This window comes from Acinetobacter sp. ACNIH2, from assembly GCF_002934965.1.
Lineage (GTDB): Bacteria > Pseudomonadota > Gammaproteobacteria > Pseudomonadales > Moraxellaceae > Acinetobacter > Acinetobacter tandoii.
Map to the genome: position 1 here is coordinate 1,495,059 of NZ_CP026412.1, position 115,343 is coordinate 1,610,401.

Here is a 115,343-nt window from a genome sequence, read left to right on the forward strand (position 1 = left end):
AAGTTGGAGGCACAGTCGAAGAATCGGCCCGCGGGCAAAAGTCAGTGAATGCGGGCATGCCACTGTTCTTGGCTGTGGTCATGACCTTACTGATGATTCAACTTAAAAGTATATCCCGCGCCACCATGGTCTTGCTCACGGCACCGCTTGGTTTAATTGGTGTAGTATTATTCTTGCTGTTGTTTAATAAGCCGTTTGGTTTTGTGGCGATGCTGGGCACAATTGCCCTTTCAGGCATGATCATGCGAAATTCCTTGATTTTGATTGATCAAATTGAACAAGATCGTGCCACAGGACAAGCCATCTGGGAGGCAATTATTGAAGCGACAGTACGCCGTTTCCGTCCAATCTTGTTAACTGCACTGGCCGCAGTTTTGGCCATGATTCCATTATCACGCAGTATTTTCTTTGGGCCGATGGCGGTGGCGATTATGGGTGGTCTAATAGTTGCGACTTTGCTCACACTATTCTTTTTACCCGCTTTATATGCACAATGGTTTAAGGTGAAAAAGACCGTTTAGTACAAAATATTTTAGTAATATCAGGTGCGAAAGTTTGAAAATTTCAATATAGTAGCACCTTATATTTTTATTAAATTTCAGTTTAGGAATTTTGCTACATATTAAAAAAAACAAAGATGTAGTAATGAGGTTTAATCGCACATGAAGCAAGACAGTTTAACCAAGTATCGCCGCTCTATCGCGATTTCTTATGTCTTCATGTTTTTGGCATTATTTACCGTCATCAGCGGTATTTTTGCTTATTGGTTTGCCCGTAAAGTAACCCAAGTGGACACTGAAGTCTGGTTACAAGCGCAAGCCCTTTGGGTTATGCGAAATATCATTATTTATACCGTACTCAGTTTATTTGCTGCATTGTGGTTTATTCCTTTATGTTTTTTCACTTGGAATAGCGCACTTTGGGTTACAGGTTGTACTGTTGCAGGTGTGGTATTCGCATTGATTGCCTTTTTATATTTGCTCAATGCTTGGATTAAAGGCCTTTCTAAGTTTATAAAAAATAAAGCAGTTTTCTAGAATTTGTAAATTTTTTAACATTTTGCCCTTGTAAAATCACGCTTCACCCCCAATTTCAGAGCATTATTCAGTATGAAATGAAATTCCGTGAGGAGCATCGCCAGCTATGGCTAAACGTGATTATTATGAGGTTTTAGGTGTCGCTAAAACCGCTAGTGATGATGAAATTAAAAAAGCCTACCGTAAGTTGGCGATGAAATATCATCCAGACCGTAACCCAGACAACCCTGAAGCAGAAGAGAAATTTAAAGAAGCCTCTGAAGCTTACGAAATTCTTTCCGACAGCGAAAAGCGCAGCATGTACGACCGTATGGGACATGGCGCATTTGAAGGCGGTTTTGGTGGTGGCGGTGGTGGCTTCGGCGGTTTTAGTGCAGAAGACATTTTCAGCCAGTTTGGTGATATCTTCGGTGGTGCTTTTGGTGGTGGCGGTCGTGGTCAACAGCGTCAGCGCCGTGGTTCTGACTTACGTTATGTTATGGAACTCACTTTAGAAGAAGCAGTAAAAGGGGTGAAAAAGACCATTACCTTTACTGCGCCAGCACCATGCGAGAGCTGTGACGGTAAAGGTTCTAAAAACCCGAATGATGTTGAAACGTGTAAAACCTGTCATGGTGCAGGTCAAGTGCGTATGCAGCAAGGCTTTTTCTCAGTACAGCAAACCTGCGGTACATGTCGTGGACAAGGTAAAATTATTAAGAACCCTTGTCAGAAATGTCATGGTTCGGGTGTTTCTGACCGTCAGCAAACCCTAGAAGTGACGATTCCAGCTGGGGTAGACAATGGCGATCGCGTGCGTTTAAGCGGTAAAGGTGAAGCCATTCGTGATGGTCAATCTGGCGACCTCTATGTAGAAGTTGTGGTACGTGAACACGAAATTTTCCAACGTGATGGTGCAGATCTGTATATGGATGTACCAGTAAGCATTGCTGATGCTGCTTTGGGTAAAGAGATTGAGATTCCAACGCTAGAAGGTCGTGTAAGTTTGAAAATTCCTGAAGGTACGCAAACTGGAAAAATGTTCCGTTTACGTGGCAAAGGGGTTAAACCTGTACGTACCAGCATGCAGGGTGATTTACTCTGCCGTATTGTGGTGGAAACACCTGTGAACTTGACGGCTCGTCAACGTGAACTGTTGAAAGAACTGCAAGTGACTTTAGATGGTGAAGACAATAACTCTTCACCAAAGAAAAAGTCATTCTTTGATCGTTTGTTTGACTAATTCAAAGTAATAAAAAAAGGGCGTGTAAAACATGCCCTTTTTTTATGTCTGTTTTATTGTGCGATAGGTGCATCAATCGCTTCAATACTCACCGTTTCTTCAACAGATTGTTGCGTTGCACTCGCGGATGTTTGAGTAGCATTCGTTGCCACACGTTCGGCAAGGCTTCCAGGTTGACCATTAACGGTGGTCATAATTTTAACCCCTGCCAAACTGTCAATGCTGTCGCCAGATTGGGCAGCAGGTTCAGCATACACATGAGCAGCAACAGTACACAGTAAAGCGAGTATTATTTTTTTCGAATGCATAGAAAGTCTCCTGACAATTTTTATCTTGATGATTCGTGATGGCTAGTCTGCGTAAGCAAGATGTAAATTGTGTGAAAAAAGAGAGGCTTCATTTTCATTTTTAAAGATTTTTTTCGATATAAACCTACGCCATGATCTAATTCTTCACTATCTCGATGCGTTGAGATTGGGCAATTTGAAGTTTAAATCGATTCAACCAAGATTTTTGCGAAAAAATTAGATTACAACTTAGTCGTGTTCCAGAGTTTTGCTATAGTAAAGGCAATTTTAAATTCGAGATTAGGAACGGATTATGTCTACAAGTCCACGTATTGGGGTATTGGGTGCAGGCGGTCGTATGGGTCGCATTCTGATTCAGGCGGTACAACAAGCGGGCTATCAACTGGCTGCTGCAGTTGAGCGACCAGAAAGCAGTTTAGTCGGTTCAGATGCAGGTGAGCTTGCAGGCATTGGCAACATTGGTGTGAAGATTGTGGGCAGTCTGCAAGAAATTTTACCTGTATGTGATGTGGTGATTGATTTTACTGCGCCTGTTGCCACCGAACAGCACTTGAAGCTTTGCCGTGAAGCGGGTGTCGCCATGGTCATTGGCACCACTGGCATGAATGATGAGCAAAAAGCACTTCTTGATGAAACATCAACTCATACGCCAGTCGTCTATGCAGCCAACTATTCTGTAGGCGTGAATGTATCGATTAAATTATTGGAACTGGCATCAAAAGTCTTTGGCGATACAGTTGATATTGAAATCATTGAAGCGCATCACCGCCATAAAGTTGATGCTCCATCAGGTACTGCTTTAATGATGGGTGAAGCCATTGCAGATGCATTAGGTCGCGACTTGAAACAAGATGCTGTGTATTGCCGTGAAGGCCATACTGGTCCACGTGAACGCCAAAGCATTGGTTTTCAAACCATTCGTGGCGGTGACATTGTGGGTGAACACACTGCAATGTTTATTGGTGAAGGTGAGCGTGTAGAAATTACTCACAAAGCCACCAACCGAATGAATTTTGCTTCGGGTGCAGTTCGTGCCGCAGCATGGGTGGTTGGGCGTGAAGCACGTAAATATGACATGAAAGATGTGCTTGGTTTTAACGATATTCAGGTGTAAAACACGGCCTGAATTTGCGAAAACATTTGCATAAAATTAAAATAAGAAGCTGAATTAAATGAAAATAAAACTGATCACTTGCTGTGCTGTAGCCTTATTGGCTACAGCACAGGCCAAGTCTATCGACAATGCCAAACTCAGTATTAACAAGCAGAATATTAAAGTTTGGACCTATCAAAATAGTACAAACCCTGTGGTGTTGTATAAAGCCGAAACTCATTTTGATGTGCCGATTGAAAAGGCCGCTGCCCTGATTTTGGATGTGGAACAAGCGCCAAGATGGGTGCCTTATATGGGCAGCGTCAAAGTCTTATCTCGCGATGACAGCAAAGGCGAGTTTCTGTTGTATATGGTGCTGGATTTTCCCTTTCCTTTAAAAGACCGAGACTTGGTGGTAAAGGGGAAAATGAGCAAAGATGCTCAAGGCATGATTCATATTCAAAACAAGGCTGTGAATCAAGGCTATCCGTTGAATCCAAATTATGTGCGTTTAACCCGTTATGAAGGTGATTGGACTTTTCAGAAACTGGGGAAACAGAAAGTGAAAGTCTCGACCTATGGCTATGCTGATCCTGACGGTTCTATTCCGCTAAGCGCTGTGAATTTATTTGTCGAGCAGCAGCCGTATCAAATGTTGTTAAAAATGAAGGATGAGTTGGCAAAACCGCGGAATTATGCAGCTTTGCCAATCGCATTGCGCTAGTCAATATGATGTTAAAATCGACATGGATTTAGTGTTCAAGACATTGAGGCTCTATTTTCTGTATTTGGCTTTGTACAAGCTGTTTGTTTAGTAACATTTTTTGTAAGCCGACCAACAGCAAGGCTAGACCACTTAATAGTGCACCGATCCATGCCACCGCCGTATAGCTGAGTCCAAAACTGAGTGCGCTGGCACCCGCCAGTGCACCCAAGGCATTGCCTAAATTAAAGGCGCCAATATTGACCGAAGAGGCAAGTCCAGAGGCTTCATGCGCAACTGACATGACGCGCATTTGTAAAGGGGGAACCACTGCAAATGCGGCTGCTCCCCAAAGGGTTAATGCAATCGCTGCCCCAATGGCGGTTTGCGCCAGTAGCGGAAACAGTAGCATCATGATGCTGAGTAGGCTGAGAAAACCCAATAGCGTCCGATCCAGTGAGTGATCTGCGAATTTGCCCCCCAGATGATTGCCAATTGAAAAGCCAATCCCAACCAGAACCAACATGAATGTGATCAGGCTGGGTGTAGCTTGAGTGAAGTTTTGCAAACTGGGTGCAATGTAGGTATACAGTGTGAACATTGCGCCTGAGCTCATGACTGTGGTCAATAATGCCAAAACCACAGGTAAACGACGGAGTACTTTGAGTTCCTGAGCAATATTAGGTCGAGCACTGGCTTGACCTTCGGGAAGTGCTTTCCAGAGAGACAGCATGGTGATCACCCCGAGTAGCGTGATTCCCAGAAAAGCAATGCGCCAACCAATATGTTGCCCGACCAAAGTGGCAAAGGGAACGCCGCCAATATTGGCCAGAGTCAGCCCCATAAACATGGCAGCAACGGCACTGGCTTGTTTTTCTTTGGGTACCACACTGGCGGCAACTACAGAACCAATGCCAAAGAAAGCACCATGATTTAAGCTGGTCAAGATACGTGCCAGCATTAAGCTCGAATAACTATTGGCAAAATAAGCCAGCAGGTTGCCTAGTGTGAAAATGACCATGAGCAGGATCAGGGCACGCCGTTTGGAATAGCGGCTAAACCACAGTGTCATCAGCGGGGCGCCCAACATCACCCCAATCGCATAGGCACTGATGAGCATACCTGCTTGTGGAATAGAAATACTCAGATCACGGGCAATTTCAGGTAAAAAGCCCATGGGGGAAAATTCAGTCGTCCCAATGGCAAAGGCGCCTATTGCCAACGCCAATAACGGGTAATTCATTTTCATTTGATAGCCCTAATCCCACTCGGGAGCGAGTTGTTCAGGGTTTACCTCACGTGAGTTTCGGTCGAGCTCAGTAATTGCCTGTATCTGTTCAGGAGTGAGCTGTAAATCTTGTGCTTTTAAATTTGCCAACAAATGTGCCCGTTGTGTAGAAGATGGAATGACGGCATAACCTTGTTGCAGCGCCCATGCCAATGCCACTTGCGCGGGACTGGCATTGATTTGCTGGGCAATAGTCTTTAAGACAGGATCTTGCAGCACTTTGCCATAGGCCAAAGTCATGTAAGAGGTCACATCAATCTGTTGCTGTTGCAGATAACTAACCAAGGGGCGATTTTGTAAATAAGGACTCAGTTCAATTTGATTGGTGGCAATATGCTCGAGTCCAATACTGTTAATTGCCTGTTGGGTTAGGGCGATATTAAAATTTGAGATACCGATATGTTCGGTCAGTCCTAATTGCTTGGCATGCAGCAAGGCTTGCATGACTTCCTCAATTTGAATGCCCAGTAGTGGGGCAGGCCAATGAATTAAAGTCAAATTCACAGCATCCGTGCCTAATTTTTGTAGGCTCTGTTTTAAGCTCAGAATCAATTGCTCTGGAGCGTAATTTTCAGTCCAAATTTTGGTGGTCAAAAATAATTCATGTTGTGGTACACCACTGTTGGCAATGGCTTGACCAATTTCAGCTTCATTGCCATAAATTTGTGCCGTATCAATGGCACGATAGCCGACCTCAAGTGCAGTCTGAACCGCGTCAATTACTGTTGCACCCGTCAAGCGAAAGGTACCCATTCCCATTTTTGGAACAATCATGTTTTTCTCAACCGAACTTTTTTAAAGATGGAGCTATTTTGCTGAAATAACTGTTGTGGAAAAATCTAGGAATTTGCAAAATATTGTTGACCAATAATCAATAAAATGACGATGAAATCGACCATTGAAGAATTAAATGCTTTTGTTCAGATTGTCGAAAGTGGCTCGATCGTGAAAGCTGCGGAGCAATTAGGACAAACCACATCGGGTGTTAGTCGTGCCTTGCAGCGCTTGGAAAGCAAACTCAATGTGACCCTGTTGGAACGGACTACGCGCAAGTTGAAACTGACGCAAGAAGGGCAGTTGTTTCTGGAAAAATCGCGTAAGATTTTGAATGATTTGACCGAAGCTGAAGATGCTTTATTAAAATCTGATCATGATATTTCAGGTCTCATTCGGGTCGATTCTGCGACGCCCTTTGTGCTGCATGTGATTGTGCCACTGATTCAAGAGTTTATGCAGCAATATCCGAAAATTGAAATTGAATTGAATAATCACGATCAGATTATTGATTTACTGGAACATAAAACCGATGTGGCGATTCGTTTTGGCGAGTTAAATGATTCCAGCTTACATGCCAAACTGTTGTGCCGTAGCCGCCTATATATTGTGGCCAGTCCTGATTATTTAGCCCAACATGGCACGCCCAACCAGCCTGAGCAGTTGTTGCAGCACCCCTTGATCGGTTTTACCCAGCCTACACATTTAAATACTTGGCCCTTAATGTTGCAGGGACAACCTCTTAATATTCATCCAAAAATCAAGGCATCGAATGGGGAAACCGTACGTCAGTTGGTGCTGAACGGTGTTGGGATTACCTGTTTGTCGCGTTTTTTGGTTCAAGATGATCTCCGTGCAGGACGTTTGGTGGCGCTGTTTGAAGATCAGATTGAACTGCAATATCAAAAAATCCATGCGGTGTACTATCAACAAGAACACTTACCTAAACGGGTTCGCTTGTTCATCGAGTTTTTGGCGCAGAAACTTGCAATTTATCTGTAGTTTTAGGCAAGTGAAGCTGTACAGTGAGCAAGGCTTGTCGTGGTGCTCGGTTCTGATCATGTTGAGCAATCGCAAAATGCTGTGCGTCGTTCCAACAGACAAAGCGTAACTCTTTTCGCTGTGTTTCACCAATTAAGGTGGTGCGTGTTGAGCCAGATTGATAGCTAAACAGGCGCTGCGGGATGACGCTGTCCACGACATCACTTTTCTGCGCGAGCTCAAAATTCTGCTGTCCAGACGCTTTTAAAAAACCTTCAATTAAAGACTGACAAATAAAATCACGTTGCTGTTGCCAAACGGAGGTATTCGGTTGGCAAGCGGAAAGACACAGTGCGAGTGCGACCAAGCTAAAACGATACATGTTGATTTTCCCCAAGTAAAAATGAACTGTACGCCTAGCATAGGGAAGGTGTATTCTTGGTTACAGATACAAAATATATTAAAAAATGAGTACAGTAATGGGCATTCAGTATCGTGATTTGGCACACCAGTTAGCACAGAAAATTTATGCAGGAGAGTTGGGAGCAGGGCAGCGTTTGAGTTCGTTGCGTCAGTTTGCCCAGTCGCAACAGGTCAGTCTCAATACGGCTAAAAGTTGTTATGAACTATTAGAGGCGCAAGGCTTAATTACGGCCAAGCCTCAAGCGGGCTACTTTGTGCAACCACAAGCTTTGGCAGTCGCTGTTCCACAGCATGTCGATTTTGCGGTGACTGCCCGAGAAGTGTCTAATTTACAACTACAAATAGAAATTCAAGAGGCCTCCATTCATGACCAAATGATTCATTTGGGATCTATTCAGCTTTCGCCAAATTTAGTGCCTGTAGAGGCACTCCGCCGTTCTATTCAACGTGCGCTGAAGCACAGTAAACCTGAAGATTTTTTGTATAGTGATAAACAGGGACATCGACGTTTAAGAGAAGCATTGTCGGCGCATTGGGCAGAAGATGGCATTTATATGGCAGCTGAAGATATTTATATCAGCAATGGTTGCATGCCAGCTTTGTCGGTGGTGATCCAAACTCTGACCCAAGAAGGCGATAGCATTATTGTACCGACACCCAACTTTAACGGGCAGTTGCAATTGTTGGCGAGTCTGAATCGTAAAATTGTTGAAGTTCCAGCGCATGCCAATGGCTTTGACCTGAACCGATTTGAACAGGCGATGCGTGATTCGGGGGCGAAAGCGTGCTTACTCACCGCCAATTTTCAGAACCCTTTGGGCTTTTGTTTAAGCCCTGCAGAAAAGGAAAAAATTGCTCAGTTGGCAGCTCAATATCAGTGCTATGTGATCGAGGATGATATTTATGCCGAATGCAGTTTTGATTTAAAACGTCCATTGCCGATTCAATACTGGGATCGACAGGGTTATGTCATTTACTGTGGTTCGGTTTCCAAATCCTTATCTACTGCTTATCGGGTGGGGTGGTTTTGCATGCCGTCACGTTTAAACCATTTACGTGCACAACTTCTGACTCGACATGTTGCGGTGAATACGCCCTTGCAATTGGGCTTGGCTGATCTGATTTATAGCCGCGCCTATCGAGAGCATTTAAACCGTTTAAAACCCTGTTTAATGCAACAGGTCGAGCAATATCGGCAATTTTTAATACAGGCTTTTTCAGGTATAGACATTCGCTTGAATCAACCCAAAGGCGGCTATGCGCTGTGGTTACAGTTGCCTGAAGCCATTCATAGTTTGGATTTGTATCGTTATGCCCAACAGCAAGGCATTAGCATTGTGCCAGGTATCGTTTTTGGAGAAGAGCAGCGTTATAAAAATTGCATACGCTTAAATGCAGGTCATGAATTATCCACCGAGATCCGCCAAGCAATTGAATGCTTGGCGAATTGGACTCGGCGACAATTGGATTATGTTGTGCTGGATTCGAAGTCGGCTTGAAGCACAATCCGATAACGGGCTTGGCCTGAGTGCAAACGCTCGATCGCCTGATTGAGTTGTGACATCGGGAACAATTCAATTTGTGGCGCAATGTTTTTACGTGCAGCGAACTTGAGCAGTTGACGTAATGCAGCAGGTGAACCTGTAGGTGAGCCTGTGATTGACTTTGCTCCGCCAATCAGACTACCCACATTAAACTTGATGGGTTCTAGTGGTAAACCTAACAGATGTATGGTGCCATTTGGTGCCAGTGTACTGATATAAGCAGGCCAATTCAGCGTGACATTAACCGTACTGAGCAACAGGTCAAATTTGCCTCGTTGGGTTTTCAGTGCATCTACATCGCGGCTATTTACGACATGGTCTGCGCCCATCGCTTTAAGTTCATCGGTCTTGTCCAGACTTGAAGTAAAGGCGGTAATTTCACAACCCCAAGCTTTAAGTAATTTAATTGCCATATGCCCCAAGCCACCAATGCCAATCACACCGACATGATGCGTGGCTTGAATATTGTGCTTGAGTAAAGGATCAAAAACGGTAATCCCGCCACAGAGCAGAGGCCCTGCGCTTTCAGGGTCTAAATCTTCAGGCAGTGGAATGACCCATTGCCATGCTGCTCGGACTTTATCGGCAAAGCCACCAGCATGACCTACAATGGTCGCAGTGCTGCCACTGCTGCATAATACAGGCTGTCCAGCCACGCATTGATCACAGTATTGACAGCTTTCCGCAGTCCAACCCAACCCTATGCGTTGACCTATTTGTAATCCTTTGGCTTCAGAACCCATTCTTAAGATGGTGCCAATCACTTCATGCCCTGCGATTACAGGATAAACAGCATTGCCCCACTGATTCTCAATCACCGAAACATCAGAATGACAGAGTCCACAATATTCCACTTTAATTTCAACTTGATGGGCTTGAAGTTCGCCTGCATCAAATTGAAAGGGGACCAGTGCCTCGCCTGCATGTAGGGCAGCATAGCTATTGATCAGATTATTACTCATGATGGCATCCTCTATTTTTATGGGGACTATTTTGTTGTATTTTTGGCGGGGCAATGATCTTCGTGATCATCGACCATACCCACGGCTTGCATAAAGGCATAACAGGTCGTTGGCCCCACAAATTTGAAGCCTTTTTTCTTTAAGGCCTTAGACATTTGTTGGCTAATGTCAGTTTGTGCAGGTGCCGTTTTATAGTTAGGTACAGCATTCAAAATAGGTTTGTGGCTGACAAAACTCCACAACCAATCCACGACATTTTCTTGTTGTTTTAGGCTTTGCCAAGCGCGTGCATTCTCTCGAATGGCTTGTAGTTTGCCAATGTGTCGAATGAGTCCAGCATCTTGTAATTTGGCTTCTAGGTCAGCATCGCTCAGCTCGGCAATCTGTTGAATCGGGTGCTGAAAAAAATGTTGGCGGTAGCTTTCCCGTTTTTTCAGTACGGTAATCCAAGAGAGACCCGCTTGCTGTCCTTCGAGACAAAGCATTTCAAATAAATGTTGTTCATCATGCACAGGTTGTCCCCATTCATGATCATGATAGGCAATGTAGAGAGGATCCTCGGTACACCAGCCACAGCGTTGTTTATTCATTGTTCCTCTCTATGTTGTTGTCGATTTATAAAGTGAAGTCTACCCATTGATCCGTCTTGTTATCCCAATAAGACAAGGACGCTTGTTGTAAGTCGTTAAACGAAATCCAGAAATCTTTGCCTGATTTGTCTGCAAAACCTGTACTAATCAACAGGGCATCTTCGGTAATTTCCATGACCCAGCCCTGATAGCTTTGTCCTGCAACCACAATTTTTTGTTGATTGCCTGATTCTGCAAATTCAACCAGACGATTTATCAACACTTCAGACATGTGTATTTCCTAAAAAAATTAACGTAAATATGGAAAAGGGTTGACCGCACCGCGGCCTTTGCCTTCTAAATAGATGCCATAATGCAAATGGGGTGCAGTATGTCGAGCATTTCCAGTGTTGCCTACATAGCCAATCAGATCGCCTTTTTTGACATAATCCCCAACGGCCAGTCCACGTTTGTGCTCATTTAAGTGTGCATAATAATGCCAAGAGCCACTTGGCCCCAACACCCAAATTACTTTACCACCCAAATTGTTATCGCGTAAGTCAGCAATTAATCCATCGGTAGTGCTATACACTTTGGTTCCACGTGGAGCCAAAATGTCGATACCTTCATGTCGACGCCCTTGGCTGCGTGAAGCACCCCATGTATCGGTCAATTGTTTGGTTTTAATATTTTGCACAGGAATGGGTAAGTTCGATTTAAGCGGTGTGCGTTGTAGGTCTTGAACGGTAGAAAGCGGCAGCCCAGAGCCTGTTTTCTTGGGTGTCGAAGTACAGGCGGTGAGTACCAAAAAACTGATTGTTAAACTGCTAATCGCAAACTGACGAAGCACAATTTTTCCTTTTGATTATTGTGATTTTCAAGAAGCTAAACTTTCAGTTCCTGACTATGTCATATCTATAAGGCAGAGATCAATTTTTTCATGGCTGTAGGTAGTCCCATTTGTGTAGCTTTTTGTGGCGTGTACCATGTGCCTGAGAGTTCAATTGCAATATGCTCTTTTTGTTCTGGTTCCACGTGGAAACAAATCGCATCAAGTAACCAAGTAAAATGCGTAAAACTATGTGAAATTTGCGCATTCTTACTGTTTGGTTTTAGACCTAACATTTGTGTGGTTCGAGTCAATTCAGCACAGTCGTCATAGATGGGTAGACTCCATAATCCACCCCACAACCCAGTATTGGGGCGCTGTAACCATAGCCATTGATCTTGGCACTGCAATACCATGACTTGCGCCGATTTCACAGGAACGGCTTTCTTGGGTTTCTTATATGGCAGTTCTGTTTCTAAGCCCTGTTGATGAGCTTTGCAATGTTGCTGCATGGGACAATACAGACATAGCGGTTTTTTGGGAGTACAGATGGTTGCCCCTAAGTCCATAATGGCTTGGGTATAGTCATGATTGCGTTGTTCTGGGCACAGTTGTTCCGCCAGTTGCCACAGGGCACGTTCATGGACAGGTTTGCTAAGATCATCTTCAATGGCAAAGAAACGGGCGAGTACGCGTTTGACGTTACCATCCATAATCACGCCATATTGTCGTAAACCTAAGGACATTAATGCACCCGCCGTGGAGCGTCCGATGCCTGGCAGTGCCATCCATTCTTCTAAACTGGTAGGGAAATGACCCTGCTGTGCCACAATTGCTGCGGCCTTATGCAGATTACGCGCACGCGCATAGTAGCCTAAACCTGCCCAGTAAGGAGCAACATCATCCCAAGATGCACGACCTAAATCTTCAACAGTAGGGAAGCGTTGCACAAAACGTGCAAAATATTGGAGTACGGTTTTGACTTGTGTCTGTTGTAGCATAATCTCGGAAACCCATACTTGGTAAGGATTATCTACCACTTGCCAAGGCAGGTCATGTCGACCATGTAGATCGAACCAAGCTAATAGGGCATCTGAGAAAGAAAACGAAGACATGTGAACTCTATACAATTTCAAGCGACTTAGTATAGCGGAGCCGTACTGATTTTTGCTGAGTCCTGACAGGAAATTTAGGCATAAAAAAATGATGCGATCGCATCATTTTTTTATGGTGGCAGATTAAGCTTCGCTTAACATTCCCCAACGCGCATCGAGTTTTAGCGGTTGGTCATCGTAACGAGGGATAATGTGGATGTGCAAATGTTCAGATGCTTCACCAAACACCGAGCCATCGTTAAAGCCGATGTGAAAACCTGTAGGTTGATGACGAAGTTGTAGTTCATTGCGAGCCAGTTCTAAAAGCGACATTAAACTTTTACGTTCTTTGTTTGTGACATCAAAGAAAGAGCTGACATGGCGTAGAGGGATAATGACGCAATGTCCTTTAGAGAGTGCATTTGGCTCAGGTAGAATTACACCAAACTCATTTTTATCAATGATATCAAACTCATCAAAATTGCAGTATGGGCAGTTGTTCTCAGTCATTATCTTGTCCTCTTAATAAAGCATTCAAATTCAAAAATGATGTTGGATAAAACCAACATCCACGTTTCTATTTTTTTATTCAGCTAAACGACGTTGTAGTAGTTCATACATGGCTTCAAGCCCTTGTCGTTCCGCTTCAGCATTATAGCCTAAGTCTACACCATTGGCTTTGGCTCTTTCATCTGCTTGTGGGTTACTGAAACCATGCTTTGCATCTTCAAAAACAATGACTTCATGTGGGACTTGAGCGGCATACATTTCTTCACGGAAATGTGCAACATCATCTAAGCTGACCATGCTGTCGAGTTCACCGTGTAAGACCAAAATTTCAGCTTTGACTTGACCTGCTTGGGCAGGCACTTGTGCTGACAGATTGGCGTGGAAGGTCACGACAGCTTTCAGTTCAGCACCCGAACGTGCTAAATCCAAAATAACTTTACCTCCATAACAGAAGCCAATTGCAGCCAGTTTATCTGCATTTACTTCGGTTTGTGCAGCCAAAGTTGCTAAACCTGCTGACGCACGAGTCACAATGGTGTCTGGCGCTTGGAAGGTTTGCATCATCCATTCGTTGGCTTGCGCCGCAGATGTAGTGACATTTTTATCGCCATACATATCAATGGCAAAGGCTGCATAGCCATGTTCGGCCAGTTCGCGTGCACGCTGTTCTGTATATTCATTGCGTCCCCACCATTCAGGTGCAACCAAAACACCTGCAACAGGTTCAGCCGTGCTTGGTGCAGCAAAATATCCAATTAAGCGCGTCCCATCTGCAGCAGTATATTCGATTTCACGCGTTTGAATTTTGGTGGTCATTCCTTAGTCCTTAGTATTATTGAGTATGAGAATTGAATGATTAAAGCATAAAATAATCCATGATTTTGAAAAAATCATGTCATGGTGCTGAAGAAGTGTAAAAAAACATCTATACATTTGGGTTGATTTATTTAAATTACTGAAAGTAAAACAAATGAATAAAAATCTTTGATTGGGTGAAAATAAAAAATATGACCAGAACGTGCGGTTTCTATGCTTAAACTAGCCGTTTAAACATAAAAAAGAAGGAAAAATCCTTCTTTTTTATGAAGTACATTTGATGGCCGTATTCTAAGCTTTCCCTCTAGAAATAAAGCCGATTATCGCCAAAATGACGGCAACGACCAATAAGATCACCGCAAAGTCTTTGGATAACCCTGCAACACCACCAAAGCCGAGTAAGCTCGCAATTAATGCAATCACTGCAAAAATAATCGCCCAACGGAACATAAGTCTTCTCCATGTTGTTGTTGTCTTGCACTCAGTATAGGTTTGGATAGCGCTTTAAAATGTTGATCTTTTGTCTAAAAAATGTTCGCATATTGGAGTAAGTCTATGATTTAACGTAAAAGAGATTGCTGCATTGTTGCAGGGATTTATTGATATAATGATCATGTTATTTTTAGTTTTTGCCCACCATGTCTAGTGAATTACGCCCGCAGTTCTGGAAAAAATATCCGCTTGAAGCTCTGAATACTCAAGAGTGGGAGGCTTTATGCGATGGTTGTGGCTTATGCTGTCTGGTGAAATTAGAAGATGAAGATACGCAAGAAGTTGCGTATACCAAAGTCGCGTGCAAACTACTGGATTGCACAACTGCACGTTGTAGTAACTATCCTGAACGCTTAGATTATGTCCCAGATTGTATTCAATTAACGCCAGAGAAATTAAGACAGATTCACTGGTTGCCTGCGAGTTGTGCATATCGGCGTTTAAATGAAGGGAAAAGTTTACCTTCATGGCATTATTTAAATACAGGTTCGCGGCAGAATGTCATTCAAGCCAGAAAGTCGGCAGCAGGTCGATGTATCTCTGAGACTGAAGTCGATGAAGAACAGATTGATGAATATATTGTGCGTTGGGTGCGTTAACCCACAGATAAAACAAGCTGTTTTAATTGATAATGATTCTTAATACAGATATTATTTGATCTCTTTTGTGGGTCTTTGAGGTCTGGTCGTGTTTCATTTCTCATGCAAGTCTGTACTGTTACTGATATGTGGCTTTAGCTTGCTGATCCATGTAGACGTACAGGCAAAACCGAATCTAGCCCCCTTAAAAGCCAATATTGCAGAACAGGGCTCCGCCTACTATCAGTTTCAGGTGAAGTATTTCCAATCTGCCGATCAGCAGCGTCGTTATAAAGTCTGGTTAGGGCTTCCGCGCCAACAAACAGCAAGAGTCTCTCCTGCATTATTCATGCTCGACGGTAATTCGGCGATGTCTTATTTGTCTGAAGATGTATTGCAGCATTTAGCAACGCGTGAAGCGCCTGTTTTGGTTGCAATCGGCTATGACACTGACTTGCCTTTTGATACAGCAGCACGCGCTTTGGATTATACTCCAACAGATGAAACTGGAAAAATTACAACAGATCCCCGTCGATCTGAGCGCTTAAGTGGGGGCAGCATACAGTTCCGTGAAGTCTTATTTAGCCAAATTCAACCTTGGGTGGCTGGACAGATTAAATTAGATCCTCAACGGCAAGCTTTATGGGGACATTCTTATGGCGGACTATTTGTATTAGATAGTTTGATACACGCTCAATACTTCAGTCATTATTTTGCTGCAAGTCCGTCTTTGTCGTGGGCGGATGGCCGTATTCTGAAAAATATGCAAACTAAGGCAGTGTCACATGATCAGGCCCAAGCCTTATGGATTATGGAAGGGGATTTAGCACAACATCATCCTGCGACAAAAAGCCCAAATTTTAATCCGAAAATGGTGCAAGATAATCGAGATGTGATTGCACATTTTCAACAACAAGGGGTACAAAGCAAACTGTTGCTTTATCCAAATTTAAGTCATGGACAAATGTTTGCAGCCTCTTTGTTGGATATTTTAAATTACCAGCTATTCTAGTGGGATCTTAAACATTCAGGTATTCAGTCTGCTTGGCATTCCAGTGTAGACTAGAATCACCTTCATTGGCTGAAATAACCGTATGTCAGACACCCAGATTCCGCTTCCAGAACGTCTTCGTCCTCGTGATTTATCTGAAATTATTGGGCAAGATCATTTGTTGGGCGAGCAGGCACCTTTACGCCAGATGATTGATCAAGGGCATTTACCTTCAATTATTTTCTGGGGACCGCCCGGTGTCGGTAAAACCACCATTGCCTTGCTGTTGGCACAAGCGGTAGACCGTCCTTTTGTTAGTCTGTCTGCATTAAATACGGGCGTGAAAGAATTACGTGAAATCATTGCAGAAAGTGGTGATTTGCTGACCCCTGTGGTATTTATTGACGAAATTCACCGTTTCAACAAATCACAGCAAGACGCTTTATTGAATGCGGTGGAAAAGGGCAAGATTACGCTGATTGGTGCGACGACAGAGAACCCTTCCTTTGAAGTTAATAGCGCCTTATTGTCGCGTTGTCAGGTTTATACCTTAAATGCACTCAGTAATGAGGCGATTCAGGAACTGATGCTACGAGCGATACAACAAGATCATTTTTTAAAACAACGCTTTATTCAAATTGAAGAATTTGATGCCTTGTTGCAGTTTGCCGCAGGAGATGCACGTAAGGCACTGAATTTACTCGATCTAATTGCCAGTACCTTTGAAGCAGATGTTGAAAATATCATCACCAATGCCATTGTCGTGCGTGTTGCACAGCAAAATATTGCGCGGTATGACAAATCAGGTGAACAGCATTATGACTTGGTTTCGGCCTTTATTAAGTCGATTCGCGGCAGTGATCCAGACGCGGCTTTATATTGGATGGCACGGATGCTAAAAGGCGGGGAAGACCCCGTATTTATTGCACGTCGCATGTTGATTGCCTCTTCGGAAGATATCGGCAATTCTAATCCGAATGCTTTGCTTTTGGCTGGAGAGTGTTTCCGTTCGGTTCAAGCCGTGGGTATGCCTGAAGCACGGATTATTTTAGGACAATGTGCCGTGTATTTGGCAACCAGTGCCAAAAGCAACAGCACTTATCTGGCAATTAACAAAGCCCTCGATTTGGCAGAAAGAACGGCGAATTTGCCAGTGCCGTTACATTTACGTAATGCCCCAACCAAACTGATGAAACAGCAAGGCTATGGGGTGGACTATTTATATCCGCATAACTACCCTGAACATTTTGTAATGCAAGAATATTTGCCTCCAGAATTGAAAGGTACCAAGTTGTACGAATCTGCGCGTAATAAACGTGAAGTGGAAGGTGAGCGTTTACAGCAACGCCGTTGGATGCAAGAACAACAGCAGCAATAAGGCTGTGTAGTCCAAATAAAAAAAGCCCGACATCCTGTCGGGCTTTTTCGTATGCGCTGCTTAGGTATAACTCCTGTCGTACCTCACATCCTGGTGGTGTCACTTATCATTATTGTTTTATGTTTTGGAACATCCTGTTCTCTATGTCTCCATCATATGAAAAAAATTCAACCTGATCTAGAAGACATCTTCCTGAATCTTTGTAAGCTGTAACTTACAAAGTGTTTATTTAAAATTGCCTTCAAGGAACTGTTTCAGTCGTTCACTTTTGGGATTGATCAGGACTTCTTTAGGGTCACCTTGTTCTTCAATTTTACCTTGATGCAAGAAAATCACATGGTTGGAGACATGCCGAGCAAAGCCCATTTCATGGGTCACCACAATCATGGTTCGGCCTTCTTCTGCCAGACTTTGCATGACCTTCAATACTTCTCCCACCAGTTCAGGGTCTAAAGCACTGGTCGGCTCATCAAACAACATGACTTCGGGTTCCATCGCCAATGCACGTGCAATCGCTACCCGCTGCTGTTGCCCACCCGATAAGAAGGATGGATATTTACCTTCTACACTTTCAGCCAGTCCCACTTTTCTTAAGTATTTGCGCGCACGCTCTTCAGCTTCCGCACGTTTTAAACCCAAAACATGAATTGGCCCTTCCACGATGTTTTCCAACACAGTCATATGTGACCATAAATTAAAATGCTGAAACACCATCATCAGTTGGGTGCGCATTTTCTGTAACTGTTTTGGGCTGGTCGCTTTTAAATTGCCTGATTTGTCCAGTACGGTATTGAGTTGCTCGCCATTCAGTTGAATGGAACCCTGACTAGGTTGTTCTAAGAAGTTGATACAGCGTAGGAATGTACTTTTTCCTGAACCCGAAGAACCAATGATACTAATGACATCGCCTGCGTTAGCATTTAGAGATACACCTTTTAGGACTTCATTGTCCCCGAAGGTTTTATGTAAATCACGAATCACCAGTTTTGCTGAGTTTTCCATCTATGTTTCTCCTAATGATTCGATGGTTTTAAAAATGCCAACCAGCGTTGTTCCAATTTACGAAAAATCCAAATCAAGATAAATGCCAAACATGCATATAAGATTGCCGCGATGCCAAAAGCATCAAACGTGGCATAGGTTGCCGCATTCACATCTCGTGCAATTTTCAAAATATCAGGCACGGTTGCGGTAAAGGCAATGGTGGTGGCATGCAGCATTAAAATGACTTCATTACCATAAAATGGCAATGCACGGCGTAACATGGATGGAATGATAATACGGGTATAACGTTTCCACGGAGACATGCCAAAGGCTTTGGCGGCTTCAATTTCGCCATAAGGAATAGAGCGAATCGCACCTGCAAAAATTTCCGTGGTATAAGCTGCGGTATTTAGTGCAAAAGCCAGAATGGTACAGTTGAGTCCCTCACGAAAGAATTCATCTAAACGTTCATGGGCATGAATATAATCCAGACTATAAATACCTGTGTAAATAATCAGTAGTTGCACATAAAGTGGCGTGCCACGAAATACATAGGTATAAAACCAAACAGGCAGGCGTAAAAATGGATTTTCTGATACACGCGCAATCGATAGCGGGACTGCCAGTACAAAGCCAATCGCAATTGAGAGTACCAAGAGCCATGCTGTCATGGCGACGCCTGTCATTTGAAAACCATCGGTCCAAAGGTATGACTGCCAATATTGTTGAAGAATTTCAATCATAGTTGTCCCTTTTTCACACCAACCGAGTAACGACGTTCTAACCACATCAAAATTAAATTCGAAATGGTAGTGATCGCCAGATAAATCACTGCGGCAATGACACTGAAGTAAAACACCTGCATGGTGCTACGACCTGCATCTTGAGTAATTTTGACGATGTCCGTCAAACCAATGAGTGAGACCAGTGCGGTAGCTTTAATCAGGACTTGCCAGTTATTGCCAATACCTGGTAAGGCAAAACGCATCATTTGTGGAAATAAAACACGACGAAAGACTTGAAATGAAGTCATACCATAGGCATAAGCAGCTTCAATTTGTCCCTTGGGTACCGCCTGAAATGCACCCCGAAACGTTTCGGTGAAATACGCGCCATAAATAAATGCCAAGGTAATCACGCCCGCAACAAATGGATTAATATCAATTTGTTCCATTTGCAGTGATTCAGTAATCGAGTTTAGTCCCAGTTGCAGGCTATAAAATAGCAGCAGCATGATGACCAGATCGGGAACACTTCGAATGAGTGTGGTGTAGGCAGTCGCAATATAGCGGACAAATTTAAGACTAGAGAGTTTAGAACTTGCACCAATCAATCCAATCATGATGGATAGTAACAGTGATAACAATGCAAGCTGTATGGTCATCCAAGTGCCTTCAAGCAACACGGGACCATAACCAGACAAAAACATACTCATCTACTCCGAACAAAAACTATAAATAGAATATTGATGAAATTCAGTCGTGTATAAAAAATGTCGGTTTAAAACCGACATTTTTGTCATCAATAAATACTGAAGGAGAAGTATTTTTTCTCGAGTTTTTTGTATGTTCCATCGGCAATAATGGCGGCTAAAGCACCATCAATGGCTTTTTTCAGATCAGCATCTTCTTTACGTAAGCCAATCGCGGCACCTACGCCAAGGGTTTTCGCATCGACTACGTTGCCACCTGCAAAGCCAAACGCTTTACCTTTTGGTGATTTAAGGAAGCCACCATCAACCATAATGGCATCTTGTAATGTTGCATCTAGACGTCCAGACACCATATCTTGATAAAGGACATCTTGGTTTGGATAAGGCACTACATTGACACCTTTAGGTGCCCAATAGGCTTTTGCATAACTCTCTTGAATGGTGCCCTGTTGTACACCCACACGTTTCCCTTTTAGGGATGCAGGGGTCGGCAATAACGGAGAACCTTTCTTCGCGACCATGCGGGTTGGAGTGTTGTAAATTTTATTACTGAAAGCAATCTGTTTTGAACGATCCGCAGTGACCGTCATTGAAGATAAAATGCCATCGAATTTTTTCGCTTTGAGCGCAGGAATCATCCCATCAAAAGAATTTTCCACCCAAACACATTTGGCTTTTAATTTGGCACAAATGGCATTACCTAGGTCGATGTCAAAACCAACCAATTTGTTGTCAGGGGTTTTATATTCAAAAGGGGCGTAAGCAGATTCCGTACCGAAACGAATGACTTTCCATTCTTTGGCTTGCACTGTGCTGCCAAGCGCTGTCAGCATTAACGTTGTTGAAAGTAATACTTTCTTTTGCCAGCTTTTCATCGTAAATATTAGCATCCGTAAAAAATCAAATTTCAAAAAATAAGACGAAGACAAATTTACTCCACCTTTTGCTTTGAAATAAAAGCAACATATATACCAAAATATCCATTTATTGGTGATTTATTCAGCTTTACGCCGTTGTAACGGTGGAAATTTGGGTATTTTCTACGGGCCAGAATAATTTTGTATTGCAATATCCTATTCACAATCCTTGATCATATTTAAAATATTCCATAGCACATAGTGGAAAAACTCGGGAAGCTTTGTGCGCTATGGCGTACACAGTTGCTGCTTTTTTTTACAGTTTTTCTTCACAATGGTTTTCGCTTAGAAATGTGTAGACCAAATATTAGGACTGTAATGTGATGAATTTAAAACATACAGGTAAAACTGCGATGAGTAATGCAATTGCCATGCTGAGATTAAAAATGAAGGCAAATTTAGCTTGTATTAACAATTGACGTAAAAATTTTCCTGCGATTGCCCAGATACCAACGCACGGAATCGAGATCAACATCAAAATTAAGGCGGCATAGGTAATGTCGATGAATTGTTGGCTGGCAGCAAAGTAGGTTGAGACGGTACTGATCGACATCATCCATGCTTTAGGATTTAGCCATTGGAAAACAGCGCCTTGTAAAAATCCCATAGCAGGTTTTTCATCTAGACGCGCGTTGAGTGGACCACTGGACGCAATTTTCCATGCCAGCCAGAGAATATAGGCGGACCCAATCAGACTTAAGATGGACTGGAATTGGGGAAAATGTAGAAATACTTGATGAAGTCCCAGACCAATTACCATAAGTTGGAAGGCAACACCAAAGGCAATCCCTAGAATTAAAGGTAGGGTTTTCTGGAGCCCAAAGCGCGCTCCTGAAATTAGCACAAGGGCATTATTCGGACCTGGGGTACTGGTCATGACCAAACAAAAAAGTAAATAAGAGATAAATAGAGAAGGAGACATGTGTTTTGCATCATAAATAAAAAACATTTTATTGTTCAGATTACGCAATTTGGTTGTATATTAATCTTAAAAATAGATAGTTTTGCAATAAATGATTGAGCTAGATAGATTAGACCGAAGAATATTGTGTGAGTTGGAAGCCGATGCGCATTTAACCAATCTTAAATTGGCTGAACGTGTCGGTTTATCCGCATCAGCATGTTTGCGTCGGGTACAGGAATTAGAAAAAATTGGGGTGATTAAGGGTTACAAAGCCATTATTGATCGATCACTTTTGGGTATTGGATTAATTGTCTATGTGACCATTGGCTTGTCTAGTCATTCCAAGGCATCTTTAAAGCATTTTGAGGAAGTGATTGAGGCTGCACCCGAAGTCACCGAGTGTCATACTATTACTGGGGCAGTGGAGTATTTACTTCGAGTCGAGGTGACTGATATAAAATCCTATAAAAAATTTCATACCGATGTCTTAGGCACGATTCCTTCAATTTCCTCCATCACCAGTTTATTGGTGATGGACACCACCAAAGATTTGCGTGTTCAAGTATGAACAACAGGAAAATTTACTTAAAGGATCCAATTTAATTCAAGGTATAGATATTGGAAAATCATTATTTCAGAGCATAAAAAACCGAGCCATCAGACTCGGTTTTTTTGTTTTGAAGTTTCAGAGCAAATTAGATGTCTGAAAGGTCGATGCCAATACGTGCAGCAACTTCTTCATAAGCTTCAACCACACCACCTAAACCTTGGCGGAAACGGTCTTTGTCTAATTTTTTCTTAGTGTCTTTATCCCATAGACGGCAACCGTCTGGAGAGAATTCGTCACCCAACACGATACGGTCATGGAATACGCCAAACTCAAGTTTGAAGTCAACCAAAATCATGTTGCCTTTGTCGAACAATGCTTTTAATACATCATTTACTTGATACGTGAGTTCTTTCATTTTTTCAAGTTGTGCAGCAGTTGCCCAACCTAAAGCAATGGCTTGAGATTCATTTACCATTGGATCGCCAAGCGCATCATCTTTGAAGAACAATTCGAAAGTAGGAGGAGTTAGTTCTTTACCTTCCTCAACCCCTAAGCGACGGCACAATGAACCAGCCGCGTAGTTACGAATCACGCATTCCACAGGAATCATGTCTAATTTCTTTACCAACACTTCGGTTGGAGAAAGTAATTTTTCAAAATGAGTTTCAATGCCAGCAGCAGCCAGTTGCTCCATGATAAAGGCGTTAAAACGGTTGTTCACCTTGCCTTTACGATCTAGTTGTTCGATTTTTTCGCCATTGAACGCAGAGGCATCATCACGAAATACTAAAATCAGGTGGTCTTGATTATCTGTTTCATACACAGATTTCGCTTTACCAGTATAGAGCAAGGTTTGTTTTAACATGGGGGAACCTTTTGCAAAAAAAAATGCCTAGTATGATCTAGGCCGGCCAGTTTTGGTAAATCTGGGTTAACAGTTCTGCAGCTTTTTGTTTATCTGCAAAGCTGTTATCGGCATTAAACACTGCCAAATTATGACTTGAACCTACTGATGTTAGTCGTAGTACGTAGATCTGCTGATCGATTTTAAGCGTTACTTCGTAACGGTTTTTACTTTGACCTACAATGTTCTGGTTCAGGCTGCTGAGCGTGGCAAGTGTATACTGCCAAATTGTATCAGAATTTCCGTCAATTTTGAGCAATGGATTTTGATTTCCATCAGTTAGTAATTGAGGACGACCTACCGCAGTGCTTTGTTCAGAAGCAGCAGTTGCTGCGCTGTTGGGTACAGCAACATCTGGGCGGGGTAAAGCAAAACGGTTGCCTTTGCTATTTTCGAGCTTTGGCGCGTGCTGAATTGCAAGGGGATCAACCGTTGGTGCTGGATACAGTGGCGTTGCTGGACGAACCATTGACCCTTCAGGATATTGTAGCGGTTCGAGGGTTGCTGTCTCTTTATAGTTCAAAGATTTGTTGCTAACTGCAAGTGAACTACAACCCGCTAAACTCAATACTGAAAGTGCAAGGGTTAAACCTAAACGTAACTGCATAATATAGTGCTCTTTATTTGATTATACCTGCCGCCACCAACGCTTCACGCAGTGGTGCGCGGTATTGTTCTGCAAGAGGTGTTAATGGTAAGCGAATGCCAGTACCAATTAAGCCCATTTCGTGTAGTGCCCATTTCACAGGAATTGGGTTCGATTCACAAAACAGAATATTGTGTAAATTTGCAACTTGAGCATTTAGTGCTTCTGCACGTGCAGCATCGCCTGCAATCGCAACCGCACATACTTCGCTCATTTGTTTAGGTGCAACATTCGCAGTTACCGAAATGTTGCCTTTCGCACCATGTTCGATTAACTGGTAAGCGGTTGCATCATCACCTGAATAAACCACCATGTCTTTACCACGTAAGCCTTCAATCAGTGCTTGACCGCGTGGAACATCGCCAGTTGCATCTTTAATGCCGATAATTTGCGGAATATCAGCCAGACGGATGACCGTTTCATTCGCCATGTCTACGCCTGTACGCCCCGGTACGTTATACAGAATTTGAGGTAAATCAACAGCTTCAGCAATCGCCTTGTAGTGTTGATATAAGCCTTCTTGTGTCGGTTTATTGTAATATGGTGTGACCAATAGGGCTGCATCAGCACCGAGTTTTTTTGCTTCTTTTGTGAGTTCAATTGCTTCGCGCGTTGAGTTTGCACCAGTACCAGCAATAATTGGAATACGTTTGTTGGCTACACGAACGACTTCTTTAATCACTTGTGTATGTTCAGCCATGCTTAATGTAGAAGCTTCACCAGTTGTTCCAACTGCAACAATACTGTTTGTTCCCTGTTCTATGTGCCACTCAACGAGCTTCTCAAGACCCTTCCAATCTACGCTGCCATCTTCAAACATTGGGGTGACGATTGCGACTATTGAGCCTTGAATGATCTGTGCTTGCTGAGTCATTTTGAAAAAATATCCTATTTGTCCATCCAGTGAAGTGAAAAAAATGAGGTTGGATGGGTGCGCATTTTGATTTATAGCAGTTCAATTAGAATCTGTCGAATTGAATAATGCTTACGCAAATTATGACTGAACAAGCGATGAAGAACAATATGCTTTAGTCAAAGCAATTCAAAACTTTAAAAAAGTGAAAATTAACTCGTAGTGAGGGGACGTATCTTGCACTTCAGAAGGTCAAAAAAAGACGTAGATTTACATAATTGAGTAGGAAAGATAAATAAGATTAAGAGCTTATAAAACTTACTAAAGAGCTTATAACTCTAGGTAACGTGCAAGAAAATATGAGGCTTCATAATAAAAGCCGCTGTCAATTATTGATCTGAACAATAACTGATTGAGCATCGCTTAATTTGAGCTATGGCTAAGTATTTAAAGTTTAACTGAATTGTTGACTATTTTAGTCAAATTTCGTTCGGATTAATTGTTTTTAAGACTATCGGTCAGATGTATTGAAAATGTGATTTATCTCATAATTTATAAAAAATTATCAAAAATCTTCAACTTAAGGTGGGTTAATTAAAATTTCTGCTTCACAGATGATGGGCTTCATTTTGGACGATGTTTAAACAAGGAGTTGAAATGAAGGCATCTTCTTCAGCGCGTAAGCACTCCGTGATTACGGTGGCAATTTGCTTTTTAATCGCCGTGATTGAAGGCTTGGATATTCAAGCTGCGGGTATCGCTGCGGCAGGAATTCGGGAACATTTTGCACTGGACAGTTCACAACTGGGTGTATTTTTTAGCGCAGGAATTTTAGGATTATTACCTGGCGCATTGGTGGGTGGACGTTTTGCAGACCGCATAGGACGTAAAACAGTCTTGGTCTGGTCTGTCGCTATATTTGCGATATTCACTTTATGTACCGTCTGGGTAAATAGTTTTTACAGTTTATTACTGGTTCGCTTTTTGGCTGGCGCGGGCTTAGGTGCTGCGATGCCGTTGTTAATTACGCTAGCATCGGAAGCGGTTACTCCTGCAAAGCGTGGGCAAGCGGTGGGGTTAATGTATTGTGGTATGCCTGTCGGAGCTGCGATTCTGTCCTACATTGCCAGTTTAGATTTCGGTTCGAACTGGAAAAATATTTTTTATCTGGGTGGCTTGTTACCTATTATTGTGCTGCCGATAATGATCAAGTTTTTGCCTGAATCGCGTGAATTCTTAAAGGCCCAAACACGTGTTGAAACCGCAGAGGTCGAGCAGAATGTCTCTTTTCAGGATTTGTTTAATCGCCATAATTTAATGCGTACTGGATTGATTTAGTTTAGTTATTTCTTCACCTTAATGGTGGTTTATATCATGCTGAGCTGGTTACCTTCGTTATTTATGGAGCTTGGTTTCTCGCGTAAGGAAGGCAGTACAGCGCAATTCTACTTCATGCTCAGTGCAACCGTAGGAACGGTGATTTTGGGTATGCTGACAGACCGCTGGAAAAAGGCTTATGTGATTGTGTTGATGTATGGCGGAATTTTGGCAGGCTTATTTGCTTTAAATGCTGCAGCTTCACTCACACAAATGTATTTGGCATCAGCACTGGTTGGGGCTTTTGTGATTGGTTGTCAGGGTGTGCTCTATGCGTTTGGGAGTATTGTTTATCCCACTGAGCTACGTGGCACGGGTGTAGGGATGGCTTCGGCTGTTGGGCGTATTGGGGCGATGTTGGGCCCGACCATTGCGGGACAGCTTTTGGCAGCAGGTTTTGGCGCGACAGGTGTTGTTTCAGCAGCGATTCCTTGTATTGTGATTTCTGCCGTATTGATGTTAATTCTGGTACAACGTCTACAGAAAGTCACCGTTTAAACAGCCTATAGTCTATGAGTAGCCCGTTAATACGGGCTATTTTTATGGGCAATAAATAATCGGTAACAGCAGGAATTGTTGTAGATCAAGTCAGTGAGACTGACGCGCTCACTACATCCTTGAACTTTTGTTATATGCTAGCGAACAATTAAAAAGAACAGTGAATGAAACGGACATGCAACAGATACAAAACAAAAAAGCGTTGATTGTGGTGGATGTACAAAATGGTTTTACCCCAGGAGGAAATCTTGCGGTTGCCCATGCCGACCAAATTATCCCCAAAATAAATCAATTGGGGAATTATTTTGAACAAATTATTCTGACCCAAGACTGGCATCCTGCGCAGCATATTTCTTTTGCCGACAATCATGTGGGTAAACAAGCCTTCGATCAGATTGAACTGCCTTATGGCACACAGGTGCTTTGGCCTGTGCATTGTGTACAAGGTAGCCATGATGCCGATTTTCATCCTGATTTAGCCTTACCCCAAGCCCAATTGATTATCCGTAAAGGCATGCATGTAAATATCGACAGTTATTCGGCATTTATGGAAGCAGACCGAAAAACCACGACAGGTTTGGCAGGTTATTTAAATGCACGCGGCATAGATACGGTGTATATCGTGGGTATTGCAACGGACTTCTGTGTGGCATGGACAGCGATAGATGCCTGCCGTTTAGGTTTTAAAACCTATGTGATTGCCGATGCAACCAAAGCAATTGATTTAAATGGTTCGTTGCAACATGCTTGGCAAGATATGCTAGCTGCAGGTGTACGACGGGTTTATATCAAAGATATTGTTACAGCCACGCCTGCATAACTCTCTTACCTCGCTTCACCTTCTCTAGTTTGCCGACCCATTGAGGACTGACGATGTCTGCATTATTGCAATTGAGCCGTTTGATTCAGAAAACTTTTGCTTTGTGGGTGGTGCTGTTTGCAGCCATTGCATTAATTGTGCCTGAAGCCTTTGTCTGGTTAAAAGCTTATATCCCATGGATGTTGGGAATTATTATGTTGGGCATGGGGATGACCATGCAACTGGAGGACTTTAAAGCGATAGCACAAACGCCGAAAGCGGTCTGTATTGGGGTAATCGCACAATTTGTGGTGATGCCGTCCTTGGCTTATGTCCTATGTTTGATTTTTCAATTGCCTGCAGAGCTGGCAGTTGGGGTGATTTTAGTGGGCTGTTGTCCCGGGGGAACCGCTTCAAATGTCATTACTTATATGGCAAAGGGCAATACGGCGTTGTCTGTCGCTTGCACTGCGGTTTCGACTTTATTGGCTCCAATACTGACCCCATTTATTTTCTATCTGCTTGCGAGTCAATGGATTGAAATTAATGCATGGTCGATGCTGAGTTCAATTTTACAGGTGGTGCTGTTGCCGATAGTGGTGGGCTTAATTTTAAGACGTTTATTGAAACAACGGATTCAGCAGTATATTACTGTGATGCCGCTGATTTCGGTGTTGGCTATCGTGTTGATTGTGGCGGCCATTATTGGTGGCAGCAAAGCACAGTTGTTACATTCAGGTTTACTGATTTTTCTGGTGGTGGCATTACACAATGGCCTAGGATATCTGTTGGGATTTGGGTGCAGCCGTTTATTCCATTTAAATTATGCAGATAGTAAGGCTGTGGCGATTGAGGTCGGGATGCAAAACTCAGGTCTGGGTGTGGCATTAGCCGCAGTTCATTTTGCAACAGCGCCATTAACTGCCTTACCCAGTGCAATTTTTAGTTTATGGCATAATATTTCTGGGCCGATTTTGGCGACCTATTGGGCAAGTCGACAGCATAAATCGGTTGCTGCACCAGAGTTGGATGCTCGAAAATCTGAATGAAATCAGTGTGATTTTTAATAAAAATTTGACCAAGTGTTTATAAAGTAAACAGTGAGTTCGCATATTCAAGCTGAGTTCAAGCGTGTAATAAAAATGTCATAAACACTACATAACATGCAGGCACAGAGGGTAAAGAGTTGATTAAAAAATCAACCATATTGAGTCAAAATGAAAAATTTTCAGCATTCATCAGCAACGTATTTCAATCGTGAATTGGCGCTCATTGAATTTAATCGGCGTGTTCTAGCTCAAGCGAGAAATCCTGATTTACCCATTTTAGAGCGCCTTAACTTCCTGATTATTTTCTCCCGCAATCTGGATGAATTTTTTGAAATTCGAGTTGCGGGGCTAATGAAGCAACAGGATTTAAACGCCATTACCCGAATGCCTGACGGTATTCCAACCGATGTAGTTTTGTCTGAACTTTCGACTATTGTGCATCAGGCGGTACAAGAGCAGTACGAGATTTTCAATCATTCCATTTTGCCGCAGCTACAAGACTTTGGGATTCATTTCATTCAATATCAAGATATTTTAGAAAAGCATAAGCCGTGGATTGCCCACTATTTTGCTAAACAAGTGCAGCCTGTGTTGACTCCAATCAGTTTGGATCCATCACATCCTTTTCCGCGTTTGGTGAATAAAAGCCTGAATTTCATTGTCAGCCTAGAAGGTAAAGATGCTTTTGGACGTGAAATCGAAATGGCGATTGTGCCTGCACCGCGTTCTTTACCACGTTTGATTCATTTGCCTGAGAGTGTGGTAGGGAACCATCAAGAACAGATTTTCCTGACCGCTATTATTCAACAACATATCAGCGATTTATTTCCTGGCATGAGAGCGACAGGTTGTTATGCTTTCCGCGTCACACGCAATGCGGATTTAATTTTATCTGAAGATGTCGATGATCTGGCGGTGGCATTAAAAGATGAGCTGTCTTCTCGGCGTTTTGGTCGCGCGGTGCGTTTAGAAATTGAAGATGATTGTCCTCGTGAAATTACGGATTATTTGCTGAATCAATTCGATTTAGATCAAGAGCATTTGTATTCGATTTCGGGGCCCATCAATTTATCGCGCTTAACCACCAGTTTTGATCGCCCAGATTTAAAATATCCAGTGTTTAATCCTGTTATTCCGAAGCCCTTTCGCAAGCAACAGTCCATCTTTGAAATTTTGAAAAAAGAAGATGTGTTACTGCATCATCCTTTTGACTCATTTCAACCAGTGATCAGTTTATTACGTGAAGCGGCAAAAGATCCAAATGTGTTGGCCATTAAACAAACGCTATATCGTAGTGGAGCCGATTCGGAAATTGTGCAAGTTTTAGCAGAAGCAGCGCGTAATGGCAAAGAAGTCACCGCGGTGATTGAACTGCGGGCACGTTTTGATGAAGAATCGAATATTACCGTAGCCAATGTCTTGCAAGAAGCGGGGGCGGTAGTGGTGTACGGCATTGTGGGTTATAAAACCCATGCCAAAATGATTTTAATCGTGCGTCGTGAAGATCGGCAATTGGTGCGTTATGCGCATTTAGGCACAGGCAATTATCATGCAGGTAATGCCAGAATATATACCGATTATGGCTTGATGACCACACAACCCGACATCTGTGAAGATGTACACCTTATGTTCCAAGAACTGACGGGCATGGGCAAGATGGCAAAATTAAAGACTTTGCTACATGCGCCTTTTACTTTGCATACAGAATTGCTGAAGTTGATTGATCAAGAAATTGCATACGCACAAGCGGGAAAAAACGCGCGCATTATCATTAAGGTCAATGCACTGACCGAGCCACAACTGATTGCTGCTTTGTATCGCGCCTCACAGGCAGGGGTGAACATTGACCTGATTATTCGTTCAATTTGCTGTTTGGTTCCACAACTGGAGGGCTTGTCCGAAAATATTCGAGTGCGATCGATTGTGGGACGTTTCTTGGAGCATACCCGAGTCTATTATTTTGAACAGGGCGGAGAAAAGAAACTGTACTGTGCCAGTGCAGACTGGATGGGACGTAATTTATTTTCACGTGTCGAAACCTGCTTTCCTATTTTAGACCCGAAGATCAAAAAGCGTATTCTGCAAGATGGTTTACTCAATTATTTGTCGGATCAAAAAGGCACGTGGGAGCTACAACCCACAGGAGAATGGATTCAAGCCTACGTTGCTCCAGATGAAGTACCCCATTCCGCGCAAGAGTTCTTAATCAGCAAGAGCTTACAAAAAATTTAATCTTTTAAAACAGCAATAAAAAAGCCTGACAGGAGTCAGGCTTTTTTATTACAGCAAGCTTATGAGGCTTTAGATTGTTTGCCTTTCAAAATCTCAGTTCTTAAACTTTGTGCCAATTCGGCTGTACTGCTATCCATCCCATTGACCATAAAGGCATGACGAGTCAATACATTGGTCGGATTCGGTAAGGACACCAAGTCATAGTGTTCGCTGATATCCTTTAACAATTCATTGTTTAGATGAACCGCACTTTCTTTGGCAGAAAGTTGATGAACCAGACGTTCAGCCGCTTGAACCGCAGACAACTGCATTGCTTCTACAGACGAAGAAATAGCACTGCGTGTTTGTAACACGAAACGTTTTTCTTCACGGTAGCGTTTATATAAAACTTCCGACAATAATTGGAACACTGAGCTAATCATCACTAGACAAGGCACGGCATTAGGCATGTCTGCCGTTAAGGTGATGGTTGCCCCTTGCGCACTGAATTGTTGTACCGTGGTAATGTCGGAGCGATTTAATTTATAGTGCTGAACAGCGAGTTCAATACTTTTATTTAAGAAAATCTGGCACAAATTGAAATAGGGTACAGATACGGTCTGATTGACGGAATCGAGGAGTTGCTTCGGATCATAATATTGAATGTTCAATGCGACTGAGCAATCATCCAAAACCACAGGCTTGATTTCTTTGGCTTTATTTTTATTTTGAAACTGCTGTTGGGCTTGCGCAATCGTTAATGCAGCATTATGTTTCTCTTGCTCCAGTGCTTGAGTTAAGGCCTGAATTTCGTGTTTTAAGCGTGATTCATTATTAATGCGTGCTAAATATTCTGTACGGCTTGGGCGAGCAATCGCACGGTAACCTAACCATAATAGACCATGAATAAAGAACGAGAACAAAATCGCTAACCATTGAGTCCGTAAAATTTCCCCAATACTAGGTTTGATCAGGGTAATTTCAATGGTGCCGACTTTTTTCTCATTTTGTAGGGCATCACGAACAAAAACTTCACCATCACGTGTTTTGGATAAACCACCTGTTGCCAAAACCTGATTGGCGCCGTCCAAAATTCGAATAGAGGCGACACTTGGATTGGTGGCATAACGATTCACCAACAAAGCCAGTGATACCGTATTGGCAGGATCGAGCTCAGATAAGCTGTCTGTGACCAATTGGCTGGTCATCAACTGTCCCTGATTCGCACGGTTCTCATTCAGTTGGTGAGTGGTTGCAATCACCAATAAAAAGGTATGAAGTGCAAAACTTATTATCAGTAGGCTAGCAAATAGCCCTTGTCTAGGCGCATTCAACGTAAACTTCCAAGGCAATTCTATTCAAATTCGATTATGATTCTCACAATAGTTGTAGCTCAGACCCGAGTCAATTCATGCGAGAAATCATTCTTATATCATTTTTGGGACCCGACCAGCCTAATCAATTCACTCGATTAATGCGGGTTTTGTCCACTCATTCCTTACAAATTCTAGATGTTGGACAAGCCGTCATCCATAATCAACTGACTTTAGGTATTGTTGTTTCGTCAGATGACCAGACTGCAACAGCATTAGCCATGAAGGAAATTCTGATTCTAGCACATGATATCGGCTTAACAGTGCGCTTTAAACCGATCTCTGCAACAGAATATGATCAATGGGTAAGTGAAGGTGGACGGACACGCTATATTGTTACGGCTTTGGCACCAGAACTGACGGCTGCACATTTACAAGCTGTTACCAATATTGTGTCGAACCAAGGTTTTAATATCGAAACAGTGACCCGTTTATCAGGTCGTCCGCAACTACAAAATCAGTTGGAAGGGCCAAAACGCTCTTGCGTACAGTTTGGTCTAAGTGGGCAAATGTTAGATGCAACCGCAATGCGTGCAGCTTGTTTACGTTTATCTTCTGAACTCAGTATTGATATTGCGGTGCAAGAAGACAATGCTTATCGTCGCAACAGCCGTTTAGTCTGTTTTGACATGGATTCGACCCTCATTGAACAAGAGGTGATTGATGAATTGGCGATTGAAGCGGGTGTGGGTGAGCAAGTTGCAGAAATTACTGAACGTGCTATGCAAGGGGAACTAGATTTCCAACAAAGTTTCCGTGCGCGTGTGGCGTTATTGAAAGGTTTGGATGCTTCGGTATTGCCTAAAATTGCGGAACGTTTGACCATTACAGAAGGTGCTGAACGCTTAATTACAACCTTAAAATCATTAGGTTATAGAACAGCAATTTTATCGGGTGGCTTCCAGTACTTTGCAGAGTATTTACAAGCCAAACTCGGGATTGATGAAGTGCATGCCAATGTACTAGATGTACAAGATGGTTACGTCACAGGTGAAGTCAAAGGGCATATTGTTGATGGTGCACGTAAGGCATTTTTGTTAAGTGAACTGGCAGATAATATGGGTATTTCACCAGAGCAAACCATTGCGGTGGGAGATGGTGCCAATGATTTACCCATGTTGTCTTTGGCAGGTTTAGGGGTTGCTTTCCGTGCGAAACCTTTAGTTCGTCAGAATGCCAATCAGGCGATTTCAAGCGTGGGACTGGATGGTGTTTTATACCTGTTGGGTGTGCATGATAAAGATCTTAACTGCGTGTAACCATTACGGTTTCATGAAAAAAACGCAATCTTAGGATTGCGTTTTTTGTTTTCTTCTGCGTGACTTTTGTATTAAAAAATCATCTAACGATTGGTCACAATCTGCTTCATATCGGGTATCTAAAAAATATTTTTTTCAGTGAAAAAACCCGTTGTTTTTTTGTAATGACACGCCAACTCATGGCATATCTTGCTTCCATTCAAGTCGAAATGACAGAAAATGTAATGACAAAATAATATTGCGACAATGTATGTCGTTTAATAAAAAAGCATGCCTTTTTTTCTGTTTAAAACTGCTCATAATGCTTGCATAGAGATGCAGATAAACAAATTTCACAAAATTAATATAGGTCGTGAGAATTAAGGGTTGAGTATCTGCCCAGACACGATTCCCATTGAAGACGGAGGTTTTTATGGTCACAGCGAATTTAGCAACCATAATTGGCTTGAGTTGTGTGGCTGTTGCATTGATTGCTGTTTTCTTCTCGCCTTATCGCCGTTGGCTGAGCTTTATGTTCGCAGGTATGATGTTCTGGGGCTTGTTAGAAATGATTCGACTCAGCATTCAGGTCGTATTTGATGTACCCATGGCGTATAGCTATTTGGCAGCGGTGAGTTTAGCCATGACGATGGTGACGCTATTATTGTTTCGAGAAGACCGTCGTGCTGAACGTGCTTTATCTAAACGTCGCTATATTGAACATACTCCTGTGTATGAGGATGATCAGCAGTACAGTAGTCGTTAAGTGTTTATTGCTCCTTTTCAGCCAAGGTGGGAAGGAGCTCAGTTTCGGTGAAGCTGAAAGCATAAGAAAATATCCATACAACCAGCTTATCTATATTCTTATGGTTGATACCAGAGTCGGCTTATCGCTTCATATGAATTTTTATTTTTAATGTTATGGCTGTGATTGAATCCATTTCACTTATACAGGCTGTAATTGCTGATTTAAGTATTAGTAAAAAGACAGCCTTTTTATGATGAGAATAAAAATTTTGTTTGTGACTTTGGTGGTCGGATCAGGATTGTTATACAAAGCCTAGCTTCCATCAGAATTAAGTTATGGTAGGATGGAGCAGTCAATTTTTCTACAATTACAATAGGCTTCAAACGTCATGAAACTGTCTTCAATTCCAGTTGTCAAACTACCATTGGTCGATGTGAGCACGGATCCACTTGATCTTTTAGTGGCAAGTTTAGTATTGCGCATGAAACAACTGGCTCGTACCAGTCCAAAATTTATCGAGTTAATTCATGAGCGTCAGTTCCGTATTCAAATTGGGACAGATCAAGGCGTAGCGCGTCAAATTATTGTCGACAATGGACAAATTGATACAGTTTCAGGCGATGCAGAGAAAGCTGATTTTATCTTGCAATTTGCAGACAGCGAGCAAGGGGTGAAAACCTTGTTGAAAGGAGACCCTTCTGCATTTATGACTGGGATGCAAAATGGCAGCATCAAAATGGAAGGTGACTTCAGCTTGTTGGTTTGGTTTAACAAAGTTGCAAAATTGATTCCACCAAAATTACCAAAACCAGTGAAAGAGAAAATTCAATTGGCACGTCAATTCTTAAAAGAAAAGACAGGCCGATAAGTCTTTCACTGCGAAGCAATAAAAAGCCTACAATTCACTGTAGGCTTTTTTATTGCGGAATATTTTATTCAACTTCAAGTTGAAAAGTCACAGGACCATCATTAATTAAATGGACTTTCATGTCTGCTGCAAAAATGCCTGTTTGTACCTGTTCAAATTGGGATTTGGTATAGTCCACCAATTGTTCATACAAAACTTTGGCAGCATCAGGCGGCATTGCAGGGCCAAAATCTGGGCGTAAGCCTTTTTGCGTTTGCGCCATGAGGGTAAATTGCGACACCAACAACAAACCACCTTGAGCTTGTGCCACGTTCCAGCCCATTTTACCTTGTTCATCATCAAAAATGCGGTACTTGAGGATTTTATCAATCAACTTTTTGCCTTTTTCCAGTTGATCTTCTTTCCCTAGCCCTAAAAAGACCAGCAACCCATGTTGAATTTCACCCGTGACTTGACCGTCGACGATCACTTTGGCTTCAAGTACTCGTTGTAATAATGCACGCATATAAAAAACTGATATCAAAACACTCAAAATCAGTTTATCAAAAGCAGATAACCGATTTCATATATTATGCTGAGAAAGATTAAAATAAGTGATCATTAAAACCTTAAAAGTAATATGGTTTTATTTTGCAGATTAAGTTATGCTAAATCACTATTCAATTTAAAGAAAGGCATGGATGAATTTAAATCTTGCCTTACAATAATGAAATGATAATGATATTATCATTTTATGTTAATAATATGATAGAAAATGGCTATGGAAAATAAAACTGCAAGATTGACAATTTTGATTGACCCTATAAAAAAAGAAGCTTTTGAAGTGTTATGTAGTCAGCAAGATTTAAAACCCTCACAAGTGGTTCGACAGCTTATTCGTGAATATTTAAATACGCATGGTGTAGATTACGCAACAAAATTGAAAAATAATGTGCAAAATTCATCGGAAAAATGATACCAAAAAAGCCATCTATGAAAGATGGCTTTTTTTTTTGCTCATCGCAAAAATTATGAGAAATCTAATTCTTTTTCAAACGCTTTTAATTCATGGCGAGCCATCGCAAGATTTGATTTGTGACGGTCTAAGACTAGATAGAGAAACAGTTCATCATTGCGGTCTAATGGGCGTAAAATGTGATATTGCTTACCTAAACTAATCAATACATCTTCAATATTATCTTTTAAATTTAAAGCACTCGCGACCTTTCGCTTTGCACGAATAACCTCTGTATTTCCCGCAGCTGCAAGTTCTAAATCTATTCCAGAACCTACCCCAGATAAAGATAAGCCACTTGAACTATCAACGAGTGCAGCAGCAACAAAACCGTCGATTTCAACTAACGGTTTTAAATCTAACTTAGCCATTGTTATTCTCCATACCAGCATGATTTATTGGGTAATATTATTAATTTTAATGGTGAATAATATTACTTTTTATTTGAAATTTGATGTTAATTTAAAGCAAATATAATTGCAATGAATGTTAATATAAATTTATTAAAAATGTATTTTATTATAACATTATGATAATAATATGCACATGTGGTCACGGCGATCTATTGGCCTTCCATAACTGGAATCATTATTTTTTTGTTAAAAGGATAAGAAAAAAGAATAAATGACACTGGATGTTATGTAACAATGGATTCTGTGATTTATCGTGAATGAAGAACATTCCGAACGGATAGGCTATGCAACCAATAATTCAATCCTTGCTGGATACTGATTTATATAAATTTACGATGCTACAAGTGGTGTTACACAAGTTCCCACAAACGCACAGTGTTTACCATTTTCGTTGCCGCAATTTGGACGAGACGGTCTATCCCTTGGTGGATATCCTGCAAGATTTGAATGAGCAGTTAGATTATTTGTGTCAGCTTCGATTTAAAGAAGATGAATTGCAATATTTGCGTGGCTTACGTTTTATTAAAAGTGACTTTGTTGATTATTTGGAATTATTTCAACTCAAACGCCGTTTCATTCATACAGGCATAGACAGTGAAGGCCGTTTGGATATTTGGGTCGAAGGTCCAATGGTTCAAGCGATGATGTTCGAGATTTTTGTCTTGGCGATTGTCAACGAACTGTATTTTCAACGCATTCGTACACCAGAAGTACTTGAAGAAGGTAAGCGTCGTCTTAAAGCCAAAATTGAATTCATTCAACAGTGTGAACAGCAGCAACAACCAGAAGATCCCCCGTTTCTGGTGTCTGACTTTGGTACCCGTCGTCGCTATAGTTTGACTTGGCAAAGACAGGTCATTCAGGCATTTCACCAAGCAGTACCGAATGTTTTCCGAGGGACCAGTAATGTGCTGTTGGCAAAAGAATTAGGAATTTCACCAATTGGCACCATGGCACATGAGTTTTTACAGGCCTTTCAGGCTTTAGATGTGCGTCTGCGCGATTTCCAAAAAGCCGCATTAGAGACTTGGGTACAGGAATATCGAGGTGATTTGGGTATTGCCCTGACTGATGTAGTGGGAATGGATGCTTTCCTGCGTGATTTTGATTTGTATTTTGCCAAATTGTTCGATGGCTTAAGACACGACAGTGGTGACCCTTTTGTTTGGGGAGACAAAGCCTATGAACATTACAAAACCTTAAAAATTGACAGCAGAACCAAAATGCTGACTTTCAGTGACGGTTTGAATTTACAAAAAGCGTGGGCATTACATCAATATTTCAAAGACCGTTTCAAAGTGAGCTTCGGTATAGGCACCAATCTGACCAATGATATGGGGCAGACTCCATTGAATATTGTATTGAAGTTGGTGGAATGTAATGGACAATCGGTGGCGAAAATTTCAGATAGTCCGGGTAAAACCATGACCGATAACGATACCTTCTTGGCCTACTTACGTCAGGTTTTTCAAATTACAGAGCTTGAGCATTAATTGATTTATATTGTTGATTTTCTGCAATGATCTCTAGGAAAATCGGCAGTTGGTAGACATGGGCTTATGCTAAGATCAAGCTGTTGCCAGAACAAAACGTGTAAAAAAGATGACGGAATCTACGCTAAATTTGGGTTTATTAATCGAGGTGGAAGAGCTACTTCCACATTTAGACAATGAAAAATTACGTATTGTGGATTTAAGTCGAAGTTCAGTCTATGAGCAGTTGCATATTCCACATGCGATTCCGCTTAAACCCGCGCAGTTGTTGCGTCAAGAAGAAAATGCAACGGGCTTGTTACCTCATGCTGAAGGTTTGCAGGCACTGATTCAGTATTTAAATATTAGTCCTGAACATCATGTGGTGGTTTATGACGATGAAGGTGGCGCTTGGGCTGGGCGATTGATCTGGAATTTGCATTGCTTGGGTTTTTATAATACCTCGCTGCTCAATGGCGGTATTCATGCATGGTTAGGGCAAGGTTTGCCCACGACTTCAGAACAGGAGCAATTCGCTCCTGTAGAATCCTTAGTGCAAGTCAATTTGGCTGCACAAGATCAAGTCCGTATTGAATATCCCGAGTTGTTGTCTTTGGTACAGCAACAGGCCATTCAGCTTTGGGATTGTCGAACTGAAGATGAATATACGGGTTTAAGATTAGCAGCACGACGCGGTGGTCATATTCCAAATGCGCGCCATTTTGAATGGAGTACTGCACTTAACCGTGAAAATCATTTAAAATTGCATGCTTTAGAACGCACACAACAACGCTTAGAACAACAAGGTTTCAATTTACAAGAACCTGTCGTGGTGTACTGTCAGTCACATCATCGTTCAGGTTTGGCTTATATTTTGGGTCGTGTATTGGGTTGGAATATTCGAGCTTATGATGGTGCGTGGAGTGAATGGGGCAATCGCCTCGATAGTCCAATCGTTACTGGAGAGTTACCGTCTTGAGCCTCACCTCGCGTTTAACAAAACAATTCTTTATTCAGGCGCAACGTGTTGTGCCACAACATCAACTCTCGCGTGTGGTAGGTAAGATTGCTGCCAGTGAACATCCATTGATTAAAAACACGGCAATTTCTGCATTTAAAGCGCAATATGGCATTGATATGTCAATTGCAGAGCAAAAAAATGCGTTGAAATACAAGTCATTCAATGAATTTTTTACCCGAGCTTTGCAAGAGGGTGTACGTGAGATTGATGCCGATGAGACAAGCATCGTGTCTCCTGCCGATGGGGCAATTTCACAATTGGGGCATATTGAGTCTGGTGAAGTGTTTCAAGCCAAAGGGCAAAGTTTTTCGGTTGAAAAACTGATTGCGGATCCTCAATTAGCAGAGCCATTCAAACACGGTGAATTTGCTACGGTATATTTATCTCCGCGTGATTATCACCGTGTACATATGCCGTTTGCAGGTACGCTCACAGAAACCTTATACGTACCTGGTGAATTGTTCTCTGTGAACCAGACAACGGCTGAAAATATTCCAGGTTTGTTCGCACGTAATGAGCGTATGGTGTGCCTGTTCGATACCGAATTGGGGCGTATGGCAGTGGTGTTAGTCGGTGCGATGATTGTGGCAGGCATCGAAACGGTTGCGACAGGCAAAGTGAAACCGACGGGGCGTTTAGAGTTGAACCAGCACAATCTATTCCTTGAAAAAGGTGCAGAGCTAGGACGTTTTTACTTAGGTTCGACGGCAATTGTCTTGTTTGAACAAAATAAAATGCAGTGGGATGCCCAGTTTAAAGCCAATTCGACAGTAGTGATGGGCGAAGCATTGGGGCATACCCTGTAATGATGGCTTTGAGATGGTTGTTAGATGCAACCATCTCAATCCTTATTTTTTAAATCATATAATAATCATTGCTGAGTAAAACAATTTTTAGCTCAAGTGGTACAGGCGTTCTTTGGGAAATACAACTTTAAAAGTCGAGCCTTGATTTTCTTTGGATTCAATTTCTAAATGTGCATTGTGCTGCATCAGTACGTGTTTCACAATTGCCAGTCCTAAACCCGTTCCACCTGTTTGACGACTACGTGCGCTATCTACACGATAAAAGCGTTCGGTTAAGCGTGGCAAATGTTTCGGATCAATACCAATACCCGTATCTTCAACCGTGAAATAACCATGTTCGCCATCATCATGCCAACCCATGGTAATGGTACCGCCTTTTGGGGTGTATTTAATCGCATTGGTAATGAGGTTGCTAAACGCACTGGCCAACTCGGTATCTGAACCAATGAGGTCGCAATGACTGTCGATGTCCAAATTCAGGGTATGGCCATAATCCACGTTATAGGCCTGCGCATCATCGAATAACTGATTCATCAGGCTTGGCATTTCAATAATCTGGTTTTTGGCAATTTGCTTATTATTTTCCAAACGGGATAACAGCAAGAGGTCATTGACCAAGGCATTCATACGTTTAGTCTGTGCCTGCATTTGCTCAAACGCACGCTTCCAACGTGGGTTTAAATCTTCTTGATCGGTAAAGGTTTCAATATAACCACTTAGTACTGTTAAAGGCGTACGTAATTCATGTGAAATATTATCGACAAAATCTTTACGCATTTGCTCCAAGTTATGCATCCGAGTCACATCATATGCTACTAAAAGACGGCTTTCACCGCCAAAGCGAGTCATTTTGATTTGTACGTAATGATCTTCAAACACTGAGGATTTCATTTTAATCCCATCAGGGATTTGATCGCTTTGTTTGAAATATTCAATAAAACTCGGCTGGCGTAGAATGGTCATAATATTGCGACCACGATCTAGCGCCTGAATGCCCAATAATTTTTCTGCCGCGGGATTCCACCATTCAATTTGATGTGACTCATCAATTAACACCACGGCTTCTGCCAGTGCCACCAAAGAGGATTGTGCACGGTCAATCAAGCCAACCATTTCGGCTTGAACAATACGTTCTTGGCGCTGTGCACGATAGACATTAAATAATAATGCTCCCCAGATGCCATTTAAATTGGGCGGAACATCATAAGGACGGTTAGAAATCCATTCATTGACCAAGTACAAAGAGCGCAGTTGGAAACCGAAGAAAATGGTAAAAGCAGTAAAAATACAAACCCAAAAATACCCGATGCCAAACCCGATCAAGCTTGCAATCAGCAATAGAAAAACCAGTAAACGTAAATCTTGTTTGGCAAATATCCATAAACTGCTGTAACGGAATTTTTGATGCTCACGCGCCAGTTCGGGGACAGGGTAGGGTTCATACATAAAACTAAAATTAACCTAAAGCTACATCAGCACGAGTGGAGAAGCGGTAACCCGTTCCACGCACGGTTTGAACAAAACGGTCTGCACCATAGGGTTCTAAGACTTTGCGTAAACGGCGAATATGGACATCAATAGTACGGTCTTCAATATAGACATTTCCACCCCAAACTTGATCAAGCAGTTGCGCACGGGTATAAGCACGCTCAGGATGTGTCATGAAGAAGGCCAATAAACGATATTCAGTTGGACCCATTTCTAGAATATTATTGCCAAAACTCACGCGTTGGCTGACTGGGTCAAGCAATAAACCATTGGCATCAATGGTTTTTTCTCCACTCAGAGCATTGGCGCGACGCAGAACAGCTTTAATGCGCGATACCAATTCGCGTGTCGAAAAAGGTTTGGTCATGTAGTCATCTGCACCTGCATCGAGACCTTGGACTTTATGGTCTTCTTCTCCGCGTGCAGTGAGCATAATCACAGGAATTTCAGATAAATTTTCATCGCGTTTAAGGCGACGACAGAGATCGACACCGCTGACACCACCAGGCATCATCCAGTCGAGCAGAATTAACGCTGGGCGTTGATCGACAATCATTTGATGCGCCTGTTTTGCATCTTCTGCCTGTAAGCATTGAAAGCCTGCCATATCCAAAGAGGTATGAATCATCTCTCGAATTGGAAGTTCGTCATCGACGATTAGTATGTAGTCATCTTTCACAACGCAATATCCTATTGATGATAACGGTAGGCCGTTTTTTATTTATGACAGGCTTATTACAAAGATTAATTATGACAGTATCATTGCAGAATAGGGCAGAATCCCAATTTTCGCAAAGTTTTGTGACAATTTTTAGTCGAATTCGTGAACAATTTTAGACAAACTTAATGGCTGCCTTAAAATCTGGTTCAATTCTTTTGTAAAAATTAAATTGCTGTAATTTAATTTTTTTTCTCAGAAAATGATTCGAGTAGAGCTAAAAAAACCACTCGACATGATGCCAATACATCTTCCATAGACTGTTTAAAGCCACTGATGACCCAACGAATCGCAATCTGGGTAACATAACCATTTAAGCCTGTAGAAACCCATGAAATTTCACGTTCTGAATGCGGGATATTCGGCATCATTAACATGACAAAAGCATGAATCATACGGTCAAAACGCAACATGGTTTCGTGAATGGTGGCTTGGTTATGCAGTTCTTGTACCAGCATAGCATCGATATAAATAATACGTGCCATACGTGGGTTATCTTTAAGCGTGGTAAGTAGGGCGGTTAAGCCAGCATCGACCATTTTTTCATGACTGTTTGAGGCTTGCATAATCGCTTGCATGACATTTTGTTGCAGTTCATCAATCAGTTTTAAAAAGATGGTTTGGAAGAGTTGATCACTCTTTTTAAAGGATTCATAAAAATAGCGTTCGGTCAGTTTGGCTTCATTGCAAATATCTTTGACCGTGACGGCAAAAAAACCATGGGTGCCATAAACTTCAATACCTGCCTCGATGAGTTTTTCACGGCGTGCCTGCTGACGTTCAGTCAAAGACAACCCTTTAAACTGGCGTTCTTTATTTTTTAACGGTTGGTTATTTTTTCCTGCATCGTTGGTATTGGAATAAGTCATAAAGATAAAACGTAGCAAAGACCGCTTATAGTTTAACAACAATTGTTGCAAATGCCTAAATTAAACGCAGGATTCGGCTCAAAGGAGATTCGTCAGACATTTATTGACAATGATTATTGTCAAATTTATATTGAGAGAGTCTTTCGCATTATGCATAAAAGAATGGGGGTAGCTTTGTCATACCGCCTTAGGAACCAATAAGGAAAGAAAATGAAAACATTTAACAATAAAGTCGCCGCTGTAACAGGTGCGGGTTCAGGGATTGGTCAACAGTTGGCATTGCTTTTAGCTCAACAAGGTTGTCACCTTTCTTTAAGTGATATTAATGAGCAAGGTTTGGCAAAAACCGTAGAATTACTCAAAGACAGCAATGTACGAGTGACCACCAAAAAACTAGATGTATCTGACCGTGAAGCCATGCGTACTTGGGCAGAAGAAACGGTACAAAATCATGGTTCAGTCAATATGATTTTTAACAATGCTGGGGTGGCGTTGGGCTCGACAGTAGAAGGTGCGAGTTATGATGAACTGGAATGGATTGTGGGGATTAATTTCTGGGGCGTCGTTTACGGAACCAAAGAGTTTTTACCATTGATTAAGCAAACAGGCGATGGTCATATCATCAACATTTCTAGCTTATTCGGTTTAACGGCTCAACCCACCCAATCGGCTTATAATGCCACCAAATTTGCGGTTCGTGGTTTTACTGAATCCCTACGTCAGGAACTGGATATTGAAAATTGTGGCGTTAGTGCGTTGTGTGTACATCCAGGTGGTATTCGCACCAATATTGCCAATGATGCGCGTATGAATGACAGCTTGCGTAGCTTGGGGATGAATCCAGAAAAATCGGCACGTGCATTTAACAAGTTATTACGTATTCCACCAGAAGAAGCTGCACGTCAAATTTTAGCTGCGGTACAAAAGGATAAGCGTCGTGTTTTGATTGGTAATGATGCAAAATCTTTAGATCTGATTCAGCGTATTTTGCCAACAGGCTATCAAAAAGTGACGGCTATGGCGACGTCATTCAGCAAGCGTTTTAAATAACAAGCAGAGTAAATAAAAAGCAGGTGTCGATCTTCAGATCAACACCTGCTTTTTTATGTATGGTTTATCAAATTAAACTTTCTACGGTTTTCTTTTTCCAGACGAATTGGTAATACAGACCTTGCATCACACATAAGCACACAAAGGCAAGCGCATAGGCATACCATATACCTTGCAGTCCCCACCAGTCACTAAATAAATAAGCGCAGGGAACTTCAATAGCAATAATGGCAACAATGTTGATGATCATCGGAACGGTGACGGTACCACTGGCACGCATAATCGAAGCGAAAATTGCGCTGGCACCAAAGAATAAAATGGACCATAACACAATAAATAAAAGCTGTTGACCCAGTTCGACTACAGCATGATCTGTAATAAAAAGTGCCATCAGATATTTTGAAAATAAATAGCCCAAGACCACCAATAATCCTGTAATCGCAATATTCATCCCGAGTGCGGTACGTGTAACTTTGGAGAGTAATTCTGACTTTCCAGCGCCAATCGCTTGAGCGGCAAAAATCGATGCAGCAATCGCAATCGAAAGTGCAGGAAACTGAATATAATTCAGAACCTGATTCACAGCTCCATAGGCAGCAGTCGCATCAGCACCATGACGATTGACTAATCCTACAATCACCAAACCAGCAACCGAAGTCGTGACCATTTGTATCCCAGTTGGAATACCGAGGCGTAAAATAATTTGACACAGTTGGCGGTCAAAACGAATATGACGCAGCATCTGCACGTCGAGTCGAAGTGGATGTCGTTTATAGCCCAGATAAAAATATAAGAAAATGAGAACAGAAACAAAACCTAGGGTAGATGCAATCGCAGGTGCAACAATTCCCAGTCGAGGAAAGCCCCAATAGCCTGCAATCAAGACAGGAGTCACGCAAAGGCCTACTAAAATGGTCATGCCTGAAGCGATTAAAGGGGTAGTGCTATCGCCCACACCGCGTAAAATGGAGGTATAAATAATATAGATAAATAATAAAGGGCTACCTGCGAGCATCCACTGCACATAAGGCAAGGACAAATGCATGACGGCTTCATCCGTACCCAATGCCAATAACACATGGCGGGAAAATACTACCCCTAATAAGGCAATCATGCTTCCACCAATCAGGGTCATAAATAGGGTCGAGCCAACCACCGCCCGCACTTTTTCTATATTCTGTGCACCCCATGCCTGTCCGATCAGTACGGTTGAACCTGCGGACAAACCAATCACAAAGGCCATTAAAAAGAACAAAATCGGAAAAAATACCGCCACTGCGGCAATCGCTTGTACCCCCATCATCTGCCCGACAAAGACCGTATTAATTGTCCCTGATAGATTTTGCAGAATATTGGTGGCAATCAACGGCATCAGGAAAATAAAAAATGCTTTCCATAGCTTTTGATGTTGCACCAAAGGGTTGTGTGCCGACATAGATGATCCTGTGCTCTTTTTTATCGTATTGTTTCAGCTTACCCTAGCACAGTTAGCATAGAAAAAATGGATGTATTTCAGTAAGCAAAGCCATATTTCATCAGTTGTTTTTTACGCTTGGATTGGCTTTATACCGTACTGAGAATTTGGGTGGCTTGGGTCAAGGTCTGTTCGGTTTTGGCAAAGCAGAAGCGAATTAGTTTTAAATCTTCAGGTGGTTGCTGGTAAAACACGGAAATGGGAATCGCCACAATGCCATGCTGTTCTGCAAGGAAGTGGCACATGTCAACATCATTCAAATCGGGGCGAATTGCACGATAATCCAAATTTTGGAAATAGGTGCCTTGAGATGGCGTCAATGTAAATCGGGAAGCTGCTAAACTCGCATTGAATAAATCACGTTTCTGCTGATAAAAATAAGCAAGCTGCTGAATATGTTCAGGATGTTCTTGCATGTACTGTGCTAAAGCGGCTTGAACTGGAGTGACCCCACAAAAATTGGCAAATTGATAAACTTGACGAAAGACCCGCATCAACTCAGGGGCAGCTACACAATACCCTGTTTTCCAACCCGTCACATGGAAGGTTTTTCCGAATGAACCGACGACAAAACACCGTTCACGTAGCTCTGGAAAAGACAAGGCCGAGTAGTGCTGTTGTCCATCGTATACCAAGTGTTCATAGACTTCGTCTGAGAGCACCACAATATTGCGATTTTGGATCAGTTGAATCAGCTGTTGCCAATCTTGCTTGGACCAAATCGCCCCCGTTGGATTATGTGGTGTATTGACAATAATCATGCGGGTTTTGGCATTAATTACGTTGGCAACTCGGTTCCAGTCCACATGGAAATGCGGTGCAACTAAAGGAATATGAATTGCTTTAGCGCCGACCAAGGCAATACTTGGCGCATAGCTGTCATAGCTCGGATCAAACACAATGACTTCATCACCCGCATTCACAATGGCTTGAATGGCACTAAATAAGGCGATGGTCGCCCCAGGTGTAATGGTGATTTCATGGATGGGATCGATCTGTAGTTGATCGCGCTGTAGAAATTGTTGCGCGACTTGTTGGCGTAGGCTGAGTAAACCATCGCCTGCTGCATATTGATTGGAACCGTGTAAGGTCGCATGGCTTAAGGCTTCAACCAAGGCTTGCGGGGGAGCAAAGTCTGGAAAGCCCTGTGATAAATTGAGTGCATTCAGCCGTTGTGCCATGGCAGTCATCTGGCTAAAAATCGTGACTCCTTGGGCAGGAAGTTTGGAATGAATTTTAAGCATGACCGCAGACTCAAGGAAGAATAAACCGATTTAATTTAGCATGTTGCAAGGTTTGTACAAGTTTAAATCTATTTTTTCTTTGTCTGAACCGTGTCGTAAACTAGAGCAAATAATCGACCACAGCACGAATAATCCCCAGTGCGAGACCAATAAAGGCACCCACCACCACGCCATTCACGCGAATCATATGCAGGTCGCCACCGACCTCATTTTCAATTTTACCAATCATCTCGCGTGAGTCCCATTCATGAATGCGTTCGCTAATAAAACGAATCACTTTTTCACTGTATTGATCACTCAAATTAACCGCCAAACCGCTCATGCGATCATTTAATAACTGGCGAACAGCCTGATTGGCAATGATATTCTCTCCAACCTGTTGAATTGCCACGCGTAGGTTGGCTGCAATACCTGAATCAGGCTGCATCAAATCTGCTTTGATGGCATCACATAAAATCACTACCGCACCGCGAATAAAATTCAGCACTTGAGGGCTATCTAGTGAGGCATCTTTACCTTGATTTAAGCGTTGGCTTGCAACACTGTTCCGATCGGTCAATTGCAGCATCAGTTCTTGGGCCGTTTCTTCAATCTGTTGTCGCCAAGGATGCTCTGGATTGGCGAGCATGGATTCGACTCGTTCAATCAGTGAGTCAATGGTGCGTTGTTGTACATCAATGCCAATCCAACTGGCGCCTTTGGCGAGTTTGGAGACGCCCAGTTCTTTAAACAGCTTTTGCGTGAGTTCGCGGGTTTGCTCTGGATGGTTAATCATCCAGTCATGTACGATATCGAGGCCACGTTGTAATACATCTTGATGGAAGTCATTTTCAATCACCGCACGCAGCATTTCACTGGCCAGCATGTTGATATTGGTATTGCGCACCCATTGCACACTATTGTTTTGGATAAAGCGACCAATCTGCTCTTGCCCAACAAAGTCAAAGATTTTCGGGACGGTTTGCTGAATCACTTGCGTGACTTGCGTGTTGTTGTGAGGATTGGCTAACCATTGACCCACTGCCAGACTCAAGTCGATATTCTTGAGACTGCGTTCGACCACTTGAGGGGAAAGAAAATTCTCTTGGACAAAACGCCCCATAGACTCGGCAATACGCGCCTTGTTACGTGGAATAATTTCGGTATGGTCACGCAAAAAATTGGGAATTGGCATTTTGCCAAAAGGATTGCGGAACAATACGGTGATGGCATACCAGTCTGCCAACCCACCGACAACACCAGCTTCTGCAGACAACATGAAAATATGAATCAGCCATGCATACTCGGGCATGAATTTGGCGAGCACCATGAGCACAATCCATGTCATGACCGCCAGCAATAAAGCAATATTTGCGAAGCGTTTACTTCGTTGCAAGCTTTCAGAACTGGTGGTCGCTACATGCATAGAATTGTCCTAATCTTATTTTTGGGTTGGAGCAGATACTTCGGGTTGTGGTTGAATGACCTCGCCTGTAGAGGTCAGTCCATATTTTTTTCCCAAAGACTGTAAGATGAGTGTGGCATCAAAAGCATCGCTAGGTACTTTGTCTTTTTCTTTAAAACACTCAATGGTATACGAGACTTGCACAGGGTCAATATTCACCACCTGTGGTGTGTCGTAGAATGGGTCAGGCCAATATCCTGGATAGTGGCGGTAATAGCCACGTGGATGGTAACCATAAGGGTAAAAAGACGGTGAGCGATACACCACCGCTTGACGAGGTGGTTTATTGGTCAAATTACTGGGGTCATCTAGGACTTTAAAATAACGAAAGCCATTTTTGACTGTAGTTTGAGCTGCCTTGACCAAGGTAATTTCTTCCGCGACCCCATAGTTCATATTAGGGTCGGCTTCAAAACTGATCCGATAGGTCTGCGTATTCATGGGATAGGTATTAAACCGTCCCAACTGATCAAAGGTTCGAGGTTTGGATGGTGTAGAAGCACAACCCGCCAGTGCAAGTGTGAGAAGTGTCAGGGCAATAAGCTTAGTTTTCATGTTTATACTCCGCAGACTGCTGATGAAATAGGGGAGAAAGAAGACACGCCACTCAGGGTTAAAAATGACTATTCGGTTGTGTCAAAAATTCTAATTCTTCAGCGCTAGATGATCGTCCTAGAATGTGATTTCGGTGTGGATAGCGTCCAAATCGGTCAATAATAACTTTATGTTGTCGTTCAAATTCTAAGGCAATCGGATGTCCTAATTGTTCAAATAATTTTAACCCAAATTCATGTACACGTTGCGACTCACTGTGCATAAAAGGCATATATAAGAAATAACGGTGTTCTGGGCTAAGTTTTAAGTCATGTTGACCTAAAATGGCTTCTTGTGCCAACCCTAACGCAAGTCCATCTTGCGCAAAGGCCTGTGCTTGATCACGAAATAAATTGCGGGAAAATTGATCTAGAATAATCACTTCGGCAAGACGCCCTTCAGGCTGTTGACGCCATTCCCACAGTTCAGCTAAAGCAGCTTGCTGATGTATCTGGCCAAACTTTTCTGCTAACATTCGATCAAATTCGCTGCTTTTGGCAAACCAGTGCGGTTGGGTTTCGGGGGCAAACCAAAAGTTTAAAATATCCTGATAATTCATTTTTATTACAGATCCTTAGCACTTATTCTTCCATAAAATCATATTTTTTGGGTGTCTTATAGAGTAACTTTGTGATAAAAAATTGCCGCAATAGGTGCACTTTTTCAGAAATTTTTATATTGACCCGTTGAACATAAGCGATGTTACCCATATTAATGCTACTGATCTGATTTAGTGGATCTTTTTGACAGAAGCAGCAAATGTTGCGAATCTGTTTGAAAAATAGACAGCGTGTCATGTGGTGGCATCAAATCACAGTAGACTGATATAAACTGATGATTTTATTCTAGTAGTTCTTCCAAAAAGCGAGATGATAATGAATCAACCCGAATCGACCTCTCAAGCTGTACTTCCGACTTGGGTGGATTCTTCGCTGTTACAAGGGATGTTGCGTGGTATAGAACGTGAAAGTTTGCGTATGCAAAGTAATGGTTTTTTATCGCAGGCCGATCATCCTAAAGCTTTAGGATCGGCATTGACCCATCCGCATATCACCACCGATTATTCAGAAGCCTTGATGGAGTTTATTACCCCTCCACAAGACAGTATTGCCAAAACCTTGTCTTATTTGACCGATATTCATGCTGTGGTGCATCGTCACTTAGAGAACGAAGAAAGACTTTGGCCTTTGTCGATGCCTTGTATGTTGGACAACGAGGAAGACAACATTCGTTTGGCACAATATGGCAGCTCCAATATTGGCCGTTTCAAGACCTTATACCGTCATGGTTTAGGCATTCGTTATGGTCGCCGTATGCAGACCATTTCTGGGGTACATTATAATTTATCCTTCCCAGACAGCTTATTTGCCGCCTTACAACAACAAGAAACCGATCCTCATTTACGCCAACTCTCTGCACAAGATTACCGTAGCCATCGTTATTTTGGCTTAATTCGCAATTTTATTCGTTTAACGCCGTTGGTGATGTTTTTGCTGGGTGCGAGCCCGTCAGTGTGTAAATGCTTTATGACGGGGCGTGAGCATCATTTGCTGCCGTTGTTAAAAGGGACCTTATATTTGCCTTATGCCACTGCTTTGCGCATGGGACGTTTTGGTTATCAGAATTCAGCGCAGAAGCAACTTGGCATTCACTATAATGACATTCAGGGCTATTTAGACGGTTTACAAAAAGCGGTCAAAACTCCGTATGCAGACTTTAGCCGTTTAGGGTTAAATGATGCGCAAGGTGAGCCAACCCAAATTAATGACCATGTCCTGCAAATTGAAAATGAGTACTACAGTCTAGTGCGACCAAAGCAGGTGCCTCAGGCAGGTGAAACGCCTTCGGAAGCTTTAGCGAATCGTGGTGTGGGCTATGTCGAGCTGCGTGCGGTGGATGTGAATCCGTATAGTCCGATTGGGATTGATGAAAGCAGCGCTGGTTTTCTGGAAGTCTTGGCATTGTATTGTTTATTACAAGACAGTCCTGCGTTGTTAGATGCTGAGCAAGAGCAGATTGAACAGAATCAGGCTGAAGTGGTCAATCGGGGGCGTGCACCGAATGCACACATTGTGGAAGATGGACAGGATTACCAGATTGAAGCTTGGTGTCAAAAACATCTGGATGCGATGCAACCCTTCGCAGAATTGCTAGATCAAGCCAATACCACGCAGTTGTATGTTCAAGCTTTACAACTGATGCAACAACGTATTGATGAGGTTGATCATACCCTTTCAGCACAGGTGATCGCAGATACTTTGACCCATGGTGGAACGTGGAATTTTGGTAGCGTGATGGCTCAACAACATGCGGCAGTGTATGAACAGCATCAATTAAACCCTGAAACACAGGCCTATTTTGATGAACTGGCACAGACATCGCTACAACAGCAACAACAACTTGAACAAGATACTGACATCAGTTTTGACGAATATCTTGCACATTATCGATAAAAATTAAGAGGTTTGACCATGCAATGGAGTTTTCGCTTCGTGAGCGGGTTTTTAGTGATTGCCAGTATTGTGGGTATGGCGTTTGCGCTGTATCTCGAACATGTCCAAGGTTTGTCTCCATGCCCATTGTGCGTCTTTCAGCGTGTGGGTTTAATTGGGTTAGGTTTTATTTCCCTGATTGCGTTGATTCATAATCCAAAGTCTACGGTGGGAAAACGCATTTATGCCTTACTCGGTAGCTTGTCTATTTTATGGTCGGCAGGTGTTGCAGCACGCCATGTTTGGTTACAGAATTTGCCGCCCGATCAGGTGCCGAGCTGTGGTCCAGGACTAAATTATCTGATTGATGCCTTGCCGCTGAAAAGCGTCTTGGCGCAAGTGCTGACGGGTTCAGGTGAGTGTGCAGTGATTGACTGGACATTCTTGGGTCAGTCCTTACCTGTATGGTCATTGTTATTTTTCGTGGTATTGACCGTGGTGAGTCTGTGGCAATTGGTGCGTCGTTATCCAACCGCAGCGAAAGCGAAAAAATAATAGCGACTTTGTCCAATAGAGATAAAAAAGCCAACAGTTGTTGGCTTTTTTTATGTGGTTCAGGTCAGGGCAATGCCTTCAAAATCATCTAAACCAATTATATGTTCATGTGCATGCAGTTGGTGATGTTGTGCTTTTTCAGGATAGAACCAATGCACAATTTGTTCTGCCACGCTGGAGTGATATTGAATTTCTAAATGATTCAGACCGTAAAAAATGGCTTTATGTGATTCGGGCAATTTCAATTGAAAACGCGGATTGGGATGTTCACCTAAGGCACTTTTTACACTGACTAAATAATCGCCAATTACTTTTAGGGTTTTGTTTTTACGGTGTTCAAATTCGAGTGTGCCCGCGACCAAATAGGTATTGATATGTGAAGGTAGGGGAGCAGGTTTACGGTTATCGTCAAAGAAACCAATCCGTGCTTCATTATGCTCCCAATCGTCATCGCGTACACTGCCATAACGTAAATCTAAAATACCATTACTGCGAATATTCACCAGATGCCCGACCAATTTCACAATCGGAAAGCGCCCCAATTTTTCTTGAACTGCAAAACCAAATCGCTCCAGTACCGCACCATGATGTGGAGAGCCTAGACAAACTAAATTTTCGACCATGTGCAGCCATTGATGCATATTTTGTTTGCCATAGAACAAAGCACTGCGAGCAACCAGTCCGCCCATACTATGTCCAATAATATCAAGACTGGTAATGCGCGGGTTACGCTGAATCAGATCTTCTAAGGTATTGGCGAGGCTGCGTCCATTGGCTGAAATACGACGTCCTGTGTTGTAGTTTAAATACAACATGGTGTTGTGGTCCCGTTGTGCTAGCAGTTTTTCTCCAAAACCGCCATTATTGCGGTTGGTCCAGTCAAGATGGTTCATACACAAACCATGCACAAAAAGGACCACCCGACCCGATAAATCTCCACGTTGGATTTCACCGTAGTGATCATAGAGCACCATCGGTAGTGCCATCGGATTATGATATTTCAGCAAATAGTCACCCAAGACGCCATTCACCGCACCGACTAAAAAATGCAGCGTCGGAGTAAGTGGTTTTTCATGTAGTTTTGGGTATTTTTCAATAATTTGGCGTAGGCCTGGCGCTAAAAGATAATGTCCATAATTTTCCAACAAACTCATGCTTAAGCGGTTAAACCGAGCAATTTGTGGTCGATTTTGCAAATTTTTGAATTCTTGTTCATCAAGACCAAAAATACTTGAGAAGATTTCCCGCTGAATAGTACGCATAAAATCTTGCACCACATTGTTAAGTGGCGTACTGAGTAATTGGGCTAGACCTTCCAGTAAGTCGGCTTGGCTGGGTGGCGTGCGGTCCCATTTACAATAAGTTTCATGCAGCGGTGTTAAACTCGGCATTTGTTGTTATCCTTGATGCTTTGTTTGTCTCATCTCAACGCTTTCATTTTGATTAAGATAGAGGTATAACTTTTTTCAGTTTTCATCATATCGAGTACCACTCGAATAATTTTAAAATACCGATGAATATCATGAAATAGGGCTTATTTTGTCTAACAATTCGAGGCTTTCGACGAATTTAGAATAATCCTGCGTCAGAAAGATGAAAAATGGATGACGGGAATAACCTACGTAACCAGAAAATATGAATATTATTTATATCCATGGCTTTCAAAGTAGTCCAAAATCAATCAAAGCACAGCAGTTACAACAGTATTGTGCGCAAGATGATGAATTGACTGTCCATGTGCCCGACTTAAATATGCCGCCTGAGCAAGCCCTGCAAGTGTTACAGGATTTGGTGCAGAACTATCCAGATGTCGCTTTGATCGGCAGTAGTCTGGGGGGCTTTTATGCGACACAATTGGTCGCAAGGCATGCTCTGCCCGCTGTTTTGATTAACCCCGCTATGCGACCATGGCAACTGTTCCGTGATTTATTTGGGCAACAACAGTTACCTTATCAGGTTCATCCTGAATGGATCTTAGATGAGGCACAATTGGACTATTTAGAACAGATTGCTGTGCCAAATGTTCAGCAAGCAGACAAAGTGTTGGTGTTATTACAACAAGGCGACGATGTTTTAGATTATCGTGAAGCGGAACGTTATTATGCGTCGCAGCAGCCTCGCGCATGGGTCATGACCGAAGCGCATGGCAACCATGCCATGGATGATTTTGCTGCTAAAATCCCCATGATTTTACAATTTTTTTCGTCTTCCAGATTATAAGGAAATCGTACAACGTGTCTCAATATACCGCTCAATCGCTTGAAGTTTTATCTGGTTTGGACCCTGTCCGTCGTCGTCCGGGGATGTATACCGATACATCTCGTCCGAACCATTTGGCTCAGGAAGTCATTGATAATGCGGTGGACGAAGCGCTGGCGGGGCACGCCAATAAAATTACGGTGACAGTATATAAAGATGGCTCCTTGGCTGTTGCGGACAATGGTCGCGGAATGCCCGTGGATATTCATCCTGAATATGGGCAAAGCGGGATTGAAATTATTTTAACCAAACTGCATGCGGGCGGAAAATTTAGTACCGATAACTATCAGTTTTCGGGTGGTTTGCATGGTGTGGGTATCTCGGTAGTAAATGCTTTATCGACCCGTGTAGAAGTAGAAGTACAGCGTCAGGGTAACCTTTACCAAATGGCATTTGCGCAGGGTGAACCTGTTGCACCTTTAAACGTTTTAGAGGGTAAAGCACCTAAACGTGCTACAGGGACTTTGGTGCGTTTTTGGCCAGAAGCGAAATATTTCGATTCACCTAAATTTGCCCTAAAAGCGCTCAAACATAATTTAAAAGCCAAGGCAGTTTTAGCAGCAGGGCTACAAATTATCTACGTTGATGAAATCAACGACGAGAAAATTGAATGGCAATTTGAAAATGGTCTGGTCGATTACTTAATGGACGAGCTGGAAGACCGTGAGATAGTGCCTGCACCTGCATTTGTCGCTACAGGAGATGCTGAACGTGCCAGTGCAGAATTTGCCATTTGCTGGAATGCAGAAGGTGGTGAGCAAATTCAAGAAAGTTACGTTAACCTGATTCCGACTGCGCAAGGCGGAACGCATGTCAATGGCTTGCGTTCAGGGGTCACGGATGCTTTACGTGAGTTCTGTGAGCTACGTAACTTATTGCCACGTAACTTGAAACTGTCTGCGGAAGATGTTTGGGATGGCGTCAACTATATTTTGTCGCTGAAATTCCAAGAACCACAATTTTCAGGACAAACTAAAGAGCGACTTTCCAGTCGTGAAGCTGCGGGTATTGTACAAAATATTGCCAAAGATGCTTTTGCATTGTGGTTGAACCAGCATTCTGAAATTGCCATGCAACTGGCAGAAATGGCGATTTCCAAAGCAGGTCGTCGTTTAAAAGCTGCGAAAAAAGTAGAGCGTAAGAAAATCGTGTCGGGACCTGCTTTACCGGGGAAATTGGCGGATTGTGTCGGGCAAACCCGAGAAGATTCAGAACTGTTTATTGTGGAAGGCGATTCTGCGGGTGGTTCAGCCAAACAGGCACGTGATAAAAATTTCCAAGCCATCATGCCAATTCGCGGTAAGATTTTAAATACTTGGGAAGTCTCTTCCGATGAAGTATTGGCCTCTCAGGAAGTACATGATATTGCGATCGCGATTGGGGTCGATCCAGGCAGTGATGATTTATCTGAACTGCGTTATGGCAAGATTTGTATTTTGGCGGATGCCGATTCGGATGGTTTACATATTGCCACGTTGTTGTGCGCGCTATTTGTGAAGCATTTTCCAACTTTGGTGGAAGAAGGGCATTTATATGTAGCCATGCCACCGCTGTTCCGTATTGACGATGGTAAAGACGTGCATTATGCATTAGATGAAGATGAGCTTGAGTCGATTCTGAAAAAAGCCAAAACCAAGAATCCGCAAATTACCCGCTTTAAAGGCTTGGGTGAAATGAATGCCAGCCAATTACGTGAAACCACGATGGACCCGAATACCCGTCGTCTAGTGCAATTGGATTTAGACGATAGTCATTTCACTGCGAGCTTATTGGATAAATTGTTGGCCAAGAAGCGTTCAGGTGACCGTAAACATTGGTTAGAGCAAAAAGGCAATCTGGCAGATATTGCGGTCTGATGAGAAAGTATCCTTCACCTGATGATATTCAGGAAATGCGTAAAAATGGCTATGATCTGATCACAATTATAGAGGCTGAAGAACTCTTGCCACGCTGGCAAGAGTTAGAGCAAGTGAAACAAAAGATTTGTAGTGCTTTTGCTGGAGTCACCTTACAAGAGGGTGTTGGCTTATATCAGGCACAAGGGATAGATGATTATGCCAGCCAAGCACAGTGCTTGGCTTATCGTGCTAAAGATGAAAAATTAAATTGGAAAAATATTTCGATTGATGATTTGAATCGCTGTAACAGTAGCCTATCTTTTTTTGATGCTCAGGGTATGTTGTTTCATTTGCCTGCCTTTTTATTGGCAAGTTTAAATGATGAGTATCGATTTGACTTAATTTTTACGCTAACACAACTAGATCCTCATACGGACAGAAAATTTAGCTTATTCAACGCTGAGCAGCGCTCTGCTGTCAGATCTTATCTTTTATTCTTACTGGATGAACCAGATGAGGTTTATCACTATCCAGACATCTTGGAAGCTTTAGCGCAATATTGGCAAGGAGAGTAAAGCTATTTTTAAGAATCAAAAGCATTTCTTTATCAATAAATCCTATGAGGGAAAGCTGAATACATTTGCATCATTTTAGGTCGGCAAGCATTTTTTGTATGCAATGATGTATACAAGATTAACAAAATAAATCAAATTTTATAATTTAATATAATAAAAACAATATGTTATTCAATTGGCATGGAAATTGAATACTCAGGGCAGACATAACCAAAAAACATAAAATGCTTGGAGAACTGAAGATGTTCCAACAAAAATTATTGACTCAAACCCTTCTGGCGGCGGCGATAGCAGGGAGTATGGCATTAACAGGTTGTTCAAAACCCGCAGAAAAAAGCGAACCAGCCGCATCTGAAACCAAAGCACCCGTAGCCAGTGGCGATACCATTAAAGTGGGAATTTTACATTCTTTGTCAGGCACTATGGCCATTTCTGAAACTTCGCTGAAAGATACGGCATTGATGGCGATTAACGAAATTAATGCCAATGGCGGGGTATTGGGTAAAAAATTAGAACCTGTGGTGGTTGACCCTGCTTCAGACTGGCCGCTGTTTGCAGAGAAAGCCCGTCAGTTAATGACTCAGGATAAAGTGGCGGTGATTTTTGGCTGTTGGACATCGGTATCGCGTAAATCCGTCTTGCCTGTGGTTGAAGAGCTAAATGGTCTGTTGTTCTACCCCGTACAGTATGAGGGACAAGAGCAGTCGAAAAATATTTTCTATACAGGTGCAGCGCCGAATCAGCAAGCGATTCCAGCCGTGGAATACTTGATGAGTGAGGAGGGGGGCAAAGCGGAGCGCTTTGTATTGTTAGGCACCGATTATGTTTACCCACGTACCACCAACAAAATTTTACGTGCCTTCTTAAAGTCGAAAGGGATTGCCGACGCCAACATTATGGAAGAGTACACACCATTTGGTCATAGCAACTATCAAACCATTGTAGGCAATATCAAGAAATTTGCCGCGGGCAAGAAAACCGCGGTGATTTCCACCATTAATGGTGACTCGAATGTGCCGTTCTACCGTGAATTGGGCAATCAGGGCATTAAAGCCTCGGATATTCCAGTCATGGCGTTCTCGGTGGGTGAAGAAGAATTACGTGGTATCGACACCAAGCCATTGGTGGGTCATTTGGCGGCATGGAATTACTTCATGTCGGTGAAAAATCCGAAAAATACTGAATTCGTGAACAAAATGAAGCAGTATGCAGTGGAATATAAACTACCAAATGCAAATAAATTGGTGACCAATGACCCAATGGAAGCGACTTATGTCGGGATTAACATGTGGAAGCAGGCGGTAGAAAAAGCAGGTACAACCGACGTTGATAAAGTTCGGAATGCCATGGCAGGTCAAACCTTTGCTGCACCATCGGGCTACACCCTAAAAATGGATGAAAGCAATCATCATTTACATAAGCCTGTGATGATTGGTGAGATTCGTGGCGATGGGCAGTTTGATGTGGTGTATAAAACGGCCAGTACCATTAAAGCGGAGCCTTGGAGCCCGTACATTCCAAAATAATTCCCCTCAACCTGCTGTGATGGCAGCAGGTTTTTTCGTTTTATTTATCCCGATAACCGACCATTGGCCTTGTGAGGGGGAGTTTTTTCATGTCGATTAAGAGCTATTTTCTGGCGCTATTTTGCGCATGCCTACAAGTATTCTTCCATCCTGTTTGGGCCGAAACTTCTGTACAGGATGCACAACTGCAAGTTCAGCAGGCTGATCCGATTCAGCGTTTTGTTAAAGCTGATTTTGCTCAACGTCGTGCCATGTTAAACCAATGGCCTGCCAGTATTGAAAGCCTCGATCAGTTGGTGGCGTATATTGATCAAAATGAACTGTATCGAGATAGTGCAGGTCAAACTTATATCTTAAAAAATGATGAGAAGTTGTATCAATATCCTGCCATGCAAGAGCTGAGTACGTGGCCTGCCGATTTGTCTCAAGTTACTTTGGTGAATACGTTACGTAAAGCACTCAGTTTTGGGCAAGCCAAAATGAAATTGAAGTCGGATGAAACGAAACAACGTTTAGACGCCATTGATATTTTAGAAAATAATTTAGACGAACTTGATCCAGTCTGGATTCGTCAACTCTATCTGCAAGAACAAAACAATAAAGTCAAAGCACGTTTGCAACAGTTGAAAGCGCGTATGGATTTCAGCAGCCCTGATGCTTTGGTCAAGCTACAGGCTGTGCAGACTTTATCTGCATCGGATCGTCCCGGTGTCTTAGCCGTGATTGAACAAGAACTCAGTCAAGCAAACTTAAATCCTGAACTTGAAGCAGCTTTGCAGGCTGCAAAGAGCAGTATTAAAACTCGATTACAAGCCAGTGAGTGGGCGGGGCATGTCTTTTCAGGACTCAGTACCGCCAGTATTTTGCTGTTGGCGGCATTGGGTCTAGCCATTACTTATGGTCTGTTGGGCGTGATCAACATGGCGCATGGCGAGTTGATCATGATTGGTGCCTATACCACTTATGTGGTGCAAAGCCTCTTTAAAACCCATTTAGGTCAATATGTGGATTGGTACTTACTGGTCGCGATTCCCGCTGCCTTTTTGGTGAGTGCCTTAATTGGTATGTTGATTGAACGCACCGTGATTCGTCCCTTATATGGCAGACAACTGGAAACTTTGCTGGCGACCTTTGGGGTCAGCCTGATTTTAATGCAACTGGTGCGGATGATTTTTGGTGCACAAAATGTCGAAGTTTCCAATATTGCATGGCTTTCAGGTGGTATTTCCTTAACGCCAAGTTTAATGCTGCCATATAACCGCATTGCCATCATTGTCTTTACCGTCGCAGTACTCTTGCTGTTGGTCTATCTCTTGAATAAAACCCGCTTTGGTTTATTTGTTCGTGCTGTGACGCAAAACCGCCAGATGGCGCGTGCGGTGGGCATTCGTTCGGCACGCATTGATATGTTGGCGTTTGGTTTAGGTTCTGGTTTAGCTGGTTTGGCCGGCTGTGCTTTGGCACAAGTGGGCAATGTCGGTCCAGATTTGGGGCAAAATTATATTATTGATGCCTTCTTGGTGGTTGTGGTTGGCGGTGTTGGACAAGTGTGGGGTGCTGTACTGGCTGCCTTGGGGCTAGGGATCAGTGGTACGGTCCTAGAAATTGGTTTAGGTGCAGTACTGGCCAAAATTCTTCTATTGGTGCTTGTGATTCTGTTTATTCAGAAACGTCCACAAGGCTTGTTTGCTCTGAAAGGGCGTTTTGTGGAGTAAACCAGATGAAAATTACAACTTTATTTGCGGAAAATTCAGAGCGTACCTCGAACATCACAACAAAGTCCTATGGCACTTTGAGTATTGCAATGTGTTTCGCAGTGATGCTAATTGTGCCGTGGTTACATCTATTACCCGTTGAATCGGCATTCTATCTTTCCGCTTATTGGGTCACCTTGATTGGCAAAATCATGTGTCTTGCACTCGTGGCATTGGCTTTAGATTTGGTCTGGGGCTATGCAGGCATTTTAAGCTTGGGGCATGGACTATATTTTGCCCTTGGCGGTTATGCGTTTGGTATGTATTTGATGCGTGAATCGGCGGGGTCAGAACTGCCCGATTTCATGCGTTTTCTTAGCTGGACTGAATTGCCGTGGTATTGGGTCGGCACGGAACATTTTCTGTGGGCTTTGATTTTGGTGGTGTTGGTTCCAGGTTTAATCGCGTTCATTTTTGGCTTCTTCGCTTTTCGTTCCAAAATTAAAGGCGTGTATTTCTCTATCATCACCCAAGCTATGACTTTTGCTGCAGCATTACTGTTTTTCCGCAATGAAACAGGCTTCGGTGGCAATAATGGTTTCACAGGTTTTAAAACTATTTTGGGCATGGACATTACCTCGGCATCCATGCGCTCAACCCTGTGCTTTTTAACGGCATTGGTGTTGCTGCTGTGCTATTTGGGCCTACGTTACTTAATGAATCAACCTTATGGTCGGGTGCTGGGTGCGATTCGTGACAGCGAGAACCGCCTGCAATATTTGGGCTACCGTACCCTTTGGTACAAACTTTCGGCTTGGGTCTTGTCTGCGGTCATTGCAGGTATCGCGGGGGCGCTTTATGTCCCGCAAGCAGGCATTATTAATCCAAGTGAAATGAACCCTGTGAACTCCATTGAAATGGCGGTCTGGGTGGCAGCAGGTGGACGTGGCACTTTAATCGGTCCTATTTTAGGCGCGGGTTTAATTAATGCTGTGAAAACTTATTTCACTGTGGCTTATCCAGAAGCGTGGCTACTAATTTTGGGTGGTTTATTTATTGTGGTGACTTTATTCCTACCCAAAGGGGTAATTGGTCTGTTTGACCGTTTTAAAAAGGAGCATGATGCATGAGCGAAATCATTCAGCCGCATGGTGGACATGCTTCAGAAGGCTATGGGCGACCAAAAGAACAAGGTGCCGATTTTAGCCACGGGATCGCCCTGTATTTAGAAAAAGTCAGTGTCTGGTTTGATTCTTTTCGGGCCCTCAATGATTTGTCGCTATATATCGAACAAGGTGAGTTACGCTGCATTATTGGTCCGAATGGAGCAGGTAAAACCACATTGATGGATGTGATTACAGGGAAAACTCGCCCCACGGAAGGTTCAGCTTTTTTTGGACAAACCTATGATTTGGCCAAAATGAGTACCGAACAAATTGCCGAGTCAGGCATTGGGCGTAAATTCCAGAAACCCACCGTATTTGAAAACTTTACTGTACTGGAAAATTTACTATTGGCTGCACCCAAAGATAAACGGGTGAAAAAAAGCTTTTTCAGCAAATTGGATGCAGAGGTGCAGATTGCACTGGATCAAACCCTTGAACAGATTCGTTTAAAAGAATTGGTTAAGAAACCTGCGGGTTTGTTGTCTCATGGTCAAAAGCAATGGCTGGAAATTGGCATGTTGCTGATGCAACGCCCAAAACTGATTCTACTGGATGAACCTGTGGCAGGTATGACGGATGCGGAAACAGAGCGAACTGCGGAACTGTGTCTGGAACTAAAAAAAGAGCACACCTTGGTGGTGGTTGAACATGATATGAGTTTTATCGACACCATCAGTGAAAAAGTCACGGTCTTGGCACAAGGGGCGATTTTGGCAGAAGGAACGCTGGCAGAAGTGCAAGCCAATGAAGACGTGATTGAAAAATATTTGGGGCGTTAAGGAGCAGCACATGTTAGAAGTTAAGGCGGTAAACCAATATTATGGCGGTAGCCACATTTTACGTGATGTGTCGTTCCAAGCGCCGATAGGAGAATGTTCGGTGGTGTTAGGACGCAATGGTGTCGGTAAAACCACCTTACTGAAATGTCTGATGGGGATTTTACCCATCAAGTCAGGACAGATTGTATTGGATGGCAAAGACATTTCGAAATTGAGTCCTGAACAGCGAGTTCGGGCGGGTTTAGCTTATGTCCCACAAGGACGGGACATTTTTTCGACTTTAACCGTAGAAGAAAATATTTTAATTGGCATGGCGAAGTTCTCTGGTGCCAAAGCCAAGAAAGTGCCTGAATATCTGTATGAAATTTTTCCTATACTTCATGAAATGAAGCATCGCCGTGGAGGGGATTTATCGGGTGGACAGCAGCAGCAGTTGGCAATTGCCCGTGCACTGGCTTCTGAACCCAAAGTGTTAATTTTGGATGAACCGACAGAGGGTATTCAGCCGTCCATTATTAAAGATATTGGCCGTGTGATTCGTAAGCTGGCGGATGGAGGCGATATGGCAATCATCTTGGTGGAACAGTTTTATGACTTTGCTGAAGAACTGGCAGATGGCTATACCGTGATGGCACGTGGTCAAGTGATTGCACAGGGACGAGGTGTAGAAATGCCTGACAAAGGCATTAAAGATTTAGTGGCGATTTAAACAGGAAAGCCTCTGATGAGGCTTTTTCTTACTTGGTTTCTACCTTCAAATACGTGCCATTGGCCGAAACATTATGCCCAAAGCCACAGCCCGATGTATTTTGCTGTTCTTCCACCACAATTTGCTGTCCCTGCTGCGGGTGTGAGGTAAAGGTTAAATCAATCTGACAATCTTCATAATGGTATACGGCATGTTTCTGATTTAAAGGCATTTCTACATCAAAACTGCCGAGGTTTGGTCCATAAATTAGACCGCGTAAACCGAAGTAATAGCCTTCAAATTCAATTTGATAAGCATTTTTTAGTTTCTTTACGGTGATGGTGTCCCATTGTCCAAAGCCATTTTTCGCCACATAAGTTCCTGCCAATGATGTTGATTGTTGCATTTTGGGCAATTGGGACAAATTAAACTGGCTCATTTTAGAATCGGGGTTACGTAGAAACCATGCCCGTGCCCAAAGGGGCTTGCCCAGTTTGGCATACGTCAGCCCGACATTATTGTTGGCGATTTCGATATCACGATCTGTGACATTAACACCACTCTCTTCGGCATTGATCTGGCAAAAGTGAGACCAAGCTGCCTGATCTTCAAATTGGGTTAGTGCTTTGGCATATTGTTTTTGATCGTAATATTGCTTACCTAGACGCGCATATTGTTTTAGTTTGCCACAGCCTTGCTGTAATTGTTGTGTGTAGTCCAATTCAGCAGCTTGAGTGTTTGAAAATGAAAGCAGGAGGCTCATGGTACAGCCAAGTGTTAAAATTTTGAGAATATTCATTGTTATTCAAGTAGAAGAATAGAGTCCGGTTTATTCTACGGTAAATCGCATCAATTGAAATCTCCCAATGTTTGTAGAGGAAAGGTCAGACTCGACACAACCAAATCAAAGCCTTTGATTTTTAAGTTACAAACTACTGTTGAATTGACACATTTTAGCGAGTGTTTTGCAGTACAAATCGAGCTAAGCTAATTTCAATAAGTATAAGAAGGAGCTCATCATGGACGCGTTTCTTTTTAGCATAGCCCCGAATGATTTAGAAAACTTGATGCTTGATGCCTACAGCATGAAGGATATAGAACATGCCCCAAACTTACAGCAACAAATCGATTTGGGGAAACTATGGCCTGTGTTAGATCAGGTGTTAAGTCAACACAGTTCAGCAAGTTTGAGTTTGCATGATTTAATTTATGCTGAATATCCCATTTCAGAACATCCAAAACTAAAACCCGTCGCACGTTATAATCCTGCGGTCCATGTCATGGAATTAACACAGGCACTCGAACAAATCAGCACAGAAGATTTGCAAAAATATTGTCGGCAACATCGACCTACGTCTGATGTCGCTCAGTTATTAGGGGATAACACGGCTGAGTTGGATCAAGCTGAATTGACCTTATTGTTGACCCAATTAAAAAGCTTTTATCGCAATGCCATGCAACAAAATCACGCTGTTATTAGTCTGATTGCAGAGAATTTACGTCCAAAACGCTTAATTTAAACGATGGAACTTTTCATTTAGCCATAAAAAAAGCAAGACCGATGTCTTGCTTTTTTAACGTCAATTAAATTCTTAGAAATGGTATTTAATTAAAGCACTGACGTTATTTTCGTCTTTACCCGAAATACCGTATTTGTTATTCCATACTGACCATTCAGTACCAAGGTATAAACGTGTGTTTGGAGAAATGTGTTTACCTACATTCCATTTCCATTGTGTGGTCCAGTTCATTTCGCTCGCGTGATCACCTTTTTCAGCAGTTGACCAGTCTAAGAAGCCATCAACCAAGAAGTCTTCTGAACCCACTTTAAATGGCACACCGTAAACCAAAGTCATTTGGTAGTCATCTTTTTGCAAATCATTGTCGGCTTTGTAAAGGTTAACTTGCGCATATTGGAAATATGGAATCGCTAAATCTACACCAATACCATATAAGTAGTTATTGAAGCCTTCGCCACCTTCCCACGTGGTTGCAACCAATACATCTTTAATTGGTCCAAGCTCAAGTTTTTGACCAGAGACTGCACCGAGGCTCAAACGCGGTGAAACTTCGAAATAAGTTTCGTTGCCACTCACATCGTTATTGGTGCGGTCAGCAAAAGCGAAAAAATCACCGTATTGCAATTTTGCTGCGTATTCAAAAGTTACCGTACTTTGCTCGTCTTCACGTGCAATCAGTTGGTAATCTTCACCATATAAACCTGTGATACTAAAATCTTGCCAGATTGGCGCAGCTTGAGTAAAAGTTGCTGCAGTAGCCAATGCACATGTCGCCGCAATTTGAGTCAGTTTCATTAAAAATATCTCCCCCGAGAAAGCGTATAAAGGATACAGATTCTTTAGCAAAAATAAAGCCAAATTTGACCAATAATTTAAAAAATTAGCCATTGAAAAATAGCTTGTAAAAAGATAGTCAATGTTATTGAAAACATTGATCATTTTCCCAATCGGTGTATGTTTTATTGGTTTTTTTATACAGTAAAAATATGCTTTAAATTTTACGGATGTTTATTCATCAATATAAAAATGATATGCAACAAATATTTGCACCGATTCTGTGATAAATAATTAACCGAATGGTCAATTATGGGGAGTTTTGAATCACTATAAAAATATATAGGATTAAGATTGTTTTTTTAGCGGTTTAAGAGAATGGGGGTGTTCATCAACATCAAAGTTTCTTTATTGATTATGCAATAAAACTTATGAATGCACAGTCATCTCGGCAAATACCGTGTCACACAATCTGTTGATAATAAGTTCTTAACTTATACTCAAGCTCGTTTTCTCCAAAGCTTTTACCATTCGCTACAAATTGCACTGCGACACAGGTTTAATGCGACGATGTAGGGTGAATAATTTGACCGTAATAGCCAATTAAATTGTGGCAATAGGGCGCAGTGCGTATGGAGTTGATGAGTTCTTAACCATGCAAGTAAGGAGTTGTCATAATTGGTTATCCTTTTGCTATTTTTTTTAAAATAGCACTTGCATATTTTTGAGTTAAGCCCGATATTCAAAGGACAAGGACACGATTCTGCAGACTCAAAAGTGTTCATCATTTCAATGAGGAGATGAGTTCCAAAATTGATTAAAGATGTTCGAATGCTGTGTAAACAGCAAGTTACAAGCGTGCCAAGATAAAAAAGTTTTGCACAAAAAGATTCAGATAGATAAAGAGGATTAGATTATGAACATTGAAATCCGTACAGATAAAAACATTCAAAATAATGATCGTTTAATTAGTTATGTGCGTGCAGAACTGAATGAAGAATTCCAACGTCATAGTGAACGTATTACCCATTTCTCCGTACATTTAAGTGATGAGAATGGGGATAAAGGCGGCGATGATGATATTAAATGTATGATTGAAGCACGCCCAGCAGGATTAAAACCTGTGGTTGTGAATCACAAAGGACATAATGTTGATACCGCCTTGCATGGTGCTATTGATCGTTTGAAACGTAGTCTTGAGCATCTGTTTGAAAAAAGAGAAAATCCCCGAGGTGGGCAATTAGAATTTGCGGATGCTGATGCAGACAAAGATGCGATTGATGATGAAGATTAAGCTCAACTGATTGAGCCTAAAATAGAAAAAAGCCCTGCGGGGCTTTTTTTATATGAATTAAAAACTTTAGATATACATTTACATAAAACAAATGACCGAGAATTCGGCATAATATTCTGAAACTGATGAAAGAGTATGTTCCATGTTAACAGCACAACAACAAGTCTTTGTGCAGGCGATAGAAGAATTAGACCTGCCACAAGTACAACGTCTTTTGGCTGATGGTTTAGATCCAAACTTTATTGATGCTGAAAAAGGACCTGCTGTTTCAGTGTGGTCGGATGGTTTATTTCAATGGTGGGAACATGTCAGCGAAGCTTACGAAGCAGGTCAAGGACTCAGCGAAGAACAAAAACAGCAAGAATTAGCCGTTCATTTAGATATTTTGGAAGCCTTAATCCAAGCCAAAGCCAATTTTTATTTATGGGACAGTGAAGAGTTGTATGGCCCACTTTGGGATGCGGCGAGTTCAGCGTGTGTACCTGCTGTGCAGCGCTTATTGGCAATTAAAGTTGACCCAAATACGCGTGATGAGCAAGGGCTGACTATTTTATCTTCAATTAGTGATTTATTCTTTGATTGCGACTTTGATGAAATCAATTGGAGTGAAGCCTTACCAGAAGAACGTCAAACCCTAGAGTTGTTGCGTAGTCAGGGTGCAAAAATGTCGAAAGAATTAGCTTAATCACTGAGGCGAATCATGAAAAAATTACAACAATATGGCGTATTGGCACTGACTCTTGGTGCAGCTTGTCCAGCTTTTGCGGCAGACTTCTCTTTTGATCGACCAGGTTCGGGTATTGGGACAGGGATTACCCCAATTGGGCAATTGGCTTGGGAACAAGGTTTACCAAGTGCGAATTATGAAGAAAGTACGGTCAATGGTGTACAGCAAAAAACGACGACGCTAAATGCCGACATGTTACTCCGTACGGGGATTGCACATAACTTAGAATTACAACTGGGTTGGCAAGGGCCATCATGGAGCCAAGTCAAACAAGCGGGAAAAACCGTTGATGAAGATGGTTTAGGTGATGTGAGCATCGGTTTAAAAAGTGCAATTGATTTGAACGATGAAAACTTGACCATGGCTGTGCTTTTAGAAGCGGTGTTGGCCACAGGAAATGATGGCTTTACCGCAGAAGATGATATTTATGCCTTGGCGACTGCCGTTTCTTATAAGCAAAGCGATTTGGTCGATACGTCGATTACCATGCGCTATGAAGTTCAAAATGGGGATTGGGCTGTGACGGCAATCCCTACCATTGGCTATAAACTTTCTGACAAATGGTCTGGTTTTTCTGAATTTGTATATCGCAAAGCAGAGAGCCAAGATTATGAATATTCATTGGGCTCGGGGGTCATTTATGCATTGAATGACCGTACTCAGTTCGATGCCAGTGTGGGGGTCGTGCTCAGTGGCGCAGATAAGAGTTATCAATCAGGTTTAGGCGTTTCGTACTTATTCTAAGGGTGTCAGTCTTGTTTATGGAAAAGTCTCTGCTGCTTTCAAAATCTTATGGGCGCAGTGTGCTCTGGCTGTGTACTGTTTTGTTGGCTTTCTGTTCAACCTTCCTACATGCGCAGCAAGCCTTATTATCTGCCGAAGAGGCTTTTCCTGTTCAAGTCGAATCTGTAACTGCACAAGAAGTGCAGTTACATTGGGATATTCCCGAACATTATTATTTGTATCAGCATAAATTTGAAGTGCGGCAAGGGCAACATGTTTTGCCCTTAAAACTGCCAAAGGCAGAGGACTTGCATGATGATAACTATGGTCAAACTCAAGTTTATTATCAGCAGGTACAATTTAATGTGCCAACGCAGGCTTCACAAACATATCAAGTGACTTGGCAAGGTTGTGCCAAAGACCGTATTTGTTATCCACCACAAACCATTGAATTTAAAACCGATGCAGATGGTTTGGTGGCTTTGCAAAATCAATTTACAGCACCTAAGCGATTGTTAGATTTAAATTCGAATAACAATAGTGCTACCGTAGAAAATACAGATGCTTTAGATCAGACCAATGCAACATCTGCATCACAAACTGCTCAGGACCAACGCTGGTCTACGCAATTGGCACAGCGCTCACCGATTTATGGTTTATTGCTGTTCTTGGGTTTAGGCATTTTGCTGGCATTTACACCATGTTCTTTACCTATGATCCCAATTCTCAGCTCCTTGATTGTACGTGATCGGCGCGGAGTCAAAGCATGGATGATTGCTTTGGTCTTTGTATGCAGTATGGCGATGGTCTATGCAGTGTTGGGCTTGGTTGCCTCTTCCGCAGGTTTGAACTTTCAGCGTTGGTTACAACAGCCCTCAACTTTAATTGCGTTTAGTTTGCTGTTCGTGGTGTTTGCGCTCAATTTATTTGGACTATTCGAATTACGTTTGCCACATGCAGTGGTACATCGTTTAGATCATTGGCAGTCGATGCAGAAAGGCGGTAGCCTGATTGGCGCGGCAGTTATGGGCATGATTTCAGCTTTGCTGGTCGGTCCTTGTATGACAGCACCACTCGCAGGCGCTTTGCTATTTATTTCTCAAACCCAGAATCAGTGGCAAGGTGCTTTACTGTTGTTTACGCTGGGTTTTGGTATGGGCCTACCTTTATTGCTGGCCAGTATTCTTGGAGCTAAAGCCTTGCCAAAAGCAGGTTTATGGATGAACCAGATTAAGGTGTTATTTGCCTTTCTGATGTTAGCCTTAGCACTTTATTTCATTCGCCCCTTGCTTTCAGAAAGCTGGATGCAGGGTTTAAGTCTGTTATTGGGTCTTAGCTTTATCGGTTATGCGTTGTATCGTGCCCTATGGCAACAATCGCCTTTACGTCCATTATATCTTGTGATTTTGCTGTTGGTGGTACCTTATGTGTTTTATAGCCAATATCAACAAAGCCAGCGTTTCTTCGTAGAACAGGGGCAACAACAGATGCAGTGGCATGTGGCGCAAACCGCCGCAGAGTTTCAGCAAATTTTGGCACAAGCTCCGAAAGATCGGGCCATTGTGATTGATGTTTATGCAGACTGGTGCGTGGCATGTCAGCCGATTGAGCATCGCATTTTAAAATCCGCCCAAGTCCAGCAAGCACTCAGTCCATACACGCTGATTAAGTTGGATTTAAGTCATTACGATGCCAGTCATCAACAATTATTAAATCAATGGGATATTTTAGGCCCACCGACCTATTTATTTTTAACCCCTCAACAACAGGAAGTACGCGGACTCCGTTTAACAGGAGCATTTAGCGAAGCTGAGCTGTTGCAACAATTAAAACAATTCGGACAAGATCTAGGACCTTAATCATGTTAGAGCTTTATATTGCCAATAAAAATTATTCCAGCTGGTCGATGCGCCCATGGTTGGTGCTCAAAGCCTTTGAAATTCCTTTTCAAGAGCACATGATTTATTTTGATCGCGAACGCTCCATTGGCGCATTTAAGCAAAAATTATTGTCTATTTCGGACAATGCTAAAGTGCCGATTTTGTATGATCAAGAGGTCAAAGTCTGGGATTCTTTGGCTATTTGTGAATATTTAGCAGAACAATATCCTGAGTATGCGCTTTGGCCCAAGGATAAAGCTCAACGTGCCAGAGCCAGAAGTATCAGTGCGGAAATGCACAGTGGCTTTACCCAATTAAGAACCTTATGTGGCATGAATATTCGGGCACACTTGGCAGAAGTGGGTCAACGGCTTTGGGCTGAAAATAGCGAGTTAAGGCAAGATGTCGCACGTATTGAGCAAATCTGGGCAGAACGTCCAGATCTGGATGGGTTTCTCTGCGGAGCATTCAGTATTGCCGATGCATTTTATGCGCCTGTGGTGATGCGATTTAAAACGTATGCTTTGCCCGTGTCTGCATCGAGTCAGCGTTATATGCAAAGTATGTTACAACATCCTGCGGTACAGGCTTGGGTTGAAGCAGCGATGGTGGAAGGGCGTTGGGTCAATTATTTGGAAGCCTATCAAACCGAAGCTGAGTAAGTGAGAATAAAACACTAAGGGACAGACACCCCATTTTCTGTTTGCGCTTGGAAAATATGCACTTGATTACGTCCAGATGCTTTGGCCAAGTATAAGGCTTTATCCGCTTGGGTCAGTAACTGAAAGGGAGTTAAAGGGGATTGTGCGGTTGAAATTCCAAAACTGGCAGTCAGCGCAATACGGCTGCCATTATCATCCTTCAATTCTAAATGTTCAATTGCAGCGCGACAGCGTTCCGCCGTGTGTTGAGCCTGTTCAAGCGTGCTGTGATATAGCAGCAATAAAAACTCTTCTCCTCCAAAACGTCCCACAATATCGGTTTCACGTAAATGCTGCTTGAGCAGTTGCCCGACTAGAATCAAGGCTTCATCGCCTTTATGGTGCCCATGGCAGTCATTTATAGACTTAAAATGATCCAGATCAAGCAAGACTAAGGCATAATTTTGATTTTTCTTACGCTGGATGTGCTCTAAATATTGATTCAGACTACGCCGATTATAGGTATTGGTCAGTGGATCAATTCTGCTGAGTTGTTGAATGAGCTGTTCACGATTGCGCCATTGACTGAGTAGAATTTCAAATAAGATCAGACAAATCATGACCACAGGGGTAATGAAATACAGCATACTTCCAACCCAAAATGCATTGGCGTAGGTATCATTGGGTAAATTGAAAATGGGGGCATAAGGCAACATGCCATGTAAACTCAAATAACCACAAACAAATAAATATAAAGTTGAAGGGATTAAGGCGCTGTAAACAATTGAACGGGGAAATAAAATTAAACCTACCGTGAGTAAACTGACAAAAGAGCTTAAGGTCGCAGGGCTGAGTACGCCAATTAGATATGCATCTCGGCATAAAGAGGTAATAAAACACCACACCGTAATATAAGGTAAAAAACGTTTGACCCAAGCTTTGTGTTGCCAATAAATGCAAGGATAAATCAGGCTACTAAGCACGACGATAAAAATCAGATTCAGTACAATTTGTTGTTTAATGAGTCCTAAATTGGTCATGCTCCATAGGCTGGGGTTCAACCAAATAAAAATTTTCCAGAGCATCCAAATTAGATGAGTCACACAGCCTAAAATTAACATCAGAATACATTTATTCAATGTATTCCAGTTCATGATCACCCCATATTCAAGCACAATTTTCTTGAGTCTATGTTGAAGCGAGGCTGGAGATGGGGGCGGTGAGTTGGTCGTCATTGATTTTTATTCCCTCGACATCAACAATTCCTTTGTTGTTTTAAAGCGAGAATTATTTTTGCTAACCATAGCATAAATTTTAATCAAACTTTTGATTGCTTTACATTTCTCTTTTTCAGAGAGATTTAAATTTGTTCTAAAAATGGAACATAGTGTATTAACGGAAGTAATTATTCTATTTTTATAGATGGCCTAAACTTGCTTCTATTCCAAGAGAGCAAAAATTACGGTGGCATCATGAAAGTTTTACATATCGACTCAAGCATTTTAGGTACAGCATCAGTTTCGCGCCAGTTAAGCCAAGCGATTGTTGAGCAATTACAAGCGAAGCACGACAATGTACAGGTTGAGTATTTGGATTTGGCCGCACAGCCGATTCCACATCTAACTGCAGAAATCTTAATGGGTCAAAATGCTGAGCAAGCAGCTTTAGGTGAACAGATCATCCAGCAGTATTTAGCTGCAGATGTGGTCGTTGTAGGTGCAGCAATGTACAACTTTGGTTTGGCTTCAACCTTAAAAGCATGGATTGACCGTATTAGTGTTGCAGGTAAAACTTTTAAATATACTGAAAATGGTCCTGTAGGTTTGGCTGGCAATAAACAGGTTTATATTGCCAGCAGTCGTGGCGGTGTCTATGGTGATAATAGTCCTGCGGATTTCCAAGAAGGCTTTTTGAAAACGGTGTTTAACTTTACTGGTGTCGAGCAGGTAGATGTTGTACGTGCTGAAGGTGTCAATATGGGTGAAGAACTTAAAAATAAAGCGATTGAAGCAGCTTTGGCACAGGTTAAACTCATCTAAGCTTGAAGATTAAGAAACGAAAAGGTCAGCAGATGCTGACCTTTTTTATGGCATTTTAATTTTTATCTAGGCGGTGCGCGAATGCGGCTAAATCTGCTAAAGCTTGTTGGGCTTCTTCAAACCAAGCACTAAACATATGAAAGTTATGCCACATCCCTGTGTAAATCTTAAATTCAACTTGAACGCCTGCAGCCTCGGCTTGTTGCTGAAAGCGTTGCCCATCATCCATTAAAATTTCTTTAGAACCGACCTGAATCAGTGTCGGAGGTAAACCCGTCAAATCATCGAATAAAGGTGAGACGCGTGGGTCTCCACGATCAATGTCCGCAGGTAAATAGTAATCAATGCCTGCTTCGAGGGCTTCAATAGAAAGTAAGGCATCATGCTTTTGATTAAAGCGCAGTGATTCACTGGTCAGGGTCAAATCTAAAAATGGGGAAAGCAAAATTAAACCACTGACCTGTTCGAGTTGTGCTTGGCGGATTTTAATTGCCAAAGCAACTGCGAGGTTTGCACCGCAAGAATCACCCGATAAAATAATATCTTTGGCTAGAATACCTTGATCCAGTAAATTTAAATACGTGTTGAACAGTGCATCAATTGCTTCTGGGAACGGGTGTTCTGGTGAGAGTGGATAATCGACATGTAACACCTGCATTTGTGTCCGTGCTGCGATTTGGCTCAAAAATGCACGATGCGTATTTAGTGAACCCAGAAAAAAAGCACCACCGTGAATATGGAAGATGAGCTGGGTCGATTCCTTTTGTGGTTTAAGTTCTTCGGCATTCAATTGCCCTAAACGTAAAGGACGAACTTGGACATCTGCCTGAGTCGGGAAAATCTTACAGAGTTGTTCTAAGCCATGTCGCAGTATATTTGGGGGGAGATTGTATTGGCTCGGCGTACGGATGGTCGTTTTTAAAAGACTTTCTGTAATGAATTGTTTCCACGGTGCTGATATCTTCACGGTTCTTCCATTTTGTTATAAATTATGCCTAATAGTAGTATATTTACCCACAATAATTACAAGGGTACACTAAACAGTCACATTCAAGAATTGCAAATTTGCTGTGGCTTTACAATACTTAAAGACGTCTACAGACAGACTAGGGAAATCAACAAAAATGAAAAAAATTGCACTTGCATTAGGATTGCTCGGATTAACCGTACTTGCGAATGCGGCTGATCCATTAAATGGCACAGTTTGGAAAACCATTGATGATAAAACCAAGCAACCACGTGCGGTTGTGAAATTTACTGAGCAAAAAAATGGTGTTTTGACTGCCAGCATTCAAAGCATTTTGACACCAGGTGAAGAAAATGCTTGCAGTAAATGTGAAGGTCCATATCACAACAAATCATTGAAAGGCCTAACGATCGTTCGTGGTCTGAAAAATGTCGGCGGCACAAAATATGATGAGGGTACGATTTTAGACCCGAAAAATGGCAAAACCTATAGCTTAAAAGGTGAACTGACTTCGGGTGGGAAAAAGCTTGAGCTCCGTGGTTATTTGGGTGTAGCTGTATTAGGACGTAACCAAACTTGGGTTCGTATGAACTAAAGTGGTAAAAAAGATGTGATCAAAAGCCTGATTGTCTATCAGGCTTTTTTACATCTAAAAAGTGCCTTTTAAGCAGGAATTGCTCGATAAGCCGCTTCATCAAAACCGACCAGATAACCTTGAGCAGTTTGTAAAACAGGGCGCTTGATTAAACTCGGCTGTGCCATCAGAGTTTCGATTAATTGGTCTTGTGAAGCCAAGGCGTGTAGTTGTTCTGCTTCAGTCAGTTTACGCCAAGTGGTGCCTTTTTTATTGAGAATCAGCTCTTGTCCAACTTGGTCTAGCCAAGTTTTTAAGGTGTCGGCATCAATCCCTTGTTTTTTATAATCATGAAATTCATAGGTCAAGCCCAGTTCAGTCAGCAAATCGAAGGCTTTTTTCATGGAGCTACAGTTTTTAATGCCATAAATTTTTAGCATACAGAATACATTCCTGAAGATAATGATTGAGCATAGGGTAAACAAAAAAATCTGCTTTCTCTAGCATTGCAGGAAAATTAGGCGAAAGATGCTGATGTCATGGGAATTGTCATCGAATTGCAATCTAAACTTGGCATGCTATGTTCATGAAAAACAAGAATGTTAAAACAATCAAAACATCAGCGCTTAAATAAAAATAAGCAATAAAAAAGAGAAAACCCGCATTTAATCATCCTGATTATGCGGGTCTCATTACAACGTCCATTGTCACATCCTTGAAAACAAACTCAAAACGAGTTGTGTTTTATTCCATCCTACGGCTTCCTATCCCTTTGCTGTCATCCTGACATGTCCCTGTGCCGTGCCGCTATGATGCCGTTTCTGACCGAGGATAAAAAGACCACAAATGCGTCATGTGCTGTGAGCAAAAAGATAATATTGAGTGAACATTTGTTCACTCAAATGCGCAAACTATTTAAATTTGATAGTCAATAATGACGGGTGCATGGTCACTAAACCATTCATCTTTATACACCCAAGCATTGACTGTACGTGACTTCCAGTCAGGTGAACAGGCTTGGTAATCAATACGCCAACCGACGTTCTTGGCACGGGCTTGCCCACGATTCGACCACCAAGAATAAAGCTCAGCTTCTTTGCGTACTTCGCGGAAGGTATCGACATAACCGAGTTCATCATAAATATGATCGAGCCAGGCACGTTCATGTGGTAAGCAGCCTGAAGATTTTTGATTGCCCGACCAGTTTTTAATATCAATGCGCTTATGCACAATATTGTAGTCACCACACACAATGATGGATTTATTTTCAGCGCGCCATTGTTTAAGAATCTGTTGATAATTTTCTAAAAAATGATCTTTGCGTGCTTGTGCTTCGTCACCTGACGAGCCTGAAGGTAAATACAAAGAGCAAATATGAACAGGTTGATCTAAACCTAAATCAAATTCTGCACTGATAAAGCGTCCTTGAGAGTCGGCCAGTTCAAAACCTAAACCATCTGTTACAGACACAAAGGGTAAACGGCTATAAATAGCCGTGCCTGCATAACCTGCACGCTCCGCAGGAAATAAATGTGTGTACCAACCTTCAGGTTTAAATTTATCTGTCCATTGTGCATGAGTGATGCGACTTTCTTGCATGCACACCACATCGGCATCGGACTGTTCTAACCATTCCAATAAGCCTTTGGCTACGGATGAACGTAAGCCATTTACGTTAATTGAAACCACTCGTAAAATTTTTTGATCACTTGGGTAGCTACTCTTTGGTATCATGCGCAGTCATAACCTCAATGTATGAATTTCGGAGCACCTCATGTCAACGCCAGCTCAATTTAACCCACAAGCATTTATCGAACTCGCTTTATCACGTGGTGTGCTTAAATTTGGTGAGTTTACTTTAAAATCAGGCCGAGTGAGTCCTTATTTTTTTAATGCTGGTTTATTGAATGATGGTGAGGCTCTATCACTGTTGGCTTCTGGTTATGCAGATAAATTAACTCAGTGTGACAATGTCGAAGTGGTGTTTGGCCCTGCATATAAAGGGATTCCTTTTGTCGCAGCAACGGCTGTAGCATTGTCGCAAAATCATGGTGTGAGTGTGCCATGGGGCTTTAACCGTAAAGAAGCGAAAGACCACGGTGAAGGTGGCGTGTTGGTCGGTGCATCGGTTGCAGGCAAAAAGGTCTGGATCATTGATGATGTAATTACCGCAGGAACAGCGATTCGTGAAGTGGTCACCATTCTAAAAAATGCAGGTGCACAAATTGCAGGTGTATTGGTGGCATTAGACCGTCAGGAAAAAGGTCAGGGTGAATTATCTGCCATTCAGGAAGTACAAAAAGAATTGGAAATTCCTGTACATGCCTTAATTACCATGAAAGATTTAATGAATTATTTAGATGCCAAAGGTGAAAGCGAAGCCTTGGCGAAAATGGAAGCCTACCGTGTGAAATACGGAATCTAAGTCTATATGGACTTGAAAAAAAGGAAGCGATGGCTTCCTTTTTTCATTTATCAGCGGATTAAACTGTTGAGTAGATCTCATTAAATTTGTAAAAAATTGGTTACATCATAATCGTGGAACGTGAAGAATCATGAAAAAGCCGTTCTAGTGCGCTGAACCCTAGAATGGTTTTGACTAAGATGTTGATTATTATATGAAAATTTAAAGAACTTCGTATAACGACCATTATGTTGATTTTAAAAGAATTTAAGAACTGGTTACTTTAATATTTCTCAAATTCAGCGATTAAAAAGTCAATTAATGCTTTAACAGAAGGTAATAAGCCCCTTCTTGATGTATATGCTAAATGGATCAACTCAGGTTTTGGTTCCCAATCTGGAAGAACTTTTACCAATCGACCTTCTTTCAAATCATTATGAATGATTAATTCAGGTAACTTAGCGATACCTAATCCCTGTAATGTTGCAAGATGCAAAGCATTTAAGTCTGTTGTTGTTAATCGTGGCTCGCACTTCAAAAGATACTGTTCATTATTTTCATTGAATAACCTCCAGTTATATTCAGGAACAAAAGATTCCATCATAAGAATGGGCCACTGATTTAATTCACTAGGATGTTTTATTGAAAAGTGCTTATAAGCTAATTCTGGGCTAGCAACAATAAATTGCTTAGACAATGACAAGTCACGCACGACAAGATCGCTATCTTCTAAAGGTAAAGGCCTAATTCTAATTGCTACATCATATCGCTCATTAATTAAATCAACTTTCCTATTAGTAGCTTCAACATGTAATCGAACTTTAGGAAACTTTATCAAGAAATCGTTAAGCATCTTACTTACATTGAAATGCAATAAGTTGACAGGGCATGAAATCTTAACTGTACCGGCAGGTTCAATACTTAACATTTCTATAGCAGTATCGGCAGCTTCTGCCTCAATAATCATAGCTTGGCAATGCTGATAGTAGATTTTCCCCACCTCAGTAATAGAGATATTCCGGGTATTTCTATGTAAAAGCTTCACGCCTAAGCGCTTTTCTAATTCAGCAATTCTTCTGCTTAATAATGATTTTGTCACCATTAACTCATTACTGGCTGCAGAAAAACCACCATATTCAATGACTTTTGCAAAATAATAGAGATCGTTGAAATCCTTCATTCATAGCCTACTAAATAATCAAATTGTTCTTTAAATATGACAATGATTTCTATATTAGATATTTTTAATCAATTGTTATACCAATATTATAAGAATTACTAGCTAATCAAAATCTAAGGAAATAAAAATGTCTACTCCAGCGAACTTTAACGGTCAACGTCCTGTTATCGATCCATCTGATTCAGTAATGCTTTTGATTGACCACCAAAGTGGTCTATTTCAGACTGTAGGCGACATGCTTATGCCTGAACTTCGCCAAAGAGCTGCTGCATTAGCTAAAATGGCTACATTAGCAAACATTCCTGTGATCACCACAGCATCTGTACCACAAGGTCCGAATGGTCCACTAATTCCAGAAATTCATCAAAATGCTCCACATGCACAATATGTAGCGCGTAAAGGTGAAATCAACGCTTGGGATAACCCAGATTTTGTAAATGCGGTTAAAGCCACAGGTAAAAAAACCTTAATTATTGCAGGTACAATTACTAGTGTATGTATGGCATTCCCTGCTATCAGTGCTGTAGCGGAAGGTTATAAGGTTTTTGCAGTAGTCGATGCTTCTGGTACTTATACTAAAATGGCCCAAGAAATCACCCTAGCTCGTGTTGTTCAAGCAGGTGTTGTTCCTATGGACACAGCAGCTGTTGCTTCAGAGATTCAAAAGACTTGGAACCGTGAAGATGCTCAAGAATGGGCGCAAGTGTATACCAAAATTTTCCCTGCATATGAACTACTTATTGAAAGTTATTCAAAAGCCCAAGAAGTAGTCCAACACAACGAAATTTTAGATTCTAATCGATAATCTCCTGTCTTAGTTTCAAATGAAAAAGACACCTGATTAGGTGTCTTTTTCATTCCATTTAACATAATGGCGCTTATCCAACAGTTAGATAGTTTTATTGCTTATCTGAAAGAGAATCCAAACTATCTACAAAAGGGAATGGCCAAGAATGAAAAACTCGGGAGATGCAGAACGTATTCGAGCAGCTTTTAAGGCAACTAGAGGGATTGTAAAGTATGAGTTTGAACAGTATGTGATTGAACGGGTTGCTTCAGGAGAATCGGGTTTTGAGGAGAAAGAGGCTGTTTTAATGGTGAAGTGGTGAGCTATGAAATCCTTAGAGAATAAGGGTTCATAGCTTCGTATAAGGCGTGATATGGTAATTTTAGAAAACCTTAAATTAAAAGAAATCAAGTTCTTACTTTTGAGGTTTCTTAAATTTTATATATTCCATCTCAATACTTAATATAACTGAAGTATTTAAATATCGGTATAAAGCATTCAATTTTAGCGTTAATCTTGTAAAATATAAATATGATAAAAAAAGAGCAGCTATCACATTGGCAAGGTCAGATGGCTATTGGTTTGGGTTACGGTTATTTTTGTGGACAAGCAGGAGATAACAGACCACATCGACATCTTGCGCATCAGATCACTTTTCCCCTCGATCCAGTACAATCTATGCAGATTATTGAATCCGAGCAGTTATATACGGGTATGGGTTTTTTCATTCCAGCAAATACTGTTCATCAGTTACAGAAAGGCAAGTATTGCTCGATTTATTTGGATGGAACTTATTATTTAGGGCAGGCTATACATCAATTTTTTGCCTCAACATCTCAGATACAAATACTGCCGACAACGCTTCTGGAGCAATTGCGGCTTTATTTTTTGCATACTAATAATATTACCAAAGCCTTTGCTCAATTACAGTGCTATTTTGATTGTATGGTAGCTAGTGAACGTGCTCAATTAATGACTGGCTATATCTATCAACATCTATTATATAATTCTGTTCCTTCACGTCAGGAGCTGGCAGCGTTACATCACTTATCTGAAAGTCGTCTAACACATTGGTTCAATTCCCATTTTGATATTTCATTACGTAGTTATCGCAAGTGGTTACGCTTGATTATTGCACTTAAAAATCTACATGAAGAAAATAATTTAACTGCAGCAGCGCATCAGAGTGGCTTTACCGATCAAGCACATTTTTCTAGAACCTGTATGCAAATGTTTGGCATACAACCTTCGGCAATCAAAAACATCCAAAACAAGATGATCCTGTTGCCTGAATCTTAAGTAAATTCACTTTTTAAATAAAATATAGCCGTTTTATTCAATTTAAACATCAAACAATCCTGCATGGTAGTGATCAATCTAAATCGAGGACATCATCATGCTAAAGTATAGTCATTTTTTAATACGTTATTTGAGTTATCCGATTTTATCTGTTACAGCCTTAACAATAGTATTATTGATGGCTTATCAAAAAATACCCTATTGGCCGTCCGCACTAGTATGCATTGTATCCATTAGCGCTATGGTTGCAATGTTAGAGCACTTTTTGCCATATCAGCAAAAATGGTTACATGATCAAGAGGATACATTCACTGACATTTTTCATGCGATTTTTAATGTAGCACTTATTCTAATAACCGCAACAATTTTACAATTTATCCTGAAATTCGAGTTTTCTTCTAAATTATGGCCTATTCAATGGCCAATATGGGTACAATTTTTACTGGTGGGGATAATTATTGATTTTGGTTTATGGTATATGCATAAACTGAGTCATCGTCGGCGCTGGTTGTGGAAATTACATGCCATTCATCATCAACCTAAACGCTTATATTGGTTAAATGGTGAAAAACGTCATCCATTAAGTGCGATTGCACTAGCAACACCTAGTTTATTGGTATTAACGATATTAGGGGCACCAACCTTGCTGATAGGTTGTTGGCTAACCTTTACTGCGGTACATTTAAGTTTTCAACACGCCAACTTAGACTATCGGGCAGGGCCATTAAAACATGTATTTGCTGTTGCTGAAGTACATCGTTGGCATCATAAACAGGGCTTTGGCAGTAAAAATTTTGCCGAGGTTTTTGTGATTTGGGATCATATTTTTGGCACTTTTCACTATGAAGAAAAAGCAGTTTCTGCAGATAGTTTGGGCATTCGTACCCCTATATCGAATCGATATTTCAAGCAGTTGTTGTGGCCATTTAAAAAATAGCTGTAATCATAGTCCTTGGACTATGAAATGGTCTAATTAAATCATCAATAACTTTAGAATTATTAGGTATTGATGATTTAAATTTTCATGGATAGAAGTTGAAGTAACTAAACGACAAACTGAAGGGGTAGTGAGAAATCACAGCAAATGCCAATTGGTATATGACTTTTAATTTTAAAAAGTACCGTGCTGAGCTATCTAGAGTTTAGCCTTATTTAATAGTTCATTTAACATAATGGCGAATCTACGAAATCTTTCTCATCACATTTCTTACATTCTAGCATCATGCCTAATTTCTCTTTCCGTCCTTGTTTAGTCATCACCCAGGGACGATTTTGCCAAGGGGGAGTGTGGCGAACATGTTGAGTATGTCCGCAGGCTAAATCTGCCACCCAATGCTGCTCATCATCTAAATGAAAACCAATAATGGCTTGTTGCATAGCGGAAACCTGAATGAAGTTATACAAAATTATCCATAAGCGAAAATTGAAATTCAGAAATAGAACCGAATAATCTCCGTTATACTCCTAGCTGATTATATCTTTAAACAAGAGTTTTGATTATGCGCGTACTTGTTGTGATGGACCCCATTGAAAGTGTCAATTTGAAAAAAGACTCAACTATGGCCATGTTATGGGCGGCAAGCCGTCGCGGGCATGAACTGGGTTATGCATTACAACAGGATTTATATATCGAGCAGGGTAAAGCGTTTGGTTTAATTGCACCGTTACAGGTATTTGAAGATTACAATCACTATTATGAATTGGGTGAAAAAAAGAAAGAATCCATCGCGGCGTATGACGTGGTGTTGATGCGTAAAGACCCGCCATTTGATATGAACTTTGTCTATACCACCTATATTTTAGAGCAAGCAGAACGCGAAGGGGCGTGGATTATTAACAAACCACAAAGCCTGCGTGACTGTAATGAAAAACTGTTTGCCACCCAGTTCCCTGAGTTGCAAGTCCCGACTTTAGTCACTTCACAGCAAGGTTTAATTCGTGAATTTATCAAAGAACAAGGTGATGTGATTGTAAAACCACTTGATGGTATGGGCGGCATGGGAATTTTCCGTCTTTATCAAGATGGTGTGAATATTGGCTCAACCATTGAAATTTTAACCAACCATGGTACTCAGCCGATAATGGCACAGCGTTATATTCCTGAAATTGTCGAAGGCGATAAGCGTATTTTAATGATCAATGGCGAGCCTGTACCGTATTGCTTGGCGCGAATTCCGCAAAATGGTGAAGTACGCGGCAACTTGGCTGCGGGCGGCTTGGGTGAAGCCCGTCCGCTGACTGAAAATGACCGTAGCATTGCAGAAAAAGTAGGGCCTTTCTTACGTGAGAAAGGACTGATTTTTGTCGGTCTAGATGTGATTGGCAATTACGTGACTGAAATTAATGTCACTAGCCCAACGTGTATTCGTGAAATTGACAACCAGTTTGGTACTCAAATTGCGGATGATTTATTTGCTGTATTAGAGGCGGGCCGCCCAAGCGTTTAAGTAAATTTGAATATACTCAATGCCTCGATCACATGCGTGTGGTTGAGGATTGTGCAGTACGCTAGAGGCCCAAAATTAAGCAAAAGATCTTTCCAAAACTACAAGCGATTTGCGGTTTTTAACAAAGATAGCGGTTTTTTATACTAGATTAATAATAAAACTTGTTTAAACTTACAAAACTGAAGAAAAAAACAATGAAACGCTGGGTGAAACAAAGTAAATAAACTTTCGCGCCTCTGCGTTTGTGATTACAATTGTTAACTTAAATGAATTTTTACCTATTTTTTTGAACTGAAGAATTAAACCGTGACTGATGTACAGCAAACAAAGCCCAAACGCGTAATGATGATGGCCGCTGGTACTGGTGGACATGTTTTTCCAGCACTTGCCGTTGCAAAACAATTGCAACAACAAGGAACACAAGTGTCTTGGTTGGCAACACCTACAGGCATGGAAAACCGCTTATTAAAAAATCAAAATATTCCAATTTATCAAATTGATATTCAAGGCGTACGTGGTAATGGTGTGGTACGCAAATTATTGGCACCTTTTAAAATTTTAAAAGCAACCTTAAGCGCTATGCGCTATATGAAACAGTTGAATATTGACGCTGTTGCTGGTTTTGGTGGTTACGTGGCTGGGCCCGGCGGTTTGGCTGCACGCGTTTTAGGCATTCCTGTGCTTATTCATGAGCAAAATGCTATCGCGGGATTTACCAATACCCAATTGTCACGTGTTGCGACCACGGTGTGTCAGGCTTTTCCGCAAACCTTTGCAGAGCAATCTAAAATTGTCACCACAGGCAATCCTGTGCGTAAAGAAATTACCGAAATTTTAAATCCGTCTTGGCGTTATCAAGAGCGTGAAAAAGCCCATCAACCACTTCGCATTTTAATTGTCGGTGGTTCTTTGGGGGCGAAAGCACTAAATGAATGTGTACCCGAAGCTTTAAAGCAATTAAATGTGCCACTTCGTGTCTACCATCAATGTGGTCAAAACCATGCTGAATCGACACAGGCACAATATGCCAATGCGCCTACGAGTTTAGAAGTCGAAGTCCACCCGTTTATTGAAGATATGGCTCAAGCCTATTCAGATGCAGATCTCATTATCTGTCGTGCGGGTGCGTTAACGGTGACAGAAATTGCTACAGCAGGAGTCGCGGCTATATTTGTACCGTTACCAAGTGCTGTGGATGATCACCAAACGGCGAATGCCAAGTTTTTAGCGAATATTGGAGCTGCAAAAATTTGTCCGCAAGCCCATATGACGCCTGAAAGTTTAAAAGAATTGTTAGTGCCGTTAATGAATCGTTCATTATTGTCTGAAATGGCAGTCAAAGCGCGTCAACAGGCTCAACCCGATGCAACTCAACATGTCGTTGAGCTAATTCAAGAATTGTGATTAGAGTAAGCTATGTCTCCATCTACACCTGCTGATCAAGCAAAAAAGTTAATTAAAATCCCTGAAATGCGTCGTATTAAGCATATCCATTTCGTGGGTATTGGTGGTGCTGGGATGTGCGGCATTGCTGAAGTGTTGAAAAACCAAGGCTATAAAGTTTCTGGTTCAGATATCAAGGCGTCGAAAACCACCGTACAGCTTGAAGAAAACGGCATTAAAGTCTATATCGGGCATGCTGCGGAAAATATTCAAGGCGCTAATGTTTTGGTAGTTTCAACGGCGATTGACCCAGAGAACCCTGAAATTAAGGCAGCCATTGAACATCGTACACCTGTGGTTCGCCGTGCAGAAATGCTGGGTGAATTAATGCGCTACCGTCATGGGATTGCTGTTGCAGGAACTCATGGTAAAACCACAACCACTAGTCTTGTCACTTGTATGTTGGCTGAAGAAAACCTCGATCCAACGTATGTGATTGGTGGTTTATTAAATCGTACTGGTGTTAATGCGGCATTGGGTGCAAGTCGTTTTATTGTGGCTGAAGCGGACGAGTCAGATGCATCTTTCCTGCATTTACAGCCTATGGCAACCATTGTGACCAACATCGATGCGGATCATATGGATACCTATGGTGGCAGCTTTGATGTACTCAAAGACACTTTTGTCCAGTTTTTACAAAAAATGCCGTTTTACGGTTTGGCAGTGGTGTGCGGTGATGATGCCAACATCCGTGAAATTATGCCACGTATTGGTCGTCCATTGGTGACCTACGGATTTAATGAAGACAATGACATCCGCGCAGTAGACGTAGTACAAGAAGGCATGCAGTCACACTTTACCGTATTGCGTAAAGATCGTGAGCCTTTGCGTCTAACGATTAATTTGCCTGGTTTGCATAATATTTTAAATGCACTGGCTGCGATTGGTATTGCCACAGATGAAGGGGTGTCTGATGCTGCGATTGCGCGTGCATTAGAAGGTTTCAGCGGTGTGGGGCGTCGTTTCCAAGTTCAGGGTGAGTTTGAGTTGGGCGAAGGCAACGTAAAATTGGTGGATGACTATGGCCATCACCCGAAAGAAGTAGAAGCCACCATTAAAGCAGCACGTGCTAGCCATCCAGACCGTCGTTTGGTCATGTTGTTCCAGCCGCACCGTTTTAGTCGTACCCGCGATTGTTTTGATGATTTTGTTGATGTGTTGTCACAAGTGGATCAATTGTTGTTATTGGAAGTTTATCCTGCTGGGGAAAAACCAATTGTAGGTGCGGACAGTCGTGCATTAGCGCGTAGTATTCGTTTACGTGGTGAAGTTGAGCCTATCTTGATTGATCCCGTAGAAGGAAACTTGCCAAACGTAATGCGTAAAGTGTTACAAGCGAATGACTTGTTATTAACACAAGGCGCAGGTAATGTGGGAGCTATCTCGGTTGAGCTGGCACAGCATCAATTATATGTAGATTAATTGCCGTTTTCGGTTTCAATTAAAAAGTTATAACAGTTTAAGGATAAAAACGTGTCAAATGCTTCAAAGTTCGGCAAAGTTGCCGTGTTGCTTGGTGGTAAATCAGCTGAGCGTGAGGTTTCTCTCGATAGTGGTCAGGCTGTACTTGAAGCATTGATTCGTTCTGGGGTAAATGCCGAGGCATTTGATCCTCAGAATCGTAGCGTGACAGAATTGGTCAATTATGATCGTGCCTTTATTGTATTGCATGGTCGTGGTGGTGAAGATGGTCAGATCCAAGGTGTATTAGAGTGGTTAAACATTCCTTATACAGGAACTGGTGTTCAAGGTTCTGCTATTGGTATGGACAAAGTTAAAACCAAGCAAATTTGGCAAGGTTCAGACTTACCAACTGCACCGTACCGTATTATTGATAAAGACAGTGATTTAGCCGAAGTTGTAGAAAGCCTAGGTTTGCCACTCATTATTAAGCCTGTACACGAAGGTTCTAGTGTAGGCATGAGCAAGGTTGAAAAGGCTGAAGATTTGGCTGCGGCAATTGCTAAAGCCACTCAGCATGATGCTGTGGTCATGGCTGAAAAATGGATTACAGGACGTGAATTCACGATTTCATTCTTGAATGGTCAACCGTTACCTGTGATTCGTTTACAACCACCTGCGGATGTTGCGTTCTACGATTATGAAGCGAAATATCAACGTAATGATGTGCAATATGGTATTCCGTGCGGTTTAACGGAAGCTGAAGAACAACGTCTACAAGCCTTATGTTTACGCGCATTTCAAGCGGTTGGGGCAAGTGGTTGGGGACGTATTGATGCCATGCAGGACGAACAAGGCAACTTCTGGTTACTTGAAGTGAATACAGTACCAGGTATGACCAGTCACTCATTGGTGCCAAAAGCTGCCAATGCTGTAGGCTATAGTTTTGATGCGTTATGTGTTGCAATTTTAGAACAAACACTTACAGGTGTAGCACACTAAGTTATGGCTCAACTTCCAGCATCGATGCGCCGCAAACGCGCCGCAATTACCTCGATTCATGACAAACCACCCACGCGAAAAGAACAGCTGACTAACGTGGGTGGCTGGCTGCTCTTGGTTATTGCTTTTGTGGTCTTGGCTGCTGGAATATTTGGCTTATACAAGGTCATGACAGATGCACGTGTAGCAGATTTGGATGTGGTTGGAACACGTTCCGATGCTGAGCATCGTCAAGTGATGTTGCACGTGGCGCCAACTTTACAAAATAATTATTTTACTTCTGATTTAGAGCAAATCCGTGACCGTGCTTTAGAGTTGTCATGGGTAGATCGTGTTGTGGTTTCTCGTGCATGGCCGAATGCGATTCGCGTCCGTGTAATGCCTCGTCATGCGATTGCCCGTTGGGGAACTGGGCGTTTGCTAAGCGATAGCGGTGATGTTTTTGCTGAAGTGACACCCAAAAATTATCAACAATTGCCATTGCTTCATGGGCCGATCAGCCAATCCAAAACCATGATGCGTCGCTATAATGAAATTAACCAATTATTCCTTCCAGTCAACCTTCGGCTAAAAGAATTATATTTAACGGAGCGTATGACTTGGTTTATGCAGTTTGATTCTGGATTACGTGTTATTGTTGATCAAGATCAAACTATGAGTAAGCTACAACGTTTGAGTCATCTCGCACAAAGTGATTTGAAACCAGTATGGCCACAAATCTCTGCAATCGATTTACGCTATAGGAATGGCCTAGCAATTCAATGGAAAAGCACAGTCCCACCCAAAATTGTAAATGGTCACTTTGTTGTAACGATTAATGACACAGGCATTGCGGATGGGATAAGTGCAAAGCCATAATGATTGGCTTTATAAATAGAGGCGTAAAGCCATAAATTAAACAAACATGTAATGGTAGTAAATAATGAGTGAAGCTGTTCCCTCAGTTGTTGCGATTGACATTGGGACACATAAAGTTTCAGTTTTGATTGGTAAGGTGCATGCCCCAGACAAGATACAAGTCATTGGGATGGCGACTGCACGTAATCGCGGTATGAACAAAGGCAAAATCGTGAGCTTGGACAAAGTCATCACGGCGATAAAAAATGCCGTTCAGGAAGCGGAAGATATGGCTGAGTGCCGTGTGCATTCAGCTTGGGTTTCTATTCCAAGTGCAGAATTAAAAAGTTTTTATGCTTCGGGGCGTACCCCAATTGAAAATGCTGAACATAGTATTAGCACCAATGAAGTCGTGAGAGCCTTAGAGTTGGCCAAAGCCAGCCATGTCACTTCAGATCATTATTTGGTAAGTGCAGTTCCGCTAGGTTTTGAATTGGATGATTCTCCAGAATGGGTACAGAATCCAATTCGGATGTCCGCGCACACGATGAAAGGGCATTATCAGTTGATGATGTTACCGATCAGTACCATGCAGAATTTGGATCGCGCCATGAAAGGTGCAAACATCACCGTAGAGAAAATGGTGGTGTCTTGTTTGGCCACAGCAGAAGCCAGTTTGCTGAAAGACGAAAAAGAATATGGGGTTTGTTTGCTCGACATGGGCGCTGGAACCACCAATCTTGCTGTCTATTTAGATGGGCGTCTGGCGATGGCGGAAACGTTGCAGCGTGGCGGTGAACATGTGACACGTGATATTGCTGCCGTTTTGCAGACCACGACAGAAGAAGCAGAAAGAATTAAGTTGCTTTATGGTTGTGTCGATTTAAAAGTGGTCAAACCTGACCATATGATTCAAATTCAAGGGATTGATGGTCCGCAAACCATTAGCCGAATTGAATTGTCTGACATCATGATTGCACGCTATGAAGAAATTTTAACCCAAGTTCGAGAAGCACTTGAGCGTAGTGGCGCTATTCATGGGTTATATCATGGTGTTGTTTTGACGGGTGATGCTTGCCAAATTGAAGGCATGGTCAGCTTGGTGCGTCGCATGTTGGGTATTTCAGCGCATTTGGGCAATCCACCTGTACAAGTTTATGCCGATGAGCCTTATTTGGCATCATTACGCCGTTCCCAATATGCAACGGCGGCGGGCTTATTGATGTTCAGTCAAGGGGATCCACAAGAGACCTTGGTAGAAAGTGTAGATACTGAAACACTTTCGTTCTGGCAACGTGCTGGACGAGCATGGTCAGGGCTAAATGACAAGTTGAAGTCTATTTTTTAGTGGTATTTTTAAGGAATATTGTTTGGAAGTTGTACGTTAGGCGGTCAAGACTTGACAACCTAGACATTGAACAGCATTCTAAAACCAATTTTATTTATGCAGATCAAGGCAGTATACGGGCTTAAGTGACTGCCAATTACGAATTAGGAAATTTAAAGGTCATGGCCTCATTTGAATTTTTAGAAGATGATCAGAACGATAGCAACGGTCAAGCCCGTTTCACTGTATTTGGTGTAGGTGGTGCAGGCGGTAATGCCGTTCAACACATGTTGGAATCGGATATTCAAGGTGTAAAATTTGTTTGTGCCAATACGGACAAGCAAGCATTAGACCGTATGAATGCGCAATTTAAAATCCAGTTAGGCGAACAAAGTACCCGTGGTTTAGGTGCAGGTGCCAATCCTCAAGTGGGTCAAACGGCGGCCGAAGAAAGTCGTGAGTTGATCCGCCAGCATTTAGAAGGCACCGACATGGTGTTTGTGACTGCGGGTATGGGTGGTGGTACAGGTACAGGGGCTGCACCAGTCGTTGCAGAAATTGCCAAAGAAATGGGTATTTTAACTGTAGGTGTAGTGACCACGCCGTTTAATTTTGAAGGGAAACGTCGTCAACAGTCTGCTGAAAAAGGCATTGAGGCTTTAGAAGCGCACGTAGACTCACTTATTATTATTCCAAACCAGCGTTTGCTCAAAGTATTCCGCGATATCTCGATGAAAGATGCTTATAAAAAGGCAGATGATGTATTGTTGAATGCGGTACGCAGTATCTTTGATTTGGTGGTTCGCCCTGGTCACATTAACCTTGACTTTGCCGACTTGAAAACAGCAATGAGTACTCGTGGTTATGCCATGATGGGTGCAGGCTCAGGTCGTGGTGAACATCGTGCGCGTCAAGCCGCAGAACAGGCGATTCGTAGCCCGTTATTAGATAACGTAACGATTATGAATGCGAAGGGTATTTTGATTAACGTCACTGGTGGTGATGATGTCACCTTTGGTGAAATTGAAGAAATCACGGATGTCGTGAACCAAATTGTGGACTTGGATGAAGGTCAAGTCTTCTACGGTACGGTCTTTGACCCTGATGCACGTGATGAAATTAGCGTGACTGTGATTGCAACAGGTTTAACCCGCAATTCAGCAGATGCGATTGAACCTGTGAAGCGTCCAAATACGCAGGTTTCACGTTCTGCAACGACCCATGCTGTGGTTGAGGAAGATGATGTTCCTGCGATTCAACGTCAGCAGGCTGATGCTCCAGCAATTAATGCGGCTTCATCTGCTGGTGCATCACGCCCAACACCAATGAGTATTCAAGATTATTTGAAAAATCAGCAACGTAAGTAATTATTTTTCAATAACTTGCTTTTGAAATACTATAAAAGGTAGCGTTATCGCTACCTTTTTGTTTTTTATCAATGGCTAAATATGCTAACGTATAGCGGATTTATGGGCAGATGATAGAAAGAGCATGTTGAAACAGCGTACCCTGCAACGTGTCGTGAAAGCGAGCGGTATTGGTCTTCATAGTGGGCAAAAGGTATTAATGAACTTTGTGCCGCACCATGTGGATGGGGGTATTGTATTTCGCCGTATTGATTTGGATCCACCTGTGGACATTCAAGCCGATGCAATGCTGATTCAAGAAGCCTTTATGTGCTCTAATTTGGTTCAGGAAGATGCCAAAGTAGGCACCATTGAACATGTGATGAGTGCGATCGCAGGTTTGGGTATTGATAATTTAATTATCGAAGTCTCGGCTTCAGAAGTGCCAATTATGGATGGCAGTGCTGGTCCATTTATCTATCTGTTAATGCAAGGTGGATTGGTCGAGCAAAATGCAGCCAAAAAATTTATTCGAATCTTAAAACCTGTTGAAGCATTAATTGATGATAAGCGTGCAATTTTCACGCCGCATTCAGGTTTTCAACTGAATTTCACCATCGATTTTGACCACCCCGCATTTAAAAAAGAATATCAGTCAGCCACCATCGATTTTTCAACTGAAACTTTTGTCTACGAAGTTAGTGAAGCACGTACATTTGGCTTCATGAAGGACTTAGATTATTTAAAAGCCAACAATTTGGCTTTAGGGGCAAGTTTAGAGAATGCCATTGGTGTAGATGATACTGGCGTGGTCAATGAAGAAGGTTTGCGCTTCTCAGATGAATTTGTTCGTCACAAAATATTGGATGCTGTAGGTGATTTATATTTATTAGGACATCAAATTATTGCGAAATTTGATGGATATAAGTCAGGTCATGCTCTCAATAACCAATTGTTACGCAATGTTCAAAGTGATCCAAGTAGCTACGAAATTGTAACATTTGATGACATAGATCAATGTCCAATCCCTTATGTAAGTGTGACATAAGTCATTGTCTTATATGGGCTACGTTATAATATAACAAATTGAAATGTGAATTAAGTCACGTTCGTTGGCTGAGGCATTTTCCAAACCCAGCCCTAGGTTACTTTTTATTGCTTGCCAAACGTAGCATTGCTTGGCTAAGCTTAGGGTCGCTCACAAAGTCAGCAGCCCCTTTTAATAAATCTTGGGTTTCTGGGCTAAGAGATCGGGAAGATGATTCAGTTGTCTGTGTAGTTTTTGAGGATACTCTTAAACGAACCTGTATTTTTTGTAAGTCTTTCAGTTCTTCTAGTTGAGCCAATTGAACAATATAGTGCTTTTGTAAGTAACCAAGTTGACTCACCATCGCTTGATTTTCACCCGTTACGGTTAAAACACCATATTGATAACAAGCAACCTGCCATTGCTCTGGTTGAGGCAATAACGGTTGAATGAGTTTGCTAAGTTTCTGCCATGCAGCAACTTGGGTTGAGAGAAACGACAAGTTTCCTGTTTTTATGCGTTTTCTTGTTTGTTGAAAGAGATTCTCTGGTTCAGACATACATATTACCTTCATATTTGTGTCTTAATCTTATGCGCTCCTTTCAGTAGATATCAAGGAAGAGATCACGCAAGGAACTTTTGTAAGAACAGTTTAAAGAGGTTTTCATGCACACAAGACGTATTTTATTGGCATTTTCTTTGGCAGCTTCGGCCGCATCGGTGGCTTTCGCTGATTTAGTTCAATTAAATTCTAACACCACTGCTTCACCAGATCGTATAGAGCAACTGACTCAAACTTTAGCACAAGGTTCGTATGCTGAACCTGAAGATATTGATCTTCCTGCAAGTACCGAGTTATCAGTCAGATTGCGTGAAAAAACAGTTGAGCTAAATAACGAATCGATTGCTAAAAAATATGCCACTAAAACTTCGTATTCTGCATCTTCGAATAGTCCTTATTCATGGTTAGTCTCTCATCCATTACCAGACATGAAACGCATCAGCTCGGACTTTGGTGGTCGTACTATGGGTGGTCGTGCTGAACATCACTCTGGTTTAGATTTGTCAGCACCAAGTGGTACGCCAATTTATGCGACAGGACCAGGTGTTGTAACCAAATCGGGTTGGGGTTCTGGTTATGGTCAATATGTTGAAATTAACCATGGCAATGGTTATATCACACGTTATGCACATGCTTCACGTTTAATTGCACGTGTTGGTGATCGAGTAAATGCGGGTGAACATATTGCCAATGTGGGTTGTACAGGCCGTTGTACGGGACCACATTTGCATTATGAAGTTGTAAAAGATGGTCAGCGTAAAAATCCATCAACTTATTTAGCCATGTTGCCATAATTACATCTCGTTATTAAAGCTTCAAATCCTTCTAAAGGCAGTGTATTGGGTCCTACCTCTTTCCCATACACTGCCTTTTTATTGTTTCCAATATTTGCACCAAAGTAGTGACGTTTTCTGTATCTTTTTTCATGTTATCAGGCAGAAGAGTTTTGTTTGTATAAAAAAACATCATTATTGGCGATTTTTTGTTAATTTGAGTGTTAAATCGTCATTAATTATTTATTTTATAAATAGTGGTACCTGCCCGTATTCAGCTACAGCGATAACTTCTAATACCAAAGTATGGTACATATACATAATAGATTAAGCTTAAGGAATAGGTGGATTATGGCGTTTTATGGCGATACAGATGCGCAAGAAACCCAAGAATGGCAAGATGCTTTCGATTCGGTTCTAAAACACATGGGAACAGAGCGTGCTGCATTTTTATTAGAAAAATTATATCAACGTGCAATCGCGAAACATGTTCCTATTCAGCGCTTAAACACTCCTTATTTAAATACGGTTTCTGTTGAAGAACAACCAGCAATGCCAGGCGACCAAGATATGGAACGCCGTATTCGTGCATTGATTCGTTGGAATGCTTTGGCAATGGTACTTCGTGCCAATAAAACAGGTGATGACCTAGGTGGTCACTTGGCGAGTTTTGCATCTTCAGCAACTTTATACGATGTTGGTTTTAACCACTTCTTCCGCGCAAACAGCAATAACTTTGGCGGGGATATGATTTATTACCAAGGTCACTGTGCGCCTGGTATTTATGCACGTTCTTTCTTGGAAGGACGTTTAACTGAAGAACAGTTAAGTAATTTCCGCCGTGAAGTGGGCGGTAATGGTTTACCAAGCTATCCACATCCATACTTAATGCCGGACTATTGGCAATTCCCAACGGTATCAATGGGTCTTGGTCCAATCATGTCGATTTATCAAGCACACATTCAAAAATATTTGATGAACCGTGGCTTGATCAAAGAAGAAGATCGTAAAGTTTGGGCTTATCTGGGCGATGGTGAGATGGATGAGCCAGAAAGTACTGGTGCAATTTCACTAGCTGGCCGTGAAAAACTTGATAACCTCATTTGGGTTGTTAACTGTAACTTACAGCGTCTAGATGGTCCTGTACGTGGTAACGGTAAAATTATTCAAGAATTAGAATCTTTATTCCGTGGTGCAGGCTGGCGTGTCATTAAAGTAGTATGGGGTCGTCATTGGGATCCGCTACTTGCAAAAGACAGCACAGGCGCTTTAAAAGCAGTAATGGAAGAAACCGTTGATGGTGAATACCAACGCTATCAAGTGAAAGGTGGTGCATACACGCGTGAGAAATTCTTTGGCAAGTACCCAGAAGCTGCGGAACTTGTAAAAGATTTAAGCGATGAAGACATCGATAATCTTAACCGTGGTGGTCATGACCCGTACAAAGTTTTTGCAGCTTATGCAGAAGCAATGAAAGCCAAAGGTCAACCAACAGTGATTCTTGCGAAAACTGTTAAAGGTTACGGTTTGTCTGAAGAAATTGAAGCGGTGAACAAAACTCACCAAATCAAAAAAATGCAGATCGACTCTTTGAAATATGTACGTGACCGTTTCAACCTGCCATTTACAGACGATAAATTAGAAGAGCTTCCATTCTACCGCCCAAGTGAAAACTCTCCAGAAATGAAGTATATGAAGGCGCGTCGTGAAGCTTTGGGTGGTTACCTACCTGCACGTCGTAAAGAGAGTGAGCAATTAGCCATACCTGAATTGTCGGTATTTGATGCAGTATTAAAAGGTTCTGCAGGCAAAGAACAATCTACTACCATGGTGATGGTTCGTTTGATTGCTTCTTTACTTAAAGAAAAAGCAATTAAAGACCGCGTAGTACCAATCGTTCCAGATGAAGCACGTACGTTTGGTTTAGAAGGGATGTTCCGTCAGTTGGGTATTTATGCCGCTCACGGTCAAAAGTACACCCCAGAAGACCAAGAACAGTTAATGCATTACCGTGAAGCAAAAGATGGTCACATGCTTCAAGAAGGCATTAACGAAGCGGGTGCGATGAGTGCATGGGCAGCGTTGGCAACGAGTTATTCAACCAACAACTTGCCGATGATTCCAATGTATATGTACTACTCAATGTTTGGTTTCCAACGTATTGGTGACATTGCATGGGCTGCGGGTGATGCACAAGCTCAAGGTTTCTTGTTAGGTGCAACTGCTGGTCGTACAACACTGAACGGTGAAGGCTTACAGCACCAAGATGGTCACTCGCACATCCTTGCGAACACGATTCCAAACTGTGTGTCTTATGATCCATGCTTTGGTTATGAATTAGCAGTGATCGTACATGATGGTTTACAGCGTATGTATGTGAACCAAGAGCGTATTTTCTACTACCTCACCGTAATGAACGAAAACTACGAACACCCAGAAATGCCACAAGGTGTTGAAGAAGGCATTAAGCGTGGGATGTACTTATTCGAACAAGATGAGAAAGCAACAGTTCAATTGCTCGGTTCGGGTGTGATTCTACGTGAAGTGATTAAAGCGGCAAAAATCTTACGTGATGAATACCAAATCCATTCAAACGTTTGGAGTGTAACCAGCTTCAATGAGTTGGCACGTGATGGTATGGCATGTGAAGAATACAACCGCTTACATCCGTTGGCTGAACAAGCGAAAGAAGCGTGGATTTCTCAGTTACTTCGCCCAACTGACGGTATCGTTGTGTCTGCAACGGATCACATGCGCGCTTATAGCGAACAAGTTCGTGCTTACTTACCTGACAACCGTCCATTCGTAGCCTTAGGCACAGATGGTTATGGCCGCTCAGATACACGTGCAAACTTACGTAGCTATTTTGGTGTAGATGCTGCACACATTGTGGTTGCGACCTTGAAAAAACTAGCAGATGAAGGTGAAGTCGATGCGCGCCTAGTCAAAGATGCGATTTCTTCATTTGAGTTAGACACAGACCGTCCAGTGGCATGGGCTCCTCAGGCACACCCTGAAGTTCACGCAGTTGCGGACTACAAAGAACAATCAGGTGAGGAGAACTAAGCATGCAAATCACAACACCTGATATTGGCGTGGACAAAGCCACGGTTGCAGAAATTTTAGTGAAAGTGGGTGACCAGATTGCTGTTGATGACAGTCTAGTTCTCCTTGAGTCAGACAAAGCCTCTGTTGAAGTGCCAAGCACTTCAGCAGGCGTGGTTAAAAGCATCAGTGTTGCAGTGGGCGATGAAGTGTCTGAAGGCGCGGTACTGATTGAGCTTGAATCAGATGCTGCTGCAACTCCTGTCGCAGCAAAAGTGGAAGAAAAAATAGCTGAACCTACTCCAGTTGCCACACCAGAAGTAGTAACTCCTGTTGCAGCGACTCAACCAGCCACAAGTGCTGTAGTTGATGTACAAGTTCCAGACATTGGTGTTGAAAAAGCAGTCGTGGGTGAAATACTGGTCAAAGCTGGCGATACGATTGAAATTGATCAAAGTATTGTGGTGGTTGAATCAGACAAAGCGACAGTTGAAGTACCGAGCACGGTTGCGGGCACAGTTGAAAGTGTTGAAATTCAAGCTGGCGACACCGTGAAAGAAGGTGTTGTACTGTTAAAAGTGAAATCAACATCTGCATCAAGTGCACCAGTTGAAGCTCCTGTTTCTACAGCAGCTCCAGCGGCAGCGCCTGCACCAGTTCAACAAGAAACTGTAGCTGCGACTGCTACTCAATCTGGACCAGTTGATATTAACGTTCCTGATTTGGGCGTAGATAAAGCAGTTGTTGCTGAAATTTTGGTACAAGTTGGTGATAAAGTTGATGTAGACCAGAGCCTTGTTGTGGTTGAGTCAGATAAAGCGACTGTGGAAGTTCCAAGTACTGTTGCGGGCGTTGTGAAAGCGATTCACTTGCAAGCAGGCCAGCAGGTTTCACAAGGTATATTGCTTGCAACAATTGAAGCTGAAGGCCAAGCACCTGCTGCGGCACCAGCGGCAAAAGCAGAAGTAGCTCCAGCTCCACAGGCAGCAGCACCTAAAGCGGCAGCTCCTGCTCCGACTCAGGCTGTATCTGCTCCAGTGTCTGGTAGTGACAAGTTAACCAAAGAGCAAGAAGCCGAAAACGCTAAAGTATATGCAGGTCCTGCTGTGCGTAAGCTTGCTCGTGAACTTGGTGTGATTTTGTCACAAGTTAAAACTTCTGGTGAGCATGGCCGTGTTGTTAAAGAAGATATCTTTGCTTATGTGAAGACTCGTTTAACTGCGCCACAAGCTGCACCAGTTGCTGCGGCTGCACCAGCGGTTTCAGGTTTGCCAAAGCTTCCTGACTTTACTGCGTTTGGTGGCGTGGAAGAAAAAGTACTGACGCGTTTGCAGCAAGTATCAATTCCGCAATTGTCGTTAAACAACTTTATTCCGCAAGTCACCCAGTTCGATTTGGCAGACATTACTGAGTTAGAAGATTGGCGTAATGAGCTGAAAGGTAACTTCAAAAAAGAAGGTATCAGCCTGACAATTATGGCATTCATCATCAAAGCGGTTGCGCATTTGTTGAAAGAAGAGCGTGAGTTCGCAGGTCATTTATCTGATGATGGTAAATCAGTGTTGTTGCGCAATGAAATCCATATGGGAATTGCGGTAGCAACTCCAGATGGTTTAACGGTTCCAGTATTGCGTAATCCAGACCAGAAAACCATTAAGCAAATTGCAGTGGAGTTAGGTGTGATGGGTCAAAAAGCCCGTGACAAAAAACTTTCTCCGAAAGACTTGCAAGGTGCGAATTTCACTATTTCAAGCTTAGGTGCAATTGGTGGTACGGCATTTACCCCGTTGGTGAACTGGCCACAAGTAGCAATTTTAGGTATTTCACCTGCAACGATGCAGCCTGTATGGAATGGTCAAGGTTTTGATCCACGCCTAATGTTGCCGTTGTCCTTGTCTTATGATCACCGTGTAATTAATGGTGCAGATGCGGCACGCTTTACCAATAAGCTCACCAAGTTATTGGGTGATATTCGCAGTTTACTGCTCTAATCCAGTTTAAAACGTTACTTTGAACCCCGCCTCGGCGGGGTTTTTTATTGTGATAGGTTTGGATAAATCGTAAAAATCTGTTGTGAAGTCTCGTGCATTTGCATGATTTGGTTAAAATGCATAAAGATGTCAAAGATAAATTGAATGCAGGGAGTTGCATGCAAATGTTTGCCTTTTTTAAATTTATGCTGCCAGTCTTATTATTGGTTTTAGTGTTGATGGGACTTTGGCTCAGTGTGCTGCATTTTCCATGGCAATGGATCACCTATTTGGTGATGGGGTTGGAAATTTTCACCGCCACGATTGTCTTTTCGATGGAATATCAGGCACAGCATATTGGTGGTGCCAGCGGTTGGGGAAGTTTTGGTTGGTTGGGCTTTAATGTCGGTTTGGCGATGTTCTTGGGATTGTGTCGTGGTGCACTGTGGTTATATCAGCGTTTCGGTTTTTCAGTTTAAACAACCAAGCATGGCAGTGGGAAAACGAAAAACTACAATCAAAGATTTGAAAAATTGGTGGAATTTTATATAATACTCATGATTCATTGGGGAGTAGCCGCTTTTTACGCTATGTAAAAAGGTGATGATCAACATAATTGTTCCACAGAACATGGTCATCATAGCAAAGAACCAAATAAGCTTATCAAACAGCTTTTTTTGTTGGCAAGACCTTTGATTTACCACTCTGCATCAATCTATTTGATTTTGGCTAGCAGGAGGGGTAAGTCATAGGCAAATTTTGCTAGCCAGAGAAAAGATGTTATGCATGAGTTCCTCATTTCGACAGCAATTGTCGCACTCGCTGAAATGGGTGATAAAACCCAACTTCTTGCCTTATTATTGGCTGCACGTTTCCGTAAACCAGTTCCTATTCTGATTGCAATTTTAGCTGCAACGCTGATTAACCATGGCTTATCTGCAGTATTGGGTCAGTGGATTACGACTGTTTTGAGTCCTGAAGTATTAATCTGGGTACTTTCACTTGGCTTTATTGGTATGGCAGCTTGGATGTTAATTCCAGATGAGCTGGATGATGAGACTGATAGTATCAATAAGTGGCAGAGATTTGGCGTATTCGGCGCCACCTTCGTTTTGTTCTTTTTGGCAGAAATTGGCGATAAAACTCAAATTGCCACTGTAGCTTTGGCTGCGCGTTATGACAGCATTTTCTGGGTGATGGCAGGAACTACTGTAGGCATGATGTTGGCAAACGCACCTGCAGTTTTTGTGGGTAATAAGTTGGCAGATAAGCTACCGATCTCATTAATTCATAAAATTGGCGCAGCCATCTTCCTGATTATTGGGGTCTCGACCTTAGTACAGCATTATTTCTTCTAAGTGAGATTTTTTGGAAAACCCAGCAAATTAGTTGGGTTTTTTATTAGGTAAATCAGTCAAATAAGGACATAAAAATGAAAACTAGCTCTGTATATTTATTGTAAGTTTAGTTATTTCCATTTATGTTATAGGGAATTAAAAAATTGTACTTAATAGAATAGAATTATTGGGGTTTTGCTATGGCTTTTGATCGCACCACGTCACAAGTGTTATTTGATAATGGCACACATAAGTGCATCAGTTTTACCAGCTTGGTTAAAGGTGAAGGCGTACAGGCAAACCAGTTTCTGATTTTAGATCATGAGCGTGCTGCAGTATTAGATCCAGGGGGAGATTTGACCTATGTACCCTTAACCATGGAACTGAATAAATATACACGCTTGACCAATCTTGATTATGTGATGGCCTCGCACCAAGATCCAGACATCATTACTTCAATGCCACGCTGGCTGGTGTATACCGAGGCTAAAGTTGTGGCTTCAAAGCTTTGGGCACGCTTCTTACCCCATTTAAACTCTGCTTTTATGAGTGACCGAATGAAAGGTGGATGGTTAGAACGCTTGATCGAATTGCCAGACCACGGTGGGATCATTCCTTTGGGTGAATCCAGTATTGTTGTTGTTCCTGCTCATTTTTTACATTCAGTTGGGAATTTTCAATTTTACGACCCAATTGCAAAAATTTTGTTTTCAGGCGATATGGGCGCATCTATGGTGGATGATGCCAACAAGCCCTTGGAAAATTTTTCTTCACATATTCCTAAAATGAAAGGGTTTCATCAACGTTATATGTGTTCCAACAAAGTGATTCGCCTTTGGGTAAACATGGTACGCAGCATGGATGTTGAAATGATTGTGCCGCAACATGGTACGCCGTTTATCGGCAAAGAGATGATTAACCAATTCTTGGATTGGATTGAAACTTTAGAATGTGGCATTGACTTAATGGATGAAAGTATTTTTACCTGTCCAACCTAACGTCTTACTCAATTGAGAAATGAGATTGGCAGGCCAGCCAATCTCATTTCTAACATTAAAACGGGGGCTGAAAAATGCTTTACCGTGTACCTATATTTTTTAAATGATATTTTTTTAATAAAAAATGAAATTTAAAGCTAAATTTGTTTATAATAGCGCACGGAAATTACCAGTGAGACTGTTATGTTGACCATCGTTCAAGAAGCGTTAACCTTCGATGATGTCTTATTACTCCCTGCCTATTCTACTGTCCTCCCAAAAGATGTCTCTCTAAAGACACGCCTGACTCGTGGCATTAACTTAAATATCCCTCTCGTTTCAGCAGCAATGGATACCGTGACTGAGTCACGTATGGCAATTGCGATGTCACAAAACGGTGGTATTGGTATTTTGCATAAAAACATGGATATTGCTGCCCAAGCTGCAGAAGTACGCCGTGTGAAAAAATTTGAAGCAGGTATGGTCAAAGACCCAATTACAGTAACACCAGAAACCACAGTACGTGAGTTGATTGCGATTACGCAAGCCAACAACATCAGTGGTGTGCCTGTAGTAAAAGACGGGAAAGTGGTTGGTATAGTAACAGGACGTGATACGCGTTTTGAAACCAATCTTGAGCAACCTGTAAGTAGCATTATGACGGGTCAAGACCGTTTAGTGACTGTACGTGAAGGTGAATCTAAAGAACAGATTCAAGCACTCTTACAGAAACACCGTATTGAAAAAGTATTGGTGGTTGGCGAAAACAACGAATTAAAAGGTCTCATTACGGTCACTGATTTCCGTAAAGCAGAACTTTATCCAAACAGTTGTAAAGATGACCTCGGTCGTTTACGCGTAGGTGCTGCAGTGGGTACAGGTGTAGAAACACCAAGCCGCGTAGAAGCATTGGTTGATGCAGGTGTTGACGTGATTGTGGTCGATACTGCTCATGGTCACTCTGCAGGCGTAATCGAACGTGTACGTTGGGTTAAACAAAACTACCCACAAGTGCAAGTAATTGGCGGTAACATTGCAACAGGTGATGCTGCATTAGCTTTACTTGATGCAGGTGCAGATGCTGTAAAAGTCGGGATTGGTCCTGGTTCAATCTGTACTACACGTATTGTTGCGGGTATTGGTATGCCGCAAATCTCTGCGATTGATAGCGTTGCCAATGCATTAAAAGAACAAATTCCTTTAATTGCTGACGGTGGTATTCGTTTCTCTGGCGATATGGCGAAAGCGATTGGTGCGGGTGCAAGCACGATTATGGTGGGTTCACTGCTTGCAGGTACTGAAGAAGCACCGGGTGAAGTGGAGTTCTTCCAAGGTCGTTACTACAAAGCTTACCGTGGTATGGGTTCATTGGGTGCAATGGCGGGTGCGACAGGTTCGGCTGACCGTTACTTCCAAGACTCTAAAGCGGGTGCTGAGAAGTTGGTGCCAGAGGGTATTGAAGGTCGTGTACCGTACAAAGGACCAATGGGCAATATCGTACATCAAATGATGGGTGGCTTACGTTCTTCTATGGGGTATACGGGTTCATCGACTATTGAAGATCTACGTCAAAATGCAAAATTCGTGAAGATTACTGCCGCAGGTATGTCAGAGTCTCACGTGCATGATGTCACTATTACTAAAGAAGCACCCAACTATCGCGTTGGTTGATTTTTCGTAATTTAAATCCAAAGAGACCGTCAACACTATGACGGTCTTTTTTGTTTTGGTGTAAAGTATTTCACTATGACAAAAGGTGGATAACAGCACCTAGCTATAAGAAGTGAGTAAAACATGAGTTATTTTGGCACAGATGGTATTCGTGGGAAATTTGGAGAATTACCAATTACGCCTGAATTTGCATTAAAACTAGGATTTGCAGCAGGAAAAGTCTTAAAAAAAAATTCGCAGAAAGAAAAGCCAATCGTCGTATTAGGTAAAGACACTCGATTATCGGGCTATATTTTAGAAGCGGCTTTACAGGCGGGACTGAATGCTGCGGGTGTTTATGTGCATTTATTAGGGCCATTACCAACGCCTGCAATTGCCCATTTGACTCGTGCTTTACATGCGAGCTTAGGGATCGTGATTTCTGCATCGCATAACCCGTATTTTGATAACGGCATTAAATTCTTTTCTGGCGAAGGTAAAAAGCTGCCTGATGCATTGCAAGAAGCGATTAATCAAGAATTAGAAAATGACTTGCTGATTGAAGACACTGCCAATTTGGGTAAAAGTGTTCGTGTGAAAGATGCGAACGGCCGTTATATCGAATTCTGTAAATCGACTTTCCCATATCATTATGATTTGTCAAATTTAAAAATTGTAGTGGACTGTGCTAATGGTGCTGCGTACAACGTGGGACCTGCCGTGTTTAAAGAACTCGGTGCCAAAGTAATTGCACTTTATAATGAGCCAGATGGTCTCAACATTAATAAAGATTGTGGTTCAACCCATCCTGAAAACTTACAGAAAGCTGTTGTTGAACATAAGGCAGATGTAGGGATTGCTTTTGATGGTGATGCGGATCGCGTGATTATGGTCGACCGTAATGGTGAACAAATTACAGGTGACCATATTCTGTATATTTTGGCGACACAAGCCAGCAAAAAACCAGCAGGTATTGCTGGTACAGTCATGAGCAACATGGCGCTAGAATTGGCATTAGAACAAGCTCAAGTGCCATTTGTACGCGCTAAAGTGGGCGACCGTTATGTGTTGCAAGCTCTTGAAGAAAATCAGTGGGTCATAGGTGGTGAACCGTCAGGTCATATCCTAACGCTAGATAAGAGCACGACAGGGGATGCGATCATTGCGGCATTACAAGTACTGACAGTAATGGTTGAACAGAATAAGCCATTGCATGAACTGGTTGCAGACTTCAATCTATTCCCGCAAGTATTGGTCAATGTGCATTTGGAGCAGATGATAGACCCGTATGCAAACCCTGCAATGGTGGCTGAATTTGAAAAAGCGGAAGCACAGCTCGCAGGTCGTGGTCGACTTTTAATTCGTAAATCAGGCACGGAACCAGTGATTCGGGTCATGGTCGAAGGTGATCAACTAGAAGAAGTGACTACTTTGGCAAATCATCTTGCTGATGTTGTTCGTACCCAAGCCGCTTAAGGAATCATGTCATGAGCGATTTAATTAAAGATTTAAGTGAATTGCGGTTGAGTTATCAGAAAGGGGAATTACTCGAGTCGGAGGTTGAACAGCATCCGCATGAGCAATTTCTCAATTGGTTTAATATGGCGTTAGAGGCACGTTTACACGAACCTTATGCCATGTATTTGGCGACTGCCAACAGCCAAGGTCGTCCACACGTCCGTACGGTACTATTACGCGGTGCAACTGAAGCGGGTTATGATTTCTATACCAATTATGATAGTCAAAAAGGCTTAGATTTGGTTGAAAACCCTTATGCTGAGCTATTGTTTTATTGGCCCGAATTGGAGCGCCAAATTCGTGTCAGTGGTCGTGTCGAAAAAATTTCTGAAGATGAGGCAACAGCCTATTATCGAAAGCGCCCACGTGACAGCCAGATTGCTGCACATATCAGTACGCCGCAAAGTGGTGTGATTGCCAGTCGTGACGAGCTTCAGCAACGGTTCCAGAATTTACAAGAGCAGGTTGTAGATCAGTCCGAATTGGATAAACCTACTTTTTGGGGCGGCTATCGTTTGCAGCCAGACTATTATGAGTTTTGGCAAGGACGACCAAATCGTTTACATGACCGTCTGAGTTATGAAAGAATCGATGGTAAATGGAAATTACAACGACTGATGCCTTAAATGACTCAGATACAAATTAAACAACGACCTTATTTAACACGCCCTGAAAATATTCAGGGCGTGTCACCTTTTATTGCACAAATTTTGGCGCGCCGTGGGGTGCAATCTGAACAAGAACTGGAATTAAAGCTAAAACATCTTTTAGCTCCGAATTTAAAAGGATTGCCTCAGGCGGTTGAACTGCTCGATCAAGCCCTCGATCAGCAAAAAAAAATCGTCATTGTTGGGGACTATGATGCAGATGGTGCTACCAGTACGGCATTAATGGTTTTGGCATTGCGAGAAATGGGGGCACAAGTGAATTATCTGGTGCCTGACCGCTTCAAATATGGTTATGGTTTAACCCCTGCAATTGCAGATTTGGCTTTTGCGAAGTTTCAGCCTGATGTTTTGGTTACAGTGGACAATGGGATTTCTAGCCATGCGGGTGTGGCTCAGGCACAAGCACATGGTATGCAGGTGGTGATTACCGATCATCATCTCACGACCAAAGAGACGCCTGCTGCTGAGGCTGTGGTGAATCCTAATCAATTGGGCTGTGAATTTCCAAGCAAAGCCTTGGCTGGTGTAGGCGTTGCGTTTTATCTGTTGGCGAATTTAAGTAGTGGTCGTGCTCAGCAAGGTAAATCCAGTGCCAAAATGGCGCAGTATCTGGATTTGGTGGCTTTAGGCACCTACGCAGATGTCGCTGCACTGGACTATAACAACCGTATTTTGGTCGATGCGGGCATTAAACGGATTCAGCAACAACAATGTCGCATCGGGATTTCGGCTTTATTGGAAATTGCTGGTCGTGATGCTGCACAACTGAAAGCCCCAGACTTAGGTTTTGTTTTGGGGCCACGCATTAATGCTGCGGGACGCATGGAAACCATGGACATTGGTATTGAATGTTTGTTGGCAGAAGAATACAGTACTGCATATGCTTTGGCTCAGCAACTGAATCAGCTGAATGTAGAACGACGTCAAGTCGAAACTCAAATGAAGCAGGATGCTTTAAGCGCTCTGGCACAATTCAAACTTGAGCTAAGCGAGACACCTGCTGCGTTGATTTTATTTGAACCCCATTGGCATCAAGGGGTGATAGGGATTGTGGCGGGACGCTTAAAAGAACAGTTTCACCGTCCTGCCATTGTATTTGCTGCCGATGAAGATGGTGAGCATATTAAAGGCTCAGCCCGCTCAATTGAAGGCATTCATATTCGTGATGCCATAGAAAACGTGGCAGAGCAGTTTCCACATTTGGTCAGCCATTTTGGTGGACATGCCGCAGCCGCGGGCTTAACCATCAAGAAACAGCATTTCGATGAATTTAAACAGCATTTTGTTCAACTCATCCAAAGTATGGATGAATCACTGTTTCAAGCAACGTTGTGGACCGATGGCATATTACCGACTGAGGCATTGAATTTAGATACGGTTCATTTACTGCAAAATTTAACCCCTTGGGGGCAAAAATTTCCTTCCCCTATCTTTGAAGGGCAGTTTCAGGTGTTGGATTATCGTTGGTTAAAGGAAATTCACTTGAAATTACGTCTGGCTTTGGAGAACGGACAAGTGGTGGACGCGATTGCTTTTAATGCTGCGGATAAATTCAGCTTTGATCCAATGCAGTCCTCGGTACATTTGGTATATGAATTAGAACAGAATAGTTTTAATGGGCAAGTGAGTTTGCAATTGCGAGTTTTACATTTGCAATAATAAAAAAACCGCTGAATTCAGCGGTTTTTTTTAATTAAAGCTTAGGTAAATTAGAATTAGAAGCGGTATTTCGCTGCTACACCAAACTTGTTGTAGTCATTGTTACCAACTTCACCAAAACCTACACGACCTTCAAGGCTCACTTGCGGAGTAAAGAATTTACGTGCATTTACACCGAATTCATTGACATCGTTTAAGTCATTGCTGTAGTAGTCTGCACCCACACTGAAGCTTTTATCAATGAAATAGTCAGCAGCAAGGTTGTATTCGTCTAAGTCACCAAAAGAAGCACCTGCTTCAAGGTTGATGTCTTTACCATTGCTGAGTTGAGTGACATATTTTGCACGGATTGTAGGGTCTACACCGTCATCATGGTCATTGTCATAACCTTTAAGACCAGCAGCCACTAAGAAACCAGGTGCTGGTAAGTAACCCACTTCAGCGCTGTAAAGTGTGGTGTCAAAGTCAGCACCGTTATTGAATTTCACATCTTGGCGACCAACATTACCGCTCAAGTAGAAATCTGAGTTTGGAACAAAGTATTCAGCACCAACACCATAATTGTTGACTTCGTCATCACCTACTTCGTTATAAGCATAGTGCGCATTCACATTACTTGCGCGGTCTAGGAATGCAGCTTCGGCTAAAGGTGCATTACGGGTTTGAACTGGGTTGAAGTAATAGGTGCCATCTACACCAAAAGAACCGCTTGAGCTGCCGTTATCAGGATCGATTAGTCCAGCAGAAGCACCAACTTCGGCTTGGTATGCATGAGCTGTTCCAGTCATGGCAACGACAGAGAACAACGCTGAGGCAATTGCTAATTTTTTCATGGAAAGGACCCCTCTGAAACTTGGCTAAGAATAAATTAATTTTTTGTTACACTTTTAGTCTAGGGCAAAACAAGATTGCGTCAACAGCGTGAAGGTTACGGAATTGTTTCGGGCGTAATATTATGTAATTACCTTTTATTAAATATTTGATATATATTAAATTTAATAATTGTAGTGATTTATTAAAATTGTGGATTTTCTATGAATAGCATAGAAAATGGTGAAATATTCGACGAAATTGTAAGTAGAAAATACTAAAAAACACGCCGAATGGCGTGTTTTTTGGAAAGCTTTAAACGTCAGAAAATCTTAAAAACGCAGTGTGGCATTTAAATTAAAGCCTTGTATATCATCACCAAAACCAACTGCACCACCGACTGCAAAGTTTGGACTGAAGAAATACTTAGAGCGTACCGAGAAGAAGTCGATATCCTCATCGCCATCATCTTCTATGTTATAAGCCAGTCCAAAGCTAAAAGCAGGATCAAAGTAATAATCTGCGGCTAAGTTGATAGTGTCGACATCTCCCCAAGCACCCTCTGCTTCAAGATTGATAAACTGTCCTTGACCCACTGGTGCAACATATTTGGCTGCTAGCGCAAAACGGTTATCGTCATTGTCTTCATCTCCTTGGTAGCCATCAATCCCTGTAGCAAGGAGTAAGTTGGAGATTGGCATATAACCCACTAAGGCGCGGTAGGTCGTGGCATCGTAATCGTCTTTATATTTAGCACTACCCAGCACCGATTGAATTTTGGTTTCATCTTTTGCTTGCCCAAAACCCACTTGACCGTTCAAATAAAATTGTTCGACAAAATACTCTATGCCAGCACCAATATGATGTGCTTTACTTTCTTGAGAAATGCTATTGCCTAAACCATCGGACAAGGTTTTACTGTCCCAGTAATTATAGGTATAGCTCAAAGAAGCATTGCTATTGTGACCTAAGAAAGCCGCTTCATTAAGCGGTGAATTTTTTACTATAACAGGATTAAAGTAGAAGGTTCCTTTTAGATCAAACTGTCCTTCAGCATCAGTAATATCATCATCGCGGTCAAAATAACTAAAGCCTGTATCTATTTGAGCATCATAGGCAAAACTTGAGGATGTTATGAGTGCCAAAGCTAAACTCGTAAGAACTTTTTTCATGTAATAAACCCCTAAAGTGGTTGTCGTTATAAAAGTGTTATGTTTTTTTAAGTGGAGCTATTGTTGATAAATCCATCAGTGCCGTCAATTCCTAATTGCAGGTAGTGGCTAAAAATCTCCAAATGCTCTGTGCTATAATTGAGGGCTATTTAAGCTAATTATTGATTTGAGAGCAGCTCCCGTGGAAATTAATCCTTATTTAAACCAATTAAAAGATTTAAACGACCGTGGTCAAACACTACGGGGGTATCTTTGACTACGATCTAAAGAAAGAGCGTTTAGAAGAAGTTTTACGTGAATTAGAAGATCCTACAATTTGGAATGACCAGAGCCGTGCACAGGCTATGGCTAAAGAAAAAGGCGAACTTGAAAACGTTTTAAACGTGTTGGATGGTTTAGCCACTCAACTTGAAGATGCACAGGCAATGCTGGACTTGGCCGTAGAAGCCGATGATGAAAGTCTGTTGGCAGATGTACAAGCTGAATTATCTTCAGCCGAGGAAGAGCTGGCAAAACTTGAGTTCCGTCGGATGTTCAGTAACCCAATGGATCCAAATCCATGTTATGTGGAAATTCAGGCAGGTTCAGGTGGTACTGAAGCTCAAGACTGGGCGTCCATGCTGTTGCGTATGTATATGCGCTGGATTGAGCGTCATGGCTTTAAAGCTGAATTGATGGAAGAGTCTGATGGTGATGTGGCTGGAATTAAATCAGCGACCATTCGTGTAGAAGGTGAGTATGCTTATGGTTGGTTACGTACCGAATCAGGCGTGCATCGCTTAGTGCGTAAATCACCATTTGACTCGGGTAACCGCCGTCATACTTCATTCTCTGCAGTGTTTGTTTCGCCAGAAGTGGATGATAACATTGAAATTGATATCAATCCTGCTGATGTGCGTACCGATACTTATCGTGCTTCGGGTGCAGGTGGTCAGCACATTAACAAAACCGATTCTGCGGTACGTTTAACGCATGCACCTACAGGTATTGTGGTAGCGTGTCAGAACCAGCGTTCACAACATGCCAACCGTGACCATGCGTGGAAACAGTTACGTGCCAAGTTGTATGAGTTGGAAATGAGCAAACGTAACGAAGCAGCGCAAGCATTGGAAGATTCGAAGTCTGATATTGGTTGGGGCAGTCAGATTCGTTCATACGTTTTGGATGACTCACGCATTAAAGATTTACGCACTGGTGTTGAAAACTCGAATACAGGTGCAGTATTGGATGGTGACTTAGATAAATTTATCGAAGCCAGCTTAAAGCAAGGCTTATAAGTCAATTATCATCAATAACTTAGCTAAGTTTGATGCAGTTTTTTACAATATATCTAAAATGTTCGATATAAAAATCGAAAAAATACGATATATTAAAGAAAAGCTGAATCAAGCTTGCACATGATTGAACCTGTCTGAACTATGGATATTGATTTAATTTTTAAAGCACTGGCGAATCCGACCCGTCGACAAATTTTGGAATGGTTAAAACATCCTGAACAATTTTTGTCGAGTGACGAATGTGGTGACTTTAGACGAGGCGTATGTGCGGGGCACATTGAACGTTTAGGTAAAGTCTCGCAATCGACCATGTCCAATCACCTATCGGTGCTCCAGCAAGCAGGTTTAATTCAAGTCGAAAAATATGGGCAATGGTCTTATTTTTCCCGCAATGAAGCCTTGATTCAGCAATATATCGAACATTTGCAACGTTCACTTTAATTGAAAAAGTGGCGATCGAGGCGACTATGGCTGAATTGAATACTCCTTTAACTCTGGGTGATCTACACTTAAAAAACCGTGTGATTATGGCACCTTTAACGCGTAGTCGTGCAACAGCAGACCGCGTGCCAACTGCCATGATGGCGGAATATTATGCGCAGCGTGCAAGTGCAGGTTTGATTATTTCTGAAGCGACCGTGATTTCGGAAGAAGCCAATGGTTACTTGAATACACCGGGGCTATTTAATGAAGCACAAGTTGAAGGCTGGAAACAGGTCACTCAGGCGGTACATGCCAAAGCTGGCTTAATTGTGGCGCAGTTGTGGCATGTGGGTCGTGTATCGCATCCAGATTTACTCAACGGTGAAACCCCTGTTTCGGCAAGTAATGTGCAACAGAAAGGTTATGTCAGCTTATTGCGTCCAAAACGTGAATATGTGGTGCCCCGTGCTCTAGAAATCGCAGAAATTCAAGCCATTATTGAGCAATATAAACAAGCAGCGATTCATGCCAAAGCAGCGGGTTTTGATGGCGTTGAATTACACGCAGCGAATGGCTATCTGATTGACCAGTTCCTACAAAGTTCCACCAATTTACGCGATGACCAATATGGTGGCAGTGTCGAAAACCGCGCACGTTTGTTATTAGAAGTGGTCGATGCGCTGATTGAAGTTTGGGGTGCAGGTCGTGTTGGGGTACATTTGGCACCTCGTGGCGACGAACATGACATGGGCGATGCCAATCCACGTGAAACATTCGGTTATGCACTCGAAGAATTGGGTAAACGTAATATTGCCTTTTTCTTTACCCGAGAATATTTGGCAGATGACAGTATCAGTACTTACTTGAAACAACGTTCAGGTGGCGTACCATTGATTGCTAACATGCGTTTAAGCCGTGAAGATGCGATTGACTTATTGGCAACAGGACAGGCAGATGCGGTGTCTTGGGGTAAAGACTATATTGCCAATCCAGATTTGTTTGAGCGTTTGGTTCAAGATGCGCCTCTGAATGAGCTTAAGCTAGAAAACATGATCGGAACAGATGTAGCAGCAGGATATATTGATTATCCAACTTTAGCTGAAACTGAAACAGCAGTGGTTTAAATTGCTTTTCAGCTAAATTCACGACAAGATAACAGCGCAATTTACCCAGTGTGATAAATTGCGCTGTTTTATTTGTAATCGTTTTTTCGGAGCACGTATTTGGCTACTCCTTTTTGGTATAACGCAGCACTCGCAATGATTAAACCGCTGTATCAATGGCGAATCAAAAAACGGGCGCAAGATGAAAGAGCTTACCAACAAGAATGTCTTGAGCGTTTTGGGCCATTTCAAACGCCGAAAAACCGCAATGCGCTATGGTTCCATGCCGTTTCAGTCGGTGAAACGAATGCAGCACAGCCTTTAATTGAACATTATTTAAAACAAGGTCATCCTGTCTTGGTGACCAACACCACTAAAACAGGACAGGCACGAGCCAAATCTTTATTTGATAAAACACCTTATCAAGCCTTGTTTCAAGCGGTGTATTTACCTGCTGATCAAAAGGGTTTAGTACAGGGTTTTTTTCAAAAATATCAACCAAAGATTTTAATTTTAGTTGAAACTGAATTATGGCCAAACTTATTGGATCAGGCACAGTTCTTTAAAGTTCCCTCGATTTTGGTCAATGCACGTCTCTCGGAAAAATCAGCACAAGGCTATGCCAAAGTATCAGGTTTAACTCGCGCGATGTTACACGGGCTAGACCAGCTCTTGGCACAAGACCGAGCAACGGCTGAGCGCTTTATCCAGTTAGGCGCAGCTCAGTCAGTAACACAGGTGGTGGGCAGTATTAAATTTGATATTCATGCACCTGAATTGTTTGTGAAACAGGCGGCTCAACTAAAACAAGAATGGTCACTTGCTGAGCGAAAAATTATAACTATTGCCAGTACCCATGCACCTGAAGAACAAAAATTATTAAGTGCTTTAAAACCATATTTAGATGCACAGCCTGAACTGTTGTGCATTGTGGTACCACGGCACCCTGAACGCTTCGATGAGGTCTTTGCAATTGCACAAAGTTTAAATTTAAACACCACACGTCGAAGTTTAAAGCAAGAAATAGTGGCAGATAACCAAGTCTACTTAGCTGACTCAATGGGTGAACTGTGGTTGTGGTATGCCTTATCGGATGCCTGTTTTGTCGGTGGTTCGTTGAATGAACCCGGCGGTGGACATAATATTTTAGAGCCGATAGCCTTGGATGTGCCGACCGTATTGGGGAAAAACTATTTTAATTTTCAAAGTATTGTAGATGAATTTTTACATGCCGATGCAGTGAAAGTGGTTGAGAATGCTGAACAAGCCGCTGTCGTACTGATGCAGTTATTGGCAGATACTGGTCAAGCCCAACAATTAAATCAAGCAGCGCAGAAAATTATGCAGCTGAACAAAGGTTCCTTGGACAAGCATATTCAAGCCATTGATGGCTATTTATAAGTCTCTGAAATTTGAATGCGTTTGTCACAACCGCAAATATTGTGGATTCAGTTGATGCCTTTGTGTAGGTGATTCCTACTTTTCAGAGATGAAAAGTAGCAAAAATCTTTTGCGGTGCTGAAGGTACGTCCTGTACCTCAGCACCGCGGGCGACATCCCTGTCACCCTCTGCGATAGCATGTGCTGATTGAGCCTTTACTGATTGGATTTGTTCTCTTTATTATGAATATCGTTCTTTTAGACCCTCGCCAAACCCTATCTGAAGTCTGGTCAATTACATCCACTCGCCAGTTAGCGCACTTACGTACCCATCTGAATGTACAAGTTGGTGATCGCTTGAAAGTCGGGATCCGTGAAGGTCAACGCTATTTAACCGAAGTCCTGATGGTCAGTGATAGTGTCATTCAAGTGACACCCATTCAGACTGAACCTGTTCCTGCTAAATTGCCAGTAACCTTAATTGTGGCGATGCCACGTCCGAAAGTACTGCGGCGTTTAATCATGGACAGCGTGACGATAGGGGTGGAAAAAATTGTATTGCTAAACAGTTACCGAGTAGATAAAAGCTATTGGCAAACCCCTTTTTTACAGCAGATTGATCAATACGTGACCTTGGGATTAGAGCAAGCTGGCGATACAGTTGCACCGAAAATCGAAATTTATAAGCGGTTTAAACCTTTTGTGGAAGATGTATTACCGACGTGGATTACGGTTGAAAGACCTGCTTATGTGGCGCATCCTTATGCAGGCATGACTATGCCGAATGCGATTACACATGCCTGTACCTTGCTGATTGGGCCAGAAGGCGGCTTTATTCCTTATGAAATTGATCTACTTGAAAAAAATGGCTGCCAAGCGGTGAGCTTAGGCAACCGAATTTTAAGAACGGAAACCGCAATTCCCTATATTTTAGGGCGTTTGTTTACCTGAAGTTTCTGCGTTCATGTAAGGAAGGTTCTGGTCACGGTGGACTTTTACCTCTTGTACTGGATAAGGAATATTAATATTGTGTTCATTAAAGGCACGTTTGACTTCGGCCTGAATTTCACTGATTGATGCCGCAATATTGGTTTCAGTAGTATCAATCCACCAACGTACGGTCAGATTCACCGAAAAATCAGCCAATGCACTCACATTAACCGTAAAGCCAGGTTGACTGAGGACATTACGATTTTTATCTAAAATGGCTGTAATAATGTTTTTGGCTTTTTGCTCATCATCTTCATAACCAATCCCCACCATGAACTCGCAACGACGACGTTGGTAAGCGGTATTCACCGTAACAGGGCTGGTATAGACGGTTGCATTTGGAATCACAATGCGGCGTCCATCATTAGAGCGTAAGAAGGTTGCGCGAATCTGAATATCTTCAACGGTCCCTTCCATATTATTAACAATAATATCATCACCTATACGGAACGGTTCACCGAGTAAAATCAGAATACCTGACAGCATATTCTGGAAAATGTCTTTGAAGGCAAAACCAATCGCCACCGAACCAATTCCCAAGGCACTCATCAGTTGCCCTGGAGTAAAGCCCGGAATGGCAATGACCATGGCAATTAGAAAACCAAAGAAAATAATGATACTGGTTCCGACACGATTCAGTACCAGCACCAGATTTTGTCGCGTATATGAGCGATTTTCTAAAGTTTTACGAACAAAGAACTTAAACACCTTAGACAATAGCCAGAAAATAACTATAACAATCAGGGCAATACAGAAATAGGGCACACGCTCCCAAAAACTGGCCATGATTTTATCAATGGTGGTGTAGGCGTCATTATATTTCGCAGTATGTGCAATCACGGTTTCAGCCGTTTTTGCACCTGCTTCTTGTATCATTTGAGAAGTGCCCTGAGCAACTTCGCTCAGGTTGTGTTGTTCTGCCACAGGAGATCCGAAACAATTTAAATTTGTCGCTATTTTGCCTGAAAAGTGCCAGAAAGATAACCAAATAGAACTGAAGTTATACAGCTTTAACGATGTGGATCACCGTTAAAAATATTCAGTCCCTTTTTGAATGACTTCTTGTGGGGTTTCGAGCTCACCAGCTCCCATCATATAAGAGATGAAACTGCCTGAAGCCATAAAACTTAACACAAACAAAATGATCATCAGCCACGCTAGAATTTTCTCCCAAACAGGTGTGGTACGTGGCGCACCGTATTGATTTAATCCTGCTGTACCCGAAGCCAATAATACATAAAATGCCATAAAAAAATTAACAAGCGGAATCAAGAACAACAACAGCATCCAGCCTGATTTATTCAGGTCATGAAGGCGACGGATCATAATCACCAAACTGAAATAAAAATACAGAATGAAAATGACCCAAAAACCAAGTCCAGCCACGCTTAAAAAGGTTTGTAAGACATTGCTTTCTAAAGAATAGGTACTGAAATTAAAAATTCCAAGGAACAGGCTTAACGCCAATGTGGCAAAAAAGGTGATTAGATTGAGAAAACCACTCCAAGCAATCAAGCTCAGTCGACCAAAGCGCCCTTGCATAGACAAGGGATTCTCATTTTGAGGTGAGACATTACGTGAGAAAAATGGTGATGTTTGCGGAGTGCTCATAGGCTTTCCTAGTGTGGATTCGGTAATGAAATGTTGCGTTTTGCAAAAGAAGATACGTGGCATTTCAGGAAAATTATAAGATGAATTTAAGCGCCAAACACTGATTCATCGAAAGTTTTTCTAGAACTTAGATTTCATCTTTTGAATTTAAGCTGTATAAATAATATACGACCAAAGCATGATTGCAGTGTCTAAAAAAGAGCCGTAATACTGCCCAGATGCAGCAATAAAAAATATATAACGTGGCATGCATCTCGTGATGAGATGGAGAAGATCAAGGAAGTATGAATATGAAAGAAGTCTATCCTGTTCCAGAAGAATTTAAGAAAACGGCGCGGACCAATGAAGCCGAATATTTTGAACGTTATCAGCAATCCATTGAGCATCCCGAAGATTTTTGGGCAGAGCAGGCTCACAAATTGGAGTGGATCACCCCATTCACCCAAGTCAAAAATACCAATTTTGATAAAGAGAACTTTAAAATTGAATGGTTTGCCGATGGTGAATTGAATGTCTGTGCCAACTGCTTAGACCGACATTTAAAAGAACATCCGTATAAACCTGCCATTATTTGGGAAGGAGATCATCCTTCACGGCATAAAATAATTTCTTATATGGAATTGCACGATGAAGTATGCCGTTTTGCCAATGTCTTAAAGAAAAATGGGGTAAAAAAAGGCGACCGCGTGGTGCTTTATATGCCTATGGTCTCTGAAGCCGCAATTTCAATGTTGGCTTGTGCACGTATTGGTGCTGTACATTGTGTAGTCTTTGGTGGTTTTTCTCCTGATTCTTTAGCCAGTCGAATAGAGGATAGTCAGGCCAAAGTCGTGATTACTGCTGACTCTGGCATGCGAGGTGGCAAGCCTATTTTTCTGAAAGAGAATGTCGATGCTGCTTTGAGTCTGTCAGGTACAGAGTCGGTGCAAAATGTCATAGTGGTACACCGTACAGGTAATCCAATTGAGATGAAACCGCAGCGTGATTTGTGGTATCACATGGAAATTATGTCGGTGAATGATATTTGCCCGCCAGAACCCATGAAAGCTGAAGATCCATTATTTATTTTATATACCTCAGGTTCGACAGGGAAACCAAAAGGAGTATTGCATACCACAGGGGGTTACTTGACCTATGTGAACAGTACTTTCCGTGAAGTATTCGATTTAAAACAAGATGATATTTTCTGGTGCACTGCCGATGTGGGCTGGATTACAGGACACTCCTACGTGATTTATGGACCACTTTCGAATGGTGCAACCACGGTCATGTTTGAAGGTGTCCCGCAATATCCAAGTTGGGCACGTACGGGGCATATCGTCGATAAGCATAATGTCACTATTTTATACACTGCACCTACGGCTATTCGTTCCATGATGCGTGAGGGTGATGCCTTTGTGCGAGAGAGTGATCGGAGTAGTTTACGTTTATTGGGTTCAGTGGGTGAACCGATTAATCCTGAAGCATGGAATTGGTATTACACCGTTGTCGGCGAAAGCCGCTGTCCGATTGTGGATACATGGTGGCAAACAGAAACGGGTGGTATTTTAATTTCCCCTTTACCTGGTGCAACGGATTTAAAACCGGGTTCGGCGACCCGTCCTTTGTTTGGGATTCAACCCGCTTTAGTTGATGCAGAGGGTAAAGAACTGGAAGGTGAAGCCGAAGGCAATCTGATTATTAAGGATTCTTGGCCGGGGCAAATGCGTACTATTTGGGGTGATCCAGCACGCTTCATTGAAGCCTATTTCTCGACCTATCCAGGCAATTATTTTACTGGCGATGGCGCGAGAAGAGATAAAGATGGTTATTACTGGATTACGGGACGCGTGGATGATGTGTTGAATGTTGCAGGTCATCGTCTAGGCACGGCAGAAATTGAAAGTGCCTTGGTGGCACATGAAGCTGTTGCTGAAGCTGCCGTGGTGGGTATGCCGCATGAGATTAAAGGGCAGGGTATTTGTACTTTTGTGACTTTACAAGCAGATGTTCCTGAATCTGAAGAACTGAGAGCCGAGTTGGTGGCATGGGTACGCAAAGTGCTTGGTCCTGTTGCTACACCAGATGCGTTACATTGGGCACCTGCTTTACCTAAAACCCGTTCGGGTAAAATTATGCGACGAATTCTCAGAAAGATTGCCGCGAATGAATTGGATAGTCTAGGTGACACCTCAACCTTGGCTGACCCACAGGTGGTAGAGGTTCTGATCGCCAATGTTTACTCGAAAGCCCCCTCTTAAGTCCGTTTAGATTGGGTTCTAAATTTATAAAAATCTAAGGCAAGAAGTCGTGTAATACGCTGCTTCTTGCCGATCAGGTTAAATAATAATTTAACGTCTGGTTAAAACGAATCATTTTTAAGATTTTGTAAAGAAGATGTAAATATAAATTTTTTAAGTTGACGCCTCAGATTGAAATCTGTAGATTTTCTTTTTGTGAGGATCTTTTCAAATGATTTTTCAATCGATTTTGACCCAATTCCAAACGCTCTCTTCTGGCACTGATGCCTTCAAAAAACTCAAACAGCTTTGTGAGCAAAGTATTCCACTTGCCACAGATTCATCTGAACAAACCGCTTTATTTTTAATTTACGGGTTTGCTAAAAATTACGTTTTACTCTACGAAGATCAAGCGGTCACATCTGAGTTTGCCCAAACCGCCAAACAGCAGCTACTGGGCTATATGTTAAAGCTGGACAGTGCAATTCAGACGGGTCAAAAAGACCAGGTTTTGGATA

General features: G+C 42.2%; 115 protein-coding genes, 1 pseudogene and 1 riboswitch (2 of these 117 cut by a window edge). Of the genes and pseudogenes, 71 read left to right on the top strand and 45 right to left on the bottom strand.

Annotated elements, in window-relative coordinates:
* The 3 genes from C3F34_RS06955 to dnaJ all read left to right on the top strand — a co-directional run.
* Positions 1-521, top strand: the 3' end of a protein-coding gene (locus tag C3F34_RS06955; RefSeq protein WP_104441307.1) for an efflux RND transporter permease subunit. Its footprint begins 2,602 nt before the window's first position; 521 of the gene's 3,123 nt are visible here — the last part of the coding sequence; its start codon lies beyond the left edge, outside the window; the stop codon is at positions 519-521.
* A gap of 141 nt (positions 522-662) precedes the next feature.
* A complete protein-coding gene (locus C3F34_RS06960) occupies positions 663-1,037 on the top strand; it encodes a hypothetical protein (RefSeq protein WP_016168925.1) in 375 nt (124 codons plus the stop codon).
* A gap of 106 nt (positions 1,038-1,143) precedes the next feature.
* Complete coding sequence (dnaJ, locus tag C3F34_RS06965) at positions 1,144-2,259, top strand: molecular chaperone DnaJ (protein ID WP_016168924.1); 1,116 nt, start codon at positions 1,144-1,146, stop codon at positions 2,257-2,259.
* Between the two features lie 53 nt (positions 2,260-2,312).
* Here dnaJ and C3F34_RS06970 read toward each other — a convergent pair whose 3' ends face one another.
* Positions 2,313-2,567 (bottom strand): hypothetical protein, encoded by a 255-nt coding sequence (locus C3F34_RS06970; protein WP_052662049.1) that lies wholly within the window; start codon positions 2,565-2,567, stop codon positions 2,313-2,315.
* A gap of 292 nt (positions 2,568-2,859) precedes the next feature.
* On the opposite strand from C3F34_RS06970, the gene dapB reads away from it, so the two are divergent.
* Together dapB and C3F34_RS06980 are read left to right on the top strand one after the other, a co-directional pair.
* Positions 2,860-3,681 (top strand): 4-hydroxy-tetrahydrodipicolinate reductase, encoded by an 822-nt coding sequence (gene dapB, locus C3F34_RS06975; protein ID WP_104441308.1) that lies wholly within the window; start codon positions 2,860-2,862, stop codon positions 3,679-3,681.
* A 58-nt stretch (positions 3,682-3,739) separates the two neighbouring features.
* The gene (locus tag C3F34_RS06980) at positions 3,740-4,384 is read left to right on the top strand and encodes an START domain-containing protein (RefSeq protein ID WP_104441309.1); all 645 of its coding nucleotides are present in this window, start codon (positions 3,740-3,742) and stop codon (positions 4,382-4,384) included.
* A gap of 28 nt (positions 4,385-4,412) precedes the next feature.
* Here C3F34_RS06980 and C3F34_RS06985 read toward each other — a convergent pair whose 3' ends face one another.
* Both C3F34_RS06985 and dkgB read right to left on the bottom strand, forming a co-directional pair.
* Positions 4,413-5,612 (bottom strand): MFS transporter, encoded by a 1,200-nt coding sequence (locus C3F34_RS06985; RefSeq protein WP_104441310.1) that lies wholly within the window; start codon positions 5,610-5,612, stop codon positions 4,413-4,415.
* A gap of 9 nt (positions 5,613-5,621) precedes the next feature.
* Positions 5,622-6,425, bottom strand: a complete 804-nt coding sequence (gene dkgB, locus C3F34_RS06990) for a 2,5-didehydrogluconate reductase DkgB (RefSeq protein ID WP_104441311.1) — start codon at positions 6,423-6,425, stop codon at positions 5,622-5,624.
* 111 nt (positions 6,426-6,536) lie between these two features.
* Here dkgB and C3F34_RS06995 point away from each other — a divergent pair, with 111 nt between their 5' ends.
* Positions 6,537-7,427 (top strand): LysR family transcriptional regulator, encoded by an 891-nt coding sequence (locus C3F34_RS06995; protein WP_104442306.1) that lies wholly within the window; start codon positions 6,537-6,539, stop codon positions 7,425-7,427.
* On the opposite strand, the gene C3F34_RS07000 is transcribed toward C3F34_RS06995, so the two are convergent.
* Complete coding sequence (locus C3F34_RS07000; RefSeq protein WP_044738826.1) at positions 7,387-7,788, bottom strand: hypothetical protein; 402 nt, start codon at positions 7,786-7,788, stop codon at positions 7,387-7,389. The two genes, C3F34_RS06995 and C3F34_RS07000, sit on opposite strands and share 41 nt — an antisense overlap.
* Before the next feature lie 97 nt (positions 7,789-7,885).
* On the opposite strand from C3F34_RS07000, the gene C3F34_RS07005 reads away from it, so the two are divergent.
* Positions 7,886-9,328, top strand: a complete 1,443-nt coding sequence (locus tag C3F34_RS07005; protein ID WP_044738827.1) for a PLP-dependent aminotransferase family protein — start codon at positions 7,886-7,888, stop codon at positions 9,326-9,328.
* Here the strand turns inward: C3F34_RS07005 and ahr are convergent.
* The 8 genes from ahr to C3F34_RS07045 all read right to left on the bottom strand — a co-directional run bounded on the left by ahr (position 9,298) and on the right by C3F34_RS07045 (position 14,603).
* Positions 9,298-10,335: an NADPH-dependent aldehyde reductase Ahr gene (gene ahr / locus C3F34_RS07010; protein ID WP_044738828.1), complete on the bottom strand. Its 1,038-nt coding sequence runs from the start codon at positions 10,333-10,335 to the stop codon at positions 9,298-9,300. The genes C3F34_RS07005 and ahr overlap by 31 nt on opposite strands.
* 26 nt (positions 10,336-10,361) lie before the next feature.
* A complete protein-coding gene (locus C3F34_RS07015) occupies positions 10,362-10,925 on the bottom strand; it encodes a DNA-3-methyladenine glycosylase I (RefSeq protein ID WP_044738829.1) in 564 nt (187 codons plus the stop codon).
* Positions 10,926-10,950: 25 nt separating this feature from the next.
* A complete protein-coding gene (locus C3F34_RS07020; protein WP_044738830.1) occupies positions 10,951-11,196 on the bottom strand; it encodes a hypothetical protein in 246 nt (81 codons plus the stop codon).
* A gap of 18 nt (positions 11,197-11,214) precedes the next feature.
* Complete coding sequence (locus C3F34_RS07025; protein WP_016168912.1) at positions 11,215-11,754, bottom strand: M23 family metallopeptidase; 540 nt, start codon at positions 11,752-11,754, stop codon at positions 11,215-11,217.
* A gap of 65 nt (positions 11,755-11,819) precedes the next feature.
* Positions 11,820-12,848, bottom strand: coding sequence for an A/G-specific adenine glycosylase (gene mutY / locus C3F34_RS07030; RefSeq protein WP_044738831.1), 1,029 nt, complete (start codon positions 12,846-12,848; stop codon positions 11,820-11,822).
* A 123-nt stretch (positions 12,849-12,971) separates the two neighbouring features.
* Positions 12,972-13,337 (bottom strand): HIT family protein, encoded by a 366-nt coding sequence (locus C3F34_RS07035; RefSeq protein ID WP_104441312.1) that lies wholly within the window; start codon positions 13,335-13,337, stop codon positions 12,972-12,974.
* A gap of 75 nt (positions 13,338-13,412) precedes the next feature.
* The gene (locus C3F34_RS07040; RefSeq protein WP_104441313.1) at positions 13,413-14,153 is read right to left on the bottom strand and encodes a dienelactone hydrolase family protein; all 741 of its coding nucleotides are present in this window, start codon (positions 14,151-14,153) and stop codon (positions 13,413-13,415) included.
* A 291-nt stretch (positions 14,154-14,444) separates the two neighbouring features.
* The gene (locus C3F34_RS07045) at positions 14,445-14,603 is read right to left on the bottom strand and encodes a DUF1328 domain-containing protein (RefSeq protein WP_016168908.1); all 159 of its coding nucleotides are present in this window, start codon (positions 14,601-14,603) and stop codon (positions 14,445-14,447) included.
* Between the two features lie 188 nt (positions 14,604-14,791).
* On the opposite strand from C3F34_RS07045, the gene C3F34_RS07050 reads away from it, so the two are divergent.
* From C3F34_RS07050 to C3F34_RS07060, 3 genes are all read left to right on the top strand, one after another.
* Positions 14,792-15,244 carry a YcgN family cysteine cluster protein gene (locus C3F34_RS07050; protein ID WP_044738833.1) on the top strand — a complete coding sequence of 151 codons (453 nt, stop codon included), beginning with the start codon at positions 14,792-14,794 and terminating at the stop codon, positions 15,242-15,244.
* Between the two features lie 139 nt (positions 15,245-15,383).
* Entirely contained in the window at positions 15,384-16,235 is an 852-nt protein-coding gene (locus C3F34_RS07055) for an alpha/beta hydrolase (RefSeq protein WP_228155341.1), read from the top strand.
* Positions 16,236-16,317: 82 nt separating this feature from the next.
* Entirely contained in the window at positions 16,318-17,592 is a 1,275-nt protein-coding gene (locus tag C3F34_RS07060; RefSeq protein WP_044738834.1) for a replication-associated recombination protein A, read from the top strand.
* 225 nt (positions 17,593-17,817) lie between these two features.
* Here the strand turns inward: C3F34_RS07060 and C3F34_RS07065 are convergent, their stop codons facing one another.
* The 5 genes from C3F34_RS07065 to C3F34_RS07085 form a co-directional block, all read right to left on the bottom strand.
* Complete coding sequence (locus tag C3F34_RS07065) at positions 17,818-18,594, bottom strand: ABC transporter ATP-binding protein (protein WP_016168904.1); 777 nt, start codon at positions 18,592-18,594, stop codon at positions 17,818-17,820.
* Positions 18,595-18,605: 11 nt separating this feature from the next.
* The gene (locus C3F34_RS07070) at positions 18,606-19,319 is read right to left on the bottom strand and encodes an ABC transporter permease (protein ID WP_044738835.1); all 714 of its coding nucleotides are present in this window, start codon (positions 19,317-19,319) and stop codon (positions 18,606-18,608) included.
* Positions 19,316-20,005 carry an ABC transporter permease gene (locus tag C3F34_RS07075; protein ID WP_016168902.1) on the bottom strand — a complete coding sequence of 230 codons (690 nt, stop codon included), beginning with the start codon at positions 20,003-20,005 and terminating at the stop codon, positions 19,316-19,318. The genes C3F34_RS07070 and C3F34_RS07075 overlap by 4 nt, the downstream gene beginning before the upstream one ends.
* A gap of 92 nt (positions 20,006-20,097) precedes the next feature.
* Positions 20,098-20,883 carry an ABC transporter substrate-binding protein gene (locus C3F34_RS07080; RefSeq protein WP_044738836.1) on the bottom strand — a complete coding sequence of 262 codons (786 nt, stop codon included), beginning with the start codon at positions 20,881-20,883 and terminating at the stop codon, positions 20,098-20,100.
* A gap of 349 nt (positions 20,884-21,232) precedes the next feature.
* Positions 21,233-21,802: a LysE family translocator gene (locus C3F34_RS07085; RefSeq protein WP_228155342.1), complete on the bottom strand. Its 570-nt coding sequence runs from the start codon at positions 21,800-21,802 to the stop codon at positions 21,233-21,235.
* A gap of 136 nt (positions 21,803-21,938) precedes the next feature.
* Between C3F34_RS07085 and C3F34_RS07090 the strand changes: the two genes are divergently transcribed.
* Positions 21,939-22,397: an Lrp/AsnC family transcriptional regulator gene (locus tag C3F34_RS07090; RefSeq protein ID WP_044738837.1), complete on the top strand. Its 459-nt coding sequence runs from the start codon at positions 21,939-21,941 to the stop codon at positions 22,395-22,397.
* Positions 22,398-22,524: 127 nt separating this feature from the next.
* On the opposite strand, the gene purC is transcribed toward C3F34_RS07090, so the two are convergent.
* The 3 genes from purC to dapA are packed head-to-tail and all read right to left on the bottom strand — an operon-like array spanning position 22,525 to position 24,803.
* On the bottom strand, positions 22,525-23,244 hold the full coding sequence (gene purC / locus C3F34_RS07095; protein WP_016168898.1) for a phosphoribosylaminoimidazolesuccinocarboxamide synthase: 720 nt from the start codon (positions 23,242-23,244) through the stop codon (positions 22,525-22,527).
* A gap of 37 nt (positions 23,245-23,281) precedes the next feature.
* Complete coding sequence (locus tag C3F34_RS07100; protein WP_044738838.1) at positions 23,282-23,890, bottom strand: lipoprotein-34 precursor (NlpB); 609 nt, start codon at positions 23,888-23,890, stop codon at positions 23,282-23,284.
* 13 nt (positions 23,891-23,903) lie between these two features.
* Positions 23,904-24,803: a 4-hydroxy-tetrahydrodipicolinate synthase gene (gene dapA, locus C3F34_RS07105; RefSeq protein ID WP_016168896.1), complete on the bottom strand. Its 900-nt coding sequence runs from the start codon at positions 24,801-24,803 to the stop codon at positions 23,904-23,906.
* Between the two features lie 636 nt (positions 24,804-25,439).
* On the opposite strand from dapA, the pseudogene mhpT reads away from it, so the two are divergent.
* The 4 genes and pseudogenes from mhpT (at position 25,440) to ppk1 (ending at position 30,737) form a co-directional block, all read left to right on the top strand.
* Positions 25,440-26,657 (top strand): annotated as a pseudogene (gene mhpT, locus C3F34_RS07110) (3-(3-hydroxy-phenyl)propionate transporter MhpT).
* Between the two features lie 184 nt (positions 26,658-26,841).
* The gene (pncA, locus tag C3F34_RS07115; protein WP_044738930.1) at positions 26,842-27,477 is read left to right on the top strand and encodes a bifunctional nicotinamidase/pyrazinamidase; all 636 of its coding nucleotides are present in this window, start codon (positions 26,842-26,844) and stop codon (positions 27,475-27,477) included.
* Between the two features lie 53 nt (positions 27,478-27,530).
* Complete coding sequence (locus tag C3F34_RS07120; protein WP_104441314.1) at positions 27,531-28,505, top strand: bile acid:sodium symporter family protein; 975 nt, start codon at positions 27,531-27,533, stop codon at positions 28,503-28,505.
* A gap of 168 nt (positions 28,506-28,673) precedes the next feature.
* On the top strand, positions 28,674-30,737 hold the full coding sequence (gene ppk1 / locus C3F34_RS07125; protein ID WP_104441315.1) for a polyphosphate kinase 1: 2,064 nt from the start codon (positions 28,674-28,676) through the stop codon (positions 30,735-30,737).
* A 59-nt stretch (positions 30,738-30,796) separates the two neighbouring features.
* Here the strand turns inward: ppk1 and C3F34_RS07130 are convergent, their stop codons facing one another.
* Positions 30,797-32,050: a hypothetical protein gene (locus C3F34_RS07130; RefSeq protein ID WP_104441316.1), complete on the bottom strand. Its 1,254-nt coding sequence runs from the start codon at positions 32,048-32,050 to the stop codon at positions 30,797-30,799.
* 77 nt (positions 32,051-32,127) lie between these two features.
* Between C3F34_RS07130 and serB the strand changes: the two genes are divergently transcribed.
* From serB to C3F34_RS07145, 3 genes are all read left to right on the top strand, one after another.
* Positions 32,128-33,348 (top strand): phosphoserine phosphatase SerB, encoded by a 1,221-nt coding sequence (gene serB / locus C3F34_RS07135; protein WP_104441317.1) that lies wholly within the window; start codon positions 32,128-32,130, stop codon positions 33,346-33,348.
* A 412-nt stretch (positions 33,349-33,760) separates the two neighbouring features.
* A complete protein-coding gene (gene aciT / locus C3F34_RS07140; RefSeq protein ID WP_016168889.1) occupies positions 33,761-34,093 on the top strand; it encodes a ciprofloxacin tolerance protein AciT in 333 nt (110 codons plus the stop codon).
* 370 nt (positions 34,094-34,463) lie between these two features.
* Positions 34,464-34,943 (top strand): SCP2 sterol-binding domain-containing protein, encoded by a 480-nt coding sequence (locus C3F34_RS07145; RefSeq protein WP_016168888.1) that lies wholly within the window; start codon positions 34,464-34,466, stop codon positions 34,941-34,943.
* A 64-nt stretch (positions 34,944-35,007) separates the two neighbouring features.
* Here the strand turns inward: C3F34_RS07145 and dtd are convergent, their stop codons facing one another.
* The gene (dtd, locus tag C3F34_RS07150; RefSeq protein ID WP_104441318.1) at positions 35,008-35,448 is read right to left on the bottom strand and encodes a D-aminoacyl-tRNA deacylase; all 441 of its coding nucleotides are present in this window, start codon (positions 35,446-35,448) and stop codon (positions 35,008-35,010) included.
* Between the two features lie 255 nt (positions 35,449-35,703).
* Between dtd and C3F34_RS07155 the strand changes: the two genes are divergently transcribed.
* Complete coding sequence (locus C3F34_RS07155; RefSeq protein ID WP_044738931.1) at positions 35,704-35,898, top strand: hypothetical protein; 195 nt, start codon at positions 35,704-35,706, stop codon at positions 35,896-35,898.
* Positions 35,899-35,951: 53 nt separating this feature from the next.
* On the opposite strand, the gene C3F34_RS07160 is transcribed toward C3F34_RS07155, so the two are convergent.
* Positions 35,952-36,308 carry a hypothetical protein gene (locus tag C3F34_RS07160; protein WP_044738844.1) on the bottom strand — a complete coding sequence of 119 codons (357 nt, stop codon included), beginning with the start codon at positions 36,306-36,308 and terminating at the stop codon, positions 35,952-35,954.
* 326 nt (positions 36,309-36,634) lie between these two features.
* Here C3F34_RS07160 and pncB point away from each other — a divergent pair, with 326 nt between their 5' ends.
* The 3 genes from pncB to asd all read left to right on the top strand — a co-directional run bounded on the left by pncB (position 36,635) and on the right by asd (position 39,649).
* Positions 36,635-37,843 carry a nicotinate phosphoribosyltransferase gene (gene pncB, locus C3F34_RS07165; RefSeq protein ID WP_044738845.1) on the top strand — a complete coding sequence of 403 codons (1,209 nt, stop codon included), beginning with the start codon at positions 36,635-36,637 and terminating at the stop codon, positions 37,841-37,843.
* 109 nt (positions 37,844-37,952) lie between these two features.
* The gene (locus tag C3F34_RS07170; protein WP_104441319.1) at positions 37,953-38,801 is read left to right on the top strand and encodes a sulfurtransferase; all 849 of its coding nucleotides are present in this window, start codon (positions 37,953-37,955) and stop codon (positions 38,799-38,801) included.
* Positions 38,798-39,649, top strand: coding sequence for an archaetidylserine decarboxylase (gene asd, locus C3F34_RS07175; protein ID WP_016168884.1), 852 nt, complete (start codon positions 38,798-38,800; stop codon positions 39,647-39,649). The genes C3F34_RS07170 and asd overlap by 4 nt, the downstream gene beginning before the upstream one ends.
* A gap of 87 nt (positions 39,650-39,736) precedes the next feature.
* Here the strand turns inward: asd and phoR are convergent, their stop codons facing one another.
* From phoR to C3F34_RS07190, 3 genes are all read right to left on the bottom strand, one after another.
* Positions 39,737-41,095: a phosphate regulon sensor histidine kinase PhoR gene (phoR, locus tag C3F34_RS07180; RefSeq protein ID WP_016168883.1), complete on the bottom strand. Its 1,359-nt coding sequence runs from the start codon at positions 41,093-41,095 to the stop codon at positions 39,737-39,739.
* Between the two features lie 10 nt (positions 41,096-41,105).
* Positions 41,106-41,816, bottom strand: a complete 711-nt coding sequence (gene phoB / locus C3F34_RS07185; protein ID WP_016168882.1) for a phosphate regulon transcriptional regulator PhoB — start codon at positions 41,814-41,816, stop codon at positions 41,106-41,108.
* A gap of 221 nt (positions 41,817-42,037) precedes the next feature.
* A complete protein-coding gene (locus tag C3F34_RS07190; protein WP_044738847.1) occupies positions 42,038-42,724 on the bottom strand; it encodes a TetR/AcrR family transcriptional regulator in 687 nt (228 codons plus the stop codon).
* A 210-nt stretch (positions 42,725-42,934) separates the two neighbouring features.
* Between C3F34_RS07190 and C3F34_RS07195 the strand changes: the two genes are divergently transcribed.
* A complete protein-coding gene (locus C3F34_RS07195) occupies positions 42,935-43,774 on the top strand; it encodes an SDR family NAD(P)-dependent oxidoreductase (protein WP_044738848.1) in 840 nt (279 codons plus the stop codon).
* A 67-nt stretch (positions 43,775-43,841) separates the two neighbouring features.
* Here the strand turns inward: C3F34_RS07195 and C3F34_RS07200 are convergent, their stop codons facing one another.
* The 5 genes from C3F34_RS07200 to C3F34_RS07220 all read right to left on the bottom strand — a co-directional run bounded on the left by C3F34_RS07200 (position 43,842) and on the right by C3F34_RS07220 (position 49,089).
* The gene (locus C3F34_RS07200) at positions 43,842-45,209 is read right to left on the bottom strand and encodes an MATE family efflux transporter (RefSeq protein ID WP_044738849.1); all 1,368 of its coding nucleotides are present in this window, start codon (positions 45,207-45,209) and stop codon (positions 43,842-43,844) included.
* Between the two features lie 128 nt (positions 45,210-45,337).
* Positions 45,338-46,492: a methionine aminotransferase gene (locus C3F34_RS07205; protein ID WP_044738850.1), complete on the bottom strand. Its 1,155-nt coding sequence runs from the start codon at positions 46,490-46,492 to the stop codon at positions 45,338-45,340.
* 100 nt (positions 46,493-46,592) lie between these two features.
* The gene (locus tag C3F34_RS07210) at positions 46,593-47,897 is read right to left on the bottom strand and encodes a DUF445 domain-containing protein (RefSeq protein ID WP_104441320.1); all 1,305 of its coding nucleotides are present in this window, start codon (positions 47,895-47,897) and stop codon (positions 46,593-46,595) included.
* 15 nt (positions 47,898-47,912) lie between these two features.
* Complete coding sequence (locus C3F34_RS07215; protein ID WP_104441321.1) at positions 47,913-48,491, bottom strand: CC0125/CC1285 family lipoprotein; 579 nt, start codon at positions 48,489-48,491, stop codon at positions 47,913-47,915.
* Between the two features lie 58 nt (positions 48,492-48,549).
* Positions 48,550-49,089, bottom strand: coding sequence for a DUF924 family protein (locus C3F34_RS07220; protein ID WP_104441322.1), 540 nt, complete (start codon positions 49,087-49,089; stop codon positions 48,550-48,552).
* Positions 49,090-49,405: 316 nt separating this feature from the next.
* On the opposite strand from C3F34_RS07220, the gene gshA reads away from it, so the two are divergent.
* Together gshA and C3F34_RS07230 are read left to right on the top strand one after the other, a co-directional pair.
* The gene (gene gshA / locus C3F34_RS07225) at positions 49,406-50,983 is read left to right on the top strand and encodes a glutamate--cysteine ligase (RefSeq protein ID WP_104441323.1); all 1,578 of its coding nucleotides are present in this window, start codon (positions 49,406-49,408) and stop codon (positions 50,981-50,983) included.
* Between the two features lie 18 nt (positions 50,984-51,001).
* A complete protein-coding gene (locus tag C3F34_RS07230) occupies positions 51,002-51,517 on the top strand; it encodes a disulfide bond formation protein B (RefSeq protein ID WP_104441324.1) in 516 nt (171 codons plus the stop codon).
* A 59-nt stretch (positions 51,518-51,576) separates the two neighbouring features.
* On the opposite strand, the gene C3F34_RS07235 is transcribed toward C3F34_RS07230, so the two are convergent.
* The gene (locus tag C3F34_RS07235; RefSeq protein ID WP_104441325.1) at positions 51,577-52,908 is read right to left on the bottom strand and encodes an alpha/beta fold hydrolase; all 1,332 of its coding nucleotides are present in this window, start codon (positions 52,906-52,908) and stop codon (positions 51,577-51,579) included.
* Between the two features lie 244 nt (positions 52,909-53,152).
* On the opposite strand from C3F34_RS07235, the gene C3F34_RS07240 reads away from it, so the two are divergent.
* From C3F34_RS07240 to urtE, 8 genes are all read left to right on the top strand, one after another.
* On the top strand, positions 53,153-53,737 hold the full coding sequence (locus tag C3F34_RS07240) for a YqiA/YcfP family alpha/beta fold hydrolase (protein ID WP_044738857.1): 585 nt from the start codon (positions 53,153-53,155) through the stop codon (positions 53,735-53,737).
* A 14-nt stretch (positions 53,738-53,751) separates the two neighbouring features.
* On the top strand, positions 53,752-55,632 hold the full coding sequence (gene parE, locus C3F34_RS07245) for a DNA topoisomerase IV subunit B (RefSeq protein ID WP_044738858.1): 1,881 nt from the start codon (positions 53,752-53,754) through the stop codon (positions 55,630-55,632).
* The gene (locus C3F34_RS07250) at positions 55,632-56,189 is read left to right on the top strand and encodes a DUF6714 family protein (protein ID WP_052662051.1); all 558 of its coding nucleotides are present in this window, start codon (positions 55,632-55,634) and stop codon (positions 56,187-56,189) included. Before parE ends, C3F34_RS07250 begins: the two co-directional genes overlap by 1 nt.
* A gap of 242 nt (positions 56,190-56,431) precedes the next feature.
* Complete coding sequence (urtA, locus tag C3F34_RS07255; RefSeq protein ID WP_044738859.1) at positions 56,432-57,715, top strand: urea ABC transporter substrate-binding protein; 1,284 nt, start codon at positions 56,432-56,434, stop codon at positions 57,713-57,715.
* Between the two features lie 89 nt (positions 57,716-57,804).
* On the top strand, positions 57,805-59,430 hold the full coding sequence (gene urtB, locus C3F34_RS07260; RefSeq protein WP_104441326.1) for an urea ABC transporter permease subunit UrtB: 1,626 nt from the start codon (positions 57,805-57,807) through the stop codon (positions 59,428-59,430).
* A 5-nt stretch (positions 59,431-59,435) separates the two neighbouring features.
* A complete protein-coding gene (gene urtC, locus C3F34_RS07265) occupies positions 59,436-60,539 on the top strand; it encodes an urea ABC transporter permease subunit UrtC (RefSeq protein ID WP_104441327.1) in 1,104 nt (367 codons plus the stop codon).
* The gene (gene urtD, locus C3F34_RS07270; protein ID WP_104441328.1) at positions 60,536-61,354 is read left to right on the top strand and encodes an urea ABC transporter ATP-binding protein UrtD; all 819 of its coding nucleotides are present in this window, start codon (positions 60,536-60,538) and stop codon (positions 61,352-61,354) included. Before urtC ends, urtD begins: the two co-directional genes overlap by 4 nt.
* Before the next feature lie 10 nt (positions 61,355-61,364).
* A complete protein-coding gene (gene urtE, locus C3F34_RS07275) occupies positions 61,365-62,063 on the top strand; it encodes an urea ABC transporter ATP-binding subunit UrtE (RefSeq protein WP_044738863.1) in 699 nt (232 codons plus the stop codon).
* Positions 62,064-62,091: 28 nt separating this feature from the next.
* Here urtE and C3F34_RS07280 read toward each other — a convergent pair whose 3' ends face one another.
* Positions 62,092-62,835 (bottom strand): hypothetical protein, encoded by a 744-nt coding sequence (locus C3F34_RS07280; protein ID WP_171284993.1) that lies wholly within the window; start codon positions 62,833-62,835, stop codon positions 62,092-62,094.
* A gap of 226 nt (positions 62,836-63,061) precedes the next feature.
* Between C3F34_RS07280 and C3F34_RS07285 the strand changes: the two genes are divergently transcribed.
* Entirely contained in the window at positions 63,062-63,562 is a 501-nt protein-coding gene (locus C3F34_RS07285; protein WP_044738865.1) for a DUF1877 family protein, read from the top strand.
* A 72-nt stretch (positions 63,563-63,634) separates the two neighbouring features.
* Here the strand turns inward: C3F34_RS07285 and C3F34_RS07290 are convergent, their stop codons facing one another.
* On the bottom strand, positions 63,635-64,357 hold the full coding sequence (locus C3F34_RS07290) for an outer membrane protein OmpK (protein ID WP_104442309.1): 723 nt from the start codon (positions 64,355-64,357) through the stop codon (positions 63,635-63,637).
* Positions 64,358-65,252: 895 nt separating this feature from the next.
* Here C3F34_RS07290 and C3F34_RS07295 point away from each other — a divergent pair.
* From C3F34_RS07295 to C3F34_RS07315, 5 genes are all read left to right on the top strand, one after another.
* Positions 65,253-65,630, top strand: a complete 378-nt coding sequence (locus C3F34_RS07295; RefSeq protein ID WP_104441329.1) for an HPF/RaiA family ribosome-associated protein — start codon at positions 65,253-65,255, stop codon at positions 65,628-65,630.
* 142 nt (positions 65,631-65,772) lie between these two features.
* A complete protein-coding gene (locus tag C3F34_RS07300) occupies positions 65,773-66,315 on the top strand; it encodes an ankyrin repeat domain-containing protein (protein ID WP_104441330.1) in 543 nt (180 codons plus the stop codon).
* A gap of 15 nt (positions 66,316-66,330) precedes the next feature.
* Positions 66,331-67,101, top strand: coding sequence for a transporter (locus tag C3F34_RS07305; protein ID WP_104441331.1), 771 nt, complete (start codon positions 66,331-66,333; stop codon positions 67,099-67,101).
* A 17-nt stretch (positions 67,102-67,118) separates the two neighbouring features.
* Entirely contained in the window at positions 67,119-68,939 is a 1,821-nt protein-coding gene (gene dsbD / locus C3F34_RS07310; RefSeq protein ID WP_104441332.1) for a protein-disulfide reductase DsbD, read from the top strand.
* A 2-nt stretch (positions 68,940-68,941) separates the two neighbouring features.
* Positions 68,942-69,622, top strand: coding sequence for a glutathione S-transferase family protein (locus tag C3F34_RS07315; protein ID WP_016168856.1), 681 nt, complete (start codon positions 68,942-68,944; stop codon positions 69,620-69,622).
* A 14-nt stretch (positions 69,623-69,636) separates the two neighbouring features.
* Here C3F34_RS07315 and C3F34_RS07320 read toward each other — a convergent pair whose 3' ends face one another.
* The gene (locus C3F34_RS07320) at positions 69,637-70,836 is read right to left on the bottom strand and encodes a GGDEF domain-containing protein (protein WP_213064797.1); all 1,200 of its coding nucleotides are present in this window, start codon (positions 70,834-70,836) and stop codon (positions 69,637-69,639) included.
* Positions 70,837-71,073: 237 nt separating this feature from the next.
* Here C3F34_RS07320 and C3F34_RS07325 point away from each other — a divergent pair, with 237 nt between their 5' ends.
* A complete protein-coding gene (locus C3F34_RS07325) occupies positions 71,074-71,640 on the top strand; it encodes an FMN-dependent NADH-azoreductase (RefSeq protein WP_016168854.1) in 567 nt (188 codons plus the stop codon).
* Positions 71,641-71,695: 55 nt separating this feature from the next.
* Here the strand turns inward: C3F34_RS07325 and C3F34_RS07330 are convergent, their stop codons facing one another.
* Positions 71,696-72,607 carry an alpha/beta hydrolase gene (locus C3F34_RS07330; RefSeq protein ID WP_016168853.1) on the bottom strand — a complete coding sequence of 304 codons (912 nt, stop codon included), beginning with the start codon at positions 72,605-72,607 and terminating at the stop codon, positions 71,696-71,698.
* Between the two features lie 157 nt (positions 72,608-72,764).
* Here C3F34_RS07330 and C3F34_RS07335 point away from each other — a divergent pair, with 157 nt between their 5' ends.
* Entirely contained in the window at positions 72,765-73,202 is a 438-nt protein-coding gene (locus tag C3F34_RS07335; RefSeq protein ID WP_016168852.1) for a DUF2147 domain-containing protein, read from the top strand.
* 68 nt (positions 73,203-73,270) lie between these two features.
* Here the strand turns inward: C3F34_RS07335 and C3F34_RS07340 are convergent, their stop codons facing one another.
* Together C3F34_RS07340 and C3F34_RS07345 are read right to left on the bottom strand one after the other, a co-directional pair.
* Positions 73,271-73,621, bottom strand: coding sequence for an arsenate reductase (locus C3F34_RS07340; RefSeq protein ID WP_016168851.1), 351 nt, complete (start codon positions 73,619-73,621; stop codon positions 73,271-73,273).
* Positions 73,622-74,096: 475 nt separating this feature from the next.
* Positions 74,097-74,915, bottom strand: a complete 819-nt coding sequence (locus C3F34_RS07345; protein WP_104441333.1) for an exodeoxyribonuclease III — start codon at positions 74,913-74,915, stop codon at positions 74,097-74,099.
* 40 nt (positions 74,916-74,955) lie between these two features.
* Here C3F34_RS07345 and pyrE point away from each other — a divergent pair, with 40 nt between their 5' ends.
* Positions 74,956-75,606: an orotate phosphoribosyltransferase gene (pyrE, locus tag C3F34_RS07350; RefSeq protein ID WP_016168849.1), complete on the top strand. Its 651-nt coding sequence runs from the start codon at positions 74,956-74,958 to the stop codon at positions 75,604-75,606.
* Between the two features lie 262 nt (positions 75,607-75,868).
* Here pyrE and C3F34_RS07355 read toward each other — a convergent pair whose 3' ends face one another.
* A complete protein-coding gene (locus tag C3F34_RS07355) occupies positions 75,869-76,765 on the bottom strand; it encodes a LysR substrate-binding domain-containing protein (protein ID WP_044738874.1) in 897 nt (298 codons plus the stop codon).
* Positions 76,766-76,892: 127 nt separating this feature from the next.
* Between C3F34_RS07355 and C3F34_RS07360 the strand changes: the two genes are divergently transcribed.
* The 4 genes from C3F34_RS07360 (at position 76,893) to C3F34_RS07370 (ending at position 79,788) form a co-directional block, all read left to right on the top strand.
* Positions 76,893-77,570: a hydrolase gene (locus tag C3F34_RS07360; protein ID WP_044738875.1), complete on the top strand. Its 678-nt coding sequence runs from the start codon at positions 76,893-76,895 to the stop codon at positions 77,568-77,570.
* 148 nt (positions 77,571-77,718) lie between these two features.
* On the top strand, positions 77,719-77,874 hold the full coding sequence (locus C3F34_RS20405; protein WP_171284958.1) for a hypothetical protein: 156 nt from the start codon (positions 77,719-77,721) through the stop codon (positions 77,872-77,874).
* A gap of 209 nt (positions 77,875-78,083) precedes the next feature.
* The gene (locus tag C3F34_RS07365) at positions 78,084-78,851 is read left to right on the top strand and encodes a helix-turn-helix domain-containing protein (protein ID WP_104441334.1); all 768 of its coding nucleotides are present in this window, start codon (positions 78,084-78,086) and stop codon (positions 78,849-78,851) included.
* 478 nt (positions 78,852-79,329) lie between these two features.
* Complete coding sequence (locus C3F34_RS07370) at positions 79,330-79,788, top strand: sterol desaturase family protein (protein ID WP_265735187.1); 459 nt, start codon at positions 79,330-79,332, stop codon at positions 79,786-79,788.
* 227 nt (positions 79,789-80,015) lie between these two features.
* On the opposite strand, the gene C3F34_RS07375 is transcribed toward C3F34_RS07370, so the two are convergent.
* The gene (locus tag C3F34_RS07375) at positions 80,016-80,228 is read right to left on the bottom strand and encodes a DUF3565 domain-containing protein (RefSeq protein ID WP_044738878.1); all 213 of its coding nucleotides are present in this window, start codon (positions 80,226-80,228) and stop codon (positions 80,016-80,018) included.
* 122 nt (positions 80,229-80,350) lie between these two features.
* On the opposite strand from C3F34_RS07375, the gene gshB reads away from it, so the two are divergent.
* The 8 genes from gshB to lpxC all read left to right on the top strand — a co-directional run bounded on the left by gshB (position 80,351) and on the right by lpxC (position 89,702).
* Complete coding sequence (gshB, locus tag C3F34_RS07380; RefSeq protein WP_044738879.1) at positions 80,351-81,298, top strand: glutathione synthase; 948 nt, start codon at positions 80,351-80,353, stop codon at positions 81,296-81,298.
* 306 nt (positions 81,299-81,604) lie between these two features.
* On the top strand, positions 81,605-82,702 hold the full coding sequence (gene murG, locus C3F34_RS07385; RefSeq protein WP_044738880.1) for an undecaprenyldiphospho-muramoylpentapeptide beta-N-acetylglucosaminyltransferase: 1,098 nt from the start codon (positions 81,605-81,607) through the stop codon (positions 82,700-82,702).
* A 12-nt stretch (positions 82,703-82,714) separates the two neighbouring features.
* Positions 82,715-84,163: a UDP-N-acetylmuramate--L-alanine ligase gene (gene murC / locus C3F34_RS07390; protein WP_016168843.1), complete on the top strand. Its 1,449-nt coding sequence runs from the start codon at positions 82,715-82,717 to the stop codon at positions 84,161-84,163.
* 51 nt (positions 84,164-84,214) lie between these two features.
* Positions 84,215-85,144, top strand: a complete 930-nt coding sequence (locus C3F34_RS07395; protein ID WP_016168842.1) for a D-alanine--D-alanine ligase — start codon at positions 84,215-84,217, stop codon at positions 85,142-85,144.
* A gap of 3 nt (positions 85,145-85,147) precedes the next feature.
* Positions 85,148-86,002 (top strand): cell division protein FtsQ/DivIB, encoded by an 855-nt coding sequence (locus C3F34_RS07400; RefSeq protein WP_044738881.1) that lies wholly within the window; start codon positions 85,148-85,150, stop codon positions 86,000-86,002.
* A 64-nt stretch (positions 86,003-86,066) separates the two neighbouring features.
* Positions 86,067-87,329, top strand: coding sequence for a cell division protein FtsA (ftsA, locus tag C3F34_RS07405; RefSeq protein WP_044738882.1), 1,263 nt, complete (start codon positions 86,067-86,069; stop codon positions 87,327-87,329).
* A gap of 161 nt (positions 87,330-87,490) precedes the next feature.
* Positions 87,491-88,675 (top strand): cell division protein FtsZ, encoded by a 1,185-nt coding sequence (gene ftsZ, locus C3F34_RS07410; protein WP_016168839.1) that lies wholly within the window; start codon positions 87,491-87,493, stop codon positions 88,673-88,675.
* Positions 88,676-88,799: 124 nt separating this feature from the next.
* On the top strand, positions 88,800-89,702 hold the full coding sequence (lpxC, locus tag C3F34_RS07415; protein WP_104441335.1) for a UDP-3-O-acyl-N-acetylglucosamine deacetylase: 903 nt from the start codon (positions 88,800-88,802) through the stop codon (positions 89,700-89,702).
* Positions 89,703-89,799: 97 nt separating this feature from the next.
* Here lpxC and C3F34_RS07420 read toward each other — a convergent pair whose 3' ends face one another.
* Positions 89,800-90,240, bottom strand: coding sequence for a hypothetical protein (locus C3F34_RS07420; RefSeq protein ID WP_016168837.1), 441 nt, complete (start codon positions 90,238-90,240; stop codon positions 89,800-89,802).
* Between the two features lie 107 nt (positions 90,241-90,347).
* Between C3F34_RS07420 and C3F34_RS07425 the strand changes: the two genes are divergently transcribed.
* The 10 genes from C3F34_RS07425 (at position 90,348) to recJ (ending at position 103,840) form a co-directional block, all read left to right on the top strand.
* A complete protein-coding gene (locus C3F34_RS07425) occupies positions 90,348-91,037 on the top strand; it encodes a M23 family metallopeptidase (RefSeq protein WP_016168836.1) in 690 nt (229 codons plus the stop codon).
* A gap of 330 nt (positions 91,038-91,367) precedes the next feature.
* A complete protein-coding gene (gene aceE, locus C3F34_RS07430) occupies positions 91,368-94,082 on the top strand; it encodes a pyruvate dehydrogenase (acetyl-transferring), homodimeric type (protein ID WP_016168835.1) in 2,715 nt (904 codons plus the stop codon).
* 2 nt (positions 94,083-94,084) lie between these two features.
* Positions 94,085-96,052 carry a 2-oxo acid dehydrogenase subunit E2 gene (locus C3F34_RS07435; RefSeq protein ID WP_104441336.1) on the top strand — a complete coding sequence of 656 codons (1,968 nt, stop codon included), beginning with the start codon at positions 94,085-94,087 and terminating at the stop codon, positions 96,050-96,052.
* 164 nt (positions 96,053-96,216) lie between these two features.
* Positions 96,217-96,510 carry a hypothetical protein gene (locus tag C3F34_RS07440; protein WP_104442311.1) on the top strand — a complete coding sequence of 98 codons (294 nt, stop codon included), beginning with the start codon at positions 96,217-96,219 and terminating at the stop codon, positions 96,508-96,510.
* A 76-nt stretch (positions 96,511-96,586) separates the two neighbouring features.
* A riboswitch (yybP-ykoY riboswitch) is annotated at positions 96,587-96,728 on the top strand.
* 85 nt (positions 96,729-96,813) lie between these two features.
* On the top strand, positions 96,814-97,389 hold the full coding sequence (locus C3F34_RS07445) for a TMEM165/GDT1 family protein (protein WP_016168832.1): 576 nt from the start codon (positions 96,814-96,816) through the stop codon (positions 97,387-97,389).
* A gap of 179 nt (positions 97,390-97,568) precedes the next feature.
* The gene (locus tag C3F34_RS07450) at positions 97,569-98,366 is read left to right on the top strand and encodes an MBL fold metallo-hydrolase (RefSeq protein ID WP_044738886.1); all 798 of its coding nucleotides are present in this window, start codon (positions 97,569-97,571) and stop codon (positions 98,364-98,366) included.
* 183 nt (positions 98,367-98,549) lie between these two features.
* Positions 98,550-100,016 (top strand): IMP dehydrogenase, encoded by a 1,467-nt coding sequence (gene guaB, locus C3F34_RS07455; RefSeq protein WP_044738887.1) that lies wholly within the window; start codon positions 98,550-98,552, stop codon positions 100,014-100,016.
* 123 nt (positions 100,017-100,139) lie between these two features.
* Positions 100,140-101,471 (top strand): phosphoglucosamine mutase, encoded by a 1,332-nt coding sequence (gene glmM / locus C3F34_RS07460; RefSeq protein WP_104441337.1) that lies wholly within the window; start codon positions 100,140-100,142, stop codon positions 101,469-101,471.
* 11 nt (positions 101,472-101,482) lie between these two features.
* Positions 101,483-102,139 carry a pyridoxamine 5'-phosphate oxidase gene (pdxH, locus tag C3F34_RS07465; protein ID WP_044738889.1) on the top strand — a complete coding sequence of 219 codons (657 nt, stop codon included), beginning with the start codon at positions 101,483-101,485 and terminating at the stop codon, positions 102,137-102,139.
* A complete protein-coding gene (gene recJ / locus C3F34_RS07470) occupies positions 102,140-103,840 on the top strand; it encodes a single-stranded-DNA-specific exonuclease RecJ (RefSeq protein WP_016168827.1) in 1,701 nt (566 codons plus the stop codon).
* 56 nt (positions 103,841-103,896) lie between these two features.
* Here recJ and C3F34_RS07475 read toward each other — a convergent pair whose 3' ends face one another.
* Positions 103,897-104,673 carry a putative porin gene (locus C3F34_RS07475; RefSeq protein WP_044738891.1) on the bottom strand — a complete coding sequence of 259 codons (777 nt, stop codon included), beginning with the start codon at positions 104,671-104,673 and terminating at the stop codon, positions 103,897-103,899.
* Positions 104,674-104,982: 309 nt separating this feature from the next.
* Complete coding sequence (locus tag C3F34_RS07480) at positions 104,983-105,822, bottom strand: putative porin (RefSeq protein ID WP_104441338.1); 840 nt, start codon at positions 105,820-105,822, stop codon at positions 104,983-104,985.
* A gap of 181 nt (positions 105,823-106,003) precedes the next feature.
* On the opposite strand from C3F34_RS07480, the gene prfB reads away from it, so the two are divergent.
* The 5 genes from prfB to C3F34_RS07505 all read left to right on the top strand — a co-directional run bounded on the left by prfB (position 106,004) and on the right by C3F34_RS07505 (position 110,956).
* Positions 106,004-107,099 (top strand): peptide chain release factor 2 gene (gene prfB, locus C3F34_RS07485; protein WP_104441339.1). Its coding sequence is split into 2 segments (ribosomal slippage): positions 106,004-106,075 and positions 106,077-107,099, totalling 1,095 coding nucleotides; the frame shifts between segments, so codons are not numbered across the junction.
* Positions 107,100-107,240: 141 nt separating this feature from the next.
* The gene (locus C3F34_RS07490; protein WP_016168823.1) at positions 107,241-107,540 is read left to right on the top strand and encodes an ArsR/SmtB family transcription factor; all 300 of its coding nucleotides are present in this window, start codon (positions 107,241-107,243) and stop codon (positions 107,538-107,540) included.
* A 26-nt stretch (positions 107,541-107,566) separates the two neighbouring features.
* Positions 107,567-108,646 carry an alkene reductase gene (locus C3F34_RS07495; RefSeq protein WP_044738892.1) on the top strand — a complete coding sequence of 360 codons (1,080 nt, stop codon included), beginning with the start codon at positions 107,567-107,569 and terminating at the stop codon, positions 108,644-108,646.
* A gap of 99 nt (positions 108,647-108,745) precedes the next feature.
* Positions 108,746-110,026 carry a 3-deoxy-D-manno-octulosonic acid transferase gene (locus C3F34_RS07500; protein WP_044738893.1) on the top strand — a complete coding sequence of 427 codons (1,281 nt, stop codon included), beginning with the start codon at positions 108,746-108,748 and terminating at the stop codon, positions 110,024-110,026.
* 222 nt (positions 110,027-110,248) lie between these two features.
* The gene (locus C3F34_RS07505) at positions 110,249-110,956 is read left to right on the top strand and encodes a 16S rRNA (uracil(1498)-N(3))-methyltransferase (protein ID WP_044738894.1); all 708 of its coding nucleotides are present in this window, start codon (positions 110,249-110,251) and stop codon (positions 110,954-110,956) included.
* On the opposite strand, the gene C3F34_RS07510 is transcribed toward C3F34_RS07505, so the two are convergent.
* The gene (locus C3F34_RS07510; protein WP_044738935.1) at positions 110,936-111,871 is read right to left on the bottom strand and encodes a mechanosensitive ion channel family protein; all 936 of its coding nucleotides are present in this window, start codon (positions 111,869-111,871) and stop codon (positions 110,936-110,938) included. The two genes, C3F34_RS07505 and C3F34_RS07510, sit on opposite strands and share 21 nt — an antisense overlap.
* Positions 111,872-112,024: 153 nt before the next feature.
* Positions 112,025-112,606, bottom strand: a complete 582-nt coding sequence (locus C3F34_RS07515; protein WP_016168818.1) for a DUF805 domain-containing protein — start codon at positions 112,604-112,606, stop codon at positions 112,025-112,027.
* A gap of 290 nt (positions 112,607-112,896) precedes the next feature.
* Between C3F34_RS07515 and acs the strand changes: the two genes are divergently transcribed.
* Positions 112,897-114,846: an acetate--CoA ligase gene (acs, locus tag C3F34_RS07520; protein WP_044738895.1), complete on the top strand. Its 1,950-nt coding sequence runs from the start codon at positions 112,897-112,899 to the stop codon at positions 114,844-114,846.
* A gap of 211 nt (positions 114,847-115,057) precedes the next feature.
* Positions 115,058-115,343, top strand: the 5' portion of a protein-coding gene (locus tag C3F34_RS07525) for a hypothetical protein (RefSeq protein WP_104441340.1). It continues 50 nt past the right edge of the window; 286 of the gene's 336 nt are visible here — the first part of the coding sequence; it begins with the start codon at positions 115,058-115,060; its stop codon lies off the right edge, out of view.

Excerpts from the sequence above, each read along its gene's own strand:
- C3F34_RS06985 (WP_104441310.1), bottom strand. The coding sequence starts at position 5,612 with ATGAAAATGAATTACCCGTTATTGGCGTTGGCAATAGGCGCCTTTGCC.
- C3F34_RS07445 (WP_016168832.1), top strand. The coding sequence starts at position 96,814 with ATGCATGAGTTCCTCATTTCGACAGCAATTGTCGCACTCGCTGAAATG.
- C3F34_RS07195 (WP_044738848.1), top strand. The coding sequence starts at position 42,935 with ATGAAAACATTTAACAATAAAGTCGCCGCTGTAACAGGTGCGGGTTCA.
- C3F34_RS07435 (WP_104441336.1), top strand. The coding sequence starts at position 94,085 with ATGCAAATCACAACACCTGATATTGGCGTGGACAAAGCCACGGTTGCA.
- C3F34_RS07505 (WP_044738894.1), top strand. The coding sequence starts at position 110,249 with ATGAATATCGTTCTTTTAGACCCTCGCCAAACCCTATCTGAAGTCTGG.
- C3F34_RS07240 (WP_044738857.1), top strand. The coding sequence starts at position 53,153 with ATGAATATTATTTATATCCATGGCTTTCAAAGTAGTCCAAAATCAATC.
- dtd (WP_104441318.1), bottom strand. The coding sequence starts at position 35,448 with ATGCGTGCATTATTACAACGAGTACTTGAAGCCAAAGTGATCGTCGAC.
- C3F34_RS07170 (WP_104441319.1), top strand. The coding sequence starts at position 37,953 with ATGACGGAATCTACGCTAAATTTGGGTTTATTAATCGAGGTGGAAGAG.
- C3F34_RS07495 (WP_044738892.1), top strand. The coding sequence starts at position 107,567 with ATGGCTGAATTGAATACTCCTTTAACTCTGGGTGATCTACACTTAAAA.
- C3F34_RS07050 (WP_044738833.1), top strand. The coding sequence starts at position 14,792 with ATGTCTAGTGAATTACGCCCGCAGTTCTGGAAAAAATATCCGCTTGAA.
- C3F34_RS07215 (WP_104441321.1), bottom strand. The coding sequence starts at position 48,491 with ATGAAAACTAAGCTTATTGCCCTGACACTTCTCACACTTGCACTGGCG.
- C3F34_RS07235 (WP_104441325.1), bottom strand. The coding sequence starts at position 52,908 with ATGCCGAGTTTAACACCGCTGCATGAAACTTATTGTAAATGGGACCGC.
- guaB (WP_044738887.1), top strand. The coding sequence starts at position 98,550 with ATGTTGACCATCGTTCAAGAAGCGTTAACCTTCGATGATGTCTTATTA.
- C3F34_RS20405 (WP_171284958.1), top strand. The coding sequence starts at position 77,719 with ATGAAAAACTCGGGAGATGCAGAACGTATTCGAGCAGCTTTTAAGGCA.
- C3F34_RS07355 (WP_044738874.1), bottom strand. The coding sequence starts at position 76,765 with ATGAAGGATTTCAACGATCTCTATTATTTTGCAAAAGTCATTGAATAT.
- C3F34_RS07035 (WP_104441312.1), bottom strand. The coding sequence starts at position 13,337 with ATGACTGAGAACAACTGCCCATACTGCAATTTTGATGAGTTTGATATC.
- C3F34_RS07320 (WP_213064797.1), bottom strand. The coding sequence starts at position 70,836 with ATGACGACCAACTCACCGCCCCCATCTCCAGCCTCGCTTCAACATAGA.
- C3F34_RS07220 (WP_104441322.1), bottom strand. The coding sequence starts at position 49,089 with ATGAATTATCAGGATATTTTAAACTTTTGGTTTGCCCCCGAAACCCAA.
- C3F34_RS07315 (WP_016168856.1), top strand. The coding sequence starts at position 68,942 with ATGTTAGAGCTTTATATTGCCAATAAAAATTATTCCAGCTGGTCGATG.
- C3F34_RS07420 (WP_016168837.1), bottom strand. The coding sequence starts at position 90,240 with ATGTCTGAACCAGAGAATCTCTTTCAACAAACAAGAAAACGCATAAAA.
- gshB (WP_044738879.1), top strand. The coding sequence starts at position 80,351 with ATGCGCGTACTTGTTGTGATGGACCCCATTGAAAGTGTCAATTTGAAA.
- phoR (WP_016168883.1), bottom strand. The coding sequence starts at position 41,095 with ATGTATGAACCCTACCCTGTCCCCGAACTGGCGCGTGAGCATCAAAAA.
- acs (WP_044738895.1), top strand. The coding sequence starts at position 112,897 with ATGAAAGAAGTCTATCCTGTTCCAGAAGAATTTAAGAAAACGGCGCGG.
- C3F34_RS07475 (WP_044738891.1), bottom strand. The coding sequence starts at position 104,673 with ATGAAAAAATTAGCAATTGCCTCAGCGTTGTTCTCTGTCGTTGCCATG.
- C3F34_RS07005 (WP_044738827.1), top strand. The coding sequence starts at position 7,886 with ATGGGCATTCAGTATCGTGATTTGGCACACCAGTTAGCACAGAAAATT.
- C3F34_RS07200 (WP_044738849.1), bottom strand. The coding sequence starts at position 45,209 with ATGTCGGCACACAACCCTTTGGTGCAACATCAAAAGCTATGGAAAGCA.
- C3F34_RS07365 (WP_104441334.1), top strand. The coding sequence starts at position 78,084 with ATGATAAAAAAAGAGCAGCTATCACATTGGCAAGGTCAGATGGCTATT.
- C3F34_RS07510 (WP_044738935.1), bottom strand. The coding sequence starts at position 111,871 with ATGATACAAGAAGCAGGTGCAAAAACGGCTGAAACCGTGATTGCACAT.
- C3F34_RS07450 (WP_044738886.1), top strand. The coding sequence starts at position 97,569 with ATGGCTTTTGATCGCACCACGTCACAAGTGTTATTTGATAATGGCACA.
- C3F34_RS07290 (WP_104442309.1), bottom strand. The coding sequence starts at position 64,357 with ATGAAACTGACTCAAATTGCGGCGACATGTGCATTGGCTACTGCAGCA.
- C3F34_RS07360 (WP_044738875.1), top strand. The coding sequence starts at position 76,893 with ATGTCTACTCCAGCGAACTTTAACGGTCAACGTCCTGTTATCGATCCA.
- C3F34_RS07070 (WP_044738835.1), bottom strand. The coding sequence starts at position 19,319 with ATGATTGAAATTCTTCAACAATATTGGCAGTCATACCTTTGGACCGAT.
- urtE (WP_044738863.1), top strand. The coding sequence starts at position 61,365 with ATGTTAGAAGTTAAGGCGGTAAACCAATATTATGGCGGTAGCCACATT.
- ahr (WP_044738828.1), bottom strand. The coding sequence starts at position 10,335 with ATGAGTAATAATCTGATCAATAGCTATGCTGCCCTACATGCAGGCGAG.
- C3F34_RS07045 (WP_016168908.1), bottom strand. The coding sequence starts at position 14,603 with ATGTTCCGTTGGGCGATTATTTTTGCAGTGATTGCATTAATTGCGAGC.
- C3F34_RS07335 (WP_016168852.1), top strand. The coding sequence starts at position 72,765 with ATGAAAAAAATTGCACTTGCATTAGGATTGCTCGGATTAACCGTACTT.
- C3F34_RS07285 (WP_044738865.1), top strand. The coding sequence starts at position 63,062 with ATGGACGCGTTTCTTTTTAGCATAGCCCCGAATGATTTAGAAAACTTG.
- C3F34_RS07515 (WP_016168818.1), bottom strand. The coding sequence starts at position 112,606 with ATGAGCACTCCGCAAACATCACCATTTTTCTCACGTAATGTCTCACCT.
- C3F34_RS07100 (WP_044738838.1), bottom strand. The coding sequence starts at position 23,890 with ATGCAGTTACGTTTAGGTTTAACCCTTGCACTTTCAGTATTGAGTTTA.
- C3F34_RS07020 (WP_044738830.1), bottom strand. The coding sequence starts at position 11,196 with ATGTCTGAAGTGTTGATAAATCGTCTGGTTGAATTTGCAGAATCAGGC.
- dnaJ (WP_016168924.1), top strand. The coding sequence starts at position 1,144 with ATGGCTAAACGTGATTATTATGAGGTTTTAGGTGTCGCTAAAACCGCT.
- C3F34_RS07340 (WP_016168851.1), bottom strand. The coding sequence starts at position 73,621 with ATGCTAAAAATTTATGGCATTAAAAACTGTAGCTCCATGAAAAAAGCC.
- aceE (WP_016168835.1), top strand. The coding sequence starts at position 91,368 with ATGGCGTTTTATGGCGATACAGATGCGCAAGAAACCCAAGAATGGCAA.
- ftsA (WP_044738882.1), top strand. The coding sequence starts at position 86,067 with ATGAGTGAAGCTGTTCCCTCAGTTGTTGCGATTGACATTGGGACACAT.
- C3F34_RS07190 (WP_044738847.1), bottom strand. The coding sequence starts at position 42,724 with ATGACTTATTCCAATACCAACGATGCAGGAAAAAATAACCAACCGTTA.
- C3F34_RS07345 (WP_104441333.1), bottom strand. The coding sequence starts at position 74,915 with ATGATACCAAAGAGTAGCTACCCAAGTGATCAAAAAATTTTACGAGTG.
- murC (WP_016168843.1), top strand. The coding sequence starts at position 82,715 with ATGTCTCCATCTACACCTGCTGATCAAGCAAAAAAGTTAATTAAAATC.
- C3F34_RS07425 (WP_016168836.1), top strand. The coding sequence starts at position 90,348 with ATGCACACAAGACGTATTTTATTGGCATTTTCTTTGGCAGCTTCGGCC.
- C3F34_RS07065 (WP_016168904.1), bottom strand. The coding sequence starts at position 18,594 with ATGGAAAACTCAGCAAAACTGGTGATTCGTGATTTACATAAAACCTTC.
- ftsZ (WP_016168839.1), top strand. The coding sequence starts at position 87,491 with ATGGCCTCATTTGAATTTTTAGAAGATGATCAGAACGATAGCAACGGT.
- serB (WP_104441317.1), top strand. The coding sequence starts at position 32,128 with ATGCGAGAAATCATTCTTATATCATTTTTGGGACCCGACCAGCCTAAT.
- recJ (WP_016168827.1), top strand. The coding sequence starts at position 102,140 with ATGACTCAGATACAAATTAAACAACGACCTTATTTAACACGCCCTGAA.
- C3F34_RS06995 (WP_104442306.1), top strand. The coding sequence starts at position 6,537 with ATGAAATCGACCATTGAAGAATTAAATGCTTTTGTTCAGATTGTCGAA.
- C3F34_RS07040 (WP_104441313.1), bottom strand. The coding sequence starts at position 14,153 with ATGACCACCAAAATTCAAACGCGTGAAATCGAATATACTGCTGCAGAT.
- C3F34_RS07060 (WP_044738834.1), top strand. The coding sequence starts at position 16,318 with ATGTCAGACACCCAGATTCCGCTTCCAGAACGTCTTCGTCCTCGTGAT.
- purC (WP_016168898.1), bottom strand. The coding sequence starts at position 23,244 with ATGTTAAAACAAACCTTGCTCTATACTGGTAAAGCGAAATCTGTGTAT.
- C3F34_RS07160 (WP_044738844.1), bottom strand. The coding sequence starts at position 36,308 with ATGGCTAAGTTAGATTTAAAACCGTTAGTTGAAATCGACGGTTTTGTT.
- C3F34_RS06970 (WP_052662049.1), bottom strand. The coding sequence starts at position 2,567 with ATGCATTCGAAAAAAATAATACTCGCTTTACTGTGTACTGTTGCTGCT.
- C3F34_RS07120 (WP_104441314.1), top strand. The coding sequence starts at position 27,531 with ATGTCTGCATTATTGCAATTGAGCCGTTTGATTCAGAAAACTTTTGCT.
- C3F34_RS07305 (WP_104441331.1), top strand. The coding sequence starts at position 66,331 with ATGAAAAAATTACAACAATATGGCGTATTGGCACTGACTCTTGGTGCA.
- glmM (WP_104441337.1), top strand. The coding sequence starts at position 100,140 with ATGAGTTATTTTGGCACAGATGGTATTCGTGGGAAATTTGGAGAATTA.
- dapA (WP_016168896.1), bottom strand. The coding sequence starts at position 24,803 with ATGACTCAGCAAGCACAGATCATTCAAGGCTCAATAGTCGCAATCGTC.
- C3F34_RS07145 (WP_016168888.1), top strand. The coding sequence starts at position 34,464 with ATGAAACTGTCTTCAATTCCAGTTGTCAAACTACCATTGGTCGATGTG.
- C3F34_RS07300 (WP_104441330.1), top strand. The coding sequence starts at position 65,773 with ATGTTAACAGCACAACAACAAGTCTTTGTGCAGGCGATAGAAGAATTA.
- C3F34_RS07230 (WP_104441324.1), top strand. The coding sequence starts at position 51,002 with ATGCAATGGAGTTTTCGCTTCGTGAGCGGGTTTTTAGTGATTGCCAGT.
- C3F34_RS07370 (WP_265735187.1), top strand. The coding sequence starts at position 79,330 with ATGCATAAACTGAGTCATCGTCGGCGCTGGTTGTGGAAATTACATGCC.
- C3F34_RS07250 (WP_052662051.1), top strand. The coding sequence starts at position 55,632 with ATGAGAAAGTATCCTTCACCTGATGATATTCAGGAAATGCGTAAAAAT.
- C3F34_RS07210 (WP_104441320.1), bottom strand. The coding sequence starts at position 47,897 with ATGCATGTAGCGACCACCAGTTCTGAAAGCTTGCAACGAAGTAAACGC.
- urtC (WP_104441327.1), top strand. The coding sequence starts at position 59,436 with ATGAAAATTACAACTTTATTTGCGGAAAATTCAGAGCGTACCTCGAAC.
- C3F34_RS07075 (WP_016168902.1), bottom strand. The coding sequence starts at position 20,005 with ATGTTTTTGTCTGGTTATGGTCCCGTGTTGCTTGAAGGCACTTGGATG.
- dsbD (WP_104441332.1), top strand. The coding sequence starts at position 67,119 with ATGGAAAAGTCTCTGCTGCTTTCAAAATCTTATGGGCGCAGTGTGCTC.
- dkgB (WP_104441311.1), bottom strand. The coding sequence starts at position 6,425 with ATGATTGTTCCAAAAATGGGAATGGGTACCTTTCGCTTGACGGGTGCA.
- C3F34_RS07325 (WP_016168854.1), top strand. The coding sequence starts at position 71,074 with ATGAAAGTTTTACATATCGACTCAAGCATTTTAGGTACAGCATCAGTT.
- C3F34_RS07080 (WP_044738836.1), bottom strand. The coding sequence starts at position 20,883 with ATGAAAAGCTGGCAAAAGAAAGTATTACTTTCAACAACGTTAATGCTG.
- C3F34_RS07480 (WP_104441338.1), bottom strand. The coding sequence starts at position 105,822 with ATGAAAAAAGTTCTTACGAGTTTAGCTTTGGCACTCATAACATCCTCA.
- pdxH (WP_044738889.1), top strand. The coding sequence starts at position 101,483 with ATGAGCGATTTAATTAAAGATTTAAGTGAATTGCGGTTGAGTTATCAG.
- C3F34_RS07155 (WP_044738931.1), top strand. The coding sequence starts at position 35,704 with ATGGAAAATAAAACTGCAAGATTGACAATTTTGATTGACCCTATAAAA.
- C3F34_RS06960 (WP_016168925.1), top strand. The coding sequence starts at position 663 with ATGAAGCAAGACAGTTTAACCAAGTATCGCCGCTCTATCGCGATTTCT.
- C3F34_RS07375 (WP_044738878.1), bottom strand. The coding sequence starts at position 80,228 with ATGCAACAAGCCATTATTGGTTTTCATTTAGATGATGAGCAGCATTGG.
- gshA (WP_104441323.1), top strand. The coding sequence starts at position 49,406 with ATGAATCAACCCGAATCGACCTCTCAAGCTGTACTTCCGACTTGGGTG.
- C3F34_RS07295 (WP_104441329.1), top strand. The coding sequence starts at position 65,253 with ATGAACATTGAAATCCGTACAGATAAAAACATTCAAAATAATGATCGT.
- C3F34_RS07015 (WP_044738829.1), bottom strand. The coding sequence starts at position 10,925 with ATGAATAAACAACGCTGTGGCTGGTGTACCGAGGATCCTCTCTACATT.
- urtB (WP_104441326.1), top strand. The coding sequence starts at position 57,805 with ATGTCGATTAAGAGCTATTTTCTGGCGCTATTTTGCGCATGCCTACAA.
- C3F34_RS07490 (WP_016168823.1), top strand. The coding sequence starts at position 107,241 with ATGGATATTGATTTAATTTTTAAAGCACTGGCGAATCCGACCCGTCGA.
- C3F34_RS07085 (WP_228155342.1), bottom strand. The coding sequence starts at position 21,802 with ATGACCAGTACCCCAGGTCCGAATAATGCCCTTGTGCTAATTTCAGGA.
- pyrE (WP_016168849.1), top strand. The coding sequence starts at position 74,956 with ATGTCAACGCCAGCTCAATTTAACCCACAAGCATTTATCGAACTCGCT.
- C3F34_RS07090 (WP_044738837.1), top strand. The coding sequence starts at position 21,939 with ATGATTGAGCTAGATAGATTAGACCGAAGAATATTGTGTGAGTTGGAA.
- C3F34_RS07440 (WP_104442311.1), top strand. The coding sequence starts at position 96,217 with ATGTTTGCCTTTTTTAAATTTATGCTGCCAGTCTTATTATTGGTTTTA.
- urtD (WP_104441328.1), top strand. The coding sequence starts at position 60,536 with ATGAGCGAAATCATTCAGCCGCATGGTGGACATGCTTCAGAAGGCTAT.
- pncB (WP_044738845.1), top strand. The coding sequence starts at position 36,635 with ATGCAACCAATAATTCAATCCTTGCTGGATACTGATTTATATAAATTT.
- C3F34_RS06980 (WP_104441309.1), top strand. The coding sequence starts at position 3,740 with ATGAAAATAAAACTGATCACTTGCTGTGCTGTAGCCTTATTGGCTACA.
- C3F34_RS07000 (WP_044738826.1), bottom strand. The coding sequence starts at position 7,788 with ATGTATCGTTTTAGCTTGGTCGCACTCGCACTGTGTCTTTCCGCTTGC.
- urtA (WP_044738859.1), top strand. The coding sequence starts at position 56,432 with ATGTTCCAACAAAAATTATTGACTCAAACCCTTCTGGCGGCGGCGATA.
- mutY (WP_044738831.1), bottom strand. The coding sequence starts at position 12,848 with ATGTCTTCGTTTTCTTTCTCAGATGCCCTATTAGCTTGGTTCGATCTA.
- C3F34_RS07205 (WP_044738850.1), bottom strand. The coding sequence starts at position 46,492 with ATGCTTAAAATTCATTCCAAACTTCCTGCCCAAGGAGTCACGATTTTT.
- aciT (WP_016168889.1), top strand. The coding sequence starts at position 33,761 with ATGGTCACAGCGAATTTAGCAACCATAATTGGCTTGAGTTGTGTGGCT.
- dapB (WP_104441308.1), top strand. The coding sequence starts at position 2,860 with ATGTCTACAAGTCCACGTATTGGGGTATTGGGTGCAGGCGGTCGTATG.
- ppk1 (WP_104441315.1), top strand. The coding sequence starts at position 28,674 with ATGAAAAATTTTCAGCATTCATCAGCAACGTATTTCAATCGTGAATTG.
- C3F34_RS07400 (WP_044738881.1), top strand. The coding sequence starts at position 85,148 with ATGGCTCAACTTCCAGCATCGATGCGCCGCAAACGCGCCGCAATTACC.
- lpxC (WP_104441335.1), top strand. The coding sequence starts at position 88,800 with ATGTTGAAACAGCGTACCCTGCAACGTGTCGTGAAAGCGAGCGGTATT.